Genomic DNA, 112268 nt, shown 5'->3' with positions numbered 1-112268 from the left:
CACGAAGGCCGTGCCGACATTCGGATGGCCGGCAAAAGGCACTTCGGTCGTCGGCGTGAAAATGCGCACGCGCGCAGTGTTCTCCGGATCTTCGGGCGGCAGGACAAAGGTGACTTCGGAATAACCGAACTCGGTCGCGATCGCCTGCATCCGGGCGTCGCTCAAGCCCCGCGCATCAGGAATGACTGCGAGCTGATTGCCGGCGAAACGCTCGGCCGTGAAGACATCGACGGTAACGAAGGAGACGCTGTTCATGGAGTCCTCTGGTCAGCAGGAGATCGTACAGATTTAAGGACGTCTCCGGCGCCGCCGAAACAGCGAACTTGTCTCCCTGACAATTGTCGAGACATGCGGGGCGCGCGGGGCGTGTAAAAGGCCCGGCGGCATCGCTGCCGCCGGGCCTTCTCCTCTCTCCCCTTTAACCAGTTCGGCGCTCAGGCGGCCCTTTCGAAATCCTTCGTCCAGCTTCCCTTGGCGGCGAGGCTGCACATCTTGGCGCGATGGGCGAAGGCGCGCTGGCCGGCGGCGACGTTTTCCGCCTTGCCGCCCCAGGCATTGAGCGCCTCCTGCTGCAGGGCGCGGCCATAGGAGAAGGTGAGCTTCCAGGGGAGGTCGTGCGTCGCATTCATCGCCGAAAGATGGGCCGTCGCCTCTTCGGTCGACTGGCCGCCGGAGAGGAAGGCGATGCCGGGAACGGCTGCCGGCACGGTGCGCTTCAGCACCGTGATAGTGCGTTCGGCGACCTCCTCGGCGGACGCTTTGCGCGCCTTCTTGCCGTCGATCACCATGCTCGGCTTCAGGATCATGCCTTCGAGCACGACGCGAAGCGCGCCGAGTTCCTCGAACACGGTGCGCAGGACCCATTCGGTCACTTCCGCCGAGCGCTCGATCGAGTGATCGCCCGGGGCGCCGTCCATCAGCACTTCCGGCTCCACGATCGGCACGATCTTCGCTTCCTGGCAGAGCGCAGCATAGCGGGCCAGCGCGTGGGCATTGGCCTCGATCGCGCCCCGGCTCGGAAGGGTGTCGGAAATGGCGATCACGCCGCGCCATTTGGCGAAGCGGGCGCCCGCCTCGTAATATTTGGCAAGACGGGCGGCGAGCCCATCAAGGCCCTCGGTGATCGTCTCGTTGGGGAAAAGGGCCATTGGCTTGGCGCCGGTATCGACCTTGATGCCCGGGATCGAGTCGGCCTTGCGAATGATGTCGACGAGGGGCGTGCCGTCGGCAGCCTTCTGGAAAAGCGTCTCTTCGTAGAGGATAACGCCGGAGATATATTCGCGCATCGCATCGTCCGAGCGCAGCAGCATCTCACGATAGTCGCGCCGCGACGTCTCGGTGGACTCCAGGCCGATGCTGTCGAAGCGCTTCTTGATCGTTGCGGTCGACTCGTCGGCGGCAAGCAGGCCCCGGCCATTGGCGACCATCGCAACCGCAATATCTTCCAGTCTTTCGCTCATGTCTTTCTCCTACACACAGCGCCGATCACCAGCGGAACAGCGAATGAAACCCATCTCGATCTGGAGGCGCGAAAGCGTCGTTCGCACCTCAGGAACAAAGGCGCGATAACAGAAGATACTGTGCGGGAAAATGGCAGTAAAATGGGCTAAAACGATTTAAATAATTTTAATCGTTTGAAATATCGTAATTATTTTGGATGGGGTCGGCTCGGACGTGGAGTTGCATCTCACCCGTAGAAGGCGGGTGCGCAACGCCGGGTCACCTTGCCAGTGTCAGAGCGGTTCATTGAAGCAGTGAAACGGCAGCACTTTGAGACTACGCACTTCCGGATTGAAAACCGTCGCAGCCCCCGGAAGTGCTCCGGTGGCGCTCACCGGGAGCCTCTGTTGAGCCGCATGCAGGAAAGTGGCGCATCGCAAGAGTCATTTGAATGCGACGCGCCTTACATGCCGAGGCGGAGGCCGCGGCGCTCAGTTCCGCTGTCGGAGAATATCGACACCCGGCAAGGGCTTGCCTTCCATCCATTCGAGGAAGGCGCCGCCGGCGGTCGAGACATAGGTGAAATCGTCTGCGACCTCGGCATGGTTGAGTGCTGCGACCGTATCGCCGCCACCGGCGACCGAGACGAGCGAGCCTGCACGCGTGCGGGCTGCCGCGTGTTTCGCCGCTGCCACGGTCGCCCTGTCGAAGGGCGCGATCTCGAAGGCGCCGAGCGGTCCGTTCCACACGAGCGTTTCGGCGCGCGAGATCCATTCGTTGATGACCTCGATCGATTTCGGCCCGACGTCAAGCACCATGGCGTCTGCAGGGATGGCGTTGATATCGACGATCTCGTTGTCGGCGCCGGCCTTGAACTCACGGGCGACGACGCCGTCGACGGGAAGCACGATCGCGCATCCCGCATCCGAGGCGGCCGCGAGGATACCCTTGGCGGTGTCGGCAAGATCGTGCTCGCAGAGCGACTTTCCGACATCGACGCCTTGCGCCGCGAGAAAGGTGTTGGCCATGCCGCCGCCGATTACGAGCGCGTCGACTTTCTTCACGAGGTTCTGCAGAAGGTCGATCTTGGTCGAGACCTTGGCGCCGCCGACGATCGCGACGACCGGACGCTTCGGATTGCCGAGTCCCTTCTCGAGCGCTTCAAGCTCCGCCTGCATGGTGCGGCCGGCATAGGCGGGAAGATGATGGGCGAGCCCCTCGGTCGAGGCGTGGGCGCGATGCGCGGCGGAGAAGGCGTCGTTGACATAGACGTCGCCATTGGCGGCAAGCGCCGTCACGAAGTCTGGATCGTTCTTCTCCTCGCCTTTGTGAAAGCGGGTGTTCTCGAGCAGCAGCACTTCCCCGTCGTTCAGTTCGGCAATGGCGTTGGCAGCCTTGTCGCCGATGCAGTCGGCCGCGAAATAGACGCGCTGGTCGAGGATCTCCTCGACGGCGGAGGCGATCGCCTTCAGCGACATGTCGGCGACCGGCTCGCCCTTGGGCCGGCCGAAATGCGCGAGCAGAACGACCTTCGCACCCTTCTCGGAGAGCTCGCGAATGGTCGGCGCCACGCGCTCGATGCGGGTGGTGTCCGTCACCTGGCCGTCCTTGACCGGAACGTTCAGGTCGACACGCACGAGGACGCGCTTGCCGGCGATGTCGGTCAGGTCGTCGAGAGTCTTGAAAGTCATCAGATGGTCTCCGGTGATAGTCTCTGGAACAGGGTAGGGTAGTCCACGACGAGGCCGTCCTCGTCCACCGGCAGGTCCGCCGTGAAGCCGTCATCCGCAGCCTCGTAACGGTAGAGCCTGCCGTCGTCCAGGCAAGTGTAATGCTGCCCGTCGACCGTCGGCTCGAAGCTGTCGAAGGGCACATAGAGCATTTTGAGCCTGGTGGTGCCGGATTGCCGGGTGAGGCCCAGGCGACGGATCGGCAGCGTGTTTGTGAAGGGCGTGCCGGCGAGGTCGATATCGATGCAGCCACCGAATTGCGGCAATGCCGTTCCGTCGGCGCTACGCCAATGGCCATGCCCGTCGGACATGAGGTGCAGTCTCTGCCCTTCGGTCGTTTCTATGAGAAAGGAAAAGACGCGCCAGGCGGCATCGCAGTCGATCCGGTAGCGGACGCCATAGGCCCTGCCGCCGGATTCGCCGATGAGAACGCTTTCGGCGCGGATGGCCGCGCCGAGCGGTGCGTTCACGGACCTGAGCGTCAGGTGTTCAAGCCCTTCCCCCCCGAGCGGGCGCCAGCGCACCGTCGTTGAGGATAAGGGCCGGAACATCGCTCTTAGAGGAGCTTGCCGAGGGCGACCGCGGTGTCCGCCATGCGGTTCGAGAAGCCCCATTCGTTGTCGTACCAGGAAAGGATCGACACGAACTTGCCCTCCATCACCTTGGTCTGGTCCATGTGGAAGACCGAGGAATGCGGGTCATGGTTGAAGTCGACCGAGACGTTCGGCTGAAGCGTATAGCCGAGAACGCCCTTGAGCGGACCATCGGCGGCAGCCTTGATGGCGGCGTTGATCTCTTCCTTGGTGGTCTCGCGCTTGGCAACGAACTTAAGGTCGACGACCGAGACGTTCGGGGTCGGCACGCGCACGGAGATACCGTCGAGCTTGCCCTTGAGTTCCGGCAGCACGAGGCCGACCGCCTTGGCAGCACCCGTCGACGTCGGAATCATCGACAGCGCCGCGGCGCGGGCACGGTAGAGATCCTTGTGCATCTGGTCGAGCGACGGCTGGTCGTTCGTGTAGGAGTGGATCGTGGTCATCATGCCGTGATCGATGCCGATGGCGTCGTGCAGCACCTTGGCGACCGGTACCAGGCAGTTGGTCGTGCAGGATGCGTTGGAGATGACGAGATGATCCTTCGTCAGCTTGTCGTGGTTGACGCCGTATACGACCGTCAGGTCCGCGCCGTCGGCCGGGGCCGAGACGATGACCCGCTTGGCGCCGGCTTCCAGATGAGCGGCTGCCTTGTCACGGGCCGTGAAGATGCCGGTGCACTCCATCGCGATGTCGACGCCGAGATCCTTGTGCGGCAGTTCTGCCGGATTGCGGATCGCGGTCACCCGGATCGGTTTGCCGTTATTGATGACGATCGCGTCGCCGTCGACCTTCACGTCGGCCGGGAAGCGGCCGTGGATGGAATCGAAGCGCAGCAGATGAGCGTTTGTCTCGACCGGGCCGAGGTCGTTGATGGCAACGACTTCGATGTCCGTGCGGCCGGATTCGACGATGGCGCGGAGAACGTTGCGGCCGATGCGGCCAAAACCGTTAATGGCGACTTTCACTGTCATATCGGGTCTCTCCCTGTCAGAATGCGTGTAGTGGGTAGGAGGGCATTCGGGAATGTCCTCCAGGCTTGATCAGGACAGCTTGGCTTCGGCGGACGCAACCACGACTTCCGGCGTAATGCCGAAGTGCTTGTAGAGATCCTTGTAGGGCCCGGAAGCCCCGAAGCTCGACATGCCGATGAAGATGCCATCATTGCCGATGAAGTGATCCCAACCTTGGCGGATGCCGGCTTCGACGGCGATCTTCACCGGGGAATTGCCGATAATCGCCTGCTGATAGTCCTCGCTCTGCTCGGCGAAGAGCTCGAAGCAGGGGACGGAGACGACGCGCGTCGCGATGCCCTTGGCCGTCAGCGTCTGGCAGGCCTTGACGGCGATCTCGACCTCCGACCCGGTAGCGAAAATCGTCACCTGCGCATCGCTTGCGGAGATCAGGTCATAGGCGCCTCGGGCGCAGAGGTTCTGTTCCTCGTATTCCGTGCGCACCGCCATCAGGTTCTGGCGGGTGAGTGCGAGACCGGAGGGACGCTTGCGGTTTTCCAGGGCCAGCTGCCAGCATTCGGCGGTCTCCGTCGCATCCGCGGGGCGGAACATCAGCAGATTCGGGATGGCCCGAAGCGCGGCCATGTGTTCGATCGGCTGATGGGTCGGCCCGTCCTCGCCGAGACCAATGGAATCGTGCGTCAGCACATGGATGACGCGGATGCCCATGAGGGCGGCAAGGCGAATGGAGGGGCGGCAGTAATCCGAGAAGATCAGGAAGCCGCCGGAATAGGGAATGAGACCGCCATGCAGCGCCATGCCGTTCATCGCTGCGGCCATGCCGTGCTCACGCACACCGTAGTGAATATAGCGGCCGGAGAAATCGTCCGGGGTGATGGAATGGGTCTGGCTCGTCTTGGTATTGTTGGAGCCGGTCAGGTCGGCGGAGCCGCCGATCGTCTCGGCAAGCACGCCGTTGATGACTTCCAGCGCGTCCTCCGAGGCCTTGCGGGTTGCCGGCGACGGCTTGGTCTCGGCGAGCTTCTGCTTGTAGGCGCCGATCGCGGAGGCGAGGCTGCCTTCGAGTTCGCCGGAGAAACGGCGGACGAAATGGGCCTTCTTTTCCGCCTCGGCGGCTTCGAGCCGCTCTTCCCACTCCTTGCGCGCCTTGGCCGACCGCAGGCCGGCAATCCGCCAGGCGTCGAGCACGTCCGAGGGAACCGTGAAAGCTTCGGCTTCCCAGCCGAGCGCCTTGCGGGTGGCGGCGATTTCCTCGGCGCCGAGCGGTGAGCCGTGGACCTTATGCGTGCCGGCCTTGTTCGGCGCACCGAAGCCGATCACGGTCTTGCAGGCGATCATGGTCGGCTTGTCGGATTTCTGAGCCTCCTCGATCGCGGCGGCGATCGCTTCCGGATCATGGCCGTCGATGGCGATCGTATGCCATTTGCAGGCGCGGAAACGGGCGTGCTGATCGGTCGAGTCGGCGATGGAGATCGGACCGTCGATCGAGATGTTGTTGTCGTCCCAGAAGACGATCAGCTTGTTGAGCTTCAGGTGCCCGGCAAGGGCGATGGCCTCCTGGCTCACACCTTCCATCAGGCAGCCGTCGCCGGCGAGCACATAGGTGTAATGCTCCATCAGATCGCTGCCGAACTCCTCGCGCAGCTTGCGCTCGGCGATCGCCATGCCAACCGCATTGGCGATCCCCTGGCCGAGCGGCCCGGTGGTCGTCTCGATGCCGGCGGCATGGCCGTATTCCGGGTGGCCGGCCGTGCGCGACCCCAGTTGGCGGAAGTTCTTGATCTCGTCGATGGTGATGTCGTCGTAGCCGGTGAGATAGAGCAGCGAATAGAGGAGCATCGACCCGTGGCCGGCCGACAGGACGAAGCGGTCACGGTTCGGCCAGGAGGGGTTTTTCGGGTCGAAGCTCAGATAGCGGGTGAACAGCACCGTTGCGATATCGGCGGCGCCCATCGGGAGGCCAGGGTGGCCGGAATTTGCCTTCTCGACGGCGTCCATGGAGAGGAAACGGATTGCATTCGCCATCCGGTCGTGTTTTTCGCGAGAGATCATGACTGTTCCGTTTGCGTTCGGTGGTCAGGGGACGGTCTCTATCCTCCAAAGACCGCGTGAGAAGCGGCAGACACATAGCAGGTGCGCGGTGCGAGTCAATAAACACAGGCCCTCCGCGACGAAATGCGGCGCAACTGCACGCAGTGCCTGCGAAGGCAATACTGCCACGCAGAAGAGGCCATTTGCGGGCCGGGATAGACGATCCACAGCTTCCGCTCATCATCACCGCCGTTGGCATTGTTGAGACTTGCGTAATCGGTTTAAAAAGAAAAGGGCCGAAATGGCGAATGTTCCGCGATTCGGCTTTGGAGCAAGGTGCGCTCGGGCAGGGCGCAAGGCTCCTGCGCTTTGTTTTAGGGAGGGCGGGCCCCTTCCCTAGAGAGGTATCGGAAGACATGCCGGCAAAGACGGTCAAGGCGGCGATCGACGAGTTGCGCAACGCGGTTCAGTCACTTGAAATCGCGATCGACGGCCGCTTCGACAAGGAAAGGGACGTGAGCGAGTTCGAAGGCGAGGTCAGGCGGGTCAATGAGGACCGGTCGCGGCTGGCGCAGGAACTCGATCAATCCCAATTTCGCGCCAACCGGTTGGAAGAGGTCAATCGCGAGGTATCCCGCCGTCTCGTGACGGCCATGGAGACCATTCGTGCGGTGCTGGATCGCTGAGGTTCTGAACATATGGCGCAGGTAACGGTAACGATCGACGGCAAGGCCTACCGCATGGCCTGCGAGGAAGGGCAGGAAGATCATCTCGGCGATCTCGCAGCCAGGTTCGATCAGTATGTCAGCCACCTGAAGGGCCAGTTCGGCGAAATAGGGGACCTCAGGATCACCGTCATGGCGGGCATCATGGTCATGGACGAGCTGAGCGAGGTCAATCGCCGGCTGAAGAGCCTCGAGATCGAGGTGAACGAATTGAAGAGCGGCCGCGATTCCGCGCTTTCGGACCAGGCGAGAAACGAGGAGGCGTTCGCCTCGGCGCTCGGCGAGGTGACGGCGCAGATTCAGGATATCACCGCCAAGCTCAGCGGGCGGACGACCAGCCCGGCAAACTGAGCGCCGATCCGGGCTCCGGAAATTTGTGCAGCTCCACGCGTCTTCCTCTGGCGAAACGCCCTGGGACGTTCTATATCTGCCGCGCGGTCTGCGCTTCCCGACAGGAACCACAATCCCCGGGGCCATACACGATCTCAAGGGAACTGTCCCTGGCCGGACTCGTGGGTCCGGGCATACGGTGCCCACCTACCTAGTAGGTACCCGGGATCGTAAATCATCCATCGGTCGTTGTGGATCGCGCTTCTTCTTTCTCCTTATCGATCGGTGCCCGAAAGGCGCGGCGTATGGCATCCGCCATCGCATCGACCGTCGGCGACCGGTTCCCGCGCCTCGTCCGCAATACGACGTTCGACATGTCGACGATGCCGAAGCCGTCGTCTTCGGTGAGTTCGCGGCAGCCGGACGGTATGGCGCTTCGCGACAAGGGTGCTATGGCGAGACCCGAAACGACGGCGGCGATCAGGCCGCCGCTCGTGCGGCTCACATAAGCGATACGACATTCCATGCCGCGGCTTTTCAGGCTCCGCATGGCCAGATCGTCGCACCAGCCACCTTCAGCATATGTATAGGTCGCGATCGGCACCGGTTGCCGCTCATGCGCGCCGTGCTGATCGCAAGTCACCCAGACCGTAGGGTCCACCGTCAGGACCTCGTTCCGGCTGCGGCCGCCCGGCTCGAAGACAACGGCGATGTCGATTTCTCCGGCCGCGAGCGCTGCCAGGTTCGACATCGAGGTTTCCTGTTGCACCGTCACTTCCACGCCCGGATGAACCGCGGCAAAGGCGCCTAACGCCTTCGGCAGGGCGGAGTTGACATACTCCTCCGAAATTCCGATCCGGACCGAACCGTCGAGAGCCGGCGATCGCATGGCCGCTGCAGTGTCGTCGAGAAGGGCCACGATGCGGCGTGCGTTGTCGATGAGGCGCCGGCCTTCATCGGTCAGTATGACGCCGCGCGAATGGCGCTCGAAGAGCGCCGAGCCGATGAGATCCTCGAGCTTGCGGATCTGCATGCTGACGGCCGATTGCGTTCGTCGCACCGTGTCTCCGGCCCGCGTCAGGTTGCCTGTGTCGGCAACCGCCAGAAAGGTTCTGAGCAGATCGCTGTCGAGGGGAGCTGACATATCGTCGCCATAAGAAAACCTGATGATAACCATGGTTGCAATTCATTTGTCAGATGTCAACGAAGGGAAGAAGATCGGCTGTCGTTTTCCCGGAGGGTTTCGCCATGCCCGTTCTCGTCGCGCCAGCACGTCCCGTCACGCGAATTTCTCCGTTGCTTGCGACGGCCATTGCGCGCTGGCGGCTTGGGTTCGTCCTTCATATGCAATGGGCGGTCGTAAGCCGTCGCGGCGATCCGCATCTTCTGGCAGACGCAGTTATCCCGGACACGTATCGCCTGGGACACGAGGAGGCCGGTCGTCAGCGTGAAGCCGCTCGGCACCGGCACTGGATGCTGTGAAGTCGGCGTCCAGTCTCAGGAAAAACTCCACAAATCCGTTGCATCGACGGCGCGCCGGCGTGGCGCTGGGCATCACCAAAAAGTTCTGCGATACGCGAATGACGTCGCGAAGCATTGCGAAAGCGGCGGCTTCACGGTTTTGGCCGAAGGCGGTTTTGCGTTATGCATGGGCCTGCTGATCGGTGTAAAGCGGCACGGTCTGCCCGGAAGGATGTTCGATGTCACCTAAGGATTTGAAGGCAGCATTGAGGAAGGAGCGTCTGGCGCTCCGCGATGCGATGCCGGCGGAAGTGCGGATCGAGGCGAGCCTTGCAATGGCCGATCATGCCGGCGACGTCATCGCGCTCGATCCCGGCCACGTCGTCTCGGGCTTCTGGCCGATCCGGTCGGAAGCCGATATCCGGCCGCTGATGGTGCGGCTCAGGGATCGCGGTGCGCGCCTCTGCCTGCCGGTTATCCTGGACAAGAAGGCCATCGTTTTCCGGGAACTGCTCGACGGCATCGCCGTCGTCGAAACCGGCTTCGGAACCACCGGTCCGGGTCCGGACGCGCCGGAAGTCGATCCGGACATCATGCTTGTGCCTCTTTCGGCCTTCGATGCTCTGGGCCATCGCATCGGCTATGGCGCCGGCTACTATGATCGGGCGATCGAACGGCTGCGTCGCAAAGGCCACATGCCGCGTTTGATCGGGATTGCATTCGACTGCCAGGAAGTGGCATCAGTGCCGGCGGAACCGCACGACGTGGCGCTGGACGCCGTATTGACGGAGAGCGGTTTTCGGCATTTCAGAGCGGGATGAGGAAATTTGCGCGGATTCCGCCATATCCTGCTTAAATTCATGGAACCGACCAGGTGCATGATTTGGAGTCGATCCAGATTGCCCTGGTCCAAGCGGGATTGTATGGCATGCGACTTCTGTTTCTGGGGGATATGGTCGGCAAGACCGGCCGCACGGCCGTCTGGGAGCGCCTCCCCGGGCTCGTGAGCGACCTGAAGCTCGACTTCGTCATCGTCAATGGCGAGAACGCTGCCGGAGGGTTCGGCATCACCGAGGACATCTTTCTCGAGACGATCAGCGCCGGTGCCGACGTGGTGACAACCGGCAATCACGTCTGGGACCAGAAAGAAGCGGTGGTCTTCTGCGAGCGGCACGATCAGTTCCTGCGGCCGGCGAACTACCCTGCGGGCACGCCGGGTCGCGGCTCCAATCTCTTCTTCGCCCGAAACGGCGCCCGCGTTCTGGTCGCCAATGTCATGGGGCGGGTCTTCATGCATCCCGAACTCGACGATCCCTTCAAGACGGCCGAGGCGATCCTCGATGCCTGTCCGCTTGGCGAACAGGCGGATGCGGTCGTCTTCGATTTCCACGCGGAGGCGACGAGCGAGAAGCAGTGTTTCGGTCACTTCGTCGATGGCCGTGCCAGCCTGGTCGTAGGCACGCACACGCATGTGCCCACTGCCGACCATCAGATACTCAACGGCGGCACCGGCTATATGAGCGATGCCGGCATGTGCGGCGACTACGACTCCTCCTTGGGCATGGACAAGGAAGAGCCGCTCAACCGGTTCATTTCGAAGATGCCCAAGGGCCGCTTCGAAGCGGCATCGGGCCCGGCTACCATCTGCGGCGTCGGGATCGAGATTTCGGACCGGACGGGGCTGGCGGAGAAAATCGCGCCGCTCAGGATAGGTCCGCGCCTCGCGGAGACGATCCCGCAGTTCTGGGCTTGAGCGGCAGAGTTTTCCGTTTCTCCGCATGCATCCTGCAGTGCGGCCTGTGCCGGAGTGTCTTTTTTCCAGGGTGACAGACCTGTCAAATGGTGGCAGGTTAGCGACCAAAATGAGAGCCGCAGTGCACGCGGCCGCTATTCGCAAGTTTCCATGCCTAATCGGTGAAGCGGGATGCGGGCGGAAGCGCCCAAACTTTCCCTCATCTCGCAGTAGTGCAACCGGAGCGCAAGGTTCCGGCTCGAAATGTCGCCGCGCCGACCAGTCCCGGGCGACGGCGATCTGATGTTCAGGTACCTGGAGAGCGTGCATGTTGCGAAAATGGCGTCTGCCGGCCGTCGCCGGCGTTTTCGTCTCCCTTCTTATCTCGATGCCCGCAGGTGCGCAGGATGCGCAGATGCCGACGGTGACCGTCGCCAAGCCGGTGGTGCGCGACGTCGTCGACGCCGACGAATTCATCGGCCGCTTCCAGGCGGTCGATGAGGTTTCGATCCGTGCGCGGGTCGGAGGTTATCTCGATCAGGTCTTCTTTACCGACGGTGCCATCGTGAAGAAGGGCGACAAGCTCTTCGTCATCGACCAGCGGCCGTTCCGCACAGCCCTGTCTCAGGCCGAGGCCTCGCTCGCGGCCGCGCGCTCGACGCTCGTCTTTGCAGAGACCACCTTCAAGCGAACGGAATCGCTTGCCAATTCGGGCACGCTTTCCCTGTCCCGGCTCGACGATGACCGCAGGGCGCTGATCGCCGCGCAGGCGAATGTTCGCGGCGCCGAGGCGGCGGTGGAGCGAGCCAGGCTCGACCTCGACTATACGACCATCACCGCGCCGCTGACTGGCCGCGTCGACCGGCGCCTCATTTCTCCGGGCAACCTCGTCCAGGCGGACGAGACGGTCCTGACGACGATCGTCTCGCTCGACCCGATCGATTTCTATTTCGACGTAGACGAGCGGCGGCTGCTTTCCTATGCCCGCACGGCTCGGGAACGCGGCAGTGCGCTGCAGGAAGGAGCCGGCGCGCTTTCGGTACACGTGACGATCGCCGACGCCAATGAGCGGCCTTTCGAAGGCAAGCTCGATTTCGCGGAGAACCGGGTCGACGAAGAGACGGGCACGATGCGTGTGCGCGCCCGGTTTGCCAATCCTGATTTCGTCCTGCAGCCCGGGCTCTTCGGGCGTGTGGAAGTCGAGGGCTCGAACACCTATCAGGCCGTCCTGGTGCCCGACGAGGCGATCGCCGCCGACCAGAACGAGCGCATCGTCTATGTGGTCGGCGAGGACGGCAGCGTCGCAAGCAAGCCCGTGCGCCTCGGGCCGCGGCTCCACGGCTACCGGGTCATCCGAAGCGGCATGATGGGGGACGAGACGATCGTCGTGAATGGCCTCATGCGCGTGCGGCCAGGCGTGAAGGTAAAGCCCGAACTGATCGTTCTGCCTCCCGAGGCTGCGCAATCGGCGGAGAATGCCCAATGAGGTTCGCGCATTTTTTCGTCGATCGGCCGATCTTCGCATCGGTGCTCTCGATCGTTCTGCTCATCGTCGGCAGCATCGCCTATTTCCAGCTTCCGGTGGCGCAATATCCTGAAATCGCGCCGCCCACCATCGTCGTGCGCGCCTCCTATCCGGGCGCGGATGCGGAGACCGTCGCCAATACCGTCGCCACCCCGCTCGAGCAGGAAATCAACGGCGTCGAGAACATGCTCTACATGTCGTCCTACTCCACCGCGGACGGCTCGATGGCGCTGACGATCACCTTCAAGCTGGGGACCGATCTCGACCAGGCGCAGGTGCTGGTGCAGAATCGTGTCTCCATCGCCGAGCCCAGGCTCCCGGAAGAGGTCCGGCGCATCGGCGTCACTACGACGAAGAGCTCGCCGGACCTGATGATGGTCGTTCACCTGCTCTCGCCGACCGACCGCTACGACCAGCTCTACGTCTCGAATTACGCCCGCACGCGCATCCGCGACATCCTGGTGAGGCTCGACGGGGTCGGCGACGTTCTTCTCTTCGGCGAACGCGAATACGCCTTGCGCGTCTGGCTCGACCCGCAGAAACTCTCCGCCTACGGCATGACCGCCGGCGATGTCGTGGAGGCGCTGCGCCAGCAGAACGTCCAGGTCTCGGGCGGGTCGATCGGTGGTCCGCCGATGTCGAGCGACACCGCTTTCCAATATACGGTGACCACCGACGGCCGCTTCAGCGATGCCCGGCAGTTCCGCTACGTCATTGTAAAAGCGACGGACGAAGGCAGGCTCGTGCAATTGCAGGACGTCGCCCGCATCGAACTCGGTGCGCGCGAATACGTGACGAACAGCTATCTCAACGGCAGCCCCGCCGTCGCGCTCGGCATCTTTTCTCGCCCCGGCAGCAATGCGCTCGCCGCTGCCGATGCGATCCAGGCTACGATGGCGGACCTTTCGCGGGACTTTCCCGAGGGGCTCGAATACAGGATCATCTACAACCCGACGGAATTCATCTCGGAATCCATCAACGAGGTCTACAAGACGATCGGAGAGGCGGCGCTCCTCGTCGCTCTCGTCGTGATCATATTCCTGCAGTCCTGGCGAACGGCCGTCATTCCCATCGTGGCCATCCCCGTGTCGCTCGTCGGCACCTTCGCGCTGCTCTATGCGTTCGGTTTTTCGCTGAACATGCTGACGCTGTTCGGCCTGGTGCTCGCGATCGGCATCGTCGTCGACGATGCGATCGTCGTGGTCGAGAACGTCGAGCGCAATCTCGCACGAGGGCTGACGCCCCGGGAGGCGGCGCATGTGACGATGGACGAAGTGGGTGCCGCAGTCATCGCGATCTCGCTCGTTCTGACTGCGGTCTTCGTGCCGACCGCTTTCATTCCCGGTATTTCGGGGCAATTCTACCTCCAGTTCGCGGTGACGATCGCCGTCGCGACGGTGATTTCCGCAATCAACTCTCTGACGCTCTCGCCGGCACTCGCAGCGATTCTCTTGCGGCCGCACGAGAACCATGAGCACGAGAGCCGCAATCCGCTGACGCGGCTTGGGCGAGGCTTCGCCAACGGCTTCAACCGCGGCTTCGACCGCATGGCCGATGGTTATGCGTGGACAGTGCGCCACCTCGTCAAGACGCGGATCGCGCTGGCCGGCGCGCTCGCCGTCTTCGTCGCTCTTCTCGGAGCCACCTGGTACATGGCGCAGGTCGTGCCCCGAGGCTTCATACCGACGATGGACCAGGGTTACGCCATCGTCGTGGTTCAGCTTCCGGACGGCGCGTCGCTAGAACGCACCGATACCGTCGTTCGCCGGGCCTCGGAGATGATCCGGGAGGTGCCGGGGGTCAAGGATGCGGTCGCCTTCGCCGGCTTCAGCGGTGCGACCTTCACCAATGCGTCCAATTCCGGCGTGATCTTCACCCCCTTCGACAGTTTCGAGGAGCGGCTCGAGCATAATCAGAGCGCGGAACAGATCATCGGCCAGATATTCGGCGCGATGCAAGGCATACAGGAGGCTTTCATCATCGCGGTTCCTCCGCCATCCGTGCGGGGCATCGGCAACTCGGGCGGATTCAAGATGCAGATCATGGACCGCCAGAGCGCCGACATGCGCCGCGCGCTGGGGCTCGCCTACCAGATGATGGGTGCGGCCAACCAGACGGAGGGATTGACCGGCGTCTTCACCACCTTCTCGGCCTCCAGCCCGCAGTTCTTCCTGGCGATCGACCGCGACAAGGCGCGGGCGCTGAACGTGCCGATTCCCAATATCTTCGAGACGCTCTCGATCAATCTGGGAACCTCATACGTCAACGATTTCAACGCCTTCGGACGCGTCTACCAGGTGCGTGCCCAGGCCGACCAGCAATTCCGGCTGGAGCGGGAGGACATACTTGCGCTCAAGGTCCGTTCCGCCACAGGCGCTCTGGTGCCGCTCGGCACCCTGGTCGAGATCCGCGACATGAGCGGACCGGCGCTGGTCCAGCGCTATAACATGTACGTCTCGGTTCCTCTTCAGGGCAATCCCGCGCCGGGCATCTCGACGGGCAGCGCACTCGACAGGATGGAGGCGCTTGCAGGTCAGATGCTGCCGCAGGGCACCACCTTCGAATGGACCGAGCTCGCCCTGCAGGAGCGCCAGACCGGCAATACGGCGGCCTTCATCTTCGCGCTTTCGGTGATCTTCGTCTTCCTGGCGCTCGCCGCCCAATATGAGAGCTGGGTGCTGCCTTTGGCGATTATCCTCATCGTGCCGCTCGCCGTTCTTGCAGCACTTCTCGGCGTTTCGATCCGGGGTTTCGACAACAACGTGTTGACCCAGATCGGGCTCATCGTCCTCATCGGCCTCGCCGCGAAGAACGCGATCCTGATCGTGGAATTCGCCCGTCAGGGCGAGGAGGAGGGTAAGACGCCGATCGAGGCGGCGATCGATGCGAGCCGGCTCAGGCTGCGTCCGATCCTGATGACCGCGTTCGCCTTCATCCTCGGCGTCGTGCCGCTGGTCATCGCGACGGGGCCCGGCGCCGAAATGCGCCAGTCCCTCGGAACGGCGGTTTTCTCCGGCATGCTCGGTGTGACTTTCCTCGGCCTGTTCCTGACGCCGGTCTTCTACGTGGCCCTGCGCTCGTTCCGCCGGAAGCGGGCTCCGGCGGCCGACCCGGTGCCGGCGCCGGGCGAGTGATCGAGGGTCCCGTGGTGCCGCAATGACGCGATTGTGAGCGGCGGCCGGGCATTGGACGCTGGACGCGATCGCGACCTTGAATGATCCTGCCTTCCGCTGATCATGGGCGGGACGCGGGGATGCCACCGGTTTATCGAGCAAGCTTTTCATCCCGCGTCATGTGAGAGGTGGAGGATGCTTTCGCGATATCTTGCCTACACCGTGACCGTCATCTGGCTCATCCATTCGCTCTGGCCGGAACCGGCTCACGCGCAGCAGACACAAGCTCCGGTGAGCCAATGCCAGGCGATCGCTGCAGCCACGCCGACGGCGACCTTCGCCAGCTTCTCGGCTTCCGCCGCCGTTCCCGTGGCGTCTGACGATACGGGCGAGGTGACGATCACCTTTCTCGGCCATTCGACATTTCTGATCGAAACGCCGGGCGGGCTTTCGATCGCTACGGACTATAACGGCTGGTTCCGGACCCCATCGCCGCCTACGGTCGTGACGATGAACAGGGCCCATTCGAGCCACTATACGCTGACGCCGGACCCGGCGATCCGGCATGTCCTGCACGGCTGGGGCGACAATGGCGAGCCGGCGGATCACGATCTCGTGGTCGGCGACACCTATATTCGCAATGTGACGACGGATATACGTTCCGGTTTCGAAGGCATGGAGCAGGACGGCAATTCGATCTTCATCTTCGAGGTCGCGGGGCTCTGCATCGGACATCTCGGCCACCTGCATCACGAGCTCGACGACAGCCACTACCGGCAGATAGGCCGGCTCGACGTTCTCATGGTGCCGGTAGACGGCGGGCTGACGTTGGGGGCGGAAAGCATGAGCCGCGTCGTCTCGCGCTTGCGGGCGGCTCTGATTCTGCCGATGCACAGGCCGTTGACCAACCAGTTTCTGGCTATGTTCGGCGACGATTTCGACAAGAGCTTTGCCCCGGGGCCTTCCGTGAAGGTGTCGCTCCGTTCGTTGCCGAGCAGACCGCTCATCTATGTTCTCCAGGGCGTTTGAAGGTGGCCTGCGCGCATTTCCGGTCGTTTGAAAACACGATGCCCCTGCTGGACTGGACGCGGCAATGAAACTATAAGGCGCCCCATCTCACCGAAATCATGCATGCAGAGGGCGTCATGGCTGGCCATTCACAGTTCAAGAACATCATGCACCGCAAGGGCCGTCAGGATGCGGTGCGCTCCAAAATGTTTTCCAAGCTGGCGCGCGAAATCACCGTTGCCGCAAAGACCGGCCTTCCCGACCCGGCCATGAACCCGCGCCTGCGTCTGGCGATCCAGAATGCCAAGGCGCAATCCATGCCCAAGGACAATATCGAGCGTGCGGTCAAGAAGGCCGCGGGCGGCGATGCCGAGAACTACGAGGAAGTCCGCTACGAGGGCTACGGCCCGGGCGGCGTTGCCGTCATCGTCGAGGCGCTGACCGACAACCGCAACCGCACCGCATCCAATGTCCGCTCGATTTTCACCAAGGCAGGCGGGGCGCTCGGAGAGACCGGCTCGGTTTCCTTTTCCTTCAACCGCGTCGGTGAAATCACCTACAGGCTTTCCGCCGGCGACGCCGATAAGGTCATGGAAGCCGCGATCGAAGCGGGTGCCGACGACGTCGAGACGGATGAGGAAGGCCACACGGTCACCTGCGGTTTCGAGGATATCGGCGAGGTATCGAAGGCGCTCGAAGGCGCGCTCGGTGAGGCGGAGACCGTGAAGGCGGTCTGGAAGCCGCAGAATACCGTGCCGGTCGACGAGGAAAAGGCACAGTCGCTGATGAAGCTCATCGACAATCTCGAAGATGACGACGACGTCCAGAACGTCTATTCGAATTTCGAGGTCTCCGACGAGGTTCTGGCGAAGCTCTCGGCCTGAGGATCTGAATAGGGGCGATGCCCCTATCGCGGCTGCGGAAGCGCTTGGTCCACTCCTGCCAGTTCCCGCTGCGCCTCCGCAAACAGCTTCACCGAATACAGCCGCGCATCCATGTCGAAGATCGGCATGGAGACGATCAGTTCGTCGGCCTTGGTGAGGTCGAGGAACGCCTCGATCCTGCGGCGGATCGTCCCGGGGCCGCCGACCACCGCATAGCTCATTGCGTGGTCTACGAAGATTTTCTCGTCCTGGCTCCAGAGGCCGTCCATCGACTCGACCGGCGGCGGGAAGCGACTGCGCGCATTGCGGCGAAGCGCGACGAAGGATTGCTGCATGGAGGTGAAGAGGTGGTTCGCCTCTTCATCCGTGTCCGCTGCAACGCCCATAACGCCGACCATGACTTGCGGCCTGTCGAGCTGCGGCGACGGAGTGAAGCGCTCGCGGTAGATTTCGAGCGCCGAGAGCAGCATATCCGGCGCGAAATGCGAGGCGAAGGCGAAGGGGAGGCCGAGCATGCCGGCGAGATGCGCGCTGAAATGGCTTGAGCCGAGCAGCCAGATCGGCACGTTCGAATCCGCGCCCGGAACGGCGATGATCTTCTGCTCTTCGGTCCCCGGACCGAGCAGAGCCTGCAGTTCCACGACATCGTTCGGGAAGTTGTTGGCGCTCGCCTCCATGTTGCGCCGGAGCGCCTGGGCCGTCCTCATATCCGTGCCGGGCGCACGGCCGAGGCCGAGATCTATGCGGCCGGGGTAAAGCGCTGCAAGCGTGCCGAATTGCTCGGCGATGACGAGCGGCGAATGGTTGGGCAGCATAATGCCGCCCGAACCGACCCGGATCGTGCGGGTGGCCGAAGCCACATGCGAAATCACGAGAGACGTCGCGGCGCTGGCTATGCCCTTCATGCCATGGTGTTCGGCCAGCCAGAAGCGCTTGTAGCCGTTCTCCTCTGCTGCGATTGCCATCCGGCGTGAATTCTCAAGCGACTCCGCCACGCTTCCCCCTTGGGTGATAGGCGACAGGTCGAGAATGGAAAAGGGAATCATGGCGAGGCTTTCAATTAAGAGAAATTGATCTTCCGCAATGTAGGTTCAAGTTTGCTTACGCCAAGGGCGCCTCGCGGCTCTTCTGCAGCATGCAGCCATTTCCGTGTAATGTTTTTGTTTTGTTCACTTTTTGCTGGCAGCGTCCCCGCGACCGAAATAGGGTGAAGCATGCAGAACACGATTCGCATCATCGGCATCGATCCGGGCTTGAGGCGCACCGGCTGGGGGATCATCGAAACTCTCGGAAATTCCCTCCGTTTCGTCGCCTCGGGCACCGTCACCTCCGATGGCGAAATGGACCTTGCCTCGCGCCTCTGCCAATTGCATGACGGGCTCGCCGAAGTGGTGCACAGCTACCGGCCGCACGAGGCGGCGGTCGAACAGACCTTCGTCAACAAGGATGCGACCGCCACGCTGAAGCTCGGCCAGGCGCGCGGCATCGCCATGCTGGTGCCGGCCCGGGCGGGTTTGAGGGTCGCGGAATATGCACCGAATGCCGTGAAAAAGGCCGTGATCGGCGTCGGCCACGGCGAAAAGCAGCAGATACACATGATGCTGAAGGTTCTGATGCCCAAGGCCGAATTCAAAGGCAACGATGCCGCCGACGCGCTCGCCATCGCAATTTGCCACGCGCATAACAGGCAGGCGGTGACGAGCCGCCTTGCGGCACTTGCGGGGTAGTCCGATCATCGGATTTTCCCTAAAGACGACGGACCAACACCATCAGAGAGACCAGATGATCGGCAAGCTCAAGGGCACCATAGACGAGATCGGCGAGGATCACGTGGTTCTCGACGTGCACGGGGTCGGGTATGTCGCCCATTGCTCGGCGCGTACGCTCGCCAGGCTTGGAGGAGCCGGAGAGGCGGCCGTGCTCTTCATCGAGACCTATGTGCGCGAGGACCAGTTGAGGCTGTTCGGATTCCTGAGCGCGTTGGAGCGTGAATGGTTCCGCCTGCTTCAGAGCGTTCAGGGTGTGGGGTCCAAGGTGGCACTGGCAGTGCTCTCCACGCTGACCCCCGGCGAACTTGCCAACGCCATCGCCTTGCAGGACAAGACATCGATCTCGCGCGCGCCGGGCGTCGGGCCGAAGGTTGCCGTGCGCATCGTCACCGAGCTCAAGAACAAGGCCCCGGCCTTCGCGGGCGAGATGACGCCGTCGATCGGTCTCAAGCAGGAGCTCGGCGAAGGCGTTGCTGCGGCGCCGGTGTCGGATGCGGTTTCGGCGCTCACCAATCTCGGCTATTCGCGAGACCAGGCCGCGAATGCCGTTGCTGCTGCGCTGAAAAACGGCGGGGAGGGGGCCGACAGCGCCAGGCTGATCCGTCTCGGCTTGAAGGAACTGTCCCGGTGAGGACCCGGCGAGCCTTCCTGCGGCCACAAAAGCATTGGAGTAGAGGGGCGCTGACCGTTCTCGCTGGCTTGATCCGGACGTCCCTATTATGGTTGAGCGCGGCTGCGGCGGTGATCGGTTTCAACGCCACCAATCCCTGTGGCAGCGGACAGCCTGAATCGGAAGCAATGACATGAGCGAAGCCGCACGTCTGATCGCGCCGGAAAAGCGAGGCGAAGACCTCGATGCGACCATGCGCCCGCAGACGCTCGACGAGTTCACCGGCCAGGCGGAAGCGCGGGCCAATTTGAAGATCTTCATCGAGGCGGCGCGAAATCGCGGCGAAGCGCTGGATCATGTGCTCTTCGTCGGCCCGCCCGGGCTGGGCAAGACCACGCTGGCGCAGATCATGGCGAAGGAGCTCGGCGTCAATTTTCGCTCGACTTCCGGTCCGGTCATCGCCAAGGCCGGGGACCTCGCAGCATTGCTGACCAACCTCGAAGAGCGCGACGTGCTCTTCATCGATGAAATCCACCGTCTGAACCCGGCCGTCGAGGAAATCCTCTATCCGGCCATGGAGGATTTCCAGCTCGACCTCATCATCGGCGAGGGGCCGGCGGCCCGCTCGGTGAAGATCGACCTCGCGAAGTTCACGCTCGTGGCGGCGACGACACGCCTCGGGCTCCTGACGACGCCGCTGCGGGATCGCTTCGGCATCCCCGTGCGGCTCAATTTCTATACGGTCGGCGAGTTGGAACTGATCGTCCGACGTGGCGCGCGGCTGATGGGTCTTGGCATGACCGACGAAGGCGCGCGCGAAATCGCCCGCAGGGCGCGCGGCACACCACGCATCGCCGGCCGTCTCCTGCGTCGGGTGCGCGACTTCGCCGAGGTCGCACGGGCGGAGGCCGTGACGCTGGAGATCGCCGACGAGGCTTTGACCCGGCTGCTCGTCGACAGCATGGGTCTCGACCAGCTCGACCGGCGCTACCTGACGATGATCGCGCAGAACTTCGGTGGCGGACCGGTGGGAATCGAGACGATTGCCGCAGGCCTGTCCGAGCCGCGCGATGCGATCGAAGACATCATAGAGCCCTACCTTATCCAGCAGGGCTTCATTCAGCGCACGCCGCGCGGCCGCGTGCTGACGGGCAATGCCTGGAAACATCTCGGCCTCAATCCGCCGAAGGATGTCGAGTCAAGCCAGTTCCGGCTGACTCTCGAGGACGACTGACGTGATCAGCCGTCGCGGCTTCATGAAGGTCCTCGGCGGGGGGCTTCTCAGTGCCATGGCGCTTGGCGGCTATGCCTTCGGTATCGAACCGCTGGCGCGCCTGAGGGTGGCGCGCTACGCCCTGACGCCCCCCGGCTGGACGCCGGGCCTCAAGCTCCGTCTCGTGGCACTCGCGGATATTCACGCTTGCGAGCCCTGGATGTCCGCCCGCCGGATCGCATCCATCTGCGAACGCGCGAACGGCCTCGGCGGCGACATCACGGTCCTTCTCGGCGACTACGCATCCGGGATGAACCTCGTCACGCGCTACGTCCATTCGAGCGAATGGTCGAAGGCGCTTGCGACCCTAAGGGCGCCGCTCGGCGTCCACGCGATCATGGGAAATCATGATTGGTGGGAGGACCGGAGCGCCCAGAAGAACGGCGGTGGCGAGACCTTCGGTCATCGCGCCCTGGCCGACGTGGGCATCGAGGTCTACAGCAATCGCGCAGTCCGCCTGGAGAAGGGTGGCTCCGCCTTCTGGCTGGCGGGGCTCGAAGACCAGCTTGCACTCCTGCCGGGCCGGAAATGGAAACGTGCGTTCATGGGCGGGCTCGACGATCTCGACGGCACGCTTGCACAGGTGACGGACGAGGCTCCGGTCATCCTGCTTGCGCACGAACCGGATATTTTTCCGAAGGTGCCCTCGCGGGTCGCATTGACGCTATCCGGTCACACCCATGGCGGACAGGTGCGCTTTGCCGGCCACTCGCCCGTCGTGCCATCGCGCTTCGGCGACCGATACGCCTACGGCCATATTGTCGAGCAAGGCCGCAACCTCGTCGTTTCGGGTGGCCTCGGTTGCTCCATCGCGCCGATCCGTTTCGGCGTGCCGCCGGAAATTGTCGTCATCGATCTCGGATGACCGGAATCGCCCTCATCCGCCTGCCGGTCACCGTCTCCGCGCAAGTTCCCGGATCGTCGCAGCCAGCTTTTCCCTGCCGCCTGGAGCCCAGCCGAGGGCGCGCAGCTTCTCCGTCGACATCGACTTGAATTCGGCCGCCCCCGCTGGTGGCGGCAAAGGGTGCGGGCAGCCGGTTGCGGTCTGGAGAAAGGAGAGAATTTCGCGGTTTTCGGTCAGCACGTCCGAGACGTTGAAGACCTGGCCGGATACTTTCGCGGGTTCGGCTTCCAGCATGATGCGGACGGACCGGGCGACATCGTCGCCGTGGACTTCCGTGCCGATGCGAGCCGGCACAGGCCGGCCGGCAAGATAATCGGAAAAGAGATCGCTCCACTTGTGTTTTCGTCCCGGCCCGGCGACGCCGTAGACACCGGTGACGCGCAAACTGGTCGTGACGAAACTGTGGTCCGTAATCGATTTCAGGGCGTCCTCGGCGGCAAGCTTCACCTGCCCGTAGAGCGTGTCCGGTGCGACCGGTGACGTCTCGGTGGCGAGCGACGGCGCCGTGTCGCCGTACACGGCGCGGCTCGACAGGAAAATGCAGCGGCGCACGCCGGCGGCGCGCGCCTCTTCGAAGAGGCGAACCGAGCCATCGAGGTTGGCGCGGCGGAAGCCTGTGGGGTCGTCACCCTCGCCTCCTCGATACCTGCCCTCGACATGCTCGAAGGCGGCATGGACGAAATAATAGATATCGTCGAACGCGCCGGTCTGGTCCGCATCCGGATCGAGGCGGAGCGGCACATGGGACACCGGTTGCGGATAGAAGCCAGCGGGGGGTGGAGAGCGCCCGCCGACTGTGACTTCATAGCCGTTTGCCAGCAAATGCTCGACGATGAAGCGGCCGACGAATCCGGTGCCGCCGGAGACGAGAACGCGGGTCATGGCGACGTGCGGCCGGCGTGCCGCGGATTCGGCATGGCGGCAATATCGGGAATCTCCGCGCCGGTCAGATAAGCGTGCCAGAGATCGATCAGCGGGCGCAGCACGTCCGCGCGGGGATGATCTTTCTCCCACGGCTTTTCATACTGGTAGTGAAGCACCCCGATCGAGCGCCAGTCCCAAAGCTGAGGCAGGTTGAACCAGACATATTGCAGCATGTTCATCGTCACCGGCAGGCCGTGCCAATCGGGGAAGAAGCTTTGGAGAAAGGTCTGGTCGGTGCGGGGCCAGAAGGCGTCCGGCGCATCGAGCGCTGCAAGCATCGTCTCGAAGGTCGCGACCGACGGCTCGGCGACGAAGACGCCGGAGTTCAGGCGGTGGAAATCCGCGAGGCTCTCATAAACATTCGGGGCTGCGGCAAATTCCGGATAGTGAAACAACTTGTCGACGTTGCGCAGCACGATGGCATCGGCATCGATGAAGATGCAGCGTTCGTATTCCACGAGCTGCCACAGCCTGAGCTTGCAGAAATTGTCGAGCGGCGAATGGAAGTCGGGCTTGCGTCCTTTTGTGAAGGGTGCCTGCTCATGCACGTTGCGGCGCTGGTGCCGGGCGTTGAATTCGTCCGAAAGCGGCAGCAGGTCGGTTTGGATCAGGCGGCAGTCGAATTCGGTCAGCGGCTCGAGGGCGGCGGCATCCACCCCACCGGTGTGGAGCACGACTATATCAGCGGGCGTCCGGGTGAGACGGATCGATCTGAGCAGGGCCCGCGCACCGAGCGCGTAGTCGCTATTGGTGACGAGCGTCACGAAAGCGTGACGCGCAGTCACCGTAGAGGAGGGGCTGAGTCCCTCCGGGCTGGCGAAGACGCGGCTCATGAAACGGATTTCAGCCGCTTGCCCTCCGGATCGTGGTTGATCAAGGGGGCGATGTCCTTCGTCCAGGCGGAAACGGCCGGCACCCGCGAGCGGTCGACGCGATAGGCGAATTTCTTCGCCACGTCGACGATTTCCGAAAGCAGCCCGTCTTCGAGCCGGATCGGATTGAGGCCGAGCGCCAGGAATTTTCCGTTCTGCACCACGAGCTCGTTTTCGGCGGCTTCCTTGCGGGGGTTCGGCAGCCAGGCGATTTTCGCGCCGGCCATGCGCGCGATCATCTCGGCCAGGTCGCGGACGCGGTGCGTTTCCGTCATCTGATTGAAAATTTCGACACGGCTGCCGCGTGCCGGCGGGTTCCCGAGCGCAAGTTCGATGCAGCGGACGGAGTCCTGAATATGGATGAAGGCGCGTGTCTGGCCGCCGGTTCCGTGAACGGTCAGCGGATAATCGATTGCTGCCTGGATCAGGAAACGGTTGAGGACCGTTCCGTAATCGCCGTCATAGTCGAAGCGGTTGATGAGCTGCGGATGACGCCGCGTCTGCTCCGTATGCGTACCCCAGACGATGCCCTGGTGCAGATCGGTGATCCTGAGTCCGTCATTCTTTGCATAGAACTGAAAGAGCAGCTGATCCAGGCACTTGGTCATATGGTAGACGGAGCCGGGATTGGAAGGATAGAGGATTTCCTGACTCACAGTCTCTCCGCCCATGGTCTCGATCCCGACGGGCAGGTAGCCTTCCGGGATCGCCGCTCCGATCGTCGAATAGCCGTAAACGCCCATCGTGCCGAGATGCACGAGATGCGCATCGAGATCGAGTTCGACCAGTGCATTGAGGAGATTGTGGGTCGCGTTGACGTTGTTGTTGACCGTGTAGTTCTTGTGCCTGTCGCTCTTCATCGAATAGGGGGCGGCCCGCTGCTCGGCGAAATGGACGACGGCATCGGGCCGATGCTCCGCGAGCCAGTTCTTCAGGAGTTCGTAGTCCCGTGCCAGATCGATCAGATTGAAGTGGATGCGCCGGCCGGTTTCCGAGTGCCAGATGCGCGTGCGCTCCTGGATGGAATCCATCGGCGTCAGGGATTGGACGCCGAGTTCCGTATCGATCCAGCGGCGGGAGAGATTGTCGAGGATGTGAACGTCATGGCCCGCGTCGGATAAATGCAGAGCGGTGGGCCAGCCGACGAAACCGTCACCGCCGAGGACTGCAATCTTCATGCACGATTCTCCTGATCGGGAAGAGGACAGGAACCTGATAGGTTAGGATTGTGACAAAGCTGCAGTGCTTGCAAATGTCTTTTTGTTCCTGCACAGGGAAAACGCAAGTTCCTCCCGGAGAATGCCATGTCACTGATTTCGCTTGCCGGCGAGCTGACCGAGACCGGCCACCGATTGATCCAGCGGGTCTATTACGAGGACACGGATTTTTCCGGCGTCGTCTACCATGCGCGTTACCTGCATTTCATGGAGCGTGCGCGGACCGACTATCTGCGGCTGCTCGGCGTCGAGCAGGCGTCGCTTGCGATCGAAGGCGACGTGGAAGGTCTCGTCTTCGTCGTCCACCGGATGGAGATCGACTTCAAATCGCCGGCCCGCATGGACGACGTACTGACGATCGAGACGGCGACCGAAAAGGCCGGCGGCGCCAAAATGGTCCTGCAGCAGCAGATCAGGCGCGGCGAGGCGCTGCTGATCTCGGCCAAGGTGATCATTGCGGTGATCAACGGACAGGGACGGCCAAGACGCCTGCCGGAGGCGCTCGCCGCAAGGTTCCTTGCCGCACGAGGTGCAGCCTGAGTTCTCCCGCCTGGAACGGAATGAGGAGAGGTGTACCGATTTTCGCCCGCATCCCGCCTCAGCTCGAGGTCGCTTCGACCTAGTCGCGGACCCGTGGCAGCTTCACCGGTCCGCCGGTCTTGACCGAGCGGATCGCGAAATTGGATCGGATGTCGGTCACGTGCGGCAGAACGAGGAGCTTCTCCGTGAGCAGCTTCTCATAAGCCGCGAGGTTCTCCACCACGACCTCCGCCAGAAAATCCGCCTCGCCTGAAATCATGTGGCAGGCGATCACCTCTGGGATCTCGAGCAATGCATGCTGCAGGGCCTGAGCGTTCTCGCGGGTATGCCGAATGACCTTGAAGGCGACGAAGACCGTAAGCTCGAGCCCGACGGCCTGACGGTCGAGGTCGGCGCGGTACCCGCGAATGATCCCCGCCTCCTCCAGAAGGCGTGTCCTTCGTAGGCAGGGCGACGGCGAAAGGTTTACTTTCTCCGCCACCTCGACATTGGTGGCACGGGCATTCTCTTGCAAGGCAGCGAGGATGGCGAGATCATATTGATCCATTTTTGGCATATTTGGTTCCTCGCGGCCCCTCGGCGCAATAAAATGCCAATTTCATGGCATTTCGCGCTGCAGATAGCAAGGACTGGCTCCGTCGCAAGTACTATGATCGCCTCCGTCGGAAGGAGATGATCATGGCTGAGATGGCAAACGAACGCCCCGCCACATCCGTTGCCCTCGGCATCGCCGCCTCCATGTCGGTCGTGCTGATCTGGACGGCGTGGCTCATCTCCATGCGGTACAGCAAAGCCGGGTCGTTGACGACGCTCGATCTCGCCTTGCTGCGCTTCGGTGTTCCGGCGCTCGTGCTGATGCCTTTCCTTCGCCGCACGGGGGTGTGGCCGAAACAGGTCGAGAAGTTTCCGTTGGTGCTGATGTTCGCCGGCGCGGGTGCGCCATTTTTTCAGGTTGCCGCCTTCGGCCTTCACGCGACACCAGCATCGGCCGCTGGGGTACTGCTCCCGGGCATCATGCCTCTCGCGACCGCGCTCATAGGCATGCTTTTCATCGGCGAGCGGCCGGACCCGGTCCGAAAGCTCGGCATGCTCGCGATCTTCGGCGGCGGCGTTCTGCTGCTCATGGCAAATGCAAATGAGGTCGAGCTGACATGGCGCAGCTATCTGGTGCTGCCATTCGGGGCGACGCTCTGGGCGCTCTACACCCATGCCTTCCGACGTTCGGGCCTCTCGGCTTTCGAAGCGGGAGCCCTGATCTGCATTTGGTCGACGATCGTCAACCTCGCTTTGGTCCCGTTTCTCGGGTCAAACCTGTTCACCGCGCCTGTCTCGGAGATTTTGCTTCAACTCCTGCCGCAAGGGATTTTGTCGGGACTCCTCGCTACGATTTTCTACGGCACTGCGGTGCGCATGCTGGGGGCCACGCAAGCTGCTGCCTGCACCGCCATTACACCGGTAGCTGCGGCAATCGGAGGCGCCCTCCTGCTCTCCGAGGCGGTTGATGCATTCACAATGGCGGCAACGTTCGTGACGGCGGTGGGTGTCGTGCTCTCGACGGGCCTTCTCTCGCCGCTTCCCTGGCGCCGCTCGTGAGCGAGGGCATAGGAACCGTCAGGATTTCAGCTCACCGTCGACTGCAGCACCTTCTTTGTCAGTGATTGACTGACCTTCCCGACCTCATGCCACGGGTCGGTCCCGGCTTCGATGCGTTCGAGGATGTCCGGAATACGAAACCCGTTGGCGGCTTCGAGGTTTTCGAGTTCCTCCCAGCTGACCGGAGTGGCGACGGGTCCGCCGGAGCGTGCCCGAGTGGAGTAGGGCGCGATCGCGGTGGCGCCGCGGTCGTTCCTCAGCCAGTCGATGAAAATCTTCCCCTTGCGCTTCGCTTTCGACATGGTGGCCACAAAATGATCCGGATCGCGCTCGGCAAAGGATCGCGCGAGAGCCTTTGCGAAGCCTTTCGCCTGCTCCCAATCGGCATGGGGGCGGAGCGGCACGATGACGTGGACACCCTTGCCGCCGGTCACCATGGGAACGGTTTTCAAGCCGATTCCGGCGAGCGCGTCGCGCAGCTTGACGGCTGCCTCCTTGACGGTCGCGAAGTCGACGCTTGGATCGGGATCGAGATCGAAGACCAGGCGATCGGGTTTCTCCAGCCGATCGGTCCTTGCACCCCAGATGTGAAACTCGAGCGTTCCCATCTGCACGGCGGCGACGAGCCCCTCGGCGTCGTGGATGTACATGTAGTCTTCGGTGTTGCCCGATGACTCGGTGATAGGCACTTCCCGAATCGCCTCGGGGAAACCGTCGCTTGCATGCTTCTGGAAGAAACAGTGCCGATCGCCGCCCTGTGGGCAGCGCACCAGCGAGACGGGATGATCGGCGGCAAAAGGAAGCATCTTTTCAGCAACGACCGCATAGTAGCGCGCGAGGTCGATCTTGGTGATGCCCTGGCCCGCGAAGAGGATCCTGTCGGGATGCGAGATGCGGATGCCGAGGACATCGGCGTCTTCCTGCGCAGCTGACGCCTTGCGCGTCTTGACGGAGGGTCTGCCTTTGGCCGCCTCCGCTTCTGCCGACTTCGGTGTCTCAAGTTTCACGGCCTTGGCCTCCTTGTCCTCGCGCAATCCCTCGAACGATCCGTGGCGGACATGTCCGTCAGCCGTGAATTCGGCGAAATCCACCTCCGCCACCAGATCCGGCTTCAGCCATACCGTATTTCGCATTCTCTCTCGCGGCACGCTGTCGAAGGGCGACCTATCGCGTCTGCGTTTTGCGAAAGCGGCGGCGAGTTCCTCCATCGTCTTTTCGCTGAAGCCGGTCCCGACGCCGCCACGATAGATCAGCTTGCCGCCTTCGAAGGTCCCGACCAGGAGCGAGGCGAAGGCGCGCCCCTTTTTCGTCGAGCGGGTATAGCCGCCGATGACGAATTCCTGGCGCTTCGTGCATTTCACTTTGAGCCAGCTTCGGGTGCGCCCGCTGCGATAGGGCGCATTCGACTCCTTGGCGATTATACCTTCCTGACCTGCCTTGCATACTGCAGAAAGCACGTGCTCGCCATTGCCGCGAACATGCTCGCTGAACTGAATGGTCGAGGTGGTGCCGAGCGTCTCGAGCAGCGCTTCGAGCCGTTCCTTGCGCTCAACGAGCGGCTTGCGGCTCAGATCCTTGCCGTCAAGCTCGAGGAGATCGAAAGCGTAAAGCCTTGTGCTGGCCCCGGTCCTCAGGGCCTTCTGCAGGGCAGAGAAGCTGGACCCGCTTTCCGACAGCGCCACCACCTCTCCGTCGATCAGGGCGGACCGGCAGTCGAGTTCTGCGAGGGCCGCGGCAATGGCCGGGAATTTCTCCGTCCAATCGAGACCGTTTCGCGTGTAGCATCGGACAGCGCCGCCGCCGACGGCGCAGACAAGCCGGTAGCCGTCGAACTTCGCTTCGTTCAGCCACGCGTCGCCGGCGGGTGCCCTGGTCACCAGAGTCGCAAGCTGCGGTGCCTTGAAGGCGGGCAGCTTGCCGGAGGGTTTTCGCGTCGCGGGCTTGCGTGCATTGCCGTTTTCGGCGATCGCGCCGGCCTTGAGATTGGCCGAGGTGCTCTTGTTGGAATGCCAGACCCGCGCCCGCTTCTCGCCCCTGCCTTCGGCGATTTCGTCCATAGTCCGGCCGGTGGCGATGCTGGTGACGTTTTCGTTGATCAGGCTCTCGCCGTCTTCTGAGGCGATCTCGTCCGTTTCCTTGACGAGCAGCCAGTTTTCGCGCTTTTCGCCTTCGCGTGGCCGCATGCGCACCAGCGCCCAGCCGCCCTTCATGCGGCTGCCATGCAGCTTGAAGGACAGCTTGCCCTTCTTCAAGGCTTTCGACGGATCATCCTCCGGCTCCCACCAGCCCGTGTCCCAGAGCATTACCGTGCCGCCGCCATACTCTCCTTTCGGTATCGTTCCTTCGAAGTCGCCATAGGCAAGCGGGTGGTCTTCGGTGCGCACGGCAAGGCGCTTGTCTTCGGGGTTGAGGCTCGGGCCGCGCGTGACCGCCCAGCTCTTCAGCACGCCCTCCCATTCCAGGCGGAAGTCGTAATGCAGGCGGGTCGCAGCGTGCTTCTGGACGAGGAAACGCATCCTCTCACCGCTCCGCCGCGCGACCGCTCCCTTGGGTTCGCTCGTGCGCGTGAAATCGCGGCGCCGGTTGTATTCGGAGAGCGGTTCGTTGCGCGCGGCCATGGACCGTCCTCACGCCGACTTCCGCCGGGCCCGCTGCGAGGAGGGGGGCGATTTTTCCTGAGACTTTGACGAAGACTTTGCTCGGGATTTCGCCGGCGGTTTCTTGCTTTCGCCGCCTTCGAGGCTCTTCTTCAACGCTGCCATCAGGTCGACGACGTTATCTCCGCGTTTCTGAGCGCGTCCCTCTTTTTCGATCGTGACATGCGCCGACTTGCCCTTCATCTTGCGCTTGACCAGTTCCTGCAGCGCCGCGGCGTAGTTGTCCTTGAACGCTTCGGCGTCGAACGGTCCGCTTTTGCGTTCGATCAGCGTGGTCGCAACCTCCAGCAGTTCCTTGTCCGCCTTCTTTCCGGATATTTGGGAAAACATCGGGTCGGCTTTCCGCAATTCGTCCGCGTATCGCAAAGTCTCCAGAAGGAGCCCGTCGCCGCAAGGCTTCACCGCGACGAGATATTCGCGGCCCCTCAGCGTCAATTGCCCAAGCCCGACCTTGTTCGAGGTCCTCAATGCGTCGCGTACGACGCGATAGGCATCCTCCGCCAGCTCGTCGGCAGGCACGAGGTAGTAGGGCTTTTCGAAGTAAAGAGGCGAAATTTCGCCGACGTCGACGAACTGGACCAGCTCCAGCGTCTTCTTGGTCTCGAGCTTTATCGCGTCGACTTCGTCCGGCTCGAGCAGGACATATCTGTCGTTCTCGTACTCGTAGCCTTTGACGATGTCGTCGACATTCACAGGTCCGATGCCTTCCACCACCTTCTGGTAATGGACGCGCTTGCCGGAGGGCTTATGGATCTGGCGGAACGAGATGCTGGCGCCGGTGCGGGTCGCGCTGAAGAGCTCGACCGCTATCGAGACCAGCGAAAGACGAAGCTGTCCCTTCCACATTGCGCGTGGTGCCATATCCGGACCTCACGGGAGAACCGCGCCGGCGGGGCCGGAGGGGCGCCGCACCGGGAAGGCTTCATGTTTTGGGGGCCAGGGGGTCATGGCATCGAAACGTGCGACGCGGTGCGAAGTTCCGTATCGCACAAGTTCTCTCTAACCGCGCGGTAATACTCCCTTAACCATAATGGTGTCTTAATCCGTGTATCAGGATTTGTGCAGTGCACGTCATCCTTTGACCAAAATTGACGGCAAGAAGGCAGGCTGATGCGAGTAGATCGCAATGCCGCGATCGGTGGCAATACCGGGGCATTCCTGCTGCAGGACATTTGGGCGACCCGGTTACGAGCATGAATTGCTCTGCCGGGTATTTGGATTCGGGGACTGAAATCGATGGAACAGGTTGGATTGGCCGCGACGAGCGACGTGACCCTCTGGTCGCTCTTCATGCAAGCGGGCTTGGTCGTGAAGCTGGTCATGCTGGGGCTTATCGCCGCCTCTGTCTGGACCTGGGCGATCGTGGTCGACAAGAGCCTGAATTACGGGCGTGTTCGCCGCCAGCTCGATAATTTCGAGCAGGTCTTCTGGTCCGGTCAGTCGTTGGAGGAGCTCTATCGCACGCTCTCGGACCGGCAGACGAGCGGAATGGGCGCGATCTTCGTTTCGGCCATGCGCGAATGGAAGAAAAGCTTCGAGCGCGGCGCGCGCGCTCCGATCGGCCTGCAGATGCGTATCGACCGCGCCATGGACGTGACGCTCGCCCGTGAGTCGGAAGCGTTGGAGGCAAGGCTCGGCTCTCTTGCGACGATCGGATCGGCTGCACCCTTCATCGGCCTTTTCGGTACCGTCGTCGGCATCATGACCTCGTTCCAGGCAATCGCAGGTTCCAAGTCCACCAACCTCGCCGTCGTTGCACCGGGTATCGCCGAAGCGCTGCTGGCGACCGCCATCGGTCTGCTCGCCGCTATTCCCGCCGTTATCGCCTACAACAAGTTCACTGCCGATGCCGGCAAGCTGACCGCACGCATGGAAGCCTTCGCCGACGAGTTCTCCGCCATCCTGTCGCGGCAGATCGACGAGAAGCTGCAGCCTTCCCGCCAGGCCGCGCAATAACGACCTCAGAGTACGGAGACAACGCTGATGGGTATGGCAGTTGGCGGAACCAAGGGTTCGGGCGGGCGGCGCCGTCGCAACGGCAGAAGAAGTGCGATCAGCGAGATCAACGTCACGCCGCTCGTCGACGTCATGCTGGTCTTGCTCATCATCTTCATGGTGGCTGCGCCGATGATGACGGTCGGCGTGCCGATCGACCTGCCGGAAACGCAGGCCAAGGCGATGAACGCCGACACCCAGCCGATCACCGTCTCGGTCAACCCGGCAGGCGAAATCTTTCTGCAGGAGACGCCGATCGCGATCGACGAGGTCGTGCCGAAGCTCGAGGCGATTGCCACGACCGGTTACAACGAGCGCATCTATGTGCGCGGCGACACCAATGCCGACTACGGCACCGTGATGAAGGTGATGGCGCGCATCTCCGCGGCAGGCTTCAAGAACCTGGGTCTCGTTACGCTTCAAGAACAAGAGAAGTGATCGTCTGAATGAAGGGCAGTCTTGCTACATCTGCTGTCCTCCACGCTCTGGTCCTGACCTGGGCGCTGGTGTCGCTTGGCAGCCCGGCCGATTTCGAGGTCGCGGATGTCGAGGCGCTGCCGGTCGACATCGTGCCGGTCGAGTCGATCACGCAGATCCAGCAGGGCGATAAGAAGGCTCCGGCCAAGGAAAAGGCGTCGCCGGTGCCGACCAAGAAGCCGACGCCGGTCGAGAACGCCGAGAATATCGGCGAGAACGACGTCGACCTGAAGACGCCACCCACGCCCAATGCCAAGCCGGTCGACAACGAGTCGGCCGCAGCACCGCAGAAGACGGAAAAGGCCCCGCCGACGCCCGACCCGGTGAAGGAAGAGATCGAAAAGGTCGAGGAGAAGCCGGCGGCCGAGCCCGCGACGGAAGTGGCGGCGCTGCCCGAACCCAAGCAGGAAGTAAAGCCGGATACGAAGCCGGAACCGGCACCGGCGGAAGAGCAGCCTGCGGAAAATCCCGAGGCCGAGGCTCTGCCGGACAGGGTGCCGACGCCGCAGTCGAAGCCCAAGGTCGAAAAGCCCGCGCAGACGGCCAAGACGCCCGAGCGCAAGAAGGAAGAGGTCAAGAAGGAGCAGAAGAAGGCGTCCTCCCAGAAGGAGAGCGACTTCAACGCGGATGAAATCGCAGCTCTGCTCAACAAGCAGGAATCTTCCGGCGGCGGCGCGAAGCGCGCGACCGAGGAGGCGGCTCTCGGCGGCAAGAAGACGACGAGCGGCGAAAAGCTCTCTCAGAGCGAGATCGACGCGCTTCGCGGCCAGATCCAGAACAATTGGTCGATCATTCCCGGCATGGCCGACGCGGCGGATGTCCGCATCAAGGTGACGATGCGGCTCGACCCGAACGGCGAGCTGATCGGCGAGCCGGAAGTGGAAGCGACGGGTGGCTCCGATGCCGCGCGCCGTGCGCTCATGGGTGGCGCACGTCGGGCCGTCCTTAAATCGGCTCCCTTCAAGGGACTGCCGACAGATAAATACGAGACGTGGAGCGAGGTCGTCGTCAATTTCGACCCGAGCTCCATGCTCTAGACACGTTGGGGCGGGGTGGCGAAAACCGCGTGCGTTTTCCTTTACCCTGCCCAGAAAGATGAAAGGCTGAAAGGCTTTATGGAAATGCTGAGACGCAATCTTTTCCGCCTCCTGATGGTGCTGGTCGCAGGCTGCGGGCTCATTGCCTCGCCGGCAAATGCGCTCGTCGAGATCAACATCAACAAGGGTAACGTCGAGCCGCTGCCGATCGCGATCACGGACTTCCTGCAGGGCGAGCTCGCCCAGAAGATTTCCGACGTCGTCGCCGCCGACCTGAAGCGCTCCGGGCTTTTCGCGCCGATCAACAAGGGCGCCTTCATCGAGAAGGTTTCCAATCCGGATGCCACGCCGCGCTTCGAGGACTGGAAGGTGATCAACGCGCAGGCACTCGTCATCGGCCGCGTTACCAAGGAAGGCGACGGAAGGCTGAAGGCGGAGTTCCGCCTGTGGGATACCTTTGCCGGTCAACAGATGCTCGGTCAGCAGTTCTACACCCAGCCGGAAAACTGGCGCCGGGTCGCCCACATCATCGCCGACGCGATCTATGAGAGGATCACCGGCGAGAAGGGCTATTTCGACACGCGCATCGTCTATGTCGCCGAAAGCGGGCCGAAGAATGCGCGCAAGCGCCAGCTCGCCATCATGGACCAGGACGGTGCCAATTCCCGGGCGCTCACCAATGCCAACGACATCGTGCTGACGCCGCGATTCTCGCCGAACCGTCAGGAAATCACCTATATGTCGTTCGAGAACCAGCAGCCGCGCGTCTATCTGCTGCAGCTCGAAACGGGGCAGCGCGAGGTGGTCGGCAACTTCCCCGGCATGACCTTCGCTCCGCGTTTCTCGCCGGATGGCCAGCGGGTCATCATGAGCCTGCAGCAGGAAGGCAACGCCAACATCTATACGATGGACCTGCGCTCGCGCACGACCACGCGGCTCACCAACACCGCGGCGATCGACACGTCGCCGTCCTACTCGCCGGACGGCAGCCGGATCGTCTTCGAAAGCGACCGCGGCGGCAGGCAGCAGCTCTACGTCATGGGTGCGGACGGCTCCGGTCAGACGCGCATTTCCTTCGGCGACGGTTCCTATTCGACGCCGGTCTGGTCTCCGCGCGGCGACCTCATCGCCTTCACGAAACAGTCGGGCGGGAAGTTCTCGATCGGCGTCATGAAGCCGGACGGCTCGGGAGAGCGCATTCTCACCACCGGCTTCCACAATGAAGGCCCTACCTGGGCGCCGAACGGCCGCGTCCTGATGTTCTTCCGCCAGAACGCCGGCGCCGGCGGCCCGCAGCTCTATTCGATCGATCTGACGGGCTACAACGAACAGCTCGTTCCGACGCAGGGCTTTGCTTCGGACCCGGCCTGGTCGCCGCTTATGGAGTAGGGCGGCCGCCCGCCCGGGTCTCTATCGCCAGCATTGACGAGATGTGATGATTTCGGGCCGCAACGGCCCGAAATTCATCGTGATGGCATGTCCACAGATATGGCGGGGAATGGGGCGAATGTGCCGCTTTCTCGCCGCAAAGTGCTGGTGTAGCAGGCGCGCCGACGCAGATTGTCGATTTGTTAACCATACCTGTTGAAAAGCAATTAACCGCTTCCGGTTACAGTCTGGCAACCGTGAATTTGACACTTCTCAAGGAGACCCGGCCCATGAGCCGAATTGACACCCCGGCAGCAAGCCGCATGCAGACCATCGCCCGCAATCCGGTCATGATCGCACTCGTCATGACGCTTGCCCTTGCTGGCTGCGCTTCCAAGAAGAACCTGCCGAACGATGCTGCCGGCCTCGGTCTTGGCGCAGGCGCGGCGACCCCGGGTTCGCAGCAGGACTTCACCGTGAATGTCGGCGACCGCATCTTCTTCGACACGGACTCGACGTCGATCCGCGCCGACGCACAGGCGACGCTCGACCGCCAGGCGCAGTGGCTGGCGAAGTATCCGAATTACGCGATCACCATCGAAGGCCATGCGGACGAGCGCGGTACCCGGGAATACAACCTCGCGCTCGGTGCGCGCCGCGCTGCCGCCACGCGCGACTATCTCGTCAGCCGCGGCGTTCCCGGCAATCGCATGCGCACGATCTCCTACGGCAAGGAAAAGCCGGTCGCCGTCTGCGACGACATTTCCTGCTGGTCGCAGAACCGCCGCGCCGTTACCGTTCTCGGCGGCGCCGGCAGCTGATCAATCGGGGTTGAAGCTGAATTCGAAGGGCGGTCCACGGGCCGCCCTTTCTTTTTTACCACACTTTGGCCGAACTCCGTTGCTTTTTCACGGCAGTTGGAAAACTGTGCGGCACCCACCTCGGAATCGGCAAAAGTACTGCGCAACGCGGTCCAGGGGCGGGATAATCGGTTACGAACAGGACAAATGAAATGAAGAAATTTGTCGTGGCAGGACTGCTTGGCTTCGTGACCCTCGCGGGTCTCGGCTCTTCAGCAAATGCCATGCCGCTTTCCGGGCTCTTTGCCCGTACGACACAGACCGATGCCGCCAGCAGGGGCGACCTGCCGGTAATGAAGGTGCAATCACCCGATATTGCACGGATCGGTCAACTCGAGGAACAGATCCGCTCTCTCAACGGGCGTATCGAGGAAATGAGCTTCCAGCTTCTGCAGATGCAGGAGCAGATCCGGAAGTTCCAGGAGGACAACGAGTTCCGCTTCCAGGATCTCGAAAATGGCAGGTCCTCCTCCAAGAAGAGCGGCGCGCTTGAAACGCCGAAATCGAATGATCAGGCGTCCGTCACCCCCGGGGTGACGGATAGCCGGAGCGGGAACGCTCCCGCCGGCGGTGCCGACATGGCGCGTGCCGATCCCAATGTGCCAGGCGCGGCACCCGCCCCGACGACGCTGGGTCAGATCATTTTCGACGAGAACGGCAACCCCGTCTCGGCAACGACGGGCGTAGCTCCCGGGGCCAACGCCACTCTGCCGGGCGTCGACACAGGGCTTGCGTCCCGGGGCGGCGGCCTCAACGACAATCCGGGAAGCGTGCCTGACAGTGGACAGGCGACCGCGTCTCTCAGCGATCCGGGCGATCTCTACCAATCCGCCTATGGTCACGTGCTTTCCGGCGACTACAGCATTGCAGAGCAGGAGTTCCGCGATTACCTCGACGCTTTTCCGAGCGGCGACAAGGCGGCGGATGCGAGCTTCTGGATGGGCGAGGCACAATATTCGCAAGGCAAGTACAGCGATGCGGCGAAGACCTTTCTCAATGCGCATCAGAGCCACGGCAAGTCACCGAAGGCACCGGAGATGCTCTTGAAGCTCGGCATGTCCCTCGGCGCCCTCGACAACAAGGAGACCGCCTGCGCGACGCTGCGCGAGGTCAACAAGCGCTATCCGAAAGCATCGCCCGCCGTGAAGGCGAAGGTGGCGAGCGAGCAGAGCCGTTTCGGCTGCTGAGGCGGGCCCCTGATGCCCGACGCCGTTCTCGATACGGCCCGAAATTTTCTTCAATCCTTCATCAAGCCTTGCAGGATTCTCGTTGCCGTGTCCGGTGGCAGCGATTCCATGGGGTTGCTCGTAGCGCTGCATTCGGCGCTCGCGGCAGATGAGCGCCCGGGGTTTTCCCTCGCGGCCTGCACTGTCGATCACGCGCTGAGGCCGCAGTCGGCCCGCGAAGCCGAAGATGTGGCGGCCTTCTGTGCCGCGCTCGGCATCGCTCACCGCACCTCTCGCTGGGTGGGCGCGAAGCCGTCGACGGGCATTCAGGCAGCGGCGCGAAACAAACGCTACGAATTGCTGGCCGAGGCCGCCGAGGCGCTTGGCGCCGATTGCATCGCCACCGGCCATACGCGCGACGACCAGCAGGAGACCGTCGCCATGCGCGGCGCCCGTCGCAAGGACGACGGAAGGCACGACCTGGAGGGCGAGGGGCAGGGCGGCGGGGGCATGGCCGCAGCCATGCTTTACGGCCGACGGATCTGGGTGTTGCGGCCGTTTCTCGCTTTGGGGCGCGCCCAGATCCGCAGCCTTCTCGAGGCACGCGGCGTCGCCTGGATCGACGATCCGAGCAATACCAACCCTGCGTTCGAGCGAGTCCGGGTGCGTGCCCGGATCGCCCTGTCAGGGGGCGTGCCGGTACCCTCGTGGGACGGGCGGCAGCGCGCCGCCTCTTCGGCGAGAGCCGCCACCCTGATCGAGCAACGTATCCGCGTTCACGAGGCGCTCGTCGCAGAGATCTCGGCACGGGATGCCGGCGCAATGGACGATCGGGACTGGCGCCGTGCGCTGCTGGCGGTCGCCTCGGTTCTCGGCGGGCGCGAGCACATGCCCGCTCGCGCCACGGTGCAACGGCTCTCGCAGTTCCTGCGGTCGGGTGAGCCTGGCCGCATGACGGCGGGGCGGGTCGTCTTCGACCGGCGGGCAAGCGGTCTCTATCTCTATCGCGAGGCGCGCAATCTGCCGGTGCTCGCCGTCGGACCGGGCGGGCAGGGACTCTGGGATGGGCGGTTCACGGTAAAGAGCGGTGGACCGGCGCTGACCGTCGCCGCGGACGCGTCGGGTGGACTGTGGACTCAGAGGCTTATTGACGCAGGGCTGCCGGCGGGGATTGCCAAGCGCGCATCCGCGGTGGCACCAGGCATCGCGCCGACGGGTGCCGCGGGGCTCGCCTACGGCGAGGCGGCGGCGAAAGTCGAGTACCACATTGCGCTTTACGACACCTTTTTGCCGGGTTTCGACAGGATCATGGCGGATGCGGTCGCGGTGTCGTTCGGGCGTGATCGATACCCTGCTCCGCCGGTGCATGATGTTTTGACAGAAATGGAAATGTAACCGGCGGTTTTCCTTGGCAAGGTCACCCCGGACACCTATGTTAGGAACAAGAATACAGCCCGGCGAAAGCGCGGGGCTGCGACAGGTTCCGGGGAGTTCGATGAACCCTAATTTTCGAAATTTTGCCCTCTGGGCAATCATAGCGCTTCTCCTGATAGCGCTATTCAGCATGTTCCAGCAGCCGACCGAACGAACAGGCTCGCGTGAAATTCCATTCTCGCAGTTCCTCAAGGACGTCGACGCAAGCCGCGTGAAGGACGTCGTGATCACCGGTTCGAAGGTGATCGGCAGCTACACCGAAAGCGGAGCGACCTTCCAGACCTATGCCCCCGCCGTCGACACGGCGCTCACGGAGCGGCTGGAAGCCAAGGACGTCACGGTCACGGTCCGTCCGGAGACGGACGGCTCGTCCGGGTTCCTGAGCTATATCGGTACGCTCTTGCCGATGCTCCTGATCCTAGGCGTCTGGCTGTTTTTCATGCGCCAGATGCAGGGCGGCTCGCGCGGCGCCATGGGCTTCGGCAAATCCAAGGCCAAGCTTCTGACGGAAGCGCACGGCCGCGTGACCTTCGACGACGTCGCCGGCGTCGATGAGGCCAAGCAGGACCTCGAGGAAATCGTCGAATTCCTGCGCGACCCGCAGAAGTTCCAGCGTCTCGGTGGCCGCATCCCGCGTGGCGTCCTGCTGGTCGGCCCGCCCGGCACCGGTAAGACGCTGCTCGCCCGCTCGGTCGCCGGTGAGGCGAATGTGCCGTTCTTCACGATCTCCGGTTCCGACTTCGTCGAAATGTTCGTCGGTGTCGGCGCATCGCGTGTCCGCGACATGTTCGAGCAGGCGAAGAAGAACGCGCCTTGCATCATCTTCATCGATGAAATCGACGCGGTCGGCCGCCATCGTGGCGCCGGCCTTGGCGGTGGCAATGACGAACGCGAACAGACGCTGAACCAGCTGCTGGTCGAGATGGATGGTTTCGAGGCGAATGAGGGCATTATCCTGATCGCCGCCACCAACCGGCCGGACGTGCTCGACCCGGCGCTCCTGCGCCCGGGCCGCTTCGACCGCCAGGTCGTCGTGCCGAACCCGGATATCAACGGCCGCGAGCGGATCCTCAAGGTGCATGTCCGCAACGTACCGCTGGCGCCGAATGTCGATCTGAAGGTGCTTGCGCGCGGTACCCCGGGCTTCTCCGGTGCCGATCTCATGAACCTCGTCAACGAGGCGGCGCTGATGGCGGCGCGGCGCAACAAGCGCCTCGTTACCATGCAGGAATTCGAGGACGCCAAGGACAAGATCATGATGGGCGCGGAGCGCCGCTCGTCCGCCATGACCGAAGCCGAGAAGAAGCTGACCGCCTATCACGAGGCGGGCCATGCGATCCTCGCGCTCAACGTCCCCTCGGCCGATCCGCTGCACAAGGCGACGATCATTCCCCGGGGACGTGCGCTCGGCATGGTGATGCAGTTGCCCGAGGGCGACCGCTACTCGATGAGCTACAAGTGGATGATCTCGCGCCTTGCCATCATGATGGGCGGACGCGTCGCCGAGGAACTGACCTTCGGCAAGGAGAACATAACCTCGGGCGCATCCTCCGATATCGAGCAGGCGACGAAGCTTGCCAGGGCGATGGTCACGCAGTGGGGCTTCTCCGATCAGCTCGGACAGGTCGCCTATGGCGAGAACCAGCAGGAGGTCTTCCTCGGTCATTCCGTCGCGCAGCAGAAGAACGTTTCGGAATCGACCGCTCAGAAAATCGACAACGAAATCCGCCGCCTGATCGACGAGGCCTATGAAACGGCGCGCCGTATCCTCACCGAGCACAATCATGAATTCGTGGCTCTTGCGGAAGGATTGCTCGAATACGAGACGTTGACCGGCGACGAGATCAAGGCTCTGATCCGCGGCGAGAAGCCGGCCCGCGATCTCGGCGACGACACGCCGCCGCATCGCGGCTCGGCCGTGCCTTCGGCCGGCACGAAGAAGGAAACCGGGAACAAGGGTGAGGAGCCCGAAGGCGGGTTCGAACCGCAGCCGCAATAGGTTCCCGTGCAAGCGCAATCAAAAAGCCGCCGCTCCGGAAGGGGCGGCGGCTTTTTTTGGAGCGGGACGAGGCAAAAAGTGCCACGGTTTCTGCATTCGTGCTTCAGGTCGATCCGACCAGAAGCATCCTGTCGAAAAAAGGTGCAGTTGTAACGCGCTGTAATGATTTCTGATGGTATGATCGCTGCCGTTTATTACGGTTTTGTGCCAAATATGGCGCGGGGCTACTTGATTTTCCCGATCTGATCGGGGCAAGGGCGTTTGGATGGTGAGAGCGGCATGAGGGGCGGAAGGCCGCGTCTATTTTCTTCATTCCGCCGGGGTAATCGGCGGGTCGCGGAACTATGAAATCCGGTCGCGGAACACGCAGGCAGACGCGGGCGGCACGAGAGGCGACGCCGAAGCAGGACGATGGAGTTTTTATGAAGCGCAAATATTTCGGCACCGATGGTATTCGCGGCCAGTCAAATATTTTTCCGATGACGCCGGACCTCGCCATGCGGGTCGGCATTGCAGTAGGAACCATTTTCAGGAACGGCGCTCATCGGCACCGCGTGGTGATCGGCAAGGACACGCGCCTTTCAGGCTACATGCTCGAAAACGCGATGGTTGCGGGCTTCACGGCAGCGGGGCTCGACGTCTTTCTGCTCGGCCCGATACCGACGCCTGGTGTCGCCATGCTGACGCGGTCGCTGAGAGCCGATATCGGCGTGATGATTTCCGCCTCGCACAATCCGTTCCGCGACAACGGCATCAAGCTCTTCGGGCCCGATGGCTACAAGCTTTCCGACGACATCGAGGAAAAGATCGAGGAGCTGCTGGAGCAGGACATGTCCGGGCAGCTGGCCAAGCCGGAGGACATCGGCCGGGCCAAGCGCGTTGACGGCGACATCTACCGCTATATCGAACAGGCCAAGCGGACGCTGCCGCGCGACGTAACACTGACAGGACTCAGGATCGCCATCGATTGCGCAAACGGTGCCGCCTACAAGGTCGCGCCCTCCGCCCTTTGGGAGCTCGGCGCCGAAGTCGTCACGATCGGGACGGAGCCGAACGGCGTCAACATCAACCTCGAATGCGGATCGACGCACCCCGCCGCGCTGCAGAAGAAGGTGCACGAGGTGAGGGCGGATATCGGCATCGCGCTTGACGGAGACGCCGACCGGGTTCTGATCATCGACGAGGAAGGGACGGTTATCGATGGCGACCAGCTCATGGCGGTCATCGCCGACAGCTGGGCGGCCGACGGCATGCTCAAGGGCGGCGGCATCGCCGCGACCGTCATGTCGAATCTCGGCCTGGAACGCTACCTCCAGGCGCGCCGGCTCAAGCTCCACCGCACCAAGGTCGGCGACCGTTACGTCGTCGAGCAGATGCGTCAGGACGGCCTGAATGTCGGTGGCGAACAGTCAGGCCACATCGTTCTTTCCGATTTCGGCACGACCGGCGACGGTCTGGTGGCGGCGCTGCAGATCCTGGCGGTGGTCAAGCGCCAGGGCAAGGCGGTGAGCGAAATCTGCCGACGTTTCGAGCCGGTGCCGCAGGTGCTGAAGAATGTGCGCGTTGCGGCCGGAAAACCGCTGGAGGACGCCGGCGTGCAGCAGGCGATCGCCGATGCGGAGGCGCAGCTCGCCAAGAACGGGCGGCTGCTCATCCGGCCTTCCGGCACCGAGCCGCTGATCCGCGTCATGGCGGAAGGCGACGACCGAGGTCAGGTCGAGCGCATCGTCGACGAACTCGTCAACGTGATCGGCAGCGTGCGCAGCGCCGCTGCCTGATTAAGAAGCAGCCTTTGCCACCGCTTCCGCGAGTCTCCTTCGCCCCGCTTGCGGGGAGAGGGAGGCGGGCGGTCCGGATGAGGGCGACTATTGTTGACTACGACCACCGAATACTAGCAACAGTTAATATTCAAGGTAAATTTTTGTAGTTAATCAGGGATTAACCCTTTCCCTTCATTGTACATCAGAGCATACGGCACGGCTGCGACTATGTGCTGCCAGCCGATCGAGGATACTCTAGTGTATTGGGGTTGGGGCATGAAGAAGATTTTTAGGGGCGTCGCTGCGGCTCTGCTGAGCGGCACGCCGGTATACGCAGCGGACGTCTATCAGCCACCCGTGGAAGCACCGTTCGTCGAGCAGCCGGTGGAGGTGGTCGAATCCAGCGGCTGGTATCTGCGCGGCGACGTCGGATATGCGTGGAACGATTTGCGCGGGGCCCACTATTTTCAGGGCTCGAACAGCAACCTGGTCGATTTCGACCGGGCCGATGTGGATGATTCCTACGTCCTTGGCGGCGGTGTCGGATATCAGATCAACAGCTATCTGCGTGCCGACCTCACGCTCGATTATCTCGGCGAGTCCGACTTCAACGGCTCTACCAGCGGCGGCTGCGGGGTCGCCGTCAATTGCGTCTCGAACGATGTCGCATCGATGTCCGCCTGGAGCCTGCTCGCCAATGCCTATGTGGACCTCGGGACCTACGGAGCCTTCACGCCCTATGTCGGTGCCGGTATCGGCGGTACTCGGGTGAAGTGGGGAACGCTGCGTAACACGAGCTGCGACGTTACCGATCCCAGCAATTGCGACCCGACGGTCGAGCATAAGGGCGAAAGCGATTGGCGCTTCACCTATGCGCTGATGGCCGGTACCGCCGTGGATCTCACCTGCAACCTCAAGGCCGATGTCGGTTACCGCTTCCGTCATATCAACGGCGGCAACATGTTCGGCTACAATCTCAACAGTGGCCCGGCCTACGACAAGGACATCTATGTACACGAGGCGCGGGCGGGCCTGCGCTATTCCTTCGGCAACAATTGCGAGGCGGCCTATGTGCCGCCGGCCGAGCCGATCGTATACAAGTGATCCGGAACAGGATTGCGGAGTTCGGGGCCGCCCCATGGGGCGGCCTTTCCGATTTCCGGCCCGTACGAATTCCTAAGATACATGGTTAACCCGTAGTTAACCCGTGCCTGCAATAGTTAACGCGAATGGTCAGCGCCGTACTGCAGCGCTTTGCGTCTCCCCGGATGCGCAAGGCCGGCAGCACTTTGAAGAATGGCCGAGCGAAAGGGCATCGCATGGATTGGCGACGGGGATTTTGCAGCGCGGCATTCTGCGCAGGCCTGTTGGTGCCATACATTGTACTGGCCGCCGACGAAGAATTGCTCGACGCGCCCGAGATCACGATTTCGACCGAAGGGGCTGACGGCGGCCGCCTCTATCTGCGTGGCGATATAGCCTATGCGCCCTGGATGGACGAGGGCGATCCCTTCTACCGTTCCACGGGCGGCGCGGGCTCCGGCGACGTTTCCTTTGACAGCGCACGCTTCGACAAGCCGGCCTCCGCCGCCATCGGTCTCGGCTACCGGTTCACCGACGTCCTTCGTGGCGATCTTACGGCCGAATATTTCGAGGGCCGCTTCGACGGATCGTCGCTTTCGGCCAGCCCCTGTGCGGGCGAGGGCGCAGGGACGGGGTGCGCCTTTTCCCACAGGGCCAATTTTTCCGCTCTCGGATTGATGGCGAACGGCTATGTCGATCTGGCGACGCTTGCAGGCTTCACGCCTTATCTCGGTGCCGGTATCGGAACGACCCGCATCGACTGGAAAACGGTCCGTGAAACCGCGACCTGCGTAGGGTCCGGCGGGGCCTGTACCGGGGCGTCGGACGGCGTTTCTTACGGTGGGCGGGACAGCTGGCGCTTCACCTACGCACTCATGGCGGGCGTCGCCTATGATGTCACGGACCGATTGAAGTTCGATGCGGGCTATCGCTATTCCAAAATCGCGGACGGCGACATGTTCGGCTCCGGAGCCGACGGCGCGAAGGGGTATGATGACGGTTTTTCCCGGCACGAGTTCCGTGTCGGCCTGCGTTTCGCACTGTGGTGATGCGGCGCCCGGTTTGCTCGAAACGGCAAAAATCTCTTCAAACGCGACGCTGCTCGCTTGACTTCCTCTCCGACCCGCAATATTCCCGACGGCGGGACACCCCTCCCCAACGAGGGGCTTCTATCTGAGAGGATAGCATATGACGAAGCCTGCCAAGCCGGCCGTGCGCCCGGCCAATACCCATTTTTCTTCTGGTCCTTGCGCCAAGCGTCCCGGCTGGACGCTCCAAGCTCTCTCCGACGCCCCCCTCGGTCGCTCGCACCGCGCCAAGATCGGCAAGTCGAAGCTCAAGCAAGCCATCGATCTCACCCGCGAAATTCTGGAAGTCCCGGCCGACTACCGCATCGGTATCGTGCCCGCTTCCGACACCGGTGCGGTCGAAATGGCGCTCTGGTCGCTGCTCGGCGCGCGCGGTGTCGACATGCTGGCCTGGGAGAGCTTCGGTGCCGGCTGGGTGACCGACGTCGTCAAGCAGTTGAAGCTTGCCGATGTCCGCCGCCTGGAGGCCGATTACGGCGAGCTCCCGGACCTTTCGAAGGTCGATTTCGACCGCGACGTGGTCTTCACCTGGAATGGCACGACCTCCGGCGTGCGCGTCCCGAATGCCGATTTCATTCCCGCGGATCGCAACGGCGTGACCATCTGCGACGCGACCTCGGCCGCCTTCGCCCAGGCGCTCGATTTCGCCAAACTCGACGTCGTCACCTTTTCCTGGCAGAAGGTGCTGGGCGGCGAGGGCGCCCATGGCGTGCTGATCCTCAGCCCCCGCGCGGTCGAGCGGCTGGAGAACTATGTTCCCGCCTGGCCGCTGCCGAAGATCTTCCGCATGACCAAGGGCGGCAAGCTGATCGAGGGCATTTTCACCGGCGAGACGATCAACACGCCCTCCATGCTCTGCGTCGAGGACTATATCGACGCGCTTCTCTGGGCGAAGTCGGCCGGCGGCCTCAAGGGTCTGATCGCCCGTGCCGATGCCAATGCACAGGTCATTCACCGTTTCGTCGCGGACAACGACTGGATCGCCAACCTCGCGGTGAAGCCTGAAACCCGCTCCAATACCTCGGTCTGCCTGAAGATCGTCGACAACGACGTGTCGGCGCTCGACGCAGAGGCGCAGGCCGCCTTTGCAAAGGGCGTCGTCGCGCTGCTCGACAAGGAAGGCGTCGCCTTCGACATCGGCCATTACCGCGATGCTCCGTCCGGGCTGCGCATCTGGGCGGGTGCGACGATCGAGACGTCCGACATGGAAGCTCTGATGCCGTGGCTGAGTTGGGCCTTCGAGACCCAGAAGGCGACGCTTTCGCAGGCCGCCGCCTGATCCGATGCGATCCGCTTCGCTCTCCCTGAGGGCGAAGCCTAATCCCCAATGGTTCAGACCTGTTTTTTCAAGGAGGCCTTCATGGCACCTCGCGTTCTCGTATCCGACGAACTGTCGCAAACCGCTGTCCAGATCTTCCGCGACCATGGCGTGGAAGTCGATTTTCAGCCGAAGCTCGGCAAGGACAAGGAGAAGCTCGCCGAAATCATCGGCAACTACGATGGCCTCGCCATCCGCTCGGCCACCAAGGTGACCGAAAAGCTGATCGCCGCCGCCACCAATCTCAAGGTCGTCGGCCGCGCCGGTATCGGCGTCGACAATGTCGACATTCCCGCCGCTTCGCGCCGCGGCATCATCGTGATGAACACCCCCTTCGGCAACTCGATAACCACCGCCGAGCATGCGGTCGCGCTGATGTTCGCCGTTGCCCGGCAGCTTCCTGCCGCCGACGGCTCGACCCAGGCCGGCAAGTGGGAGAAGTCGAGATTCATGGGTGTCGAGATCACCGGCAAGGTGCTGGGCGTCATCGGCGCGGGCAACATCGGCTCGATCGTCTGCGCCCGCGCGATCGGTCTCAAGATGCACGTCATCGCCTACGATCCGTTTCTGTCGAAGGAGCGGGCCGAGGAAATGGGCGTCGTCAAGGTCGAGCTCGACGAACTTCTCGCTCAGGCCGACTTCATCAGCCTGCACGTGCCGCTGACGGACAAGACCCGCAACATCCTCAATGCCGAGGCGATCGCTAAGACCAAGCCGGGCGTGCGCATCATCAACTGCGCCCGCGGCGGCCTCGTCGATGAAAAGGCGCTTGCCGAGGCCCTCAAGTCCGGCCATGTCGCCGGCGCAGGCTTCGACGTCTTCGAGGTGGAGCCCGCCACCGAGAGCCCGCTCTTCGGCTTGCCGAATGTCGTGTGCACGCCGCATCTCGGCGCTTCGACGACGGAGGCACAGGAGAACGTCGCGCTTCAGGTCGCCGAGCAGATGTCGGAATATCTCGTCAAGGGTGCGGTCTCCAACGCCATCAACATGCCGTCGATTACAGCGGAAGAGGCGCCGATCCTTAAGCCCTTCATCCGGCTCGCCGACGTTCTCGGCGCCTTCGTCGGGCAGGTTACCGAAAGCGCGATCAAGGAGATCGAAATCCTCTACGACGGCTCGACCGCGGCGATGAACACCAAGGCGCTGACGAGCGCGGCGCTCGCCGGCCTGATCCGCCCGCAGGTGGCCGACGTCAACATGGTTTCGGCGCCCGTCATGGTGAAGGAAAAGGGGGTCATCCTTTCCGAAGTCAAGCGTGACAAGACCGGCGTTTTCGACGGGTACATCAAGCTGACTGTCAAGACGGCGAACCAGACCCGCTCGGTCGCAGGTACCGTCTTCTCCGACGGCAAGCCGCGCTTCATCCAGATCAAGGGCATCAATCTCGATGCGGATGTCGGCAATCACATGGTCTACATCACCAACACCGACGTTCCCGGCATGATCGGCTTCATCGGATCGACGCTGGGCGACGCGGGCGTCAACATCGCGAACTTCCAGCTCGGCCGCGAAAAGCAGGGCGGCGATGCGATCGCACTGCTTTACGTCGATGGTCCGGTTTCGGAAACCGTGCTCGACAAGCTGCGCGCGAACGGAGCGATCCGCCAGGCGAAGCCGCTGGTGTTCAATATCGACTGAGCGGCACCCGGGCCCTAAAAATACCGCTCGGTGCGACAGATCCAGACTCGTCCCTCCCCCTTGCAGGCCCTTGTGGGGGAGGGGCTTTTTACCGCGATAGCTTCGGCCGGCCGCGTTCGGCGATAGCGATGCCGCCGAGGACGAGCGCCAAGGCGGCGAGATGAAACGGGTGGAATATCTCGCCGACGAGGACGACGGATAGAAGGGTTCCGAACACCGGAATGGCGTTGATGAACAGGCCGGCGCGGTTGGCGCCGATCATCTCGACGCCGCGAACATAGAGGACCTGCGACATCAGCGAGGGGAAGATCGCGGCATAGAGCACGATCGCCCAGCCGGTCGCATCCGGCATGATCGCAGTGCCTTTCCCGATCTCCCACAAGAGGAGCGGTATGGCGCTCAGCAGCGCCCCGAGGGCCGGGGCGGCTATGAAGCTCTGCCAATGCATGGCCGGTTTCCAGCGTAGCGCGACCGTATATGCGGCATAGACGATGCAGGCGAGGATCATCAGCGCATCGCCGAAGTTGAAGCTCAGGCGCACGAGGCTCGCGAGATCGCCATGGGCGGCGGTGATGAGCACGCCGATCAGCGTCACGGTAAAGCCGATCACCTGGGCGAGCGACGCCTTCATCCTGAAAAGCGCGAAATTGAAGATGAAGATCAGCATTGGAATGCCGGCCTGAAGAATGACGGCATTGATGGCGCTGGTGTATTGTACGGCGGAGTACAGAAACGCATTGAACATGGTGAAGCCGACGGCGCCATAGGCAAGCAGCTGCAGCCAGTGCTGGCGGATTTTTTGCCAGTCGCGGCGGATCTGCGGCGTCATCAGGACCAGGATAACCGTAAGCGCGACCAGCCAGCGCAAGGTCGTCAGCATCATCGGGCTGACGTGCCCGACGGCCATCTTGCCCGCCACCGAATTGCCGCCCCAGAAGAGCGCAGTAATGCTGAGATAGAAATAGGCCCTGGCGTTCACGTTAATGCGGTCCGTGCGGGATGGAAGGGGATTGCCGGAAAGGCGCGAGAGCTCGAGATATAGGCGCTAAATCCGCGGCTTGTCATTCAAAAAGGTCAGACGACCGCTGATAACGGGGTCGCTTTCCGGTAGACAACACAGTATAGATGCGCGGGTTTTGAGAACAGCGCAGCGTCCGCATGCGCGCGTGAACAGGAAGAGAATTATGACGAATGTCGTGGTGGTCGGATCCCAGTGGGGCGACGAAGGCAAAGGCAAGATCGTGGATTGGCTCTCGGAGCGCGCCGACATAGTGGTGCGCTTCCAGGGCGGCCACAATGCCGGCCACACGCTGGTGATCGACGGCGTCAGCTATAAGCTGTCGCTGCTGCCCTCCGGCGTCGTCCGGCCCGGCAAGCTCGCCGTCATCGGCAATGGCGTGGTGATCGACCCGCACGCATTGATCGCGGAGATCGACAAGCTCGGGGCTCAGGGCGTCAAGGTCACGCCGGAAAACCTGCGCATCGCCGATAACGCGACGCTCATTCTCTCGCTCCACCGCGAGCTCGACGGCATCCGCGAGGACGCGGCCTCCAACAGCGGCACCAAGATCGGCACGACGCGCCGCGGCATCGGTCCGGCCTATGAGGACAAGGTCGGCCGCCGCGCAATCCGGGTCATGGATCTTGCCGATCTCGACACGCTGCCGGCCAAGGTCGACCGGCTGCTGACGCACCACAACGCGTTGCGCCGCGGCCTCGGCGAGGCGGAAATCAGCCATCAGGCGATCATGGACGAATTGTCGTCGGTCGCCACGCGCGTGCTCCCGTTCATGGACACGATCTGGCTGCTCCTCGACCGGGAGCGCCGCAAGGGCGCGCGGATACTGTTCGAAGGCGCACAGGGCACGTTGCTCGACATCGATCACGGCACCTATCCCTTCGTGACCTCGTCGAACACGGTCGCCGGCCAGGCAGCCGCCGGTTCAGGCATGGGCCCGGGCTCGCTCGGCTATATCCTCGGCATCACCAAGGCCTACACGACGCGCGTCGGAGAAGGGCCGTTCCCGACCGAGCTCGATGACGATATCGGCCGCTTCCTTGGCGAGCGCGGCCGCGAATTCGGGACGGTAACCGGACGCAAGCGCCGCTGCGGCTGGTTCGACGCTGCTCTGGTGCGCCAGTCGGTTGCCGCCAACGGCATAACCGGCATAGCGCTCACCAAGCTGGACGTGCTCGACGGGCTCGACGAGCTGAAGATTTGCGTCGGCTATACTCTGGACGGACAGCAGATCGATCATCTTCCCGCAAGTCAGGCACAGCAAGCTTCGGCAAAACCGGTCTATATCACGCTGGAAGGATGGAAAGAATCCACGGTCGGCGCCCGCAGTTGGGCCGATCTCCCGGCTCAGGCAATCAAATATGTTCGCCAGGTCGAGGAACTGATAGGCGCGCCGGTCGCGCTACTTTCGACCAGTCCGGAACGGGACGACACGATACTTGTGACGGACCCTTTTGAGGACTAGTGTCGGCGCAAGGAAAGCGGCGTCGCGGCAGTGGCCGCGGGTCTGGAGATTGAGAAAGCACTGATGGCGGATTTTGTTGCAGTTATTCGCAGGACGGTCGACGGCCTGTCGGAAAACACACCGGAAATGCGAGGCAGGGTCTACGAGAAGGCGCGCGGTGCCGTACGCCGTCAGCTCGAGAGCATGAACCCCCGGCCGTCGGACGACATGATCAACCGCCAGCTCAACAAGCTGGAACAGGCGATCTCCGAAGTTGAAAGCGAACACGCCGAAGCCTTGCCGCCGGTCGAGGAGACGGAAGCTCTCGAGCCGGAGACCCTGGAAGCGCCGGTGACAGACGAGGCCGTCACACCGCCAACACGGGAGGCGGAGCCCGAAGCAGTGCCGGCCGAGCCCGTCGAGGCGGAAGAGCCGGCTCCCGCTCCGATCGAAGAACCTGCTTCGGATGCCGGCCCGGCCGAAGAGCGTCAGGATCTGGTGCAGGGCGTCCCCGATGAGGAATTGCCTGCACCGACTACCGAGACCTCAACGGCTGACGCGCTCGACGAGGTTCCGGTCCATGAGGAGGAGCCGCTTGAGGCGGCGCCCGCGGATGCGCCGGCCGAGGAGCAGCAGCCGCCAGCCGAAGCCTATGCGCAGCAGGAACATCCGCCCGAAGAGTTGACGGCCGTCGACCCGGATCAGCAGGATGTCAGCCGCGATGGGGCTGACGCCGAAGCTCATCCGGCCGAACCGGCGCCGGCGGAGGCTCAGGGCGATGAAGCGCCGGACAGGCGGGAGCCGTCCGAGTGGGCGTTGCCCGAATGGGAGGATGCCACCCCTTCGGCACGGCCGAGCGAGACCCACGCAGCCATGCCGGAAGCGCAGGGGCAGGGCGATATGTCGGCGGCCGAGCCCGAGCGGCTCGGCATACATCCGGTCGAGCCGGAAAAGGCCGAAACGGAACAGCAAAGCGGCGCGGCGGACGCAGGGCGCTCCTGGTCATTCGACGACAGCGACCCCTTCGCCCAAGGACCCGAGGGCAGCAAGGACCGGGCCGCCGACGAGGCGGAGATTTCTGAATGGTCGTGGCCGGTCGACAAGGCTCCGGCGGCCGCGAACGGGGAAGAGCGTATCGGCACCGCCTGGGACCACGTCGACGATCTGCTCGGTTTTGACGACGACGGTCGAACGGCGAATGGGTCGACGACCCACAACAATGACAGCGGCCTTGCCGCGCCGCCGGCGATTCCCGCTCGTCCGACGTCCTATCGCGCCACGCCCAAGCCCAGCCGGTTCAGCGTCAAGCGCCTGTCGATCGGCGCGGCGGTCGTGCTTCTCCTCGGCGCCGGCGGTTTTGCCTACTGGCAGAACAGAGAGGCGGGCAATGCCTGGCTCGCGGGCATCGTGGCGAAAATCCTGCCGAACGATCCAGGCGACGAAACGCCGGCACCGACCGGGAGCGAAGCCGAGCCGGCGACCCGGCCGACCGAACAGGCCGGGCCGCATGACGACACCGCACCGCTGGACGGCGGCGTCTCGACCAAGTTCACCCAGCGGCTGCTTGCCGATGGAACGGAGAGGGACGAGGGACCTGCCGTCGCGACCGAAACGGCCGCTTCGCAGGAAGGCAAATCCGTCGCCGCGCGGACGCAAGAGGGAGAGCCGCAGAACGCCGCCGGGGCCGGCCTGCAGCAGGCGGCAGCGGGTCAGACGGCTGCGCCCGTGCCCGGCCAGACGGCCGACGAGGCGTCCCAGCCCCAGCTTTCCGCCGCCGACGGCGAGAAGATGTTTCTCTACGAAGAGAGGCTCGGCCAATCTTCGCCGACCGCGATACCCGGTGCAGTCGCCTGGTCGCTCAAGGAGGAATCGCCAGGCGGCGATGCCAAGCCAGAGCCCGCAATCCAGGCTCAGATCACGGTTCCCGACCGTGGACTCACGGCCCTGATGACCATCAAGCGCAATGCCGATCCGTCCCTGCCGGCGAGCCATGTGATAGAATTCGTGTTCTCGCTGCCCGAAAACTTCGAAGGCGGCAGCATCGACGGCGTCCAGCGCGTCTCGATGAAGCGAACCGAGCAGGATCGCGGCGATCCGCTGATCGCCGTGCCGGCGAAGATCACCGACGATTTCCACATGATCGCGCTCAACGATTTCGCGGAAGCGGTCAGCAACAACACCGAGCTTCTGCGCAGCCGCAGCTGGATCGATATCCCGATCACCTATCGCAACGGCCGACGCGCTCTTCTCACCCTGGAAAAGGGTCAGAGCGGAGCGGACGCCTTCAGTAAGGCGTTGCAGGCATGGGGCGCGCTGGGGAGCACGGCCTCGAGCGGCCAATAAGCGCCCGCTTCAGGGAGACATGAAAAAATCCCGGCCGGGTATCCGGCCGGGATTTCGTTTCCAGAGCAATTCCAGAAAAAGTGCGCCGCGGCTTTCCGTCCGGAATTGCGTAGCTCCCAAGGAAAAAGCGGACTTCTTTATGCACCCTCGACCACGCGCAGTGCACTGGCGCGTTCCAGCGCGGCCTTGCGTACGGCTTCCTGGACCTTTTCGAAGGCACGAACCTCGATCTGTCGCACGCGCTCGCGGCTGATGTCGAACTCGGTCGAGAGGTCCTCAAGCGTTATCGGTTCCTCGGTGAGGCGACGGGCCTCGAAGATCCGGCGTTCACGGTCGTTCAGGACCTTCATGGCATCGGCCAGCAATGCGCGGCGGCTGTCGAGTTCGTCCTGTTCGATCAGGATTTCTTCCTGATTGTCATGTTCGTCGACGAGCCAGTCCTGCCACTGGCCGGACTCGCCTTCGCTCGCCTTGATCGGCGCGTTGAGCGAAGCGTCGCCCGAAAGGCGGCGGTTCATCGAGATGACCTCGTCCTCGCTGACCTTCAGGGTCGTGGCGATCTCCTTCACCTGTTCCGGCTTGAGGTCGCCTTCGTCGAGCGCCTGGATGCGGCCTTTCAGCCGTCTCAGGTTGAAGAACAGGCGTTTCTGGTTTGCCGTCGTGCCCATTTTGACCAGAGACCACGAGCGCAGGATATATTCCTGGATGGCAGCCTTGATCCACCACATGGCGTAGGTCGCCAGGCGGAAGCCGCGATCGGGCTCGAACTTCTTGACCGCCTGCATCAGGCCGACATTGCCTTCGGATATGACTTCGCCGATCGGCAGGCCGTAGCCGCGATAGCCCATTGCGATTTTGGCGACGAGGCGCAGGTGGCTCGTTACGAGCTTGTGCGCGGCATTGCGGTCGTCATGCTCCTGGTACCGCTTGGCGAGCATGTACTCTTCCTGCGGCTCAAGCATCGGAAACTTGCGAATCTCGTCGAGATATCGATTGAGGCCGCCCTCTCCAGCGGCAATGGTCGGCAAGGTATTGCGGGCCATGAAGCACCCCCTTTGTGCGTCGCCGGCCTCCGGGACGGCAGGCCGGGCCTGTGGGTCTTCATCCAAGACCCCACGAGGCTAACAAATAAGTACGGCGAAAGCATGATTCAAGGAATCCAGTTTCACGCTGTCGTGAAGCCAGAGAAAAGGAATTGGCGAATTGAAGCGACTATAAGATTGGAATTTTCACGCGCAAATTCAAGAGGCTTCGGCCCGCAGGGCCGCGATCAATTCCTGCATATCCGCCGGCATCGGCGCTTCGAAATGCAGGGTCTCGCCGGTCGCGGGATGCTCGAACTGCAGCATGAAGGCGTGCAGGGCCTGTCGTGGAAAACGATTGACGACGGCCTTCGCCGGCTCCGGTAAAAGATTTGCCTTGGTCCGGAAGGCCGCGCCGTAATCCGGGTCGCCTATCAGCGGATGACCGATATGGGCCATGTGCACGCGGATCTGGTGGGTACGCCCGGTCTCCAGACGGCATTCGACGGTCGAGGCCAGAGAGGTGCCGTCCGGCTTTTCGTGATAGCGCTCGACCACCTCGTAATGCGTGATCGCCTCCCGGGCATCGTCGCTGTCCTCGCGTTTGACGGCCCGTTTCGTCCGGTCGCCGGCTCGCCCCAGCGGTGCATCGATCCTGCCTTTCAGTTGGCGCGGCCTGCCCCAGACCACGGCACGATAGGCGCGCTCGAGCGGACCGCTGCGGCCGTGGTCGGCGAACTGATCCGAAAGATGGCGGTGCGCGGCGTCGTTCTTCGCGACCACCATGACGCCGCTCGTGTCCTTGTCGAGGCGATGCACGATGCCGGGGCGCTTGACGCCTCCGATGCCCGAAAGGCTGTCGCCGCAATGGTGGATGAGCGCGTTGACGAGAGTTCCCGTCCAATTGCCGGCGCCTGGATGCACGACCAGGCCGGCGGGCTTCATCAGCACGATCAGGTCCAGGTCCTCATAAAGCACGTCGAGTGGGATCGCCTCACCCTTGGGCTCGGGATCCTCCGGCTCGGGCAAGGCAATACGGAAGGTGTCGCCGGGGTGAACCTTTCGCTTCGGCTCGGTAACGGTCGCGCCGTTGATCGAGACGGCCCCTTGCTCGATCAGGCTCTTGATGCGGTTGCGGGAAAACTCGCCCGCAAGCGCTTCCGTCAGGAAGGCGTCGAGGCGCCCGGCCGCGTCATCGCCCGCCTTGAGGACTTTCCTATTGCCGGGCGCTTGTTTAAAGGGATCGTTCATTCCGTTCCAATTCCGATAGAAAGCCGACCATGACCGCAATCGAGCCTGAAGAACAGGAAGACAAGCCGCTTGATCCAGCGATGGAGAACGTCCGCCGCAAGATGGTTCGCCTGCAACTCGTCTCGGCCGGCGTGATGCTGGTGATGCTTATGGCCGTCCTCGGGGCGATTGTCTATAAGCTGACCCGCACGGACGGGAGCGCCGAGGCGGCGCAGCCGGCTTTGAGCGTGCCGGGCGACGCGCCGGTGAGCGCGATCGCGGCTCTGCCGGCCGGCTTTACCGTGAGCGATGTGGCGCTCTCCGGCTCCCAGCTCCTCTTCTACGGCAGTTTGCCCGGCGCGGAGCCCCGCGCGATCGTTTTCGACATCAGGGCCGGCCGCATCGTCGCCGACGTCACGGTCAGGAACAACTGACGACATGACCCGGCCGCTCCTTCGCATCGACGATCCGGCGGACCCGCGCATTGCCGGGTTCGTCTCGATCAAGGAGCGCGATCTGACGGGACGGCAGGGCCGATTCATCGCCGAGGGGACCGTTGTGCTCAGGATGCTCGCGGCCGCGCATCGCGCAGGGCGCGGCATCGCAGCCGAGGCGATCCTGCTCCTCGACAGTCGGGTTGCGGGCGTCGCGGAGCTGCTCGCGCAGTTTCCGTCGGACGTTCCCGTCTATGTGGCCGCGGACGGGGTCTTCGACGCGATCGCCGGTTTCAACATGCATCGCGGCGTGCTGGCGCTGGGCCGGCGCGATGCCGCGACGGGGCGCGACGCGCTGATTGCGGAATTGCCGCAGTCGAGCCTCGTGCTGGCTGCCTGCGGCATATCGAACCACGACAATATGGGGGCGCTCTTTCGCAATGCTGCGGCTTTCGGAGTTGACGCGGTGCTGATGGACTCGACGAGCTGCGATCCGATGTACCGCAAGGCAATCCGCGTGTCCGTCGGCTCGGTGCTGACGCTGCCCTTTGCGCGCGAGGGTACCGCGGCGGAGCTGATCGAACGGCTTCAGACGGCAGATTTCGTCGTCTGGGGCCTGTCCCCGCGCGGTACCGTAGACATCGCTGCAATTCCGCCGGCGCCGCGCATCGCATTGCTGGTCGGCACTGAGGGCGAGGGACTGCCTGAAACGATACTTTCACAAATCCGCACGGCGCGCATCCGGCAGCGTCCGGGTCTGGACAGCCTCAACGTGGCGATGGCCGCGGGCATCGCGCTGCATCAGGTTGCAGTCGTCAACGGCAGGGTTTGAGGCAACGGCGAGCGTGCGAATGCCGCCCGCGTCAGGCGCCCTGATCTCATTCGGGCCCCAGCATCTCCTTGACCCGCCGCGCCAGGCTCGTGCGGTCTGCCTGCCCTTCGGCATCTTCGCCGGCGAGAAGGCCGTGGATTGGTGAGGTGTCGCCCTCGCGCGCCGCGGTCAGGGTGACCATGCCAGCTGCGATTTCGGCCATCTCCTCGCGGAGCGCCTCATCGTGAGCAGCCGATTTGGAGCCGGCAAGGCGTTCCGAGAGCGCTGTCGCCCGGTTTCTGAGATCATCGGAAAGCGCTGTCGTGTCGAGCCCATCCGCCGCGTCATGCTCGTCCGCCTGCTTCGAACGCTTCGCACCGCGCGTTTTGATCCGCGATCTCAAATGGGCGATCTCGGCCGCGCGCTGCTCAAGCGCACTCTCGCGATCGGCGTTGGCCGCCGTTTCGCGGGCGAGCCGGTTTTCGAGTTGGTGCATGCGTGCCTCGTCTCTGGTAAGGCGCAGCTCCATCTCCCGGGCCCGGGCGGTTTCCGCCTTGAGGTTGGCGCGCAACGTCTCGCGCTCGTCGCGCATTGCTGCCATGCGGCTCTTCAGATGCTCGACTTCGGTATCGCGCGCAGCAAGGTCTATCCTGAGGCCGTCGAGGTCCGCGCTTTGCTTCTCGATCCGGCTCTGCAGTGAACGCACGGTCCCGGAAACCGCGCCGTTCTCCCGTGCCGCGTTTTTGGCAGCCTCTTTCATGCTTTCCAGGCGTTGCTCGAGCTGGCGGATCGTGGAGCGCATGTAGGCCGCTTCGACGTTCATATCCGCCAGCTGCGCCTGGAGTTCGGTATTTTCGCTCGCCAGATGGCGCGCGTCCTTCAAGGTCCGTTCGTTCTGCACCATCAGCGCGACGGCCTTGTCGCGCTCGCGGCGCAGCGCCTGAAGCGCCTTTGCATTTTCGACGGCATAGGCTGCGCGCGCGGCATCCCTTTGCGCGCGCACTTCCTGCGGACTGAGAGGCATCGTCGCCTTCAGCCTGTCCTCCGCAAAGCGCACGATGCGTCTCTGGATGGCAGGCGCGACGAGAAGGCCGATGACGACCGCCGTCAGGAAGCCGAGGGCAAAGAGGAGCGCATATTCAATCACGTGCTGGCCGTTTCAGTGAGGACCGGGTCTGCAGCAGGCAGGCATTCGCGTTCATGCAGTAAGCATGATGCAGGAAATGCTGCAACAATTACCGCAAGCTTGCACGTCTTTTCGAAGGGCAGCGTTCATCGGTGCTGCGCCGCGGAAGCCTCAGAAGGGGTTCCAGGTCGGCTGCTGCGTCAGCTTGAGGTAACCGACATTGATCCCGAGTCTTGCGCCGATGCCGGTGCGGATAGGCACCACCACGACATGTTCGTCCGTCAGCACCGTCATGCCGACCCCGGCGACCACGTAAGCGGAGCCTGAGACGCCGCCGAAGCGCTTGTAGAGAGCCGGGACGCTCGGCAGATTGTAGACAAGCATCATGGCGCGGCTGCCTTGTCCGCCCCAGTCGAGCCCGAGCGACGGGCCCTGCCAGAAGACGCTGTGCTGTCCGACGTTCTTCGTATGGAGCTCGCCTTCGCCGTAGGTGACGCCGGCGATAAAGGCGCCGGATCCTTCCTGGCCGAGGATATAACCGTTCGGCAGACCATAGCGCTCGAAGGCCCGCTCGACCACCTTGGCAAGGCCGCCGGACGTTTCGCCAAAGAAGCCGTGACCGGCGTCGACGATCTCCTGCATCGTGTACTGGCTCGTGTTCTGGGATTGCGCCTGCGCACCCCCGGTGCCGGCGATCAGGACGCTGGCCACCAGAGCCATCATGGTAACAATAGCGCGGACAGCCATCCGGGTCGTCTTCATCATCGGCTGCATCGTTTCCTCCGTCGGGGCGCGAAAGCGGCTCGCGCGTCGGCCGCATGACCGGCTCTTCGATCGGCTGCGCGGCCGGTGCCGGCATGACCGTTTTTCACAAGAATGCGCGCGGGACGCACTGGCAATTCGAACGAGTGCGCCTTATCGGTTTCCAGGAACCCCCTGAAAATCGGGCGCTCCGACAATTTGAACCGATGATCTTAACAATCGGTTTACCAAATGTGATGTCATTATGGCTTATCGTTATATGGCACGACCGCCCGCCTCATGATCTTACTCACGACCGTGCGGGAGCAGCATCGGGCTTTGCGTGCGCCCGGCGCCCCAACAGCCCGTGATCCGGTTTGAAGCGAACAAGGAAGAATGATGGCAAAGAATCCGAATCTGACATTGACGGGACCCGATCTGGCCGCGCTGCTGTGCAGTCGCGTCTGCCACGACATCATCTCGCCGGTCGGCGCCATCAACAACGGTCTCGAACTCCTCGACGAGGGCGGCGCCGATGCGGATGCGATGGACCTCATTCGCACCAGCGCGCTCAATGCTTCGGTACGGCTGAAATTCGCGCGCCTTGCATTCGGGGCCTCGGGCTCGGTCGGCGCCTCGATCGACACCGGCGAGGCCGAGAAGGCCGCCAAGGATTTTGCCGCTTCGGAGAAGAAGACCGAAGTCAACTGGAACGGTCCGCGCGCGATCATCGCCAAGAACCGCGTCAAGCTGCTCCTGAACCTGTTCCTGATCGCCTATGGCTCGATCCCGCGTGGCGGCGTCATTGACATCACTCTGGAAAATCCGGAGTTCGACGCAATATTCACCCTCAATGCCAAGGGTCGGATGATGCGCGTGCCGCCGAAGCTGGTGGAGCTCATCTCCGGCACGCCGGAGGAGGCGGTCGACGCACATTCGATCCAGCCCTATTACACGGTGCTCCTGGCGGAAGAGGCCGGGATGGCGATCGACGTCGTATCGACCGGCGAAGCCATCGTCTTCTCCGCTCGCGTCGTAGCGCCCGAAACGGTGAACGCCTGAAGCGGAACCGGGCGCGGTTTTCGGAGTAATCCGGCCAATTCCATCGTCTCATCGCCTGGGAACGGGAGGACGCATGCGCCCTCCCGCATTCTTCACGACCGCATCTGTCCAACTGGTCGGAAGCGCCGACGGTTTTGCGGCGGCGGGCGATGTCGCGTCACCGCGGTAACTGTTTCTTTGCCAAATCCGTATAGGATTGCTTGATGGAGATGGTTTCGCGTGTGGCGAAACGGGAAGGAGTTTGAACGTGCGGCGCTTGATGATTGCTGACGGGTCGGATGTTGTGCGCAAGGTCGGGAAACGCATTCTATCGGGAATGGGGTTCCTGGTTTCCGAGGCGCCGAGCAGCCTTGACGCACTGGTTCGATGCGAAGCCGAACTGCCGAACATCCTCATCGTCGACGCGGGCCTCGATGGTGCGCTCGATCTGATCGGCAATATCCGTCGCCTGCCGGAAGGCGCCTCGGTGCGGATCTATTACTGCGTCGTCCAGGCGGATCTCAAGAAGATGATGGCCGGCAAGCGGGCCGGTGCCGATGACTTCCTGCTGAAGCCATTCGACCGCAAGATTCTGACGAGTGTTTTCGCCAGCCAGTCCATGGCGGCCTGATACAGAGCCCGCTCTTGGGCGCCCGCAAGACCGCCGGATGCATCGTGTAATTCAGGCGCCGCCTCCCTAAGCGGCTTCGCCGATGCAACCTCGTCTGCGGAATGCGGCCGCTCTATTTCAGGATCCGGCCGATCAATTCGCCCGTGGCGGAATCCACCATCCATCAGCGAGGTCAACGGCGCCTGCCGGCAACAAAAAACCCGCCCAGGGGAGGCGGGTTCGGCTGCGGTTGCGGCAAGGCGGCGGATGCGGGGATGTCGCCGCCCGGAACTGCCGGAAATCAGGCGGTTTCCAGATAGTCGCTGCCTTCCGGCTCGCGCAGCACGTAGCCGCGGCCCCAGACGGTCTCGATGTAATTGGCGCCGCCGGCGGCGTTGGCGAGCTTCTTGCGCAGCTTACAGATGAAGACGTCGATGATCTTCAGTTCCGGCTCGTCCATGCCGCCATAAAGGTGGTTCAGGAACATTTCCTTGGTGAGCGTTGTGCCCTTGCGCAGCGAGAGCAGCTCCAGCATCTGATATTCCTTGCCGGTCAGGTGCACGCGCTGGCCGCCGACTTCCACGGTCTTGGCATCCAGATTGACGATCAGCTCGCCCGTGGAGATGACCGATTGGGCATGACCCTTGGAGCGGCGCACGATCGCGTGGATACGGGCCACCAGCTCGTCCTTGTGGAAAGGCTTGGTCATATAGTCGTCGGCGCCGAATCCGAGGCCCCGGACCTTGTCTTCGATGCCCGCCATACCCGACAGGATGAGAATCGGCGTTTTGACCTTCGACAGACGCAGCGTTCTGAGAACTTCGTAACCCGACATGTCCGGCAGGTTCAGGTCGAGAAGAATGATATCGTAGTCGTAAAGCTTGCCGAGATCGACGCCTTCTTCCCCGAGATCGGTGGTGTAGACGTTGAAACTTTCGGACTTGAGCATGAGCTCAATGCTTTGAGCCGTCGCGCTGTCGTCTTCGATCAGTAGAACCCGCATAGTCTTCCCCTTTTCCGCCGCCCAAGGTTGTCGTGGCATCCTTACGCGATACGGATCCAGTCGTTGCCTGATTTGGAGGCTGCCACCAAATGGTTAACAAATTCTGATTCACTCTGGCAAGGTGTATCGAAAATGTTAAATATTTTTAGCAGTCTCCTGATTTCAAACGTAAATCTGAAATTGCGCTCCTCATGCAAAACATGAGGGAATGCCGTTAACTGACTCTTCCGACTCGCAAATGCTCGAAAGTCCACATTTCATGCATCAGCATTTACGGAGCCTTAAATCATCGCACCTATGATTAACGATGCCCGTAAACGAAAGGTTACCAGCGGTAGGCATTTGTTAAGGCCGCGGTCGATTTTTGTTTCCGGCCCGATTGGGCCGGCACAACGGGCCGCAGATCACGATGATTCCGGGCAATCCGGGACTCAGTCGGTGGTCTATTAGAAGGAGTTAGAGCGGGATGCGGACTGAGATCCGCTTCACACCTTCCCATCCCGCTCGGGAACAGTAACCGGGGTCTCGGTATCCACGGGAGTATTGCGTATGAAAGCACGTGAGAGCCTTGTCCGCCTGAAGGAATTTCAGGTTCGGGAAAAGCAGCGCCAGCTCAGCCAGCTTCAGATGATGATGGCCGAGTTCGAGCGTATGACCAAGGATCTGGAGAACCAGATCGTTTTCGAGGAGAAAAAGTCGGGAATCTCCGACCCGTCGCATTTTGCCTATCCCACCTTTGCCAAGGCCGCCCGCCAGAGGGCCGACAATCTCCAGGTTTCGATTCGTGAGCTGAAGATGCAGCAGGATGCGGCCGAGCTCGCGCTTGCGGAGGTGCAGGCGGAATATGCGAGGGCAGCTGCGCTCGAGGAGCGCGATACGGGCGCGCGGCTGCGCGCCTGACGCCTGCAGGAGAAGCTCCGCCGTCGCAACCGGCGGCGCGCGGCGGACTGCCGCCGTGTCCTGCGCGCCGCGCCTGCGGCGCCGCAGGCGGGGCGAATTCCATATCTTTCAGCCTTGGATCACATCCTGCCACTCCGGGTGGCGCATGGCCTGGGCGCGCATGAACGGGCAAAGCGGGATGATCTTCCAGCTGCCCTTGCGGGCCTCGTCGATGGCGTGAAGCGCAAGCGCCTGGCCGACGCCCTTGCCGCGCAGCTCGTCCGGAACGAAAGTGTGGTCCACGATTATGAGCCGGGGCGACGACCTTGAATAGGTCATCTCCCCGGTATGGCCGTCGAGCGTCGCCGTGTAGCGGCCCTTCGCATTCGCTTCTTCCTGGGCGATGTCCATCGGTCGTCCTTCCCAAAATCGCTGCTGCACCATCTGCTGCATCTTTCTACGGTCAAACAGGCCGAAACGAAACCGGCGACTCGGGAAGCACCCGAGTCGCCGGTTCGAACATGGCCCTGTTGGGGACGATCAGTGGCGATATTGCTGGATGCGCGTCGTGCGCAGGCCGGCGAGGCCATGATCGTTTATCGAGGATTGCCAGGAGAGGAATTCCTCTACGGTCAACGTATAACGCTCACATGCCTCTTCGAGGCTTAATAGGCCACCACGCACGGCGGCGACGACTTCAGCCTTCCTGCGGATAACCCAGCGCCGGGTATTGGCCGGCGGCAGGTCCGCCACCGTCAAGGGACTGCCATCGGGGCCGATGACATATTTCACGCGTGGACGCATCATTTCGGTCATGGGACTCTCTACACAAACTCAAGACCATATGGCTGCGACCTTAGCTTGCCACATTTAATAATTGCCTAAACCGTTGATAACCATTTGATCATCATTTGAGCGGCCTCGGCCGCGGATGGTTCGCGCGTGCGGCTGTTCGTGACGGAACGGAACGGCAGGCCTTCCACGGATTTTCGCCAGGCGGGCCATGCAATCACCACATTTCGCTTCGACTGGAATTCGCGGTAACGCGGCGCCGGATCAAATGGGCGTCCATGTGTACGCTCCCGGAATAAACCCGGGCGTCACGAAACCTGCGGGCGGTGCGGCTCATGTCTGCGGCGCGGGAAGGGCGGCGCTTTCAGCCGCCGGGCCTGGACCGCTTTAGTCTCCATTGCGGCGGCAACGCCGGCAGCACGGTGACCGAATGAACGATTCGAATGAACCGGCCTCGCGGCGCGAGGCCGAAACGAACATGCCTTTCGAGGTCGACACCGCATCGGTGCGCACGGAGTATGAGCTCCTGCATCTGATGCGGCGGCTGATCTCCCGTTACGGCTACGCGCATTTCCTGATCGCGCGGCTGCCGCTGGCCGACGAGCAGCGCTTTTCCGAGCGGCTCGTGCTGAGCAACTGGCCCGCGGAACTCGTGCGGCAATACGATGCCGGCGAAACCTTCCAGACGAGCGTGCTGGTCGAGCGGCTGCGTCAGACGAAGCTGCCCGTCACCGGCGGCCCGGAACTCATGGAAGCGGCGCGCAAGGGCGCCGGCAAGGCTTCGGTTCGCCGCCTCCCGCCTCACTCGGATATGGCCCACTTCGCGGTGCTGCTGCACACGACCTATGGCGAGCCTTTCGTGGTGATGCTCTCCGGTACGAGGGGCGAGCCTGCCGGCGCGGAGCTCGCGACGCTTTATCTGACGCTCGTGCAGCTTTTCGAATGTCTGGAGCGTACCTTCGATGCCGGCGGTGGCGCGCGCGAGAAGCTCTCGAGCCGGGAGATCGAATGTCTGCGCTGGGCGGCCGCCGGAAAGAGCAGCGACGAGATCGCCATCATTCTCGGCATATCCGCCTATACGGTGAGCAGTTATTTCAAGAGCGCCACCCGCAAGCTCGACGCCGTCAACCGCATGCAGGCGATCGCAAGGGCGATACGGATGAAGCTGATCTGATTCGCCGAGGGCTCGGCCCGTGTCGTGGCCGCCCGCTCTTGCCGTGACGGGCGCAAGTTTCTATATGTCGCGGCACGGAGAAAAATGCCTGAAGGGCGTCGACCTTCAGAAATGCCGCGTTCATGTGATCCGCGGCCTCAAGCGTGAAACAGGGTGCCGGTACAGGAGCCGCGCCCGGATGCCGGATTGGATCCCGTGAACAGTCTCGATTTTGACCGCAAGCCCGAAGATACGCGCGTCGTCGTCGCCATGTCCGGCGGCGTCGACTCTTCCGTCGTGGCGGGGCTACTCAAACGCGAGGGCTACGACGTTCTCGGCATCACGCTGCAGCTTTACGACCATGGCGCGGCAGTGCACAGGGCCGGTTCCTGCTGCGCCGGTCAGGATATCGACGACGCCCGCCGCGTCTGCGAGACGATCGGCATTCCCCATTATGTCCTCGATTACGAGGCGCGTTTCCGCGAGACGGTGATCAACCCCTTTGCCGAAAGCTATATCGCCGGCGAGACGCCGATCCCGTGCGTTGCCTGCAACCAGACGGTCAAGTTCGCCGACCTGCTCGCGACCGCCAAGGAACTCGGCGCCGATGCGCTCGCCACCGGCCATTACATCCGTTCGCGGCCGAGCCCGAAGCCGCGTTATGCCGGACAGCGTGCGCTCTATCGGCCTGCCGACGCCGAGCGCGACCAGAGCTATTTCCTCTTTGCGACAACGCAGGAGCAGATCGATTATCTGCGCTTCCCGCTCGGCGGTCTTCCGAAGAGCGAGACCCGGGCCCTCGCCGAGGAGATGGGCCTTGTCGTCGCCAAGAAGGCCGACAGCCAGGACATCTGTTTCGTGCCCCAGGGCAAATACAGCGACATCGTCTCGAAGCTGAAGCCGAACGCGGCGCTTGCCGGCGAGATCGTCCATCTCGACGGGCGCGTATTGGGGGCGCACGACGGCATCCTGCATTACACGATCGGTCAGCGCCGCGGCATCGGCGTGGCGACTGGCGAGCCGCTCTATGTCGTTTATCTCGACGCCCGCTCGCGCCGCGTCATCGTCGGCCCGAAGGAGGCACTGGAGACGCGCCGCGTCTACCTGCGCGACGTCAACTGGCTGGGTGACGAGGAACTGGACGCGGCAGCGGGGCAGGGCTTCGAATGCTTTGCCAAGGTGCGCTCCACCCGCCGACCCGCGCCGGCGGTCCTCAGGAGCGACACCGAGGGACTCTATGTGGAGCTCGTCGAAGGCGAGGCGGGTGTTGCGCCCGGCCAGGCCTGCGCGCTCTATTCCGGCACCGGCGAGGACGCGCGCGTCTATGGCGGCGGCTTCATCCGCAGGTCCGAGCGTGAGCCGGCCGCGGAAGCGGCGCTGAAGGAGCTTTTACAGGCACCGGCGGCCGCGTAAAAGCGGGGGAGTCGGGCATGTCGGGAAAACTTCGCTCTTTCCCGAAGACATTGCTTGACACTAGCCGGAACAGCGCCTTATAAGCCGCCCGTCCAGCCGAGACGGGCTTCTTTCGGAAGCTTCACGGCACCGGCGGCGGAGTAGCTCAGTAGGTTAGAGCAGAGGAATCATAATCCTTGTGTCGGGGGTTCGAATCCCTCCTCCGCTACCAATCCTTCCATTGACATATGTTTCAGGCGAAAAGGAAGTCGTCCTTCGAAAAGCTGGCGGCGCTGAGCGAGCCGTTCGGATCGTCAACGAGGATGGAGAACGTCTTGCCGCTTGAGTCGGAGCCTTTTATCAGGACGTCGCCGCCGGCGACGTCATAGGCGTAAACGCTGCCCTTGCTGCCGGAACCGGCGTATTTTGTGATCCCGAGCCTTTCCAGGACGATGACGTCGAGACCGTCCTGGAAATCCATGATGGTGTCCTGGCCGCTCCGGGCGGCAGCGCCTTTGAAGACGAAACGATCTGCGTCGGCGCCGCCCCACAGACTGTCGCTTCCAGCGTCGCCCGAGAGCGTGTCTTTCCCCGCGTCGCCAAAGAGCATGTCATTGCCGGCGCCGCCATAGAGGCAGTCGCTGCCGATGCCGGCGTGAAGGAAGTCGGCCCCTGCTTCGCCCGACAGGATGTCGTCGCCCTCGTCTCCGTAGGCACGGTCGTTGCCGGCGCCAAGCGCAATCCTGTCGTTGCCGGTTCCGCCATGGGCCTCGTCCGTCCCGCCCTCCGAATCGAGTACGTCGTCGCCGGCGCCGCCGTCGAGATAGTTGTTGCCATTCCCGCCATCGACGATGTCATCGCCGATTCCGCCATAGACGCGGTCGTTTCCGGATTGGCCCTTCAGTGCATCGTTGCCGGCTTCGCCGTAGATCGTGTCGTTGCCGTCGCCGCCTCCGACCGCCTGTTGCGTGCGTTTCCCGGTTGCCGGATTGATCCGGTTGTTGAAACCGTCATCGCCCGAACCGGCATAGATAAGGTCGTCTCCAGCGCCTGCGTCAATGTATTCCTCGCCGTCGCCGCCGAAGATCGTGTCGTTTCCACGGCCTCCCAGAATCTGGTCATGGCCGTCGCCCCCGTTCAGGACATCATTGCCTTCGCCGCCGTCGAAGATGTCGTTTCCCAACCCGCCAAGGAGGATATCGTTGCCGTGCCCGCCGTCCAAGCGGTCGTTTCCTTCGCCGCCATCCGCGTAGTCATCGCCCAAACCAGCGACGATATAGTCGTTCCCGAGGCCGCCGTAGATCCTGTCGTTGCCCGCACCGCCGTTCAGGTAATCGTTGCCGGCGTAGCCCCAGATTTCATCGTCGCCGAGAAAGCCGCGGATAGTATCGGACAGACTTGTTCCATGCCGAATGACCATGCTTTCCTCTAGCTGCTGCCGAAGCGCGGAAATCAGGAACGGGAAGCGGGTGCGATCTGTGGTTCGCATCGCCGCCACAGAATACAACTAGATTTTACAATGAAGCGTTACTGATACTACTTGCTTTAGAAATAAGCAATCGCATTCAACTCGATTGCAAGAGGTGGAAGTAAGTCAAAGGGGTCGTTTCATCCCGCATCGGTGCGAAGGCAGGCGGATTCGGGGACATGCGTGCCGCCGGTTCGGTCCTCCGCCCCTCGTGAACGCCCGAAGGGCGGAACTTATCCGCTCCCCTGCCGTTCAAATATGAGTTTAAGCACTCTCTCAAATGAGAACATGGAGGAGAAGTCATGAACATCGGCAGGCTTTTCGCGGCCGGGTTGATTTTGGGCGGCGCGGCTGCTGCTGTACCTTCTGCTTCGTCAGCCCAGTCGTTTGACTTGTATATCGGTCCGGACGGTCCGCAGCTGCGTGACCGCAGATATGACGATGATGATTACGACTATCGTCCGTCTCGCGGCTGCAGCGAGCGTCAGGCCATCCGCCGCGCCTACCGGCTCGGAATCCGGGACCCGGATATCCGATCCATTACACGGCGGGAGATTGCCGTCGACGGCGTCGGCCGGCGTGGTCGGTTTACCACCGTCTATTTCGCAAATCGGCCGGGATGCCCTCGCATAGGTTGAGCCTCGTCTGGTAATATAGCCGAACGGTCGCCATCATATGGCGCTGCGCGTTTGCGGACGCACGGCGCCATTTGACTTGCTGCTACAAATGCAGCGCTCGGGCAAGGCGGCTGCATTCGCATGGACGGGGCGGGAAGCGGAACTTCCCGGCGCCGGCCTTGTTAGAGCAATTCCAGGAAAAGTGCGCAGCGGTTTTCCGTCCGGAATTGCGGCAACGAAGGATAAGAGCATTGCCGCGATTGGGAGATAAAGCGGAAATGCTCTTGGTCGGTCAGGAGGATCGCATGCCGGCACCGAAAGAGATGGATTCCGCATTGACCAGTCTCCCCCTGAGAATCGGGGCCTACGTGCCCGACGATCTCCTGGAGGATTGGTTTGCCCCGGGAACGGGAATGAACCCGCCCTCGGAAGCGGCGTTAGCCGAGGCAGCCGCCTACGGGCGGCGGTTCGAGTGCGAATTCAAATATTATCCCGAGCGAAAGGAAGGGGTCTTCTGGAAATGGGTACCAGCCATCTGAACGAAGGCAATCTGGAGGCGAAGGCCATCGCTGCCGTTATCGAAGAACTGCAGCGGCAGGCGGCGGAGAACCCTGCGAAACTTCAGGTCCGCCAGGCGGGAGACAAGGTCGCGGTGAACGGAGAGATCGACGTCGACGCGCTGGTGATGGTGGTCGTAGGGTCGATGGCGGGAGGGCCTTGAGCCGCCCCGGCCGTCCCTTTCGCCACGCCCCCGAAGCGCGACCGGCCGCCAGCCTGCAAACGGCGTCCGCGGCCGGTGCCGGCTGGCTGCGCGGGCGTGCTCAGGAAGGATTGTCCTTGTCGCCCGTGGCGCTCGGCGGGTTTTCGTCGATGGTGTTGATGCCGTCGGCATTGACCCTGGTATCCTCGATCCGGGTGGAATTGGCCGAGGAGAAGCGGTCGACATAAACATAGAAAATCGCACTGGCGACTATGATGACGGCGGCGCCGATAAGCGCCAATCGCTCCCAGGTTCTGGTCATGACATCACCTCCGGTCGGTCATGGTCGAAACCGCAGCCGCGCGCAAAGGTTCCGGCCTGAGAAACTGTCGTCGCCCACGTGGTCCCCAATCCTCGACCTCGGCGCGATCCGGCGATGCCTCCAACTCAATCTGGGCGTGTCCTCAGCGGTGGCAGGCCCCGCCGGCAAAGCGATATCGTCGTCGGAGCTTGCCCAAGCGGACGGAACCATTTGTGCCGATCGACGTTGAATCCAACGCAGTTGGGAGGCGCAGGATGAAACACGCGGACATCGGAAAGCTAGACAAGTCCCAGGCCAGGCATGTTTGGGACGTGGCGGAATACTGCAGGCGCAGCGGCATCAACAAGGCCGAGGAACGCCGCCTGATCAGGGTTCTCGGGCGATACGCCTCCAGCCACGAGCTTCAGATGAACGTCGTGCGTCCTCAGACGCGCGTTCGCTGACAACGCCGCGCGTTCCATCGCCGCCTGGATCAATCACTGGTTCATTGAAACAGTGAAACACGCAGAAGCAGCTGCAGGAGGCGCGCGTGTGGGCAACTCTGGCCGGTGCATTTCTTTTCATCAGCGGGCTTCTCTACATGGCGTGGGAGGCGCTCGGGCGACGGCGGTTGAGCGAACCGCCAGAGCCCTCGCAAGCCGATCCCAAGCAGACGCTTGAGCCGCGCGGGCAGGGCCTGCGTTTTCTGAGTCCGCTGCGCAACTGGCTCGGCGTAGCGCTGATGTTGATCGGCGGCCTTCTCCTGCTTTTCGGGATGCGCTGAGCCGACTCGAATTCCGGATGGAAAATCATTGCCCGAAGCCGCGCTCAGGCTGCGGATTCAGGCCGAGCCGATTTCTATCAGGAAAACTTCCGATGCGATGTCGGCCGAGAGCGTGAGCGTGGTCGGCTGGACGAGGATCGCCGCGTCCAGCCCGTGCAGGATGGCGGATACGCCTTCCGTCACGAGCGCAACGCTGCCCCGATGACAGAAGAGAACGAAATCGCGGGCGCTCGTAGACAAAGGCTGCGAGCCCTCGACATGAATCCTGCGCACGCGGTGTTTCAACGCCTGGCGCCGTGTCATCACATTGAGGTCGGTGACCGGTCCATCAGCGAGCGTCGCGGATGTCGGCAGGTCGGCGGGAAAGGTGAGGGGCGTGTCCGCAGTGGTCAAAAGCTTCGGTTGCCGGCCCTCGATCGCAAGCGTCATCCCGCCGCCCTCCAGGATCGAGAGCGTGCGATCGACGCCGGGAAAGATCGAGAAGGCGCCATTGGTGGCGACGGTCGCCATGCTTATGCGCCAGTCGAAATCGGCAATGGTGGCCCGGTCCGGAGAGACGGCGATTTCCACCGTCTCCCCGCCGCCGTTCTTCCACGGCATATGCCTGTACTCGCTCGAGCGCAGAATTCGCATCATCGTCAGCCGAGCCATCCCATGGACGTTCCGATCCAAGCGATCGGTGCCGTCACCAGTATGCTCAATACGACGCGAATATACCAGATCACCAGAAGATCGCGAAAGCTGAGCGGGATCGAGGTCGCCAGCATGCAGGGGACGGAGGCCGACAGGAAAAGAACCTGACTGACCGATACCACCGCGGCCAGGAACTTCACGTCCGGCACCGCCTCCTTGAGCAGGATGGCCGGCAGGAACATCTCTGCAAGCCCGGAGGCGAGCGCCTTGGCGGCCTGCATCGGCTCACCGAACTGCGCGAGCCAGGTAAAGGGATAGAGCGTCAGGCCGAGAATGTCGAAGATCGGCGTGAACTTGGCGGCGAGAAGTCCGATGAGCCCGACGGCCATGATGCTCGGCAGAATCATCGCGGCCATGCGCAGACCGTCAAGGAAGCTTTGGCGCAGCAGTGTCGGCAGGCCCTTGGCAACGGCTGCCTGTTCCAGACCGGTCTCGACGGCGGCCCGCAGGCGGCTGCGGCCGGCGGGCAGCGGCTGGTCCCGATCGCCCTCGTGCGCAAGCCGGGACAGCGGCCAGATCCGGGCGGTGATCGCAGAAACGACGAACGTGACGAGAAGCGTCGTCCAGAAGTAGAAATTCCAGATGTCCATCAGCCCCAGGGTCTTGGCCACGATGATCATGAACGTGGCGGAGACGGTGGAAAAGCCCGTGGCGATGATCGCCGCTTCGCGCACCGTGTACTTTCCCTCGCGGAACACGCGGTCCGTGATCAGGAGCGCAAGAGAATAGCTGCCGACGAAGGAAGCGACGGCGTCGATGGCCGACCAGCCCGGCGTGCGCCAGATCGGCCGCATCACGGGCTGGACGAGCACGCCGGTGAACTCGAGAAGGCCGTAGCCGATCAGGAAGGCAAGTGCCAAAGCGCCGATGGGCACGATCAGCCCGACCGACAGCACCAGCTTGTCGAAAAGAAAGGGCAGCATGTCGGGGGCGAAGATGGCCGCGGGCCCGATGCCGGCGAGATAGAGGACGGCAAGTGCCAGTCCGAACACGCGCAGGACCGAAAACACGGCGTCGGTCGTCGTCTTGCGCCAGGTGGCGCGCAGGAAGGGGGCGAAGGCGCCGTAGGCCATCAGCAACAATACGAAACCGATCGCCACCGGCCGCGCCTGCGTCGATATGGCGGTTGCCGCATGGTCGAGCAGGATCGTCGACTTGCCGTTGATTTCGACCGGCACGAAAAACAGGAATATGCCGACGAGGCTGCACAGGATGAGCCGCAATGCGGCGCTGCCGCGCGAGCCCCTTGCCTCGGTGGTGATATGCGTCATTTGGTCTCCTCCCTTCCTTGTTCAGAGCGGGTTACGGCCCGCCGTGCTATCGGCCGGATCCTGCATCAGCCGCCGCATCCGGTCGAAGTCTTCGCTCATCGGGCGATCGTCGCGATAGGCGGGGATCGCTGAGCGTATGCGCCGGTAAAGGGCGGCGGTGCGTTGCGCCTTGCCCCGCACTTGCGGCTGCAGGTCATAGGCCTGAGCGGCCGCAAGCAGTTCGATCGCCAGGATCAGCTCGAGATTGTCGACGACCGCGAGCGCCTTCCAGGCGGCAGGCGTCGCGTGGGTGAGTATGTCCTCTTGAAGCGCAGAGGTGATGCCGCCGTCGAGACTGGCGGGCGCCGCCAGACGGCGGTTTTCCGCCACGAGTGCAGCAGCCGTGTACTGCGCGATCATGTAACCCGAGGAAACGCCGCCGTCGCCAGCCAGGAAGGCGGGGAGACCGCTCACCAGAGGATTCACGAGCCGGTCGATACGGCGCTCGGATATTGCCGCGACTTCCGCCACTGCGACGGCCAGGCTATCCATTGCAAGGCCAAGCGCGGCGCCGACCGCATGGGCTTGCGAATGCACCTCGGGTGCTTCCGGCGAGCCGGCGACGGCGGGGTTGTCGGTCACGCTCGCAAGTTCGCGGTCGACGATTTCGGCCACTTGACCAAAGGCGTCGCGGGCGGCGCCATGCACCTGCGGCACGGCTCTGAGGCTCAGCGGATCCTGGGTGCGGGTGCCGGCCGTATCTGCGAGCATCGGGCTTTCCGCCAGCCAGTCACGCAATCCCGCGCCGACCGCGCTCAGGCCGGGGGATTGCCGGAGCCCCAAGGGCCATGCCGCAAAGACATTGGCTTGGCTGCCGAGATTTTCATAGGTCATCGCCGCGGCTGCATCCGCCCAGGCGAACAGCCTTTCCGTACGTGCGAGCGCCAGCGCCGCCAGCCCGGTTGCGCATGGAGTCCCGTTGACGAGGCTCAGACCTTCTTTCGCCTCGAGCTGCAACGGCGTGAGCCCCAGGCGGGCAAGAGCCTCGCCGCCGCTCAGTTTCTCCGTCCCCTGCATGGCCGACCCGTGGCCGATCAGAACGAGGCCGATCGCGGCGGCGTGGGTAAGATATCCGACCGAACCGCGCGACGGAACGACAGGCATGATGTCGGCGTCGAGCAACGCCAGGAGCGTCTCGACCGTCTCGGTCCGCACGCCGGAATAGCCGTGAGCGAAGTTGGCTATCTGTGCTGTCATGACCGCCCGGGTTTCCACTCGGCCGAGCGGATCTCCGACGCCGCAAGCGTGGCTCAGAATGATGTTGCGCGAAAGCGTCCGCTGGTTCTCGCGACTGATGATGACATCGCAAAGCGCGCCAACGCCGGTGTTGATGCCGTAACCGCGGATGCCGCGCCCCACCAGGGAATCGACGATCCCGCGGGCGTGGGCGATCCGCTGGCGCGCCGGCGCCGACAGGTCCAGGCGAGCGCCCTCGGCGATGGAAGCGATGTTTCGCCAGCTAAGCGGTCCGTCGACCGAGATCGGTTCACGCATGGGTCTGCGGCCTTTCGTGCCGGCGCTGGACGAACCGGGCGACATAGTCATTGGCGGGGTTGTCGAGGATATCGTTCGGGGCGCCGACCTGGACGACCTGGCCGTCCTTCAGGATCGCGATCTCCGAACCGATGCGCAGGGCCTCGTCGAGATCATGCGTGATGAAGACGATGGTCTTTGCGAGGTTCTGCTGCAGCTGCAGCAATTGGTCCTGCATGTCGCCGCGGATCAACGGATCAAGGGCACTGAAAGCCTCGTCCATCAGAATCACGTCGGTATCGGCAGCAAGCGCCCGTGCGAGGCCGACACGCTGCTTCATGCCGCCCGAGAGCTGATGGGGAAATTTCGCCTCATAGCCGGAGAGGCCCACCGTCTCGATCCATTTCATGCCGATTTCGCTGGCATCGTCCTTCGACACGCCGCGCACGCGCTGGCCGTAGACGACATTCTGCAGCACGCTCCTGTGCGGCATCAGGGCGAAGCTCTGAAAGACCATGCTGACGCGCCGCATGCGAAAGGCGCGCAGCGCCTTCGCACCGAGACTGAGAATGTCCTTGCCGTCGAAGAGGACCTCGCCGCTCGTCGGTTCGATCAGCCGGTTGATGTGGCGCACCAGCGTCGACTTGCCCGATCCGGAGAGGCCCATGATCACGAAGATCTTGCCGGCGCCGATCTTCAGGCTGACATCGTTGAGGCCGACGCTGCAGCCGGACCTCGACAGGATATCGGCTTTATCGAGGCCGTCCCTGGCCATGGCGAGGGCCTTCTTCGCGTCCTGCCCGAATATCTTGTAGACGTTGCGGATCTCGATATCAGCCATTGCGCGCGTCCTCCGTCCGGGGCTTGCCGAAGCCCTGCGTGATGCGGTCGAGCACGATCGCAAGAATGACGATGCCGATGCCGGCCTCCAGGCCCTTGCCGACGTCGAGCGTCTGAATGCCGTTCAGCACCTGTTCGCCGAGACCGCGCGCGCCGATCATCGAGGCGACGACGACCATCGACAGCGCCATCATGATCGTCTGGTTCAGGCCGGCCATGATGGTCGGCGTTGCAAGCGGCAGTTCGACGCCGAAGAGAATCTGTCCTGGGCTGCCGCCGAACGCCGTTGCAGCCTCGACGACTTCCGCGTCGACCTGGCGGATGCCGAGATCGGTGAGCCGGATCAGCGGCGGGACGGCGTAGATGATGGTGGCGAGAATCGCCGGAACCTTACCGAGACCGAAGAGCATCAGCGCCGGGATCAGATAGACGAAACTCGGCATGGTTTGCATGACGTCGAGCACCGGCAAGGTGATGCTGCGCACGACGCGGCTCTTGGCGACGAGGATCCCTATGGGCACGCCGATCACCACCGAGACGATGGTCGCCATCAGCATCAGGGCGAGCGTCTGCATCGTCAGGTCCCAGAGCCCGAGGATGCCGACTGCGATCAGCAACGCGCCCACGGCCAGCGTCAGAGACCACCGCCGCGAACTTCGCCAGGCGAGCGCCATGAAGGCTAGAATGACGAGCCACCAGGGCAGGCCGCGAAGGATCCATTCAATGAACAGAACGGCCTTCAAGATGACACCGCTGATCGCCTTGAACACCCAGCCATAATTGGCGACGAGCGCCTGGACGAAGTCGTTCACCGGCGCGCGGATCGAAAGATTGAGAGAGTCCGGAAACATCGGATGTCGTTCCTTGTTCAGGCGGGCGGCGGTTAGCCGATGCCCTCCTGGCCCGGGGGGGGGGGGGGCAGCCTTTTGCCTACGGTCGCAGCGCCCCGCCTGGTGGCGAGGCGCTGGCGATCGCCGGCAGCATGGGGCCGCCGTTACTTGATGCCGGCTTCGATCTTGCCGCGCGCCTCGTCCGAGACCCATTTGCCCCAGATATCGACCTTGGTTTTCAGGAATTCGGCGGCCGCCGCCGTGGAGTCGACCTGGTTATCGGCCATATAGGCGAGGCTGGCGTTGACCTCATCTAGCGGGAAGGTTGCCTTTTCAAGGATCTCGACGATTTCCGGAGCTTCAGAAGCGAAGGTGCTGTTCACGCCATAGGCCACATCGACGGAGGGGAAGGCGCAGCCTTCGTCCCGTTTTCCGCTGGCGCTGCTCAGTTCCTTCCAGCAGGCTTCGTTATAGGCCGGCTCTTCGAGCTGGATCAGCTTGAACTTCCCCATGATCGCGGTCGGCGACCAGTAATAGAAGAGGATCGGCTCACCCTGGAGATAGGCTGAGGTGATCGCCGCATCGAGGGCCGTCCCCGTCCCGGGGCGGAAGTTCACATAGGCTTCATCGAGCTTGTAGGCTTCGAGCTTGGCAGTGCTCACGCCTTCGCAGGTCCAGCCGGAGGGGCAATTCAGGAAGCGGCCCTTGGACGGCTCCTCCGGATCGGCGAAGATCTCGGCGATCTTGGGATCGGTAAGCTGTGATACGCTCTTCAGATCCGGCGCCTTGGCTTCGATATTGCGGCCGGGATCGCCGTGGACGACATAGTCCGGTACGAACCAGCCTTCGCTGGCGCCCACGAAGGTCTTGCCGACCGCAACCACCTTCTTCTCTTCGACCGCCTTGTTCCAGACGTCCGAGCGGCCGAGCCATTCCTCGGCGAAAATCTGCACGTCGTTGTTGGCGGTTGCCTGCTCGAGAGTCACGGAATTGCCGGGGATCGAATCGACCTGACAGTCGTATCCCTTTGAAAGGATCGTCTTCATGACCTCGGTGATGAAGGCTCCGCTCTCCCAGTCGATGCCGGCGAAGGTCACGGTCTTGCCGTCGCCGCAATAGGAAGCATTGGCGCCGCCGGCGGATGCCGCCAGCATCAGGCCGGCTGCAGCGAAGGTGCGTTTCATTGTGCTGATCGACATGCGCATTCCCCTTTTTTAAATCGCGATTCGATTGCTATTTGAGCTTGTTCAGAACGCGCGCGAAGGCGCGGTCGATGTCTTCCTCCCGGTCATGTCGTCCGTTACGGATCTTCCATTCGCCCGCGACCATGACGTCGCGGACCGCATCGCCGGCGAGCGCGAAGAGCCAGCGGTCGAGAATCTGGTTGCCGCTTGCCGCGGCGATATAGGGGTTGGAACCGTCGAGGACGACGAAATCGGCCCTGCCTCCGACGCGGATGCCCGGATTTTCCACTCCGGCCGCTTGGGCGCCGCCTGCGAGCGCCGCATCGAAGATGGTCCTGCCGACGGAGGCGCCGGGCGCGGCGAGCCGGTTGCGCCGGCGGTCGCGCAGTCGCTGGCCGTATTCGAGGAGCCGCAGCTCTTCCGCGACGCTGGTCGCGACATGGCTGTCGGTGCCGATCCCGAAGCGGCCGCCTGCCGCGAGAAAATCGACCGCGGGAAAAATTCCGTCGCCGAGATTTGCCTCCGTTGCGGGGCAAAGGCCGGCAACGGCTCCCGAATGGGCGAGCCGTTTCGTCTCATCGGGCGTCATGTGCGTCGCGTGGATCGCGCACCAGCGCTCGTCCACGGGCATGTTGTCGAGGAGCCATTCGACGGGCCGCCGGCCGCTCCAGGCCAGGCAATCCTCCACTTCGCGGGGTTGCTCGGCGACATGGACGTGGACGGGACCGGAGAGGGGCGACGAATCCAGGATCTCGCGCATTTCCTCAGGCGTCGCGGCCCGCAGGGAATGAATGGCATAGCCAAGCGTGGCGCCGGTCGCATGGCAAGCGGGCGAGAGCCGGTCGAGAAGCGCGAGGAACCGATCCGGATCATGGAGAAACGGGCGCTGGCCCGCATTCGGCGCTGCTCCGCCGAAATTGCCGTGAGCGTAGAAGACCGGCAGATGGGTGAGGCCGATGCCGCTCGCCTGAGCGGCCTTCAATATCCGCAGCGACATTTCTGCCGGGTCCGCGTAAGGGGTGCCGTCGAGCTGATGGTGAAGGTAATGGAACTCGACCACCCGGCCGAAGCCGCCTTTCAGCATTTCCACGTAGAGCTTTGCGGCGATCGCCTCGACGTCATCCGGATCGACCAGGGCGACGGTGCGATACATCTCCTCCCGCCACGTCCAGAAGCTGTCGTCGCCTGCTCCGGCCACTTCCGCAAGACCGGCCATCGCACGCTGGAAGGCGTGGGAATGCAGGTTGGCCATCGCGGGGACAACGGGACCGGACAGGTGCTCGTCGCCTGCCGCCTTCAACTGTCCAGCTTCCACTGCGAGGATGCGTCCCGCCTCGTCGACGGAGATTGCGACGTTCTCGGACCAGCCGGTCGGCAGCAGCGCCTGATCGGCAAACAGCCGGTGAGCGGAGGAAACTGTCATGAGAGCCGTTCCTGTACGTGGTTGTATATGGAACTATAGATATTTTCTTGTGGCGCGCAAGTTGGAAATAAAGGAAAACAATCGCTGATTTGCCGGGCCGGCTGCGGCCGGCCGTAGTGGAGCATCGAATGGCGGTATTGGGGCGCAAGAGCGATAGGACGGTCTTCGACGACGGGCCTGTGCCGCGCTATGAAGCAGTAAAACAGTTCATCCGCAGCCGTATCGAAAGCGGCGAGTGGCCGCCGCACCATCGCATACCGTCCGAAAACGATATCGTCGCCGATCTCGGCGTCAGCCGGATGACCGCCAATCGCGCGCTTCGCGAGCTGGCGAGCGAGGGCGCGATCACCCGCGTCCAAGGGGTAGGTTCCTTCGTCGCCGCCCGCAAAGGCAGCACGGCCCTTCTGGAAGTGCGAAATATCGCCGACGAGATACATGAGCGCGGCCACAGGCATACCTCGCGGATCACGCTCCTCGAGGAAGACCAGGCAAGCCCCGAAATCGCAGAGGCGCTCGGGCTCGCGACGAAAGCGCGGGTGTTCCACTCGATCATCGTCCACGCAGAGAACGACGTTCCGATCCAGATCGAAGACCGTTTCGTCAATCCCGCAATCTGCCCCAGTTACCTGGAACAGGATTTTATCAGCATGACCCCGAACGTCTATCTGACGTTGGTCGCGCCGATCACGCGGACGGAACAGATCGTCGAGGCCGTGCTGCCGAAGCCGTGGGAATGCAAACTCCTTTCAATCGGCCGGGGCGAACCGTGCCTGATGATCCGCCGCCGGACCTGGTCTGAAGCTGCCAATGTGACGGTTGCGCGGCTTGTTTATCCGGGCACGCGCTATCGTCTGGAAGGTATTTCGCAGTAAGAGAGGCACCGTCGCAGAGACGGGAAGGAAATGATGGAAGACGAACTGCTGAAGCGCCGCACGCAGCTTGCGAGACCGGACGTGTCGATCGAAGAGGCGAAGGCAATCCTGACCCAACATTACGGTCTTTCGGGCGATCTCACCGAGCTCGGCAGCCAGCAGGATCGCAATTACCGCGTCGACACGGGCGAGGGGCGTTTCGTCCTGAAGATCGCGCGTGCCGACTATGCCCGGGTCGAGATCGAAGCCCAGAATGCCGCGTTGCGGCATGTCGGCACCAGGCCCGACGCTCCGAAAGTGCCAGAAGTCGTGCCCGCTCTGAGCGGCGAGGAAATCATTACCGCAGCCGTTCGCGAGGAAACGTGCCGATTCCGCCTGCTCACCTATCTCGAAGGCACGCCTCTGACGCGCCGCAGATACCTGGCTGTGGAAACCGTGGCGGCCCTCGGCGATGTTGCTGGCCGGTTGGCCGTCGCACTCAAGGATTTCGATCATCCGGGGCTCGAGCGAGAGCTGCAATGGGACCTGAGAAGGGCGGGGCCTGTCGCGCTTCATCTGCTTTCGGCCATGACCGACGTCGATCTGCGCAAGCGCATCGCCGAGGCGATGGTCGGCGCCATGCGCAGGGTCCAGCCGCTGATGCCGGAGCTGCGCCTGCAGGCGATCCATCAGGACGTCACCGACGACAATGTGGTGAGCCGGGCGGACCGGCGCGGGCGCCTCATCCCGGACGGCGTCATCGATTTCGGCGACGTGCTGAGGGGCTGGGTCGTCGCCGATCTCGCCGCTACCTGCGCATCGCTGCTGCACCACGCGGGCGGCGATCCCTTCCATATCCTGCCGGCGGTGAAGGCGTTCCATGCCGTCTGCCCGCTGACCGATGCAGAATTGAAGGCGCTCTGGCCGCTGATCGTCGCGCGCGCCTGCGTTCTCGTGGCAAGCTCGGCCAAGCAGCTCGAGGTCGATCCGGGAAACGCCTACGCGGAAGGCAACGCCGCGCATGAGCGGGAAATCTTCGACGTTGCCGTTTCCGTGCCTATCGAACTCATGGAGCATGCGATCAGCGAGGCGGTGGAGAGGGCGCCGCTGGTCGCTCCGGCCGAGATCGGCGGCAATCTGCTGCCCGACCTCGATCCCGCAGATACCGGCATCGTCGATCTCTCCCCGCTCGGTCCGCACCTTCCCGCCGATCGCTGGCATTACGAAGACACCGAAGCGCTGCTCCTGCAGTCGGCGGCGCGCGCGGCCGGTGCCGCGGCCACGCGTTACGGCGAGTACCGGCTGACGGAAACGAGGCCCCTGCAGGCAAGCGCCCCCCGGACATTCGCCCTCCACGTGGATTTGTGCCTGCATGGGCAGACCGCCGTACACGCGCCTTTTGCCGGCCGGCTCCGCCAGCGCGGCGGCAAGCTGATCTTCTCGGGTGAACGTCTCCATCTCCACCTTTACGGCGTCGAGGCGGCCGATCTCGCTGGAGACGCGTTCGAGGCGGGCGCACGGATCGGGGTGGTCCCCGGCGATCCGTCTGCCTTGGGATTCATGCGGGTCCAGCTTTGCAGCGTGGCGGAAGTCGATCCGCCCGCCTTCGCTGCGTCGCATCAGGCAAAGGCATGGCGCCGGCTCTGCCCGTCGCCTGCGCCGCTTCTGGGTATCGACTGCGATGCGCCCTTGCCGGACGCGGCCGGGCTCCTCGAGCGCCGCCGCCGGCACTTTGCGCGCCCGCAGAAGAACTATTACCGGACGCCGCCGCAGATCGAGCGCGGCTGGAAGGAACATCTCTTCGATGTCGAAGGGCGCGCCTATCTCGACATGGTCAACAATGTCACGCTCGTCGGACACGGGCATCCGCGGCTGTCGGCTGCGGTCGGGCGGCAATGGTCTCTGCTCAACACCAATTCGCGCTTCCACTATGCCGCCGTGACGGAGTTTTCGGAGCGCCTTGCGGCGCTTGCGCCGGAAGGGCTCGACACGGTCTTTCTCGTCAACAGCGGATCGGAGGCGAACGATCTCGCCATACGGCTCGCCTGGGCCCATTCCGGAGCGCGCAACATGATTTCGCTGCTCGAGGCCTATCACGGTTGGACGGTCGCGAGCGACGCCGTCTCCACCTCGGTCGCCGACAATCCGCAGGCGCTGACCACGCGCCCGGACTGGGTCCATCCCGTCGTTTCGCCGAACACCTATCGCGGCCGGTTCCGCGGGGAGGGGTCGACAGGCGATTATGTCGAGGCCGTGTCCCAGAAGCTCGCTGAATTGGACGAGAAGGTCGGGAGGCTCGCCGGCTTCATTTCAGAACCGGTCTACGGCAATGCCGGCGGAATTCCGTTGCCACCCGGCTATCTGGAAGCGGTTTACGCCATGGTCCGAGCGAGGAGTGGGGTCTGCATCGCCGATGAGGTGCAGGTCGGCTACGGTCGGCTAGGGCATCATTTCTGGGGCTTCGAGCAACAGGGCGTCGTGCCTGACATCATTACTGTCGCCAAGGGCATGGGCAACGGCCATCCGCTGGGCGCCGTCATCACCCGCCGCGAAATAGCCGATGCGCTGGAGAAGGAAGGCTATTTCTTCTCTTCCGCCGGGGGGAGTCCTGTCAGCTCCGTGGTAGGCTTGGCCGTCCTCGACATCCTTCACGACGAGGCGCTGCAGGAAAATGCCCGCACGGTGGGCACCCATCTGAAGAGCCGGCTCGAGGCGCTTGCGGAACGGTTCCCGCTCGTCGGCGCCGTTCACGGCATGGGACTTTATCTGGGCCTCGAATTCGTCCGTGACCGCGAAACGCTCGAACCTGCTACCGAAGAGACGGCGGCGATCTGCGACCGCCTGCTTGATCTCGGCATTATCATGCAGCCGACCGGAGACCATCTGAACGTCCTGAAAATCAAGCCGCCACTCTGCCTCGCCCGGGAAAGCGCCGACTTCTTCGCCGATATGCTGAGCCGGGTGCTCGAAGAGGGATGGTAGAAAAGATGCGCCGCCGGAATTCGCGGCGACGCCATTTCAGAGCGGGATCAGGAAAACTATGTGCGGTTTTCCGCCCGCGTCCCGATCACGTTCATGATTTCAGATCGACCTGACCTAAAATCATCGCGATCCAGCTCAGCGGACCGGCGGCGCGTAGATCAGGCCGCCGTCGTTCCAGAGCTTGTTCAGCCCGCGATCGATCTTGAGCGCACTCTCCCGGCCGAGGTGACGCTCGAAGACCTCGCCGTAGTTGCCGACCGCCGCCACCGTCCGATAGGCCCATTTCGGATCGAGCCCGAGCGCCTTGCCGGCTTCGTTGTCGATGCCGAGGAAGCGCTTTTGCGCGGTGTTTCCGGTTTCGAGGAGCGATGCGGCGTTTTCGCGGGTAATGCCCAGTTCCTCCGCCTCTATCATCGCGAAGAGCGTCCAGCGAACGACCTTGAACCACTGGTCGTCGCCCTGGCGGACGGCAGGACCGAGCGGCTCTTTCGAAATGACCTCCGGCAGGACGATGAAGCGGTCGGGATCGTTGAGCGTCAGCCGCTGCGAATAGAGCGCGGAGGCATCGGTCGAATAGACGTCGCAGCGGCCCGAGTTGAAGGCCTGGATCGTCTGGTCCGCCTTTTCGAAGGCGATCACCTGGTACTCGATCTTATTGGCGCTGAAATAGTCCGCCATGTTCTGTTCGGTCGTGGTGCCGGTCTCGGTGCAGACGGAGGCGCCCGAGAGTTCCTTTACGCTGTTCACGCCGATATCGCTGCGCACCATGAAGGCCTGGCCGTCGTAATAGGTCACGCCGACGAAGCTCATGCCGAGGTCCGCATCGCGCGAAAGCGTCCAGGTGGTCTGGCGTGACAGCAGGTCCACCTCACCGGACTGCAGCGCGGTGAAGCGCTCCTTGGTCGAAAGCGGCACATATTTCACCTTGTCCGCGCTGCCGAGGGTGGCGGCCGCGACCGCACGGCAGAAATCGATGTCGAAGCCGGACCACTCGCCCTTTTCGTCCGGAGCCGAGAAGCCGAGCACGCCCTGGCTCACGCCGCAACGCAGCTCGCCGCGCTCCTTGACGCCGTCGAGGGTCGCGGCCTGCGTAACGGTGCCGCCAAGAAGCGCCGCCGTAAAGAGTCCCAGAATTGCGGTTTTCATCGTCCGTTCTCCTCCTTTTTGAGACGCAACTATCGGGCTCCGGAACGCGCGTCGCGCGCCGGATTGGTCCGGTTGTTCGATGATGTCAGTAGTCCAGGGCGCGGCTTATCCGCTTCGCGCCAGCACGGCTTCGAAAGTCTCCTCGAGCACGGCGATCAGATAATCCGCGTCGCGCTTCGAAAAGATCATCGGCGGCCGCATCTTCAGGACATTGTCATGCGGACCCTCCGTGCCCATCAGCACCCCGCGTTGCCGGGCGCCGTTCGCGACGGCCCGGGCGATCTCCGTCGCCGGTGCCCTGGTCCCGCGGTCGCGGACAAGCTCGATGCCGAGGAACAGGCCGAGCCCGCGAACGTCGCCGATGACTTCGTGGCGCTCCTGCATGTCCCGGAAGGCGGCGAGAAGATAATTGCCGATATCGAGCGCATTGCGGCGCAGGTCCTCGCCTTCGATGACGTCGAGCACGGCGAGACCGACGGCGCAGGATACCGGGTTGCCGCCGAAGGTGTTGAAATATTCCATGCCATTGTCGAACGACGCGGCGATCTCACGGGTGGTGACGACCGCGGCGAGCGGATGACCGTCGCCGATCGGCTTGCCCATGGTGACGATATCAGGGACGACGCCTTGCGTTTCGAACGCCCACCAATGGCTGCCGACCCGGCCGAAGCCGACCTGCACCTCGTCGGCGATGCAGATGCCGCCGGCCTCCCGAACCAAACCGTAGATCTCCTTGAGATAGCCATCCGGCAGAAACACCTGGCCCGCGACACTCGGAATGGATTCGGCGAGAAAGAAGCCCGGCGCTTCGCCTCGGACACGCATCGCCGCGACAAGCTCGGCGACGCTTTGGGCGAAGCGCTTGCCGTGCTCCTCGACCGGCCAATCGGCCGGCGCGTGGTAACTGTCCGGGACAGGCGCCACGTGAACATGCGGCTTCTGGCCCTTTCCGCCCTTGCGGCGGAATTTGTATGCGCTGAGATCGATCAGCTCCTGCGTCGTGCCGTGATAGGCCCAGTCCAGCACGACGGCGTTTTCGCGGCCGGTGTGCGCGCGCATCAGGCGCAGGGCGAGGCTGTTGGCTTCGGAGCCGCTGTTGGCAAAGGCGGCGACGGCGAGCTCCTTCGGCATCGTCGCAGTCAGCCGCTCGGCATAGGCGACGATGTTGTCGTGCAGATAGCGCGTGTTGGTGTTGAGCGTCCCTGCTTGCCGGGCCAACGCCTCCACCACGGCCGGATGGGCGTGACCGATGTGGCAGACATTGTTGAAGCAGTCGAGATAGGCGCGGCCGCGATCGTCGATCAGCCAGACGCCTTCGCCGCGCACGAACTTGATCGGCTTCTCGTAGGAGATCGACAGGTTCGGCAGAAGCAGCTCTTTTCGCAGCCTGATGATGTCCCCGTGGGGACGGCCGGTCTGGTCGTAGAATTCCCGCGCAATGCCGGCAAATGTGCTCGCGTCGGGGAAAAGCTCCGCCCAGACGTCGAGATAGCGCTCCTCGCCGACACCGAGGATGTCCGTCGCCGGGAGGCTTGTGTCGGTGGATATCTGCAGGTGCAGATGCGGCGCCCAGCCGCCGTTCTCTTCCGGAGCGCCCATTTCGCCGACAAGTGCGCCGGCCTCCAGCCGGTCACCGGGTTTCAGCCGGCCGACGGCCTCGTGGGCAAGATGGCCCCAGAGCGTCAGGAAAGGCGGGCAACCGTCCGGTTCATGGCGCAGCGCGACAAGGCAACCGTATCCGAGCGGATCCTTCTCGATCTCGACGCTCGCGACGATGGCTGCAAGCGGCGTATGGACCTTGGTGCCAGCGGCCATGAAGAGGTCCAGGCCGAGATGGCGCGTGCGGCGTGTCTCTTCGATCAGGCGGGAGACGAACATCTCGCCCGAATAGACGGTGCGGGCTTCGCCCCAGGGGCCGATGCCGAGTTCGACGCCGGCCCTGCGGCAATGCTCCTCCCAGACCGACTGGGCTTCATGCGGCCGCGCGGCCGCCGAACTGACGGTCATCGGATGCGCCGGATCGCCATAGGGCACCAGAGCGGCGGGATAGGTCGCGGCCGGGCGATCGAGAAGCGGCGACAGGCTTTTGCGATTTTGCCCGATCCAGGCGGTGATGGCGCCTGCGCCCGCAACCGTCTCGAAACCGCAGGCGTGCCTCAAAATCGTGGTGGCCAGACGCGGATTCATCGCGTCGAGCTTTCGCAGGAGAGCCCAGGCCGGCCTTTCGCTGACGGCGAGATAGGGATTGTCGCCGGTATGCGCCCGGCGCGACGCCGAGATCGTCACCGAGGTGACCAACCGCATGGCTATGAGGTCGAAGAGGAGGTCGACTTCCTCCTCGAGGAGCGGGTATTCGCCATGATAACCATTGGCGATCGCAGACGCAGCGCCGATCGGATCGGGATGGTCGAGACCGGCATAGGCGGCCGCGATCGCCACTTCGGCGATGACGGGCGCGTAGAGGGCGTCGCCGAAATCGATGATGCCGGCAACGTGGTCGCGGTCGTCCTCGGCGATGAGGACGTTCCAGTCGTTTGCGTCATTATGGATGACGGCGGAGCGCAGCATCGGGAGCCGCGGGGCGACCCGCGTTTCGAACCGGTCGAGGAAGCGCTGGAGAAGAGCGCGATCCTGCGGATCGGCGACATGTCCGAGCCGCCCGGCGGAGCGCGCGGCATTGCGGATGTCCCAGTCGAGATCGCGAAGGGCGCCCGGATGCATGAAGCCCTTGAGCGAAGCGTCGAAGCGGCCGAGTGTGCGGCCGAGCGATCGAAGGGCCGCGTCGGTCCGATCGGATTGGGCGAGCGGTACGCCCTCGACCCAGCTGACCAGCCGCAACCGGTGAACGAGGCCGTGGCTGCTGCTCGTTGTCGCGAGACTTTCGCCGGACAAGGTCGGTTGCAGATGCGGTACCGGAAGGTCGTCCGCGTTCACGGCGAGATGCGTCAAAAGCGCCGTTTGGAAGTCGCTTTCGATTTCCGGCTCCGCGCCGTTGATGATCTTCAGAATGTAGCTGCGGCCCTCGCCGGTGTCGATCTTGAAGTTCTGGTCCCGCTCGCTGTCCAGCGGCGTAAGCGATCCATTCAAGCCGAAGTGCTGCACGAGGAGCGCTTGCGCTTCCTCGGTCGTGAAGTCCGGCGTCGTTTTCAGCATATCGTTCATGGCACCCTCGTTCCTGTAATGAGAGTTGCACGCCCATGCGACGTGTGCATCCGGCATTTCGCCGGTTGCACCGGCATTTTGTTTATAATAACCGTCCTCTTGCCGGCGCCGCTCGGCAACCGCTCCGCAACCCTCTCGCCCGCCGCAGGAGGCTGGAAATCGACGCGATAGACCGAACGATCCTGAGCATTCTGAGCCGCGAGGCGCGCATTCCCATGAAATCGCTTGCCGGGCGTATCGGGTTGTCGCGCAGCGCGACAGCCGAGCGCGTCGCGCGGCTCGAGAGGGCCGGCGTCATCCGCGGCTATCGCGCCGATATAGGCCAGTTGGAGGAAGGGCAGATCGGGGCCTTCCTGCTGGTGACGCTGAAGCGGACGCCCTCGCTCGGCGTACTTGACAGGCTCGCCGGCTTCTCCTCGGTCAGGCGCGTTTCTTCGGTCAGCGGCCAGCTCGATCTCGTCGTGGAGGTGGAGGTCGCTTCGATCAATGCGCTGAACGAACTGCGCAACGAGGTCGCGCAGCTCGACAATGTCGAGGATCTGACGACGTCGATCGTGCTGCGCCGCGACATCGAACGAAGCTGAGCAGCTACGCTCTTCCGGGCGGAAAACCGCACGCGTTTTCCCTCATGCCGCTCTAGCCCTCGCTCAGCATCTCCGCCTCGCCGATGGTGCGGCCGATGAGGCTGCGGCGGACGCGGCCGACATCGCGCATCGGGGGCTCGCCGAAGTGGCGGGCATATTCGCGGCTGAACTGGGACTGGCTCTCATAGCCGACCTTGTGGCCGGCATCGCCGGCGTCGCAATGCTCCTCCAGCATCAGGCGCCGTGCCTCCTGCAGGCGGAGCTGCTTCTGGTATTGCAGCGGGCTCATCGCCGTGATCGCCTTGAAATGATGATGGAGCGAGGAAACGCTCATGCTGACGCGGCTTGCAAGGTCGTCGATGCGCAAGGGCCGGGAATAGTGCTCCTTCAACCAGGCAACCGCCCGGCCGATCTGGTGCGGCTGGCTCTCCGTGGTGGCCATTTGGCGGAGTCTGGCGCCGTGCGGCCCGAGCAGCAGCCGGTACAGGAGCTCCTGCTCGATCAGGGGCAACAGCACCGCGATGTCATCCGGCCGGTGGAGGAGCCGCAGCAGCCGAAGTGCCGTGTCCTCCAGATCGGGCGTCAGTTTGCTGACCGCCATGCCGCGCGTCGAGCCCGGAGATTTCGCAGTCTCGGGGCCGATCGCGTCGAGGAGCGTCGGAAGTCGCGCGGTGTCGACCGGGAACGTCATGCTGAGATAGGGCTCCTGGGGCGAAGCGAGCGATATCTGAGAGAGAACCGGCAGGTCGATCGAGGTCAGGAGATAATCCGAGGCGCCATAGACGAGGGTTTCCTCGCCGAGCACGACACGTTTGGCCCCCTGGACGATGATCGCCAGACTTGGTTTGTAGGCGGCGCAATTCAGCTTCGCCGAAGCGGAATGCCGATGAACGCTGAGCCCGGGCACGATCGTCGGATGATCGCCGTCCTCTTCGGCGATCCGGGCAATGATGTCGATCATTTCCTGACGCGGCATGCGCTGTGTTGCTGTCATATTCAATGGTCTTTCCAATGCCTTAGTTCCGTTCGAAGACGGGAAGCAGATAGGTGGCCGGCGCCATCCCGCCACTTGGTATCGGTGATTCTCGCAGGATCGTGCAAAAGTTTTGCAGGATCGCACTAACGCAATGGCCTTGTGAGACAGCATAGTCCGCCCTGCCGCCTGCGGTCCATAGAGCGACGGGCGCGCCACTCCCAGACATGAAGGACAGACCCATGGCCATTGCAAGAGGATATGCGGCGACGGACGCATCGAAACCGCTCGCCCCCTTCACATTCGAACGCCGCGAGCCGCGCGAGGACGATGTGGTGATCGACATCAAATATTGCGGCGTCTGCCACTCCGATATCCACCAGGCCCGCAACGAATGGGGCAATTCGACCTTCCCAATGGTGCCGGGCCATGAAATTGTCGGCATCGTCAGGGCGATCGGATCCAAAGTCACCCGATTCAAGATCGGCGACCGGGTGGGTGTCGGCTGCTTCGTCGATTCCTGTACGACCTGCGCCAAGCGCGACCTTGACATCGAGCAATACCTGCCGGGCTTGGTGGTGACCTATAACGGCGTGGAGGCCGACGGGAAGACCCCGACCCAGGGCGGCTATTCCGACCACATCGTCGTCAAGGAAGGCTATGTGCTCTCCATTCCGGAGAACCTGCCGCTCGATGCGGCCGCGCCGCTGCTTTGCGCCGGCATCACGCTCTATTCTCCGCTGCGTCACTGGAAGGCCGGTCCCGGCAAGAAGGTGGCGATCGTCGGCATGGGCGGTCTCGGCCACATGGGCGTGAAGCTCGCCCATGCGATGGGCGCGGAGGTCACGGTGCTCAGCCAGACGCTTTCAAAGCAGGAGGACGGTCTTAAGCTCGGCGCGGATCACTACTACGCAACCAAGGATCCGGAGACCTTCACAAAGCTCGCCGGCAGCTTCGACCTGATCATCTGCACGGTGGCGGCCGAGATCGACTGGAACGCCTATCTCAACCTCCTGAAGGTGGACGGCGATCTGGTGCTGGTCGGCATTCCGGAGAACCCGGTGCCGGTACATGCCTTCTCGCTCGTGCCGGCGCGGCGCAGCATTTCCGGCTCCATGATCGGCTCGATCAAGGAGACGCAGGAAATGCTCGATTTCTGCGGCGAGCACGGCATCGTTTCGGAGATCGAGACGATCCGCATGGAGCAGATCAACGAGGCCTATGAGCGGGTGGTGAGAAGCGACGTGCGCTACCGCTTCGTGATCGACATGGAGTCGCTCAAGGCCTGAGCCCGTATCACGAGGATCTCAGGTCGGGTCGACCTGAGATCATGAACGTGATCGATTCTGATAAGTCGATACTCGGGATGCGGGCGGGAAACCCACACACTTCCTTATCCCCTCCAGCGGGCCGTTGCCGCGGGTCAAAGCAGTGGCAGCGGCCCGTCGTTCTTGATCTCCTCCATCACCGCATAGGTCCGGGTCTCCTTGACGCCCGGGAGCGTCCAAAGCACCTGGCCGAGAAAATTTCGGTAGGCGGTCATGTCTTCGAAGCGGGTCTTGACGAGATAGTCGAAGCCGCCGGCCACCATGTGGCATTCGAGCACCGCGGGCGCCTGCTTGATAGCGGCCGCGAACTGGTCGAAGACCTCCGGCGTCGTCTTGTCGAGCATCACTTCGATGAAGACCAGGAGCCCGAAGCCGAGCTTGTGCGGGTCGAGGCGCGCGCCGAAGCCGGAGACATAGCCTTCCTTCAGAAGCCGCCTCAGTCGCTCACTGGTCGCGGTCGGGGAAAGCCCGATCCGGTCCGCCAGTTCCAGATTGGTAATCCGCCCGTCCGCCTGCAGGATATTGAGGATTCTCCTGTCCGTCTTGTCGATCTGGTGCATGGCCGCCTCCCGCTTTGCATGCCTCAGGCGGCAAGCCGTGCTTCGGCGAGCTTCACCCAATAGGAAATTCCGTGCGGGATGACCTCGTCGTTGAAGTCATAGGCCGGATGGTGCAGCCCCGCCGTATCGCCATTGCCGATGAAGATGAAGGCGCCCGGCCGCGCGAGCAGCATATAGGAAAAGTCCTCCCCGCCCATCATCGGGTCGAGCGCTGCATCGACGTTGCCTTCCCCCGCGACGGTGGCGGCGACGGCAAGCGCATGGCCGGCCTCGGCGGCGTGGTTTACGGTCACGGGATAGTTGCGGCCGTACCAGACGTCGACCGTGCCGCCATAGGCTCCGGCGATGTTCTCGGCGATCTGGCGGATCCGGGCTTCGCCGGTGTCGCGCACTTCCGGCGCCAGCGCGCGGACCGTGCCGGCGAGTACGGCCTGCTCGGGGATGACGTTGTGCGCGAAGCCTGCATTGAACTTGGTGACGGAGACGACGATGGAGGCAAGCGGATCGACGGTGCGCGAGGCGATCGTCTGCAGCGCGTTGACGATCTGGGCGCCAATGGCGATCGGGTCGATCGTCTTGTGCGGCTGAGCGGCGTGGCCGCCGCGGCCCTTGACGGTGATGGTGAACTCGTCGGTGGAGGCCATGATCGGGCCGACGCGGCCGCCGAAGTGGCCGACCGGCATTCCCGGCATGTTGTGCATGCCGTAGACTTCCTCGATAGCGAAGCGCTCCATCATGCCGTCCTTCACCATCTCGTTGCCGCCGCCGCCGCCTTCCTCGGCCGGCTGGAAGATCACTGCGACATTGCCGGCAAAGTTACGTGTTTCGGCGAGGTATTTTGCCGCGCCGAGCAGCATGGCCGTATGGCCGTCATGGCCGCAGGCATGCATCTTGCCGGGGGTCGTCGAGGACCAGGCCCTGCCGCTTGCTTCGGTGATCGGCAGGGCGTCCATGTCGGCTCTGAGCCCAACGGTGCGGCCCGGGCCGCGACTGCCGCGGATGAGGCCGACGACCCCGGTCCGGCCGAGGCCGGTCACGATTTCGTCAACGCCGAATTCCCTCAGTTTTCTTTCGACGAAGGCGGCCGTATTTTCCACCGCGAACAGGAGCTCCGGGTTCTGGTGCAGGTAGCGCCGCCATTCGGTCACTTCGTTCTTGAGGTCGGCGGCACGGTTTAGAATCGGCATTGTTCGTTCCTGTCGGTCTGTTTGTTCACTGTCGTTCGGCGCTTGGGGCCCGGCTGCTGCGTCGGACTGAAGTTTCGCCGCTGGAGTGTCCGGCGGTGGATTGACGCGGCAGCCGAATGAATGGGCTTTGCCATTTCCTTGCCATATAGGCTAAATAGCGGGACGATACGAGGCAACTCCGGAATTTCGAGGTTTGGATTGTGGCGATAGCACGATTCTCGTCAGGCGACAGACTGAGCAGGATGGGCATGCTCGCGGGGACTTGCGCAGTCTTCTTGGCTGCGGTGCTGCCTGCGTCGGCCAATCCGCGACTGGTGATCGACGTCGATACGCTCAAGATCTACGAGCATCAGGACATCTTCCAGAGATGGTATCCGGCATCGCTCACCAAGCTCATGACGGCCTATACGACGTTCCGTGCCATCAAGGAGGGACGACTGACGCTGGAAAGCCCGGTCGTCATGTCCAAGAATGCCGCTTCGGAGCCGCCGAGCAAGATGTTCTACAAGCCCGGCCAGAAGATGACGCTCGACAGCGCGTTGAAGATGATGCTGGTAAAGTCGGCAAACGACGTCGCCGTCGCGATCGCTGAGACGGTCGGCGGATCCGAGGAGGCCTTTATCGAGAAGATGAACGCCGAGGCACGTCGCATCGGCATGACCTCGTCGCGCTTCATCAACCCCAACGGCCTGCCCGGCCAGGGGCAATATACGACCGCCCGGGACCTTGCGGTCCTTGCGGTCACGCTGAAGCGCGAGTTTCCGCAATATGCATCCTATTTCGCGCTGGAAGGCTTCACCACCGGCAAGAAGGACTATCCCAATTACAACATGCTGATCGGCCGCTTCGATGGCGCGGACGGCATGAAGACGGGATTCATCTGCGCCTCGGGCTTCAATCAGGTCTCCTCGGCGAGCCGCGGCGGCCGCCGGGTGGTGTCGGTCGTGCTCGGTGAAGACAGTCTTGCAGCGCGCGCCGACGAGTCGGCCCGGCTCCTGCAGATGGCACTTACCACGGTGAGCACGGGCAAGCCGTCGCTTGCGGAGATCGTGCCTTATGGCGAAACACGCGAGGCGGTTGCCGATATCAGCAAGGAGATCTGCTCGAAGCAGGCGGCGAAGGTGCGCAGCGAGGGCCGCGACGAGGCCGGCCGGCAGAAACTGCTCTCGCCCTATATCCATGAGATCGACCGCCCGCTGAAACTTGCCTTCGCCGGACTCATTCCGGGCAGCAACGACAAGACTGCAAAGGCGGACAGCGATGCCACGGCGCAGGGCGACGCGGTCGAGATCGCCAATGTGCCGATCCCGGTTCCGCGCCCGAGCTTCTGAACGGAGTCTCTCATGAACGGTCCAACGCCGGTGGTGCCGGTCTCGATCCTTACCGGCTTTCTCGGCGCGGGCAAGACGACCCTCCTGAACCGGGTGCTCAAGGATCCGGCGCTTGCCGACACGGCGGTCATCATCAACGAGTTCGGCGATGTCTCAATCGACCACCTCCTGGTCGAGGCGTCGAGCGACGGCGTCATCGAGCTTTCCGACGGCTGCCTCTGCTGCACCGTGCGCGGCGAGCTCGTCGACACGCTCGCCGATCTCATGGACCGGATGCAGACCGGCCGCATCAAGCCGCTGAAGCGCGTGGTCATCGAAACCACCGGCCTTGCCGATCCGGCACCGGTGCTTCAATCCGTCCTCGGCAATCCCGTGCTTGCCCAGAATTTTCGGCTGGACGGCGTCGTCACCGTCGTCGATGCGATCAATGGCGAGCAGACGATCGCCAATCATGTGGAAGCCATGAAGCAGGTCGCGGTGGCCGACCGGCTGGTGATCAGCAAGACCGGGCTCGCGAAAGGCGACGGGATCGGCAGGCTCGAGGCGCGGCTCAGGGATCTCAACCCGCGCGCGCCGATCGTCGACGGCGACACGGAGGAGGCGGCCCGGGCGGATCTCTTCGCCTGCGGTCTTTACGACGCCTCGACCAAGCTCGCCGATGTCGGCCGCTGGCTTCAGGACGAGGCCCATGCGGACCACGATCACGACGATCACCATCATGAAGATGATGACGGTCACCACCACCATCACCATCACCACCATCACGACGTCAATCGTCATGGCTCCGACATCCGCTCATTCAGCATCGTGCATGACCGGCCGATCGAACCGATGGCGCTGGAGATGTTCATCGACCTCCTGCGTTCGGCCCATGGAGAAAAGCTCCTGCGCATGAAGGCGATCGTTTCCGTCTCCGACAATCCGCAGCGGCCGGTGGTGCTGCACGGCGTGCAGTCGGTCTTCCACGCGCCGGAACGGCTTGCCGCCTGGCCGGATCCGGCCGATCGCCGCACGCGAATGGTGCTGATCACCAAAGGCCTGGAGGAAGCATTCGTGCGTGACCTCTTCGACGCCTTTACCGGCAAGCCGCGGGTCGACCGACCGGATGCGCAGGCGCTCGCGGGCAACCCCCTTGCGGTGCCGGGGATGAAGTTCTGACGGCTCCGGCCGGGCTTTCTTCGAAGCGCCTCCCCGCTTCGCCGCGGTGCCCGGCAGGCTCCACCAGCGGCAACACCTCGCGCACGAAAGGACGAGGAGACAAGTGGAGCTGGGTTTTTGACACTACGCGGCTCAGTTCCGCACGGAAACCGTTGCGCACACCTTTCCTGGGAGTGCTTTAACTTGGTTGGCTGCACCGCTTGCGAATGACGAAACGATGTCCGCCTGCGATCGGCTCAGCCTGCTCCAGCCAGTGCCCGTCCTCGTTGCAGAAATGCGGAATGTCGATCACGGCCAGCGGGTCGGTCGTTTCGATCTCGATGAGAGCGCCGGGCGCCAGATTTTCCATTCGCTTGCGCGTCTTCAAAACGGGAAGGGGGCATTTCAGCCCCCTCAGATCGTAGCGCAGCCTCGTCTCCTCGGGCATCAATTGCCCCAGAGTTTCCAGAACGGGCGCTTCTTCGGCTGCTCGGCAGGCCGCTGTTCGGGTGTCTGCTCTTGGGCATTCCCGGCGGGAGCGGCGGCCACCTGAGCGCTGTCTTGCGGCGGCGGTGCTGCCTGTTGCCCGCTGGCGGCGGCTTGCGGCTGGCTTTGTGCGGGTTGTTGAGCGGCCGGCTGGTCTGCGCCCTGCTGCGCGGCAGCCTCGGCGGCGGCCGCGGCTGGCGCGGCCGCCGGCTCGCTGCGGGAGAACAGGCCCCAGAGCGACTTCCTCGCGGGCTCGGCTTGCACCGCTGCCTGCTCCACGGGGCGCTCGAGCGGGTTGGCCTGCGGCACCGGCAGGCCCTTGCCTTCGCGGGCTGCCCTTTCCAGCGCTTCCTTCTGGATCAAGGTTGCCTGCTTGGCTTCCTCGGCCTCTTTCTGTTCGGCAAGCTTCTTCTCGAGATCGCTTACCTTGAGCAGCTTGCCCGCATCGAGCGAGGTGCCGGTCGGCGCATAGGCAAGCTCGCGGCCCTTGCGCTGATCGGCGACGACTGCCTTGCGCTCGGCCTCGGTCGGCTCATACCAGACCATGCCGTCGAATTTCTTCAATGCCTTCTCGTAGTCGCGCCGATAGTCCTTGTCGTAGCTCGCCATCGCCATCTGCAGCGCCGGCGGCGTCGTCATGGCAGGGCACTGGCCGGCCGCATTGAACTGCCCCTCGGCCTGCTGATTGAAGACGTATTTCCTCTCGCAGACATTCACTGCCGGCGGGCGCTTGGTCACTTCGAACTGGTCGTAGCCGGCCTTAAGCATCTTCCAGAATTCGATGTTCGGATTGTCGCGGTGGCGCGCCATGTTTTCCGCCGTCATGCGGAAGGGGAAGGCTTGAAGCTGCACACTTTCCTGGCCGCCCTTGAACGCGTCGCGGGCGAGCGCGAAGATCTCGATGATCTGCTCGTTCGTCATCGAATAGCAGCCCGCCGAAGAGCAGGCACCGTGGATCATCAGATGCGTGCCGGTGCGGCCGTTGGCTTTGTCATAGGTGTTCGGATAGCCCGTATTGATGGCCAGGTAATAGCTCGAATTCGGGTTCATCTGGTGCGGATAGAGCGGATAGAATCCTTCCGGCGCCTGCCGGTCTCCCTCCTTCACCTTGGGCCCGAGCTTGCCCGACCAGGCGCAGATCTTGTAGCTCTTCAGAAGCTGGAACCGGTTCGCGGTGTTCGCCTTCCAGACTTCGAGCGTCCCTTCTTCCTTGAAGATGCGCAACAGGATCGGGGACGTCTTCTGCATCCCCAGCTCGCGCATCTTTGTGACCATCTTGCCGGAAAGCTGGTACTCGGTCTTGTTCTTGACGGATGACAGGTTGACGGAATCGAGCGTCTCGTTGGTGCAGCCCGCAAGAGCGGCAGCGACAGCGGCGATGAGGACAAGGTTCCTGAAACGCATCGGCAAAAGCCCGTTCTAGCCACATTCTATCCGTGCACGTCCGTCCAAAAGGGACAGGCGTCAACGAATCAGTACGTCATTATTCTTCACGAATTCTTAACCGTGCAGGCGCCCCCTGCGAATGGCCATCTCTCATGACCTCATGAATATGGCCAAGATTTGGCCACAGTCCGATTTCCGGTTGCCGACCGCCAGGAATAATCGCAATGGTTCGGATCGGCGCGGGGCAGGGCCGTATCAGAGGTTACGTCCGATATTCAGATATTTCTGCCGCCGATCGGTCCGCAACTCGTCGCCATTGCGTGCGGAAAGCTCCTTGAGAGCGTCGCCGATCACCGTCTCCGTGCGGCTGATGACTGCGTCCGGATCGCGGTGAGCTCCGCCGATGGGCTCCGGGATTATTCCGTCGATGACGCCGAGCGACTTCAGGTCTTCCGCAGTGATCTTCATGTTGCTCGCGGCCTCCTTGGCGCGGGCTGAGTCGCGCCAGAGGATCGAGGCCGCGCCTTCCGGTGAGATCACGCTGTAGATCGCGTGCTCCAGCATGTAGACGCGGTTGCCGGTGGCAATCGCGATCGCTCCGCCCGAGCCGCCTTCGCCGATCACCACAGTGACGATCGGCACCTTGACGTTGAGGCACATTTCGGTCGAGCGGGCGATCGCCTCGGCCTGGCCCCGCTCCTCCGCGTTGACGCCCGGATACGCACCTGCGGTATCGACCAGCGTAATCAGCGGCAGGCCGAAGCGGTCGGCCATCTCCATTACGCGTGTCGCCTTGCGGTAACCCTCGGGGCGGGGGCTCCCGAAATTGTGCTTGATGCGCGACTTGGTGTCGTTGCCCTTCTCCTGGCCGATGACGGCGACAGGCGCACCGTGAAAGCGGGCGAGCCCCGCCTGGATCGCGTCGTCATTGGCGAAATTCCGGTCGCCGGCAAGCGGCGTGAACTCGGTGAAGAGGCGCGAGGCATAGTCCAGGAAATGCGGACGCGAGGGGTGGCGAGCGACCTGAGTCTTCTGCCAGGGAGACAATTTGGAATAGATCTCGGCCATCGCATCGCGGACGCGCCCTTCCAATCGGGCGATCTCGTCTGATGTGTTCACGCTCTCGTCTTCGCTGGCGAGCTTCTTCAGTTCGAGAATCTTGCCTTCGAGATCAGAGATGGGTTTTTCGAAGTCGAGATAATTGTGCATCAGACGCGTTTCCGATCCTTTTCCGACAAGGGCCGCCCTGCCAAGCCAATCCGTCCGGCGGACCTAATCCTGTTTTTTCGCCTGTTTGGCAAGGGGGTGATGGTTCTGCACGAGGTCGTGAAGCCGTTCTTCCAGCACATGCGTATAGATTTGTGTCGTGGAAATGTCCGAATGGCCGAGCAGTTCCTGCACGGCGCGAAGATCGGCACCGTTGGCGAGCAGATGGCTGGCGAAGGCATGGCGCAGCACGTGCGGCGAAATCGCCGCCACCCGGATGCCTGCCCGCGCGGCGAGGCTTTTCAGGTCGCGCGCGAAGACCTGCCGCGGAAGATGGCCGGTCTTGCCATAGGAGGGGAACAGCCAGGGGCTGTCCGCGCCGTCGGCCGCTTGTTGCAGTGCTTCGCCATATGCCCGCATGGCCCGGATCGCCGCCTGCGACAGCGGTATGAGCCTCTCCTTGTTACCCTTGCCGCGAATTATGAGAAACCGCCCGTTCTGCGCAAGCACGCTTGCCGGCAGCGACACGAGCTCGCTGACGCGCATGCCTGTCGCATAAAGGAGCTCGATCAGGGCGTGCATGCGCAGCTTCGCCATCGCGTCGCCGTTGCCGGACTTCGCCTCCGCTTCCGCCTGGCCGATCAGCCTGGTGACGTCTTCGATGCTGAGCGTCTTCGGCAGTGTGCGGGCTTTCTTCGGCGCATCGAGGATCCCGGTCGGGTCATCCGTGCGAAGCCCCTCCGCATAAAGGAACTTGTAGAACTGCCTGAGGGCCGAGAGCCGCCGCGCCTGCGACGACGATTTGAAGCCTTGGCCGGCGAGGTGGGAGAGATAGCTCCTCAGATCGTCGGCGGAAGCGTCGGTGAGCCCCGTGCCGCGGGAGCGCAGGAAGGCAAGCGCATCCTCCAGATCGCGCTCATAGGATTGCAGCGTGTTCGCCGCCGCCCCGCGCTCGGCGCTCATCATTTCCAGGAAGGCTTCGAGATAGGCTCCGGACATATCCGTCATTGCGGCTTGTTGACCCGTTCCGACGGAATACGCACCGTCACGTCCCGCTCCACCGGGTTGACGAAGGCGACGAGCGCTACCATCGTGCCATAGACCATGCCGGCCGCGACGGCGCAGATGAACAGGAAGCGGAAGAGGGTTGGCATTTCAGTCTCCTCTGCATGGCGCCGGAAACGAACGCTACGGCGTCGGATCATGCAGTCTGTTCGAAGCGTCACCATGATCGCTGCAGTCGAGGGGCGTTTCGCTGGCGCGGATGCGTGATCTATATGAACGGGCACGCACTGAAGTTCAAGAAGCCGGCGCGACACCAAGCGGCGGCTTGACGCTCCCCCCCGATTTGTCGATACCGGAGGGGAACGGGGAATTTGAAGCGCAATGAACGATGTGACCGAAACGGTTTCCGCGACGCTGGCCGAAAGGGCGAAGCGCACTCTCGGTAAGCGCAATCTCGTTTTCATCGGCCTGATGGGGGCGGGTAAATCGGCAATCGGTCGGCTGACGGCCCAAGCGCTCGGCGTTCCTTTCGTCGATTCCGACCACGAGATCGAGCGGGTCTCGCGCATGACGATCGGCGATCTCTTCGCGACCTATGGCGAGGAAGAGTTCCGGGCCCTGGAGGCCCGCGTGCTGAAGCGCCTGCTCAGATCCGGTCCGCGGGTGGTGTCGACCGGCGGCGGCGCCTATATCAACGAGCGCTCGCGGCGGCATATCAAGAAAGGCGGCGTGACCGTCTGGCTCAATGCCGAGCTCGATGTGCTATGGGAGCGCGTGAACAAGCGCGACACCCGGCCGCTGCTGAAAACCGAGAATCCGAAGCAGACGCTCGAGAACCTGATGCGTGCGCGCTATCCGATCTATGCCGAGGCGGACCTGACCGTCCTGTCGCGCGATGTAAAAAAGGAAGCGATGGTCGAGGAGGTTCTCGCCGCCATCGCTGATCATAAGAAAGCCTGAAGCCATGACCAGCCATGTGATGCCAACCGCCGAGCGCAAGGTCCGCGTCGATCTCGCAGAGCGTTCCTACGATATTCTCATAGGTCCTGGTCTGATCGCTGCGGCGGGCAGGGAGATCGGCTCCCGGCTGAAGGGGCGGAAGATGGCTGTGATCACCGACGAGAACGTCGCTCCGTGCTATCTCGAACCGCTGATGGCCAGCCTGAAGGAAAGCGGCATCGAAGCCGTCTCTCTGATCCTTCCGGCCGGCGAGAAGACCAAGAGCTTCGATCAGCTCATTCCGGTTTGCGATGCGATCCTCGGCGCCAGAATCGAGCGTAACGACGCGGTGATCGCGCTCGGCGGCGGCGTCATCGGCGATCTCACCGGCTTTGCCGCAGGCATCGTCCGCCGCGGCTCGCGTTTCATCCAGATCCCGACATCGCTGCTGGCGCAGGTCGATTCTTCCGTTGGCGGCAAGACCGGGATCAATTCGCCGCACGGCAAGAACCTGATCGGCGTCTTCCACCAGCCGGATCTCGTTCTCGCCGATACTGCCGCGCTCGACACGCTGAGCCCGCGCGAATTCCGCGCAGGTTATGCCGAGGTCGCAAAATATGGCCTGATCGACAGGCCGGAGTTCTTCGAATGGCTCGAGAAAAACTGGCAGGCGGTGTTTGCCGGCGGACCCGCACGGATCGAGGCGATCGCCGTCAGCTGCCAGGCAAAGGCTGACGTCGTGGCCGCGGACGAGCGCGAAAACGGCCTTCGTGCGCTCCTCAATCTCGGCCATACCTTCGGTCATGCGCTGGAGGCGGCCACCGATTACGACAGCAGGCGCCTTGTGCACGGGGAGGGCGTTGCGATCGGCATGGTTCTGGCGCATGAGTTTTCGGCCCGGATGAATCTTGCGAGCCCTGACGACGCTCGGCGCGTGGAGGCCCATTTGAAGACCGTCGGCCTGCCGACGCGCATGGCCGATATTCCGGGTACATTGCCGCCGGCCGATCGGCTGATGGAGGCGATCGCCCAGGACAAGAAGGTGAAGGGAGGCAAGCTCACCTTCATTCTTACGAGGGGCGTCGGCCAATCCTTCGTGGCGGACGACGTTCCCTCCTCGGAGGTGTTGAGCTTTCTCAAGGAAAAGCACCCGCGATGACCGATGTGCTCCTGAGCTTTCTGGCGGAATACTGGCTGTCGCTGCTTTCCGTTATCTGCCTTCTCGTTATTTCTGCTTTCTTCTCGGGCTCGGAGACGGCGCTGACCGCCGCCTCGCGCTCGCGTATGCATACGCTCGAGAGCAACGGGGAGGCGCGGGCCGGCATCGTCAACCGCCTTATCGAGCGGCGCGACCGTCTGATCGGGACGCTGCTGATCGGCAACAACCTCGTCAACATTCTCGCCTCGTCGCTGACGACGAGCCTCCTGATCGGCATCTTCGGCGATTCCGGCGTGGCGATCGCCACCTTCGCCATGACGGTGCTGCTCGTCATCTTCTCAGAGGTCCTGCCGAAGAGCTGGGCCATCGCGTCGCCGGACCGGTTTGCGCTGGCGGTCGCACCCGTGGTCCGCCCTTTCGTTGTCGTGGTCGGTCCGGTATCCTCCCTCGTCAACGCAATCGTGCGGCGCATCCTGCACCTCTTCGGTGTCAATCTTTCCTCCGATTTGCCGATGCTCTCGGCGCATGAGGAACTGCGCGGTGCGGTCAACCTGCTCCACCGGGAAGGATCGGTCATCAAGGCGGACCGCGACCGGCTCGGCGGCGTGCTCGATCTCGGCGAACTCGAAGTTTCCGATGTCATGATCCACCGTACCGCCATGCGGGCGATCAATGCGGACGATCCGCCGGAGGTCTGCGTGCGCGAGATTCTCGAAAGCCCGTTCACGCGCCTGCCGCTGTGGCGCGGCTCGGCCGACAACATCATCGGCGTCGTCCATTCCAAGGATCTGCTCAGGGCGCTTGCCGAGCCGAATGTCGAGCCCGAGACGCTCGATATCGTCAAGATCGCACAGAAGCCCTGGTTCGTTCCGGACTCGACCAATCTCAAGGATCAGCTCAATGCCTTCCTGCGCCGCAAGCTGCATCTTGCGATCGTCGTCGACGAATACGGGCAGGTGCAGGGTCTCGTCACGCTGGAGGATATTCTCGAAGAGATCGTCGGCGATATCGCCGATGAGCACGACATCGATATCCAGGGCGTGCGCCAGGAGGCCGACGGTTCTATCGTCGTCGACGGTTCCGTACCGATCCGCGACCTCAACCGGGCGCTCGACTGGTCCTTGCCGGACGAGGAGGCGACGACAGTTGCCGGCCTCGTGATCCATGAGTCGAAGAGCATTCCGGAGGAACGGCAGGCCTTCACGTTCTATGGCAAGCGTTTCACCGTGATGAAGCGGGTTAAAAACCGGATCACCAAGCTGCGCATCCGCGCGGCGGAGGACGAGGGGCAGGCGGGCTAGAAGCATTCCCTCTGCCCGTCCCGCAACCTCACCAGCGCGTCGCTTCCCCCGGCGCAGCCGGCTCCACCGCCAACGCGTGGAGACCGGCATCGAGCTCCGGCTTCAAGAGGTCGTTGATCGCGCGGTGACGCGCCACACGGCTCATACCGGTAAAGGCGCTCGAAACGATGCGGATGCGCATATGCGTTTCGCCGCCGCCGTCGAATCCCGGCTGGTGACCGGCATGCTGATGACTCTCATTGATCACCATCAGTCGCTCGGGATGAAAGGCTTCCAGGAGCTTCTCTTCGATACGGCGCTGCAGCGACATATTTTCAGTCCCATTTGCTGTTTTGCTGCAGGGGATGGAGCGGGCGGCGGCCTCTCCCGTGCGATGCAAAATGCCCGCACAAAGCCAGCAACATTCAGCTTTGTCAATTCTTGTTGTGGTCCTCTGCAGACCCCATAATGTGCGTCATGAAGCTCGATTCAAAATATTTCGACCGCATTCGAACGCGCCCCCGGGGTCAAGCGCGCGTGGAACCGTCCGCGCCGGTATGCCAGTGGGACGGCTGCGACAAGACTGCAGTCCATCGCGCACCCGTCGGGCGCAATGCCGAGGGCGAGTATTTCATGTTCTGTTTCGAGCATGTGAAGGAATACAACAAGGGCTACAATTATTTCTCCGGCCTCTCCGACACGGAGATCGCACGCTATCAGAAGGAAGCGGTAACCGGCCACCGTCCGACCTGGACGGTGGGCGTCAACAAGAACGCCCGCAACGGTCCGACGCAGTCGCAGATGCGCTCCGGCACCGCTGGTGCACAGGCGCGCATGCGCGATCCCTTCGGTTTTTTTAACGAGTCACGCGCCCGCCAGGCACGGCACGAACCGCGCCTGCGCAAGCTGAAGACGCTCGAGGCCAAGGCTTTCGAGACGCTGGGGCTTGCGGGCTCGGCGACGTCCGCCGACATCAAGGCGGCCTACAAGGAGCTCGTGAAGAAGCACCATCCCGATGCAAATGGCGGAGACAGGGGGTCGGAAGACCGCTTTCGGGCGGTTATTCAAGCCTACCAATTGTTAAAACAGGCTGGTTTCTGCTAACAACGCGGATTATGACAGAAGCACTATTTGCAGGCGAATGCGCGGGTGCCGTCCGGCGGCCGCTCTGGAGTTATGATGAGCAAGATTGACCTCGACATTTCCAACCTCCCCGACACGACGGTCTCTGTCCGGGAGGCTTTCGGCATCGACACGGATCTGCGCGTTCCGGCCTATTCGAAGGGCGATGCCTATGTGCCCGAAATCGATCCGGACTATCTCTTCGATCGTGAGACGACGCTCGCCATTCTCGCCGGCTTCGCCCATAACCGCCGCGTGATGGTCTCGGGCTATCACGGCACCGGCAAGTCGACCCATATCGAGCAGGTCGCGGCGCGTCTCAACTGGCCCTGCGTGCGCGTCAATCTCGACAGTCATGTCAGCCGTATCGATCTCGTCGGCAAGGATGCGATCGTTGTCAAGGACGGGCTTCAGGTGACCGAATTCAAGGACGGCATCCTGCCCTGGGCCTACCAGCACAACGTCGCGCTCGTCTTCGACGAATACGATGCCGGCCGTCCCGACGTCATGTTCGTGATCCAGCGCGTGCTCGAATCCTCCGGCCGCCTGACCCTGCTCGACCAGAGCCGCGTCATCCGCCCGCATCCGGCCTTCCGGCTGTTTGCAACCGCAAACACCGTCGGCCTCGGCGATACGACCGGCCTCTATCACGGTACGCAGCAGATCAACCAGGCCCAGATGGACCGCTGGTCCATTGTGACGGCGCTCAACTACCTGCCGCATGACAAGGAAGTCGATATCGTTTCCGCCAAGGTCAAGGGCTTCGTCGCCGACAAGGGCCGCGAGACGGTCTCGAAGATGGTGCGCGTCGCCGACCTGACGCGTGCCGCCTTTATCAATGGCGACCTTTCGACCGTCATGAGCCCGCGAACGGTGATCACCTGGGCCGAGAACGCCTATATCTTCGGCGACATCGCTTTCGCGTTCCGCGTGACGTTCCTCAACAAGTGCGACGAGCTGGAGCGGGCGCTGGTGGCCGAGCACTATCAGCGTGCTTTCGGCGTCGAGCTCAAGGAAAGCGCTGCCAACATCGTGCTGGAAGCGACCGCCTGAACCCCGCAGCGCCGACCTCGACGAGAAGCCGGCCTGCGATTTTGAAGCGGGAGGTTCCCATCCTGCTTCAATCCTATTGCATGTTTCCTTTGATCGTATCCGGTGAAAGGACAGAAACATGCAGCGGATCAAAGTGCTACGGCGGTTTCTGCGCGTCTCGTCAAGACGCGCGGCGCTGCAGTTGAAATCGATGTGCGCGGATAACGGCCGATCCGGTTAAAGAAGGAATTGTCGTGAGTTCGAATTCCAAGGCGAAACCGACTACGAGGGAAAGCGCCGCCGAACCGTTCAAGCGGGCGCTTTCCGGCTGCATCCGGTCGATCGCCGGCGATGCGGAGCTGGAGGTCGCTTTCGCGAATGAGCGGCCCGGAATGACGGCCGAGCGAATTCGGCTGCCGGAACTCTCCAAGCGCCCGACCCGTCAGGAGCTGGCAGTAGCCCGCGGTCTCGGCGATTCCATGGCGTTGCGCAAAGCCTGCCACGATGCCCGGGTCCATGCGACGATGTCGCCGCAAGGAGCGGACGCCCGGGCGATCTTCGATGCCGTCGAGCAGGCGCGCGTCGAGGCGATCGGCGCGCTCAGAATGCCGGGCGTGGCGGACAATCTCTCCTCCATGCTCGAGGAAAAATACGCCAAGGCGAATTTCGCTGCCATCGACGCTCAATCGGACGCGCCGCTCGAAGAGGCCGTGGCCCTGCTCGTGCGCGAGAAGCTGACGGGGGAGAAGCCGCCGGAATCGGCCGGTCAGGTTCTCGACCTCTGGCGGGATTTCATCGAGCAGAAGGCCGGGCCCGACATGCGCAATCTGGCCGGTACGATCAACGACCAGCAGGCTTTCGCCCGTGTCGTGCGCGACATGCTGTCTTCGATGGACGTCGCCGAGAAATACGGCGAGGAGGATAACGAGCCGGACGAGCAGGAGAGCCAGACCGACGAGGATCAGCCGCGCAGCCAGGAGCAGGACGAAAACGCCAGCGACGAGGAGGAGGGCTCCGACGCCGCACCCGCCGACGAAAACCAGTCTGCCGAGGAGCAGATGGAAGAAGGCGAAATGGACGGCGCGGAAATTTCCGACGACGATCTCCAGGACGAGGGCGACGAGGATAGCGAAACACCGGGCGAAGTGAAGCGACCGAACCATCCCTTCGCCGACTTCAACGAAAAGGTCGACTACCTGGTCTATACCCGGGAGTTCGACGAAACCGTCGCTTCCGAGGAGCTTTGCGACGAAGCGGAGCTCGACCGGCTGCGCGCCTTTCTCGACAAGCAGCTCGCACATCTCCAGGGGGCCGTCGGGCGCCTTGCCAACCGTCTGCAGCGCCGCTTGATGGCACAGCAGAACCGGTCCTGGGAGTTCGATCTCGAAGAAGGTTATCTCGATACCGCCCGCCTGCAGCGCATCATCATCGATCCGATGCAGCCGCTCTCCTTCAAGCGGGAGAAGGACACGAATTTCCGCGACACGGTCGTCACGCTCCTGATCGACAATTCCGGTTCTATGCGCGGCCGTCCGATCACCGTTGCGGCCACATGCGCCGACATTCTTGCGCGCACACTCGAGCGCTGCGGCGTGAAGGTCGAAATCCTGGGCTTCACGACAAAGGCTTGGAAGGGCGGGCAGTCGCGCGAGAAATGGCTCGCCGGCGGCAAGCCCCAGTCGCCGGGGCGTCTCAACGATCTGCGGCATATCGTCTACAAGTCCGCCGATGCGCCGTGGCGTCGGGCGCGCCGCAATCTCGGTCTGATGATGCGCGAGGGACTGCTCAAGGAGAACATCGACGGCGAGGCGCTGATGTGGGCGCATGACCGGCTCCTGGCGCGCTCTGAGCAGCGGCGCATCCTGATGATGATCTCGGACGGTGCGCCGGTGGACGATTCCACTCTGTCGGTGAACCCCGGAAATTACCTCGAGCGGCACCTGCGCGCCGTTATCGAGCAGATCGAGATGCGCTCGCCGGTCGAACTGCTTGCGATCGGCATCGGGCATGACGTCACGCGCTATTATCGCCGCGCCGTGACGATCGTCGATGCGGACGAACTGGCGGGGGCGATGACGGAGCAGCTTGCGGCGCTCTTCGAAGACGAGAGTGTGCGCCGCCGCCCGGGCGGGGCGCGGCGCGCCGGTTAACCGGGCGGGCCACGGCCAGCCGTAAGGTCATTCCTCAGATGTTTTGCCGAAACCTTGCCGTGCTTTTCCTGCTGATATCGGCCGCGGTCGCGCATGCGGAGCCGGCACGCGAGATCGTGCCGGTCAAGAGCCGGCAGATATCCCAGTTCAAGGTCGGCTCCGACGAGAAGGTTTTCGGCGCGCTCGAGTTCATCGGCGGCATCGAAATGACGTCGACCAATCCGCTGTTCGGTGCGCTCTCTGCGATCCGGTTCCTGCCTGACGGCCAGTCCTTCGTCGCCGTCATGGATACGGGCCACTGGGTCGAGGGCGCCGTCATCCGCAACGACGCGGGCGCGCTCGAGGGACTGACCGATCTGACGGTCACACCGATGACCGACGCGGACGGGAAAGCACAGCTCGAAAAGTGGCGGGCCGATTCGGAGGGGCTGGCTTTGCGCGAAGGCCAGGCGATAGTCAGCTTCGAGCAGTCGCCGCGCGTCGATGTCTATCCCTATCCGGGGTTCACCGAGGCGCGGCCTCTGGGCCAGATGCTGTTGCCGTTCCCGATCGAAGAGTTGCGCAGCAATGGCGGCATCGAGACGATTGCGATCGCACCGAAGGACGGCCCGCTTCGCGGCGCCGCCGTGGTCGTCTCCGAACGCAGCGTCGACAAGGCGGACAATCTCTTTGCAGGGATACTGGAGGGGCCGATGAGAGGCGTCTTCACGGTCGTGCGCACAGATCCCTATGCTGTCACTGACGGCGCTTTCCTGCCCGACGGAGACCTTCTTCTCCTCGAGCGGCGATTCAGTTTCGCCTCCGGGCTCGGCATGCGCATTCGCCGCATCGCCGCTGCGGACATCCGACCTGGCGCCGTGGTCGACGGCGACCTGATTCTCGAAGCCGATATGAGCTATCAGATCGACAATATGGAGGCGCTCGACGTCATCGCTCGGCCCGACGGCGATATCCGGGTGATCATGGTTTCGGACGACAATCACTCGATTCTCGAGCGCAACCTGATGCTCGAATTCCGGCTTGCCAAATGAAACGGGGCCGAATGGCCCCGTCACGATGCTTTCTCAGTCGAAGTTCTTCAGGTCGTGGCCTTTACCGCCGGCATGGGTTTGGTGACGCTCATCAGTGCGCCATAGGGCAGCAGCAGGACGATGCCGCAGAGAATCTTGACCGCGAGGTCGCCAAGCGCCCAGGAAATCCAGCGAGGCGCATCGACGCTGAGCAGGCCGAGGACGGGTGCGGTTTCCAGCGCAAAGCCGTCATTCGGCCCCAAGAACACGAAGAACGGGGCGAAGGCGAAAGAGAAGAACATCGCCGTGTCGAGGCCCGAACCGAGGAGCGAGCCGGCCAGCGGCGCCTGCCACCAGGTCTGGCGCCTGAGTCGGTTGAAGATGGAGATATCCAGGAGCTGCCCGAGCAGGAAGGCTGAACCGGATGCGATGGCGATGCGCGGCGTCGCGGCGAGAACGGAGAGCACGATGGCAACCGCGAAACCGGCGGCAACGACGCGGCGCGCGATGCGCGGCCCGAACTGACGATTGGTCAGGTCGGTGACCAGGAAGGCGAAGGGATAGCTGAAGGCGCCCCAGGTCAGGAGATCGCCCAGTTGCATCCCGGCGATCGAACCGGGCAGCGGATATTGGACGAGGAAGTTCGACGCCACGACCACCAGGGTCATCAGCGCCACATAGAGATAGAACCTACGGTTGATCAGCATTTTTTTATCCTGGGTTATGCCACCAGTTGACGGATGCGCAGACAGGGGCCTGCACGGCGATATGACGGCACGAGAAAAAGGCTTGCCGGGCGAACCCGCAAGCCTCTTCAAGATCTGGGCAGAAGTGCCGGCGCTATCAGGCGGCTTCGGCAGCCTTCTTGACGATCTGACGACGCAGCAGGCGGGCGCGCATGCTGAGTTCGTTTTCGTCGGCCTTCAGCAGGAAAGCGTCGAGGCCACCGCGATGTTCGACCGAGCGGAGAGCCGCGGCGGAGACGCGCAGGCGGAAGCGCTGGCCGAGAGCATCGGAAATCAGCGTGACGTTGCACAGGTTCGGAAGGAACTTGCGCTTGGTCTTGTTGTTGGCATGGCTGACATTGTTGCCCGACTGGACGCCCTTGCCGGTCAATTCGCAACTACGGGACATGGTACACCTATTCTCTTATCGCCGCCGGACAATGCGGTAGCGGGCCCAGAGCCCAGGCCGCGTTCCTGTTGGCCATTATTGGAAAGTCGCGGTTCTATAGTCACAGGTGGCCCGCCAGTCAAGTCAAACCTTTGCATTACCGGGAGAACGGAGCACTTTGGCCTGTTTCCGTCAAGTGGTGCCGCCGTTCCGGCGTGCAAGACGCATTCCAAGCGAGTGGCCGATGCGTTATCTTCAGCATGAGGACCGCCCTGGATTTCCAGCGGGCGCAGAAATGCCGCAAATCGCCTGCATTTCAGGGGATTGCGACATAAATGCGCCGGCCGTCGTCGGAGTCGTCCAGTTGCTGCAATACTGTGAACCGCCGCATGGAGCCATTGTTGAGGCATTCCGGTTTCAAGGGTCCGTGCGGGAGAGAATAGGGCTTTCGGGCATGAAGTTGTGCATTGGTTTTCGCGCGCCGGCACTCGTGGCCGCCATGATGTTTTCCACAGCCCCGCTCGCTGCGGAAGTATCGCATCAGACGGATTACAGCATCGCCCTGGCCGGCCTGCCTTTGGCGCGCGCGTCATTCCATACGGAGGTCGAAAAGAATCGCTATACGATCTCGGGAACGCTGAATTCGGCGGGGCTCGTGGATATCATCAGCCGCACCACCGGGGAGACGCGGGTCTCCGGGGTGATCGATCACGACCACCTCCGGGCCAGCGAATATTCGATGTCCTACCGCAGCGGGCGCAAGGGCCGGGCCATCAATGTGACCTTCCGCAACGGCAACGTCGTGCGGGCAAGCATGGTTCCGAAGCGGACCCCCCTGCCGAAGAACTGGGTGCCGGTGACGAGCCGGGACATGCGAAACGTGCTGGATCCGCTCTCGGGCCTGATCATTCCTGCCAGAGCCCGGGTCTGCCCCAACACTCTGCCGATATTCGACGGGGAATCACGGCTGGATATAAGGCTGTCGCCCAAGGGGACGCGAAATTTCAAGACCAGGGGGTTCGAGGGCGAGGTGATCGTCTGCGGCATTCGCTTCGTACCGAAAGCGGGGTACCGCAAGGGCCGCGAGGACGTCGAATATCTGCGCCGCCTGGGGACGATGGAGATCTGGTACGCGAAAGCGAACGGCGTGGACGTGTATGCTCCGGTCTATGCCCGCATCCCCACGAAGATCGGACCGGTCACGGTCTCCGCGACGCGATTCGGCGACTGAAATCCGCCGGGTCCAGCTTGTTGTCCCCTGATGTATTTGAGCGGGGCGCGGCTTTGCGGACCGCCATTCACCCTCTTTCGGAAATCGTGCAAGCGCTATAGATCAGTGGAGTTGCGTGGTCGCCGACGGCGCTCGCCGAAGCTGCTTCGGTGATCTACGCCGGCACGACTGATCGCGGCTTCGATGCGTTCGGGCCGCACGGAGGCAGGAATGAGTTTGAAGGCAACGTTCATCGGTTTCACGGCGATCCTCATGTGGTCGCTGCTGGCGCTCTTTACTGCCGCCTCCGGCAGGATGCCGCCGTTCCAACTTTCGGCCGTCTGCTTTCTCATTGGAAGTCTGCCGGGTATCGTCGTCCTGGCGTCGAAGCCTGAGCGTCTCGCACTTCTGAAACAGCCGGCGAAGGTCTGGGTCACCGGCATTGCCGGTCTTTTCGGCTACCATTTTCTTTATTTCACGGCGCTGCGCAATGCGCCGGCCGTGGAGGCCGGGCTCATCGCTTATCTCTGGCCGCTCCTGATCGTCGTCGGCTCGGCGCTGTTGCCGGGCGAGAAGCTTCGCTGGTACCATGTTGCAGGCGCCCTTGCCGGTCTCGCCGGAACGATCCTGATCGTTGCACGTAACGGGGTCGCCTTCGACGACGCCTACGCACTCGGCTACGGGGCAGCTTTTCTCTGCGCCTTCACCTGGTCCGGCTATTCGCTGATCACGCGCCGCTTCGATGCGGTATCCACGGATGTCGTCACCGGTTTCTGCCTTGTGACGTCAGCTCTGTCATTCCTTTGCCATCTCGCACTCGAAACGACGGTCTGGCCTGAAACCCCCTTCGAGTGGCTCGCCGTGGCGGGGCTTGGCCTGCTGCCGGTCGGTGCAGCCTTCTATGCCTGGGACTGCGGCGTGAAGAACGGCGACATCCAATTCCTGGGCGTTGCGAGCTATGCGGCGCCGGTGCTTTCGACCCTGATCCTCATTCTGTTCGGCTTTGCCGAGCCGTCCTGGCGGATCGTGGCCGCATGCCTGCTGGTGACGGGCGGCGCCGTGCTTGCGGCAAAGGACATGATCTTCCGCAAGGGCAGGGCCACGCTACCGGCGGAGTAATACTCACTCCGGCCGCCAATCGGGGGGCGCCATTTCGAAGGCGGCGAAGTCGAAGCCGGGTGCGACGGTGCAACCGACAAGCGTCCACTCCCCCAGCGAAGTGGCGGATTGCCACCAGCCGGCGGGAACGACCTGTTGCGGCCTTTCTCCGCCGAGCAGGTCGGGACCGAGCCGGGTCTGCGAAGCGGGCCTGCCCGGCTCGGCGATGCTGAGTTCGAGCGGCGCGCCGGCGTAGTAGTGCCAGACTTCGGCGGCATCGTGGACCCGGTGCCAATGCGACCGGTCGCCCCGTTCGAGAAGGTAGTAGATGGCCGTCGAGTGGCCACGCGCGCCACCATTGGCATCGCGGAACGTCTCTACGTACCAGCCGCCTTCCGGATGCCGGGCGAGACCCAGCGTTTCAATGATAGCCGCCGCCGTCATTTCCCGAGAGGTCATTTAGAAATTGTCCTTGCGCTTTCGTATTTCCGCGAAGACGGCGGCATCGCTCGCCTTTTCCATGCCGAGCAGCGCGCGAATCTTCGGATCGCCGGCGCGCAGGAACGGGTTCGTCCGCTTTTCGAGCCCGATGGTCGTCGGCGCGGTGAAGCCGCCATCCGAGCGGGTCTCCTCGATCTCGGCCGCACGCTCCTTCAGCGCCGTATTTTCCGGATCGACGGTGACGGCGAAATGGGCGTTTGCAAGGGTGTATTCATGGCCGAAATAAATGGCCGTGTCGTCGGGAAGCGCCATCAGCCGGCTCAGCGACTGCCACATCGTTTCCGCGGTACCCTCGAAGAGACGGCCGCATCCGAGAGCAAAGAGCGTATCGGCGGCGAAAAGCAGCTTGTCCTCAGGCAAATGGTAGCAGACGTGGCCGGCCGTGTGCCCCGGCGTCTCGATGACGTCGACCGGGTGACCGGCAAAGTCGAAGCGGTCGCCATGTCCCACGGTCGTGTCTATGCCGGGGATTTTCGACGCCTCGTTCTTCGGGCCGATGACGGTGACGCCGAAGCGCTCCTTAAGGCCGACATTCGCCGCCACATGATCGCCGTGGTGATGCGTGGTGAGAATGTGCGTCAACCGCCAGCCGCGCCGTTCGAGCGCGTCGAGGATCGGCTGCTCCTCCGGCGCGTCGAGCGATGCCGTGGCGCCGCTCAGCCGGTCGTGGAGGAGTACACCGTAATTGTCGGTGCGGCAGAGGAAGAGGTCGAGTTCGAGCGCGGCCATGTCCGGTCCTTCGATCAGTCGGTTATCGGAAAGCGGCGATCCCGCTCGGTCCGAATGTAGCGAGGCTCGCCTTGAAGTCTACCGCTTGGAGTCTAACATGTTGCCCATGCACACCGATATCGTCGATCTCCGCCAATTCTATCACTCCGAGCTCGGCCGAATGGCGGAACAGTCGGTCAGCGCGGCGCTTGCTTTGATCTGGGCACGCCTGCCTGACGAAAGGCTTCTGGGGCTCGGCTATGCGGTGCCCTATCTCGAGCGCTTCCGGGCCGATACGGAGCGGACCTTCGCCTTCATGCCGGCCGGTCAGGGCGCGGTGAACTGGCCGGTTGCGGATCTGTCGTCGACGGCCCTGGTCTTCGATGAGGAATTGCCGCTGCCGGATGCCTCGATCGATCGCGTCTTGATGGTGCATTCCCTGGAATTCGCCGAAAGCCCGCGCGAGACGATGAAGGAGATCTGGCGCGTGCTGGCGCCCGGCGGGCGCCTGATCATCGTGGTGCCGAACCGTCGCGGGGTCTGGGCACAGATGGAGCATACGCCGTTCGGCTCGGGGCGGCCTTATTCGCGCGGGCAGTTGACGGCGCTCTTGCGCGAGACCAACTTCACGCCCGGCGCCACATCGGAGGCGCTGTTCTTTCCGCCCTCGAAGCGCAAGCTTGCCCTTCGGCTGCGCCACGGTCTCGAACGGGTCGGCCGATCGCTCTGGCCGGTCTTTTCCGGAGTGATCATCGTCGAGGCGCAGAAGCGGCTTTACCAAGGGCTGCCGGTGGCCGCACGCGCCTCGCGCCGCGTCTTCGTCCCGGTGCTGGCGCCGCGCGGCGTGCCCAGTACGCGCAGCCGGGCAACGAAAGCGCCGTAGGTCGCCGTCCGCTGCCCGTCGCCCCGTTGCTTCCTCCCGCACCGGCCGCCGTCACGTCGCACTCGACAAATATCACCGTCCCCGGTATTGGCTGGACCGCATTCTTCCCGTGAAAGCTGGTCCGATGAATCTTGCCCTGAAAAGCCCTGAGCCGCGTTCCGGCATCCTGGACATCGCCGCCTATGTGCCGGGTAAGGAGCATGCGCCCGGCGTCGCCAAGGTTCACAAGCTGTCGTCGAACGAAACGCCGCTCGGCGCCAGTCCGAGCGCGATAGAGGCTTTCCAGAAGGCGGCTTTCAATCTCGAACGCTACCCGGACGGTCAGGCGTATGCGCTCAAGGCAGCGATCGCGGCGGTTCACGGGCTGAACCCAGCCAACATTCTTTGCGGCAACGGGTCGGACGAACTGCTCGGTCTTCTCTGCCATGCTTATCTCGGCCCCGGCGACGAGGGGATCGTCACCGAGCACGGATTTCTCGTCTACAGGATCCAGATCACTGCATCAGGCGGGACGCCCGTCACCGTCAGGGAGAGGGACGAGCGCGTCGATGTCGATGCGATACTCGCGGCCGTGACCGAGCGGACGAAGATCGTCTTCATCGCCAATCCGGCAAATCCGACCGGCACCTATATTCCCGTCGAAGAGGTCCGGCGTCTGCATGCGGGCCTGCCTGCCGGCGTCCTGCTGGTGCTCGACGCGGCCTATGCGGAATATGTCCGGCGCAACGACTACGAGGCGGGGCTGGAGCTCGTTTCTTCCAACCGCAACGTGGTGATGACGCGAACCTTTTCGAAGATCTACGGTCTTGCGGGTTTGCGCATCGGCTGGATGTATGCGCCGCGCGACGTGGTTGAGGCATTGGACCGCGTGCGCGGTCCCTTCAACCTCAATGCACCCGCCATCGCCGCCGGCGCTGCGGCGATCCGCGATCAGGCCTTCCTTGCCGCGGCGGCCGACCACAACCACACCTGGCTGGCAAAGGTCAGTCGGGCGCTGACGGATATCGGCCTGCGCGTCACCCCGTCGGTCACCAACTTCGTGCTGATCCACTTCCCGGAGGAAGCGGGCCTTTCGGCAAGCGAAGCGGATTCGTACTTGACGAGCCGCGGCTTCATCCTGCGCGCCGTCGGCTCCTACGGTTTTCCCAATGCGCTGAGGATGACGATCGGGTCGGAAGAGGCGAACGACGGCGTCGTCGCGGCGCTGACTGCATTCATGGGACGGAAATGATGGCTCAGCAGTTCGAAACCATCGCCCTTATCGGCATCGGTCTGATCGGATCATCGATCGCGCGGGATATTCGCGAGAGGCAGCTTGCCGGTACGATCGTGGTTACGACGCGCAGCGAAGCGACGCTGAAGCGCGCCGCCGAGCTGGGCCTCGGCGACCGCTACACGCTTTCGGCGGCCGAGGCGGTCAAGGACGCGGACCTCGTTATCGTGTCCGTGCCTGTCGGGGCCTCCGGCGCGGTTGCCGCCGAGATCTCGGCCCATCTGAAACCGGGCGCGATCGTCACCGATGTCGGTTCGACCAAAGGGTCGGTCATCGCCCAGATGGCGCCGCACCTGCCCAAAAGCGTCCATTTCGTGCCCGGCCACCCGATCGCCGGCACTGAGCATTCTGGTCCGGATGCCGGCTTTGCGGGTCTCTTCCGCGGTCGCTGGTGCATTCTGACGCCACCGGCCGGCGCGGACGAAGAGGCCGTCGCCAGGCTCAGGCTCTTCTGGGAAACGCTTGGCTCGATGGTCGACGAGATGGACCCCGAGCATCACGACAAGGTGCTGGCGATCGTGTCGCATCTCCCGCACATCATCGCCTACAACATCGTCGGTACGGCCGACGACCTGGAAACGGTGACCGAGTCCGAAGTGATCAAATACTCGGCATCGGGGTTCCGCGACTTCACCCGCCTTGCGGCTTCGGATCCGACCATGTGGCGCGACGTCTGCCTTCACAACAAGGACGCGATCCTGGAAATGCTCGCCCGCTTCTCCGAGGATCTCGCCTCCCTGCAGCGCGCGATCCGTTGGGGCGACGGCGACAAGCTGTTCGATCTCTTCACCCGCACGCGGGCAATACGCCGTTCGATCATTCAGGCCGGCCAGGACACCGCGATGCCCGATTTCGGCCGGCACGTCATGGATCAGAAATAGGCTGGATCGCGATTATTTTCAGGTCGGTTTCAGCCGCGGCATGCGAGCGGAAAACCGCACACACTCTTCGCGGATCTCTTCGAAGACGAGCGGCGCTCAAAGCGCCGGCAGCATACCGATCGGGACGAAGGCGAGGAAGGCGGTGCCGTCGCGGACGTTCAGTTTGACCGTCGCTTCGTTCTTGCCGCCCGAAAGCGCCTTCAACATGTTGGCGACGTTGTCGATCAGATCGGTTTCGTCGGGAGCAATCTTCACGAAGTTCTCCCGCCAGGCATCGATATTCGCGAGCTTGAGGGAAAACTCTCCCGAAATCAGCCCCTGATCGTTCACCGAGAAAGGCCCGGTGAGTTCTGCAGTCATTCCCGAGCCCGCATCGAGCGTCAGTTGCCTCAGTTCGCCTCTGGTGCCGCGCAGCATATGCGGCGGCAAATCGCCGGCCTGAAGCCACTCGGCCTTGTCCGCGACAGTCAGATCCATTGTGATATCGGCCGGTGCGGCCAGACTGGGTCCCTGATCGGGACGCAGGTCGAGCTTTTCAACGCTGAGTGCCGCGTCGAAGTTGCCGCCGTTCTGGCGCAGATGGACTTCGCCGTGGCTGGCGCCGAAACCGAGGCCGCTACCCGTCAGAGGGAAGCGCGCGGTGCCGGTCAGGTTGTCGTAGGCCACCGACGTGCGGTCGATGCCGGAAAGGGCGGCCGCGACACTTGCGTGGAGCAGCGTCCAGTCGGCCGAAATGGTGACGCCGGGGGAAACGCGGATTTCGGCGGGGCCGTCCAGTTCGAGAACCGCACGGCC

Annotated in this window: 105 protein-coding genes, 1 tRNA gene, 1 other RNA gene and 2 pseudogenes (2 of these 109 cut by a window edge); 62 read left to right on the top strand and 47 right to left on the bottom strand. The window is 63.1% G+C overall.

Annotated features, from left to right (window positions below; genetic code table 11):
* The 6 genes from SINAR_RS0124120 to tkt all read right to left on the bottom strand — a co-directional run.
* Positions 1-255, bottom strand: partial view of a PhzF family phenazine biosynthesis protein gene (locus SINAR_RS0124120; protein WP_028001463.1) — the start only. The gene continues 663 nt to the left of window position 1, outside the view; the window shows 255 of its 918 coding nt (coding positions 1-255); the start codon lies at positions 253-255; its stop codon lies beyond the left edge, outside the window.
* Positions 256-434: 179 nt separating this feature from the next.
* Entirely contained in the window at positions 435-1460 is a 1026-nt protein-coding gene (locus SINAR_RS0124115; RefSeq protein ID WP_028001462.1) for a class I fructose-bisphosphate aldolase, read from the bottom strand.
* Between the two features lie 471 nt (positions 1461-1931).
* Positions 1932-3131 (bottom strand): phosphoglycerate kinase, encoded by a 1200-nt coding sequence (locus SINAR_RS0124110; protein WP_028001461.1) that lies wholly within the window; start codon positions 3129-3131, stop codon positions 1932-1934.
* The gene (locus SINAR_RS0124105) at positions 3131-3721 is read right to left on the bottom strand and encodes a putative glycolipid-binding domain-containing protein (protein ID WP_028001460.1); all 591 of its coding nucleotides are present in this window, start codon (positions 3719-3721) and stop codon (positions 3131-3133) included. The genes SINAR_RS0124110 and SINAR_RS0124105 overlap by 1 nt, the downstream gene beginning before the upstream one ends.
* A gap of 5 nt (positions 3722-3726) precedes the next feature.
* The gene (gene gap / locus SINAR_RS0124100; protein WP_028001459.1) at positions 3727-4737 is read right to left on the bottom strand and encodes a type I glyceraldehyde-3-phosphate dehydrogenase; all 1011 of its coding nucleotides are present in this window, start codon (positions 4735-4737) and stop codon (positions 3727-3729) included.
* A 69-nt stretch (positions 4738-4806) separates the two neighbouring features.
* Entirely contained in the window at positions 4807-6789 is a 1983-nt protein-coding gene (gene tkt / locus SINAR_RS0124095; RefSeq protein WP_028001458.1) for a transketolase, read from the bottom strand.
* A 395-nt stretch (positions 6790-7184) separates the two neighbouring features.
* Between tkt and SINAR_RS0124090 the strand changes: the two genes are divergently transcribed.
* The 3 genes from SINAR_RS0124090 to ssrS all read left to right on the top strand — a co-directional run bounded on the left by SINAR_RS0124090 (position 7185) and on the right by ssrS (position 8085).
* Positions 7185-7454 carry a DUF4164 domain-containing protein gene (locus SINAR_RS0124090; protein WP_003535987.1) on the top strand — a complete coding sequence of 90 codons (270 nt, stop codon included), beginning with the start codon at positions 7185-7187 and terminating at the stop codon, positions 7452-7454.
* Positions 7455-7466: 12 nt separating this feature from the next.
* Entirely contained in the window at positions 7467-7844 is a 378-nt protein-coding gene (locus tag SINAR_RS0124085) for a cell division protein ZapA (RefSeq protein ID WP_028001457.1), read from the top strand.
* An 82-nt stretch (positions 7845-7926) separates the two neighbouring features.
* Positions 7927-8085, top strand: a non-coding RNA gene (gene ssrS, locus SINAR_RS1000000135740) — 6S RNA.
* 90 nt (positions 8086-8175) lie between these two features.
* On the opposite strand, the pseudogene SINAR_RS0124080 reads toward ssrS, so the two are convergent.
* Positions 8176-8967: pseudogene (locus SINAR_RS0124080) on the bottom strand (LysR family transcriptional regulator); the annotation flags it as partial.
* A gap of 303 nt (positions 8968-9270) precedes the next feature.
* Here SINAR_RS0124080 and SINAR_RS1000000136860 point away from each other — a divergent pair.
* From SINAR_RS1000000136860 to SINAR_RS0124040, 7 genes are all read left to right on the top strand, one after another.
* Positions 9271-9534 (top strand): hypothetical protein, encoded by a 264-nt coding sequence (locus SINAR_RS1000000136860; protein WP_028001455.1) that lies wholly within the window; start codon positions 9271-9273, stop codon positions 9532-9534.
* Positions 9524-10105 (top strand): 5-formyltetrahydrofolate cyclo-ligase, encoded by a 582-nt coding sequence (locus SINAR_RS0124065; RefSeq protein ID WP_028001454.1) that lies wholly within the window; start codon positions 9524-9526, stop codon positions 10103-10105. The genes SINAR_RS1000000136860 and SINAR_RS0124065 overlap by 11 nt, the downstream gene beginning before the upstream one ends.
* A gap of 107 nt (positions 10106-10212) precedes the next feature.
* Positions 10213-11037, top strand: coding sequence for a TIGR00282 family metallophosphoesterase (locus tag SINAR_RS0124060; protein WP_028001453.1), 825 nt, complete (start codon positions 10213-10215; stop codon positions 11035-11037).
* A 307-nt stretch (positions 11038-11344) separates the two neighbouring features.
* Positions 11345-12502 carry an efflux RND transporter periplasmic adaptor subunit gene (locus SINAR_RS0124055; RefSeq protein WP_028001452.1) on the top strand — a complete coding sequence of 386 codons (1158 nt, stop codon included), beginning with the start codon at positions 11345-11347 and terminating at the stop codon, positions 12500-12502.
* A complete protein-coding gene (locus SINAR_RS0124050) occupies positions 12499-15675 on the top strand; it encodes an efflux RND transporter permease subunit (RefSeq protein WP_028001451.1) in 3177 nt (1058 codons plus the stop codon). Before SINAR_RS0124055 ends, SINAR_RS0124050 begins: the two co-directional genes overlap by 4 nt.
* Positions 15676-15849: 174 nt before the next feature.
* Positions 15850-16683: an MBL fold metallo-hydrolase gene (locus SINAR_RS0124045; protein WP_028001450.1), complete on the top strand. Its 834-nt coding sequence runs from the start codon at positions 15850-15852 to the stop codon at positions 16681-16683.
* Positions 16684-16799: 116 nt separating this feature from the next.
* Positions 16800-17546: a YebC/PmpR family DNA-binding transcriptional regulator gene (locus SINAR_RS0124040; RefSeq protein ID WP_028001449.1), complete on the top strand. Its 747-nt coding sequence runs from the start codon at positions 16800-16802 to the stop codon at positions 17544-17546.
* Positions 17547-17569: 23 nt separating this feature from the next.
* Here the strand turns inward: SINAR_RS0124040 and SINAR_RS0124035 are convergent, their stop codons facing one another.
* Positions 17570-18592, bottom strand: coding sequence for an LLM class flavin-dependent oxidoreductase (locus tag SINAR_RS0124035; RefSeq protein WP_028001448.1), 1023 nt, complete (start codon positions 18590-18592; stop codon positions 17570-17572).
* Positions 18593-18760: 168 nt separating this feature from the next.
* Between SINAR_RS0124035 and ruvC the strand changes: the two genes are divergently transcribed.
* The 4 genes from ruvC (at position 18761) to SINAR_RS0124015 (ending at position 22063) form a co-directional block, all read left to right on the top strand.
* Positions 18761-19273, top strand: a complete 513-nt coding sequence (gene ruvC / locus SINAR_RS0124030) for a crossover junction endodeoxyribonuclease RuvC (RefSeq protein WP_028001447.1) — start codon at positions 18761-18763, stop codon at positions 19271-19273.
* A gap of 55 nt (positions 19274-19328) precedes the next feature.
* Positions 19329-19946, top strand: a complete 618-nt coding sequence (ruvA, locus tag SINAR_RS0124025) for a Holliday junction branch migration protein RuvA (RefSeq protein ID WP_028001446.1) — start codon at positions 19329-19331, stop codon at positions 19944-19946.
* 172 nt (positions 19947-20118) lie between these two features.
* Positions 20119-21159: a Holliday junction branch migration DNA helicase RuvB gene (gene ruvB, locus SINAR_RS0124020; RefSeq protein WP_028001445.1), complete on the top strand. Its 1041-nt coding sequence runs from the start codon at positions 20119-20121 to the stop codon at positions 21157-21159.
* Between the two features lies 1 nt (position 21160).
* Positions 21161-22063: a metallophosphoesterase gene (locus tag SINAR_RS0124015; protein WP_028001444.1), complete on the top strand. Its 903-nt coding sequence runs from the start codon at positions 21161-21163 to the stop codon at positions 22061-22063.
* A gap of 27 nt (positions 22064-22090) precedes the next feature.
* Here the strand turns inward: SINAR_RS0124015 and SINAR_RS0124010 are convergent, their stop codons facing one another.
* From SINAR_RS0124010 to SINAR_RS0124000, 3 genes are read right to left on the bottom strand one after another with little or no spacing between them, the layout of a single operon-like run.
* Positions 22091-22984, bottom strand: coding sequence for an NAD-dependent epimerase/dehydratase family protein (locus SINAR_RS0124010; protein ID WP_028001443.1), 894 nt, complete (start codon positions 22982-22984; stop codon positions 22091-22093).
* Entirely contained in the window at positions 22981-23859 is an 879-nt protein-coding gene (locus SINAR_RS0124005; RefSeq protein ID WP_028001442.1) for a glycosyltransferase, read from the bottom strand. Before SINAR_RS0124005 ends, SINAR_RS0124010 begins: the two co-directional genes overlap by 4 nt.
* The gene (locus SINAR_RS0124000) at positions 23856-25076 is read right to left on the bottom strand and encodes an NAD-dependent epimerase/dehydratase family protein (RefSeq protein ID WP_028001441.1); all 1221 of its coding nucleotides are present in this window, start codon (positions 25074-25076) and stop codon (positions 23856-23858) included. Before SINAR_RS0124000 ends, SINAR_RS0124005 begins: the two co-directional genes overlap by 4 nt.
* Before the next feature lie 126 nt (positions 25077-25202).
* On the opposite strand from SINAR_RS0124000, the gene ybgC reads away from it, so the two are divergent.
* The gene (gene ybgC / locus SINAR_RS0123995) at positions 25203-25655 is read left to right on the top strand and encodes a tol-pal system-associated acyl-CoA thioesterase (protein ID WP_028001440.1); all 453 of its coding nucleotides are present in this window, start codon (positions 25203-25205) and stop codon (positions 25653-25655) included.
* 79 nt (positions 25656-25734) lie between these two features.
* Here ybgC and SINAR_RS0123990 read toward each other — a convergent pair whose 3' ends face one another.
* A complete protein-coding gene (locus SINAR_RS0123990) occupies positions 25735-26211 on the bottom strand; it encodes an Lrp/AsnC family transcriptional regulator (protein WP_028001439.1) in 477 nt (158 codons plus the stop codon).
* 122 nt (positions 26212-26333) lie between these two features.
* Here SINAR_RS0123990 and SINAR_RS0123985 point away from each other — a divergent pair, with 122 nt between their 5' ends.
* On the top strand, positions 26334-27248 hold the full coding sequence (locus SINAR_RS0123985) for a DMT family transporter (protein ID WP_028001438.1): 915 nt from the start codon (positions 26334-26336) through the stop codon (positions 27246-27248).
* A gap of 26 nt (positions 27249-27274) precedes the next feature.
* Here the strand turns inward: SINAR_RS0123985 and ligD are convergent, their stop codons facing one another.
* Both ligD and ku read right to left on the bottom strand, forming a co-directional pair.
* Positions 27275-29866, bottom strand: coding sequence for a DNA ligase D (ligD, locus tag SINAR_RS0123980; RefSeq protein ID WP_028001437.1), 2592 nt, complete (start codon positions 29864-29866; stop codon positions 27275-27277).
* Between the two features lie 9 nt (positions 29867-29875).
* Positions 29876-30766, bottom strand: coding sequence for a non-homologous end joining protein Ku (gene ku, locus SINAR_RS0123975; protein ID WP_028001436.1), 891 nt, complete (start codon positions 30764-30766; stop codon positions 29876-29878).
* Between the two features lie 375 nt (positions 30767-31141).
* Here ku and tolQ point away from each other — a divergent pair, with 375 nt between their 5' ends.
* The 13 genes from tolQ to serA all read left to right on the top strand — a co-directional run bounded on the left by tolQ (position 31142) and on the right by serA (position 47128).
* Positions 31142-31861 carry a protein TolQ gene (gene tolQ / locus SINAR_RS0123970; RefSeq protein ID WP_003527594.1) on the top strand — a complete coding sequence of 240 codons (720 nt, stop codon included), beginning with the start codon at positions 31142-31144 and terminating at the stop codon, positions 31859-31861.
* 27 nt (positions 31862-31888) lie between these two features.
* On the top strand, positions 31889-32338 hold the full coding sequence (gene tolR, locus SINAR_RS0123965; protein WP_028001435.1) for a protein TolR: 450 nt from the start codon (positions 31889-31891) through the stop codon (positions 32336-32338).
* 8 nt (positions 32339-32346) lie between these two features.
* Positions 32347-33414: a cell envelope integrity protein TolA gene (gene tolA / locus SINAR_RS0123960; RefSeq protein WP_028001434.1), complete on the top strand. Its 1068-nt coding sequence runs from the start codon at positions 32347-32349 to the stop codon at positions 33412-33414.
* Positions 33415-33492: 78 nt separating this feature from the next.
* A complete protein-coding gene (gene tolB, locus SINAR_RS0123955; protein WP_028001433.1) occupies positions 33493-34803 on the top strand; it encodes a Tol-Pal system beta propeller repeat protein TolB in 1311 nt (436 codons plus the stop codon).
* A 269-nt stretch (positions 34804-35072) separates the two neighbouring features.
* Positions 35073-35603 carry a peptidoglycan-associated lipoprotein Pal gene (pal, locus tag SINAR_RS0123950; protein ID WP_018096846.1) on the top strand — a complete coding sequence of 177 codons (531 nt, stop codon included), beginning with the start codon at positions 35073-35075 and terminating at the stop codon, positions 35601-35603.
* A 191-nt stretch (positions 35604-35794) separates the two neighbouring features.
* Complete coding sequence (ybgF, locus tag SINAR_RS0123945; RefSeq protein WP_028001432.1) at positions 35795-36829, top strand: tol-pal system protein YbgF; 1035 nt, start codon at positions 35795-35797, stop codon at positions 36827-36829.
* A 12-nt stretch (positions 36830-36841) separates the two neighbouring features.
* The gene (tilS, locus tag SINAR_RS0123940) at positions 36842-38203 is read left to right on the top strand and encodes a tRNA lysidine(34) synthetase TilS (RefSeq protein ID WP_028001431.1); all 1362 of its coding nucleotides are present in this window, start codon (positions 36842-36844) and stop codon (positions 38201-38203) included.
* Between the two features lie 100 nt (positions 38204-38303).
* Positions 38304-40241: an ATP-dependent zinc metalloprotease FtsH gene (gene ftsH / locus SINAR_RS0123935; RefSeq protein ID WP_028001430.1), complete on the top strand. Its 1938-nt coding sequence runs from the start codon at positions 38304-38306 to the stop codon at positions 40239-40241.
* 422 nt (positions 40242-40663) lie between these two features.
* Entirely contained in the window at positions 40664-42019 is a 1356-nt protein-coding gene (glmM, locus tag SINAR_RS0123930) for a phosphoglucosamine mutase (RefSeq protein ID WP_028001429.1), read from the top strand.
* Between the two features lie 258 nt (positions 42020-42277).
* On the top strand, positions 42278-43105 hold the full coding sequence (locus SINAR_RS0123925) for an outer membrane protein (protein WP_033057546.1): 828 nt from the start codon (positions 42278-42280) through the stop codon (positions 43103-43105).
* A 215-nt stretch (positions 43106-43320) separates the two neighbouring features.
* On the top strand, positions 43321-44133 hold the full coding sequence (locus SINAR_RS0123920; RefSeq protein WP_028001427.1) for an outer membrane protein: 813 nt from the start codon (positions 43321-43323) through the stop codon (positions 44131-44133).
* Between the two features lie 139 nt (positions 44134-44272).
* Entirely contained in the window at positions 44273-45451 is a 1179-nt protein-coding gene (locus SINAR_RS0123915) for a phosphoserine transaminase (RefSeq protein ID WP_028001426.1), read from the top strand.
* 81 nt (positions 45452-45532) lie between these two features.
* The gene (gene serA, locus SINAR_RS0123910; protein WP_028001425.1) at positions 45533-47128 is read left to right on the top strand and encodes a phosphoglycerate dehydrogenase; all 1596 of its coding nucleotides are present in this window, start codon (positions 45533-45535) and stop codon (positions 47126-47128) included.
* 88 nt (positions 47129-47216) lie between these two features.
* Here the strand turns inward: serA and SINAR_RS0123905 are convergent, their stop codons facing one another.
* Positions 47217-48107, bottom strand: a complete 891-nt coding sequence (locus SINAR_RS0123905; RefSeq protein ID WP_028001424.1) for a DMT family transporter — start codon at positions 48105-48107, stop codon at positions 47217-47219.
* 205 nt (positions 48108-48312) lie between these two features.
* Here SINAR_RS0123905 and SINAR_RS0123900 point away from each other — a divergent pair, with 205 nt between their 5' ends.
* Both SINAR_RS0123900 and SINAR_RS0123895 read left to right on the top strand, forming a co-directional pair.
* Positions 48313-49611 (top strand): adenylosuccinate synthase, encoded by a 1299-nt coding sequence (locus SINAR_RS0123900; RefSeq protein WP_028001423.1) that lies wholly within the window; start codon positions 48313-48315, stop codon positions 49609-49611.
* A 63-nt stretch (positions 49612-49674) separates the two neighbouring features.
* Positions 49675-51933: a membrane protein gene (locus SINAR_RS0123895; RefSeq protein ID WP_028001422.1), complete on the top strand. Its 2259-nt coding sequence runs from the start codon at positions 49675-49677 to the stop codon at positions 51931-51933.
* A 137-nt stretch (positions 51934-52070) separates the two neighbouring features.
* Here the strand turns inward: SINAR_RS0123895 and rpoH are convergent, their stop codons facing one another.
* Together rpoH and SINAR_RS0123885 are read right to left on the bottom strand one after the other, a co-directional pair.
* On the bottom strand, positions 52071-52976 hold the full coding sequence (gene rpoH, locus SINAR_RS0123890) for an RNA polymerase sigma factor RpoH (RefSeq protein WP_028001421.1): 906 nt from the start codon (positions 52974-52976) through the stop codon (positions 52071-52073).
* Between the two features lie 198 nt (positions 52977-53174).
* Positions 53175-54206: an RluA family pseudouridine synthase gene (locus SINAR_RS0123885; RefSeq protein ID WP_028001420.1), complete on the bottom strand. Its 1032-nt coding sequence runs from the start codon at positions 54204-54206 to the stop codon at positions 53175-53177.
* Between the two features lie 29 nt (positions 54207-54235).
* On the opposite strand from SINAR_RS0123885, the gene SINAR_RS0123880 reads away from it, so the two are divergent.
* Both SINAR_RS0123880 and SINAR_RS0123875 read left to right on the top strand, forming a co-directional pair.
* Positions 54236-54619, top strand: a complete 384-nt coding sequence (locus tag SINAR_RS0123880; protein ID WP_028001419.1) for a hypothetical protein — start codon at positions 54236-54238, stop codon at positions 54617-54619.
* A gap of 4 nt (positions 54620-54623) precedes the next feature.
* The gene (locus SINAR_RS0123875; RefSeq protein ID WP_028001418.1) at positions 54624-55451 is read left to right on the top strand and encodes a TrmH family RNA methyltransferase; all 828 of its coding nucleotides are present in this window, start codon (positions 54624-54626) and stop codon (positions 55449-55451) included.
* Between the two features lie 46 nt (positions 55452-55497).
* Here SINAR_RS0123875 and SINAR_RS0123870 read toward each other — a convergent pair whose 3' ends face one another.
* Both SINAR_RS0123870 and SINAR_RS0123865 read right to left on the bottom strand, forming a co-directional pair.
* A complete protein-coding gene (locus SINAR_RS0123870; RefSeq protein WP_028001417.1) occupies positions 55498-56577 on the bottom strand; it encodes a coiled-coil domain-containing protein in 1080 nt (359 codons plus the stop codon).
* 150 nt (positions 56578-56727) lie between these two features.
* Complete coding sequence (locus tag SINAR_RS0123865; protein WP_028001416.1) at positions 56728-57330, bottom strand: DUF1134 domain-containing protein; 603 nt, start codon at positions 57328-57330, stop codon at positions 56728-56730.
* A 366-nt stretch (positions 57331-57696) separates the two neighbouring features.
* Here SINAR_RS0123865 and chpT point away from each other — a divergent pair, with 366 nt between their 5' ends.
* Both chpT and SINAR_RS0123850 read left to right on the top strand, forming a co-directional pair.
* Positions 57697-58359, top strand: coding sequence for a histidine phosphotransferase ChpT (chpT, locus tag SINAR_RS0123860; RefSeq protein ID WP_028001415.1), 663 nt, complete (start codon positions 57697-57699; stop codon positions 58357-58359).
* 247 nt (positions 58360-58606) lie between these two features.
* Positions 58607-58969: a response regulator gene (locus SINAR_RS0123850; RefSeq protein WP_028001414.1), complete on the top strand. Its 363-nt coding sequence runs from the start codon at positions 58607-58609 to the stop codon at positions 58967-58969.
* Positions 58970-59249: 280 nt separating this feature from the next.
* On the opposite strand, the gene ctrA is transcribed toward SINAR_RS0123850, so the two are convergent.
* Positions 59250-59951, bottom strand: coding sequence for a response regulator transcription factor CtrA (gene ctrA, locus SINAR_RS0123845; RefSeq protein WP_003527557.1), 702 nt, complete (start codon positions 59949-59951; stop codon positions 59250-59252).
* A 549-nt stretch (positions 59952-60500) separates the two neighbouring features.
* On the opposite strand from ctrA, the gene SINAR_RS0123840 reads away from it, so the two are divergent.
* Positions 60501-60851: a hypothetical protein gene (locus tag SINAR_RS0123840; RefSeq protein WP_028001413.1), complete on the top strand. Its 351-nt coding sequence runs from the start codon at positions 60501-60503 to the stop codon at positions 60849-60851.
* Positions 60852-60959: 108 nt separating this feature from the next.
* Here the strand turns inward: SINAR_RS0123840 and SINAR_RS0123835 are convergent, their stop codons facing one another.
* Both SINAR_RS0123835 and sciP read right to left on the bottom strand, forming a co-directional pair.
* Complete coding sequence (locus tag SINAR_RS0123835; RefSeq protein WP_028001412.1) at positions 60960-61241, bottom strand: GNAT family N-acetyltransferase; 282 nt, start codon at positions 61239-61241, stop codon at positions 60960-60962.
* A 129-nt stretch (positions 61242-61370) separates the two neighbouring features.
* A complete protein-coding gene (sciP, locus tag SINAR_RS0123830) occupies positions 61371-61646 on the bottom strand; it encodes a CtrA inhibitor SciP (protein ID WP_028001411.1) in 276 nt (91 codons plus the stop codon).
* A gap of 406 nt (positions 61647-62052) precedes the next feature.
* Between sciP and SINAR_RS0123825 the strand changes: the two genes are divergently transcribed.
* The 3 genes from SINAR_RS0123825 (at position 62053) to SINAR_RS0123815 (ending at position 64399) form a co-directional block, all read left to right on the top strand.
* Entirely contained in the window at positions 62053-62796 is a 744-nt protein-coding gene (locus tag SINAR_RS0123825) for a helix-turn-helix transcriptional regulator (protein ID WP_028001410.1), read from the top strand.
* Positions 62797-62991: 195 nt separating this feature from the next.
* A complete protein-coding gene (gene mnmA, locus SINAR_RS0123820; RefSeq protein ID WP_050577578.1) occupies positions 62992-64188 on the top strand; it encodes a tRNA 2-thiouridine(34) synthase MnmA in 1197 nt (398 codons plus the stop codon).
* Between the two features lie 134 nt (positions 64189-64322).
* Positions 64323-64399 (top strand) — tRNA-Met (locus SINAR_RS0123815).
* 21 nt (positions 64400-64420) lie between these two features.
* Here the strand turns inward: SINAR_RS0123815 and SINAR_RS0123810 are convergent.
* A complete protein-coding gene (locus SINAR_RS0123810; protein ID WP_028001408.1) occupies positions 64421-65587 on the bottom strand; it encodes a calcium-binding protein in 1167 nt (388 codons plus the stop codon).
* Between the two features lie 350 nt (positions 65588-65937).
* Between SINAR_RS0123810 and SINAR_RS0123805 the strand changes: the two genes are divergently transcribed.
* The 3 genes from SINAR_RS0123805 (at position 65938) to SINAR_RS0123795 (ending at position 66973) form a co-directional block, all read left to right on the top strand.
* Positions 65938-66273, top strand: a complete 336-nt coding sequence (locus tag SINAR_RS0123805) for a hypothetical protein (protein WP_028001407.1) — start codon at positions 65938-65940, stop codon at positions 66271-66273.
* Between the two features lie 284 nt (positions 66274-66557).
* Positions 66558-66791: a hypothetical protein gene (locus SINAR_RS0123800; RefSeq protein WP_028001406.1), complete on the top strand. Its 234-nt coding sequence runs from the start codon at positions 66558-66560 to the stop codon at positions 66789-66791.
* Positions 66773-66973: a hypothetical protein gene (locus SINAR_RS0123795; RefSeq protein WP_028001405.1), complete on the top strand. Its 201-nt coding sequence runs from the start codon at positions 66773-66775 to the stop codon at positions 66971-66973. The genes SINAR_RS0123800 and SINAR_RS0123795 overlap by 19 nt, the downstream gene beginning before the upstream one ends.
* Positions 66974-67073: 100 nt before the next feature.
* Here SINAR_RS0123795 and SINAR_RS0123790 read toward each other — a convergent pair whose 3' ends face one another.
* Complete coding sequence (locus SINAR_RS0123790; protein WP_028001404.1) at positions 67074-67274, bottom strand: hypothetical protein; 201 nt, start codon at positions 67272-67274, stop codon at positions 67074-67076.
* Between the two features lie 254 nt (positions 67275-67528).
* Between SINAR_RS0123790 and SINAR_RS0123785 the strand changes: the two genes are divergently transcribed.
* Together SINAR_RS0123785 and SINAR_RS0123780 are read left to right on the top strand one after the other, a co-directional pair.
* The gene (locus tag SINAR_RS0123785; RefSeq protein ID WP_028001403.1) at positions 67529-67717 is read left to right on the top strand and encodes a hypothetical protein; all 189 of its coding nucleotides are present in this window, start codon (positions 67529-67531) and stop codon (positions 67715-67717) included.
* A gap of 86 nt (positions 67718-67803) precedes the next feature.
* Complete coding sequence (locus tag SINAR_RS0123780) at positions 67804-68037, top strand: hypothetical protein (RefSeq protein WP_028001402.1); 234 nt, start codon at positions 67804-67806, stop codon at positions 68035-68037.
* 57 nt (positions 68038-68094) lie between these two features.
* On the opposite strand, the gene SINAR_RS0123775 is transcribed toward SINAR_RS0123780, so the two are convergent.
* The 7 genes from SINAR_RS0123775 to hutF all read right to left on the bottom strand — a co-directional run bounded on the left by SINAR_RS0123775 (position 68095) and on the right by hutF (position 75790).
* Positions 68095-68688 carry a HutD/Ves family protein gene (locus SINAR_RS0123775; RefSeq protein WP_028001401.1) on the bottom strand — a complete coding sequence of 198 codons (594 nt, stop codon included), beginning with the start codon at positions 68686-68688 and terminating at the stop codon, positions 68095-68097.
* A complete protein-coding gene (locus SINAR_RS0123770; RefSeq protein WP_028001400.1) occupies positions 68676-70001 on the bottom strand; it encodes a YjiH family protein in 1326 nt (441 codons plus the stop codon). The genes SINAR_RS0123775 and SINAR_RS0123770 overlap by 13 nt, the downstream gene beginning before the upstream one ends.
* 21 nt (positions 70002-70022) lie before the next feature.
* Positions 70023-71534 carry an HAL/PAL/TAL family ammonia-lyase gene (locus SINAR_RS0123765; RefSeq protein WP_028001399.1) on the bottom strand — a complete coding sequence of 504 codons (1512 nt, stop codon included), beginning with the start codon at positions 71532-71534 and terminating at the stop codon, positions 70023-70025.
* A complete protein-coding gene (locus tag SINAR_RS01000000133820) occupies positions 71527-72354 on the bottom strand; it encodes a quaternary amine ABC transporter ATP-binding protein (RefSeq protein ID WP_050577541.1) in 828 nt (275 codons plus the stop codon). Before SINAR_RS01000000133820 ends, SINAR_RS0123765 begins: the two co-directional genes overlap by 8 nt.
* Complete coding sequence (locus SINAR_RS0123755) at positions 72347-73204, bottom strand: ABC transporter permease (protein ID WP_028001398.1); 858 nt, start codon at positions 73202-73204, stop codon at positions 72347-72349. The genes SINAR_RS01000000133820 and SINAR_RS0123755 overlap by 8 nt, the downstream gene beginning before the upstream one ends.
* A 143-nt stretch (positions 73205-73347) precedes the next feature.
* Positions 73348-74382, bottom strand: coding sequence for an ABC transporter substrate-binding protein (locus tag SINAR_RS0123750; RefSeq protein ID WP_028001397.1), 1035 nt, complete (start codon positions 74380-74382; stop codon positions 73348-73350).
* 34 nt (positions 74383-74416) lie between these two features.
* The gene (gene hutF / locus SINAR_RS0123745) at positions 74417-75790 is read right to left on the bottom strand and encodes a formimidoylglutamate deiminase (RefSeq protein WP_028001396.1); all 1374 of its coding nucleotides are present in this window, start codon (positions 75788-75790) and stop codon (positions 74417-74419) included.
* A gap of 128 nt (positions 75791-75918) precedes the next feature.
* Between hutF and hutC the strand changes: the two genes are divergently transcribed.
* Positions 75919-76662, top strand: coding sequence for a histidine utilization transcriptional repressor HutC (gene hutC, locus SINAR_RS0123740; RefSeq protein WP_028001395.1), 744 nt, complete (start codon positions 75919-75921; stop codon positions 76660-76662).
* A 30-nt stretch (positions 76663-76692) separates the two neighbouring features.
* On the top strand, positions 76693-79623 hold the full coding sequence (locus SINAR_RS0123735) for an aminotransferase (protein WP_028001394.1): 2931 nt from the start codon (positions 76693-76695) through the stop codon (positions 79621-79623).
* A gap of 135 nt (positions 79624-79758) precedes the next feature.
* On the opposite strand, the gene SINAR_RS0123730 is transcribed toward SINAR_RS0123735, so the two are convergent.
* Both SINAR_RS0123730 and SINAR_RS0123725 read right to left on the bottom strand, forming a co-directional pair.
* Positions 79759-80769, bottom strand: a complete 1011-nt coding sequence (locus SINAR_RS0123730) for an amino acid ABC transporter substrate-binding protein (RefSeq protein ID WP_028001393.1) — start codon at positions 80767-80769, stop codon at positions 79759-79761.
* Positions 80770-80874: 105 nt separating this feature from the next.
* Complete coding sequence (locus SINAR_RS0123725) at positions 80875-83931, bottom strand: aminotransferase class III-fold pyridoxal phosphate-dependent enzyme (protein ID WP_028001392.1); 3057 nt, start codon at positions 83929-83931, stop codon at positions 80875-80877.
* Positions 83932-83973: 42 nt separating this feature from the next.
* Between SINAR_RS0123725 and SINAR_RS0123720 the strand changes: the two are divergent.
* Positions 83974-84515 (top strand): annotated as a pseudogene (locus tag SINAR_RS0123720) (Lrp/AsnC family transcriptional regulator).
* A gap of 52 nt (positions 84516-84567) precedes the next feature.
* Here SINAR_RS0123720 and SINAR_RS0123715 read toward each other — a convergent pair.
* Positions 84568-85509 carry an AraC family transcriptional regulator gene (locus SINAR_RS0123715; protein WP_028001390.1) on the bottom strand — a complete coding sequence of 314 codons (942 nt, stop codon included), beginning with the start codon at positions 85507-85509 and terminating at the stop codon, positions 84568-84570.
* A gap of 221 nt (positions 85510-85730) precedes the next feature.
* Between SINAR_RS0123715 and SINAR_RS0123710 the strand changes: the two genes are divergently transcribed.
* Positions 85731-86777: an NAD(P)-dependent alcohol dehydrogenase gene (locus SINAR_RS0123710; protein WP_028001389.1), complete on the top strand. Its 1047-nt coding sequence runs from the start codon at positions 85731-85733 to the stop codon at positions 86775-86777.
* Positions 86778-86911: 134 nt separating this feature from the next.
* Here SINAR_RS0123710 and SINAR_RS0123705 read toward each other — a convergent pair whose 3' ends face one another.
* Both SINAR_RS0123705 and SINAR_RS0123700 read right to left on the bottom strand, forming a co-directional pair.
* The gene (locus tag SINAR_RS0123705; protein ID WP_028001388.1) at positions 86912-87376 is read right to left on the bottom strand and encodes an Lrp/AsnC ligand binding domain-containing protein; all 465 of its coding nucleotides are present in this window, start codon (positions 87374-87376) and stop codon (positions 86912-86914) included.
* Positions 87377-87399: 23 nt separating this feature from the next.
* A complete protein-coding gene (locus SINAR_RS0123700) occupies positions 87400-88563 on the bottom strand; it encodes a M20 aminoacylase family protein (RefSeq protein ID WP_028001387.1) in 1164 nt (387 codons plus the stop codon).
* Between the two features lie 248 nt (positions 88564-88811).
* On the opposite strand from SINAR_RS0123700, the gene SINAR_RS0123695 reads away from it, so the two are divergent.
* Both SINAR_RS0123695 and SINAR_RS0123690 read left to right on the top strand, forming a co-directional pair.
* On the top strand, positions 88812-89894 hold the full coding sequence (locus tag SINAR_RS0123695; RefSeq protein WP_028001386.1) for a D-alanyl-D-alanine carboxypeptidase family protein: 1083 nt from the start codon (positions 88812-88814) through the stop codon (positions 89892-89894).
* Positions 89895-89906: 12 nt separating this feature from the next.
* Positions 89907-91052 (top strand): CobW family GTP-binding protein, encoded by a 1146-nt coding sequence (locus SINAR_RS0123690; protein ID WP_028001385.1) that lies wholly within the window; start codon positions 89907-89909, stop codon positions 91050-91052.
* A 178-nt stretch (positions 91053-91230) separates the two neighbouring features.
* On the opposite strand, the gene SINAR_RS0123685 is transcribed toward SINAR_RS0123690, so the two are convergent.
* From SINAR_RS0123685 to SINAR_RS1000000135730, 5 genes are all read right to left on the bottom strand, one after another.
* Positions 91231-91479 (bottom strand): sulfurtransferase TusA family protein, encoded by a 249-nt coding sequence (locus SINAR_RS0123685; protein WP_028001384.1) that lies wholly within the window; start codon positions 91477-91479, stop codon positions 91231-91233.
* Complete coding sequence (locus tag SINAR_RS0123680) at positions 91479-92921, bottom strand: L,D-transpeptidase family protein (protein WP_028001383.1); 1443 nt, start codon at positions 92919-92921, stop codon at positions 91479-91481. The genes SINAR_RS0123685 and SINAR_RS0123680 overlap by 1 nt, the downstream gene beginning before the upstream one ends.
* Positions 92922-93158: 237 nt before the next feature.
* On the bottom strand, positions 93159-94112 hold the full coding sequence (locus SINAR_RS0123675) for an acetyl-CoA carboxylase carboxyltransferase subunit alpha (RefSeq protein ID WP_028001382.1): 954 nt from the start codon (positions 94110-94112) through the stop codon (positions 93159-93161).
* Between the two features lie 63 nt (positions 94113-94175).
* Positions 94176-95117, bottom strand: coding sequence for a site-specific tyrosine recombinase XerD (gene xerD / locus SINAR_RS0123670; protein ID WP_028001381.1), 942 nt, complete (start codon positions 95115-95117; stop codon positions 94176-94178).
* Positions 95114-95263: a hypothetical protein gene (locus SINAR_RS1000000135730; protein ID WP_028001380.1), complete on the bottom strand. Its 150-nt coding sequence runs from the start codon at positions 95261-95263 to the stop codon at positions 95114-95116. Before SINAR_RS1000000135730 ends, xerD begins: the two co-directional genes overlap by 4 nt.
* A gap of 232 nt (positions 95264-95495) precedes the next feature.
* On the opposite strand from SINAR_RS1000000135730, the gene SINAR_RS0123660 reads away from it, so the two are divergent.
* Genes SINAR_RS0123660 through SINAR_RS0123650 form a run of 3 tightly spaced genes read left to right on the top strand, consistent with a single transcriptional unit; the run spans position 95496 to position 98513 of the window.
* Positions 95496-96074 (top strand): shikimate kinase, encoded by a 579-nt coding sequence (locus tag SINAR_RS0123660; RefSeq protein ID WP_028001379.1) that lies wholly within the window; start codon positions 95496-95498, stop codon positions 96072-96074.
* Positions 96075-96078: 4 nt separating this feature from the next.
* Complete coding sequence (gene aroB / locus SINAR_RS0123655) at positions 96079-97212, top strand: 3-dehydroquinate synthase (RefSeq protein ID WP_028001378.1); 1134 nt, start codon at positions 96079-96081, stop codon at positions 97210-97212.
* The gene (locus tag SINAR_RS0123650; RefSeq protein WP_028001377.1) at positions 97209-98513 is read left to right on the top strand and encodes an HlyC/CorC family transporter; all 1305 of its coding nucleotides are present in this window, start codon (positions 97209-97211) and stop codon (positions 98511-98513) included. Before aroB ends, SINAR_RS0123650 begins: the two co-directional genes overlap by 4 nt.
* Positions 98514-98541: 28 nt before the next feature.
* Here SINAR_RS0123650 and SINAR_RS0123645 read toward each other — a convergent pair whose 3' ends face one another.
* The gene (locus tag SINAR_RS0123645) at positions 98542-98823 is read right to left on the bottom strand and encodes a BolA family protein (RefSeq protein ID WP_028001376.1); all 282 of its coding nucleotides are present in this window, start codon (positions 98821-98823) and stop codon (positions 98542-98544) included.
* Between the two features lie 137 nt (positions 98824-98960).
* Here SINAR_RS0123645 and SINAR_RS0123640 point away from each other — a divergent pair, with 137 nt between their 5' ends.
* From SINAR_RS0123640 to SINAR_RS0123625, 4 genes are all read left to right on the top strand, one after another.
* Positions 98961-99596, top strand: a complete 636-nt coding sequence (locus SINAR_RS0123640) for a J domain-containing protein (RefSeq protein WP_028001375.1) — start codon at positions 98961-98963, stop codon at positions 99594-99596.
* Positions 99597-99671: 75 nt separating this feature from the next.
* A complete protein-coding gene (gene cobS, locus SINAR_RS0123635; protein WP_003527456.1) occupies positions 99672-100667 on the top strand; it encodes a cobaltochelatase subunit CobS in 996 nt (331 codons plus the stop codon).
* Between the two features lie 233 nt (positions 100668-100900).
* The gene (gene cobT / locus SINAR_RS0123630) at positions 100901-102796 is read left to right on the top strand and encodes a cobaltochelatase subunit CobT (protein ID WP_028001374.1); all 1896 of its coding nucleotides are present in this window, start codon (positions 100901-100903) and stop codon (positions 102794-102796) included.
* A gap of 38 nt (positions 102797-102834) precedes the next feature.
* The gene (locus tag SINAR_RS0123625; RefSeq protein WP_028001373.1) at positions 102835-103827 is read left to right on the top strand and encodes an esterase-like activity of phytase family protein; all 993 of its coding nucleotides are present in this window, start codon (positions 102835-102837) and stop codon (positions 103825-103827) included.
* Between the two features lie 47 nt (positions 103828-103874).
* Here the strand turns inward: SINAR_RS0123625 and SINAR_RS0123620 are convergent, their stop codons facing one another.
* The gene (locus SINAR_RS0123620; protein WP_028001372.1) at positions 103875-104513 is read right to left on the bottom strand and encodes a VUT family protein; all 639 of its coding nucleotides are present in this window, start codon (positions 104511-104513) and stop codon (positions 103875-103877) included.
* A 136-nt stretch (positions 104514-104649) separates the two neighbouring features.
* Positions 104650-104940: a 50S ribosomal protein L28 gene (gene rpmB, locus SINAR_RS0123615; protein ID WP_003527451.1), complete on the bottom strand. Its 291-nt coding sequence runs from the start codon at positions 104938-104940 to the stop codon at positions 104650-104652.
* Positions 104941-105358: 418 nt separating this feature from the next.
* Between rpmB and SINAR_RS0123610 the strand changes: the two genes are divergently transcribed.
* Together SINAR_RS0123610 and yddG are read left to right on the top strand one after the other, a co-directional pair.
* Complete coding sequence (locus SINAR_RS0123610) at positions 105359-106150, top strand: DUF3108 domain-containing protein (RefSeq protein WP_028001371.1); 792 nt, start codon at positions 105359-105361, stop codon at positions 106148-106150.
* 210 nt (positions 106151-106360) lie between these two features.
* Positions 106361-107248: an aromatic amino acid exporter YddG gene (gene yddG, locus SINAR_RS0123605; RefSeq protein ID WP_028001370.1), complete on the top strand. Its 888-nt coding sequence runs from the start codon at positions 106361-106363 to the stop codon at positions 107246-107248.
* A gap of 3 nt (positions 107249-107251) precedes the next feature.
* On the opposite strand, the gene SINAR_RS0123600 is transcribed toward yddG, so the two are convergent.
* Both SINAR_RS0123600 and gloB read right to left on the bottom strand, forming a co-directional pair.
* On the bottom strand, positions 107252-107686 hold the full coding sequence (locus SINAR_RS0123600) for a cupin domain-containing protein (RefSeq protein WP_028001369.1): 435 nt from the start codon (positions 107684-107686) through the stop codon (positions 107252-107254).
* The gene (gene gloB, locus SINAR_RS0123595) at positions 107687-108457 is read right to left on the bottom strand and encodes a hydroxyacylglutathione hydrolase (protein WP_028001368.1); all 771 of its coding nucleotides are present in this window, start codon (positions 108455-108457) and stop codon (positions 107687-107689) included.
* 97 nt (positions 108458-108554) lie between these two features.
* Here gloB and SINAR_RS0123590 point away from each other — a divergent pair, with 97 nt between their 5' ends.
* The 3 genes from SINAR_RS0123590 to SINAR_RS0123580 all read left to right on the top strand — a co-directional run bounded on the left by SINAR_RS0123590 (position 108555) and on the right by SINAR_RS0123580 (position 111473).
* A complete protein-coding gene (locus SINAR_RS0123590) occupies positions 108555-109319 on the top strand; it encodes a class I SAM-dependent methyltransferase (protein ID WP_028001367.1) in 765 nt (254 codons plus the stop codon).
* A gap of 124 nt (positions 109320-109443) precedes the next feature.
* The gene (hisC, locus tag SINAR_RS0123585) at positions 109444-110550 is read left to right on the top strand and encodes a histidinol-phosphate transaminase (protein WP_028001366.1); all 1107 of its coding nucleotides are present in this window, start codon (positions 109444-109446) and stop codon (positions 110548-110550) included.
* On the top strand, positions 110547-111473 hold the full coding sequence (locus SINAR_RS0123580) for a prephenate/arogenate dehydrogenase family protein (RefSeq protein WP_028001365.1): 927 nt from the start codon (positions 110547-110549) through the stop codon (positions 111471-111473). Before hisC ends, SINAR_RS0123580 begins: the two co-directional genes overlap by 4 nt.
* 96 nt (positions 111474-111569) lie before the next feature.
* Here SINAR_RS0123580 and SINAR_RS0123575 read toward each other — a convergent pair whose 3' ends face one another.
* Positions 111570-112268 carry the 3' portion of a DUF2125 domain-containing protein gene (locus tag SINAR_RS0123575; RefSeq protein ID WP_028001364.1) on the bottom strand. The gene runs 315 nt beyond the window's last position, so 699 of the gene's 1014 nt are visible here — the last part of the coding sequence; its start codon lies beyond the right edge, outside the window; its stop codon occupies positions 111570-111572.

Origin of the sequence: Sinorhizobium arboris LMG 14919, assembly GCF_000427465.1 — a bacterium.
Taxonomy (GTDB): Bacteria; Pseudomonadota; Alphaproteobacteria; order Rhizobiales; family Rhizobiaceae; genus Sinorhizobium; species Sinorhizobium arboris.
Note: the sequence above shows the minus strand (reverse complement) of the source record. Positions and strands in the feature narration are given on the sequence as shown.

Bases quoted from the DNA above. Each gene is read 5' to 3' on its own strand.
- SINAR_RS0124115 (WP_028001462.1), bottom strand. From the start codon at position 1,460: ATGAGCGAAAGACTGGAAGATATTGCGGTTGCGATGGTCGCCAATGGC.
- SINAR_RS0124110 (WP_028001461.1), bottom strand. From the start codon at position 3,131: ATGACTTTCAAGACTCTCGACGACCTGACCGACATCGCCGGCAAGCGC.
- SINAR_RS0124105 (WP_028001460.1), bottom strand. From the start codon at position 3,721: ATGTTCCGGCCCTTATCCTCAACGACGGTGCGCTGGCGCCCGCTCGGG.
- gap (WP_028001459.1), bottom strand. From the start codon at position 4,737: ATGACAGTGAAAGTCGCCATTAACGGTTTTGGCCGCATCGGCCGCAAC.
- tkt (WP_028001458.1), bottom strand. From the start codon at position 6,789: ATGATCTCTCGCGAAAAACACGACCGGATGGCGAATGCAATCCGTTTC.
- SINAR_RS0124090 (WP_003535987.1), top strand. From the start codon at position 7,185: ATGCCGGCAAAGACGGTCAAGGCGGCGATCGACGAGTTGCGCAACGCG.
- SINAR_RS0124085 (WP_028001457.1), top strand. From the start codon at position 7,467: ATGGCGCAGGTAACGGTAACGATCGACGGCAAGGCCTACCGCATGGCC.
- SINAR_RS0124065 (WP_028001454.1), top strand. From the start codon at position 9,524: ATGTCACCTAAGGATTTGAAGGCAGCATTGAGGAAGGAGCGTCTGGCG.
- SINAR_RS0124060 (WP_028001453.1), top strand. From the start codon at position 10,213: ATGCGACTTCTGTTTCTGGGGGATATGGTCGGCAAGACCGGCCGCACG.
- SINAR_RS0124055 (WP_028001452.1), top strand. From the start codon at position 11,345: ATGTTGCGAAAATGGCGTCTGCCGGCCGTCGCCGGCGTTTTCGTCTCC.
- SINAR_RS0124050 (WP_028001451.1), top strand. From the start codon at position 12,499: ATGAGGTTCGCGCATTTTTTCGTCGATCGGCCGATCTTCGCATCGGTG.
- SINAR_RS0124045 (WP_028001450.1), top strand. From the start codon at position 15,850: ATGCTTTCGCGATATCTTGCCTACACCGTGACCGTCATCTGGCTCATC.
- SINAR_RS0124040 (WP_028001449.1), top strand. From the start codon at position 16,800: ATGGCTGGCCATTCACAGTTCAAGAACATCATGCACCGCAAGGGCCGT.
- SINAR_RS0124035 (WP_028001448.1), bottom strand. From the start codon at position 18,592: ATGATTCCCTTTTCCATTCTCGACCTGTCGCCTATCACCCAAGGGGGA.
- ruvC (WP_028001447.1), top strand. From the start codon at position 18,761: ATGCAGAACACGATTCGCATCATCGGCATCGATCCGGGCTTGAGGCGC.
- ruvA (WP_028001446.1), top strand. From the start codon at position 19,329: ATGATCGGCAAGCTCAAGGGCACCATAGACGAGATCGGCGAGGATCAC.
- ruvB (WP_028001445.1), top strand. From the start codon at position 20,119: ATGAGCGAAGCCGCACGTCTGATCGCGCCGGAAAAGCGAGGCGAAGAC.
- SINAR_RS0124010 (WP_028001443.1), bottom strand. From the start codon at position 22,984: ATGACCCGCGTTCTCGTCTCCGGCGGCACCGGATTCGTCGGCCGCTTC.
- SINAR_RS0124005 (WP_028001442.1), bottom strand. From the start codon at position 23,859: ATGAGCCGCGTCTTCGCCAGCCCGGAGGGACTCAGCCCCTCCTCTACG.
- SINAR_RS0124000 (WP_028001441.1), bottom strand. From the start codon at position 25,076: ATGAAGATTGCAGTCCTCGGCGGTGACGGTTTCGTCGGCTGGCCCACC.
- ybgC (WP_028001440.1), top strand. From the start codon at position 25,203: ATGTCACTGATTTCGCTTGCCGGCGAGCTGACCGAGACCGGCCACCGA.
- SINAR_RS0123990 (WP_028001439.1), bottom strand. From the start codon at position 26,211: ATGCCAAAAATGGATCAATATGATCTCGCCATCCTCGCTGCCTTGCAA.
- SINAR_RS0123985 (WP_028001438.1), top strand. From the start codon at position 26,334: ATGGCTGAGATGGCAAACGAACGCCCCGCCACATCCGTTGCCCTCGGC.
- ligD (WP_028001437.1), bottom strand. From the start codon at position 29,866: ATGGCCGCGCGCAACGAACCGCTCTCCGAATACAACCGGCGCCGCGAT.
- ku (WP_028001436.1), bottom strand. From the start codon at position 30,766: ATGGCACCACGCGCAATGTGGAAGGGACAGCTTCGTCTTTCGCTGGTC.
- tolQ (WP_003527594.1), top strand. From the start codon at position 31,142: ATGGAACAGGTTGGATTGGCCGCGACGAGCGACGTGACCCTCTGGTCG.
- tolR (WP_028001435.1), top strand. From the start codon at position 31,889: ATGGGTATGGCAGTTGGCGGAACCAAGGGTTCGGGCGGGCGGCGCCGT.
- tolA (WP_028001434.1), top strand. From the start codon at position 32,347: ATGAAGGGCAGTCTTGCTACATCTGCTGTCCTCCACGCTCTGGTCCTG.
- tolB (WP_028001433.1), top strand. From the start codon at position 33,493: ATGGAAATGCTGAGACGCAATCTTTTCCGCCTCCTGATGGTGCTGGTC.
- pal (WP_018096846.1), top strand. From the start codon at position 35,073: ATGAGCCGAATTGACACCCCGGCAGCAAGCCGCATGCAGACCATCGCC.
- ybgF (WP_028001432.1), top strand. From the start codon at position 35,795: ATGAAGAAATTTGTCGTGGCAGGACTGCTTGGCTTCGTGACCCTCGCG.
- tilS (WP_028001431.1), top strand. From the start codon at position 36,842: ATGCCCGACGCCGTTCTCGATACGGCCCGAAATTTTCTTCAATCCTTC.
- ftsH (WP_028001430.1), top strand. From the start codon at position 38,304: ATGAACCCTAATTTTCGAAATTTTGCCCTCTGGGCAATCATAGCGCTT.
- glmM (WP_028001429.1), top strand. From the start codon at position 40,664: ATGAAGCGCAAATATTTCGGCACCGATGGTATTCGCGGCCAGTCAAAT.
- SINAR_RS0123925 (WP_033057546.1), top strand. From the start codon at position 42,278: ATGAAGAAGATTTTTAGGGGCGTCGCTGCGGCTCTGCTGAGCGGCACG.
- SINAR_RS0123920 (WP_028001427.1), top strand. From the start codon at position 43,321: ATGGATTGGCGACGGGGATTTTGCAGCGCGGCATTCTGCGCAGGCCTG.
- SINAR_RS0123915 (WP_028001426.1), top strand. From the start codon at position 44,273: ATGACGAAGCCTGCCAAGCCGGCCGTGCGCCCGGCCAATACCCATTTT.
- serA (WP_028001425.1), top strand. From the start codon at position 45,533: ATGGCACCTCGCGTTCTCGTATCCGACGAACTGTCGCAAACCGCTGTC.
- SINAR_RS0123900 (WP_028001423.1), top strand. From the start codon at position 48,313: ATGACGAATGTCGTGGTGGTCGGATCCCAGTGGGGCGACGAAGGCAAA.
- SINAR_RS0123895 (WP_028001422.1), top strand. From the start codon at position 49,675: ATGGCGGATTTTGTTGCAGTTATTCGCAGGACGGTCGACGGCCTGTCG.
- rpoH (WP_028001421.1), bottom strand. From the start codon at position 52,976: ATGGCCCGCAATACCTTGCCGACCATTGCCGCTGGAGAGGGCGGCCTC.
- SINAR_RS0123885 (WP_028001420.1), bottom strand. From the start codon at position 54,206: ATGAACGATCCCTTTAAACAAGCGCCCGGCAATAGGAAAGTCCTCAAG.
- SINAR_RS0123880 (WP_028001419.1), top strand. From the start codon at position 54,236: ATGACCGCAATCGAGCCTGAAGAACAGGAAGACAAGCCGCTTGATCCA.
- SINAR_RS0123875 (WP_028001418.1), top strand. From the start codon at position 54,624: ATGACCCGGCCGCTCCTTCGCATCGACGATCCGGCGGACCCGCGCATT.
- SINAR_RS0123865 (WP_028001416.1), bottom strand. From the start codon at position 57,330: ATGCAGCCGATGATGAAGACGACCCGGATGGCTGTCCGCGCTATTGTT.
- chpT (WP_028001415.1), top strand. From the start codon at position 57,697: ATGGCAAAGAATCCGAATCTGACATTGACGGGACCCGATCTGGCCGCG.
- ctrA (WP_003527557.1), bottom strand. From the start codon at position 59,951: ATGCGGGTTCTACTGATCGAAGACGACAGCGCGACGGCTCAAAGCATT.
- SINAR_RS0123840 (WP_028001413.1), top strand. From the start codon at position 60,501: ATGAAAGCACGTGAGAGCCTTGTCCGCCTGAAGGAATTTCAGGTTCGG.
- SINAR_RS0123835 (WP_028001412.1), bottom strand. From the start codon at position 61,241: ATGGACATCGCCCAGGAAGAAGCGAATGCGAAGGGCCGCTACACGGCG.
- sciP (WP_028001411.1), bottom strand. From the start codon at position 61,646: ATGACCGAAATGATGCGTCCACGCGTGAAATATGTCATCGGCCCCGAT.
- SINAR_RS0123825 (WP_028001410.1), top strand. From the start codon at position 62,053: ATGAACGATTCGAATGAACCGGCCTCGCGGCGCGAGGCCGAAACGAAC.
- SINAR_RS0123810 (WP_028001408.1), bottom strand. From the start codon at position 65,587: ATGGTCATTCGGCATGGAACAAGTCTGTCCGATACTATCCGCGGCTTT.
- SINAR_RS0123805 (WP_028001407.1), top strand. From the start codon at position 65,938: ATGAACATCGGCAGGCTTTTCGCGGCCGGGTTGATTTTGGGCGGCGCG.
- SINAR_RS0123800 (WP_028001406.1), top strand. From the start codon at position 66,558: ATGCCGGCACCGAAAGAGATGGATTCCGCATTGACCAGTCTCCCCCTG.
- SINAR_RS0123795 (WP_028001405.1), top strand. From the start codon at position 66,773: ATGGGTACCAGCCATCTGAACGAAGGCAATCTGGAGGCGAAGGCCATC.
- SINAR_RS0123790 (WP_028001404.1), bottom strand. From the start codon at position 67,274: ATGACCAGAACCTGGGAGCGATTGGCGCTTATCGGCGCCGCCGTCATC.
- SINAR_RS0123785 (WP_028001403.1), top strand. From the start codon at position 67,529: ATGAAACACGCGGACATCGGAAAGCTAGACAAGTCCCAGGCCAGGCAT.
- SINAR_RS0123775 (WP_028001401.1), bottom strand. From the start codon at position 68,688: ATGGCTCGGCTGACGATGATGCGAATTCTGCGCTCGAGCGAGTACAGG.
- SINAR_RS0123770 (WP_028001400.1), bottom strand. From the start codon at position 70,001: ATGACGCATATCACCACCGAGGCAAGGGGCTCGCGCGGCAGCGCCGCA.
- SINAR_RS0123765 (WP_028001399.1), bottom strand. From the start codon at position 71,534: ATGCGTGAACCGATCTCGGTCGACGGACCGCTTAGCTGGCGAAACATC.
- SINAR_RS01000000133820 (WP_050577541.1), bottom strand. From the start codon at position 72,354: ATGGCTGATATCGAGATCCGCAACGTCTACAAGATATTCGGGCAGGAC.
- SINAR_RS0123755 (WP_028001398.1), bottom strand. From the start codon at position 73,204: ATGTTTCCGGACTCTCTCAATCTTTCGATCCGCGCGCCGGTGAACGAC.
- SINAR_RS0123750 (WP_028001397.1), bottom strand. From the start codon at position 74,382: ATGTCGATCAGCACAATGAAACGCACCTTCGCTGCAGCCGGCCTGATG.
- hutF (WP_028001396.1), bottom strand. From the start codon at position 75,790: ATGACAGTTTCCTCCGCTCACCGGCTGTTTGCCGATCAGGCGCTGCTG.
- hutC (WP_028001395.1), top strand. From the start codon at position 75,919: ATGGCGGTATTGGGGCGCAAGAGCGATAGGACGGTCTTCGACGACGGG.
- SINAR_RS0123735 (WP_028001394.1), top strand. From the start codon at position 76,693: ATGATGGAAGACGAACTGCTGAAGCGCCGCACGCAGCTTGCGAGACCG.
- SINAR_RS0123730 (WP_028001393.1), bottom strand. From the start codon at position 80,769: ATGAAAACCGCAATTCTGGGACTCTTTACGGCGGCGCTTCTTGGCGGC.
- SINAR_RS0123725 (WP_028001392.1), bottom strand. From the start codon at position 83,931: ATGAACGATATGCTGAAAACGACGCCGGACTTCACGACCGAGGAAGCG.
- SINAR_RS0123715 (WP_028001390.1), bottom strand. From the start codon at position 85,509: ATGACAGCAACACAGCGCATGCCGCGTCAGGAAATGATCGACATCATT.
- SINAR_RS0123710 (WP_028001389.1), top strand. From the start codon at position 85,731: ATGGCCATTGCAAGAGGATATGCGGCGACGGACGCATCGAAACCGCTC.
- SINAR_RS0123705 (WP_028001388.1), bottom strand. From the start codon at position 87,376: ATGCACCAGATCGACAAGACGGACAGGAGAATCCTCAATATCCTGCAG.
- SINAR_RS0123700 (WP_028001387.1), bottom strand. From the start codon at position 88,563: ATGCCGATTCTAAACCGTGCCGCCGACCTCAAGAACGAAGTGACCGAA.
- SINAR_RS0123695 (WP_028001386.1), top strand. From the start codon at position 88,812: ATGCTCGCGGGGACTTGCGCAGTCTTCTTGGCTGCGGTGCTGCCTGCG.
- SINAR_RS0123690 (WP_028001385.1), top strand. From the start codon at position 89,907: ATGAACGGTCCAACGCCGGTGGTGCCGGTCTCGATCCTTACCGGCTTT.
- SINAR_RS0123685 (WP_028001384.1), bottom strand. From the start codon at position 91,479: ATGCCCGAGGAGACGAGGCTGCGCTACGATCTGAGGGGGCTGAAATGC.
- SINAR_RS0123680 (WP_028001383.1), bottom strand. From the start codon at position 92,921: ATGCGTTTCAGGAACCTTGTCCTCATCGCCGCTGTCGCTGCCGCTCTT.
- SINAR_RS0123675 (WP_028001382.1), bottom strand. From the start codon at position 94,112: ATGCACAATTATCTCGACTTCGAAAAACCCATCTCTGATCTCGAAGGC.
- xerD (WP_028001381.1), bottom strand. From the start codon at position 95,117: ATGACGGATATGTCCGGAGCCTATCTCGAAGCCTTCCTGGAAATGATG.
- SINAR_RS1000000135730 (WP_028001380.1), bottom strand. From the start codon at position 95,263: ATGCCAACCCTCTTCCGCTTCCTGTTCATCTGCGCCGTCGCGGCCGGC.
- SINAR_RS0123660 (WP_028001379.1), top strand. From the start codon at position 95,496: ATGAACGATGTGACCGAAACGGTTTCCGCGACGCTGGCCGAAAGGGCG.
- aroB (WP_028001378.1), top strand. From the start codon at position 96,079: ATGACCAGCCATGTGATGCCAACCGCCGAGCGCAAGGTCCGCGTCGAT.
- SINAR_RS0123650 (WP_028001377.1), top strand. From the start codon at position 97,209: ATGACCGATGTGCTCCTGAGCTTTCTGGCGGAATACTGGCTGTCGCTG.
- SINAR_RS0123645 (WP_028001376.1), bottom strand. From the start codon at position 98,823: ATGTCGCTGCAGCGCCGTATCGAAGAGAAGCTCCTGGAAGCCTTTCAT.
- SINAR_RS0123640 (WP_028001375.1), top strand. From the start codon at position 98,961: ATGTGCGTCATGAAGCTCGATTCAAAATATTTCGACCGCATTCGAACG.
- cobS (WP_003527456.1), top strand. From the start codon at position 99,672: ATGAGCAAGATTGACCTCGACATTTCCAACCTCCCCGACACGACGGTC.
- SINAR_RS0123625 (WP_028001373.1), top strand. From the start codon at position 102,835: ATGTTTTGCCGAAACCTTGCCGTGCTTTTCCTGCTGATATCGGCCGCG.
- SINAR_RS0123620 (WP_028001372.1), bottom strand. From the start codon at position 104,513: ATGCTGATCAACCGTAGGTTCTATCTCTATGTGGCGCTGATGACCCTG.
- rpmB (WP_003527451.1), bottom strand. From the start codon at position 104,940: ATGTCCCGTAGTTGCGAATTGACCGGCAAGGGCGTCCAGTCGGGCAAC.
- yddG (WP_028001370.1), top strand. From the start codon at position 106,361: ATGAGTTTGAAGGCAACGTTCATCGGTTTCACGGCGATCCTCATGTGG.
- SINAR_RS0123600 (WP_028001369.1), bottom strand. From the start codon at position 107,686: ATGACCTCTCGGGAAATGACGGCGGCGGCTATCATTGAAACGCTGGGT.
- gloB (WP_028001368.1), bottom strand. From the start codon at position 108,457: ATGGCCGCGCTCGAACTCGACCTCTTCCTCTGCCGCACCGACAATTAC.
- SINAR_RS0123590 (WP_028001367.1), top strand. From the start codon at position 108,555: ATGTTGCCCATGCACACCGATATCGTCGATCTCCGCCAATTCTATCAC.
- hisC (WP_028001366.1), top strand. From the start codon at position 109,444: ATGAATCTTGCCCTGAAAAGCCCTGAGCCGCGTTCCGGCATCCTGGAC.
- SINAR_RS0123580 (WP_028001365.1), top strand. From the start codon at position 110,547: ATGATGGCTCAGCAGTTCGAAACCATCGCCCTTATCGGCATCGGTCTG.